This is a genomic window from Pseudomonas sp. WS 5412, assembly GCF_012985615.1.
GTDB lineage: Bacteria > Pseudomonadota > Gammaproteobacteria > Pseudomonadales > Pseudomonadaceae > Aquipseudomonas > Aquipseudomonas shahriarae.
Window position 1 is genome coordinate 113,066 of record NZ_JAARMB010000005.1, and the last position, 113,755, is coordinate 226,820.

The following is a 113,755-nucleotide window of genomic DNA, read 5'->3' on the forward strand; positions in this document are numbered from 1 at the left end:
CGGCATTTAGGCTCCTCTTTTTATGAGGGATGTGTGGGAAAAGGTTTTTCCTGCGCTTGGTTATTTGGCCCGACCAGCCCCTTCGGCCGATTACGCTCAGGGAAGCAGCACCTCAATGGCATCTCGCGTCTTTACCTCCCTTGCCCTCGCGGCACTCACGCTGCTGTCGGGCTGTTCGATGTTCCGCAGCTACGACACTGAACTGCAAGCCACCAACCAGCAGTTGGCCAGCGGCAATGTCGATGGCGCGCTGACCCTGCTGGAGAAGAACAACAGCAGCGAAGACAAAGACCTTCTCTACTACTTCGAAAAAGGCGAGTTGCTGCGGGCCAAGGGCGATCTGACCGGCAGCCAGGCGGCTTGGCACCGGGCAGACCTGGTGGTGTACAAGTGGGAAGAGTCGGTCAAGTTCGACACCGAGCGCTATCTCGCGCAATTCGGTAGCTTCCTGGTCAACGACAAGGTGCGGCGCTACGAAGGGTATGACTATGAAAAAGTCATGCTCACCACCCAGATGGCGTTGAACCTGCTGGCCGTCAATGACTTTGACGGCGCGCGCACCGAAATCAAGAAAACCCACGAACGCGAAGCGGTGATCGCCGAACTGCGGGACAAGGAATACCTCAAGCGCGAAAACGAAGCCGAGCGCCAGGGCGTGGCCACGCAGTTCAAGGATCTGCGCGGCTATCCGGTGGAAAGTCTCGATGCGCCGGACGTGGTGGGCCTGAAGAACAGCTACCAGAGCGCGTTCAGTCATTACCTGGCCGGTTTCATCTACGAAGCCTTGGGCGAAAAGGACCTGGCCGCGCCGGGCTACCGCAAGGCCGCCGAACTGCGCCCCAATACACCGTTGCTGGAACAGGCCCTGCTCGACCTGGATGCCTCCCGCGTGGCAGCTGACGAAAGCGACGTGCTGATCGTAGTGCAGAGCGGCCTGGCGCCGGCCCGCGACTCGATCCGCCTGCCGTTGCCGATCCCTATCGACGGGCATTGGGTGATCACACCGCTGTCGTTCCCGGTGATCAAGCCAGACACTTCGACGGCCACCTTTGCGCAGATCGGCGTCGATGGTCGGCAGCAGAACCTCACGCCCCTCAACAGCACCACTGCGATGTCGCGCCGCGCCCTGCGCGACGACATGCCGGGGATCATCCTGCGTACCACCGTGCGCGCCATCAGCCGCGGCGTGACGCAAAAAAACCTCAACCAGACCAACCCGATGGCCGGCCTGGTGCTGGGCATCGCGTCCGCCGTCACCGAAGGCGCCGATACCCGCACCTGGCGCACCCTGCCGGACCTGACCCAGGTCACGCGCCTGCGCCTCAAGCACGGTGAGCACCAGGTGAGCCTGCCCAATGCCTTGGGCGGCACCCTGGTGACGGTCAAGGCCGAACAACGCCATCAGGTGATCACTTTGCGAGTGGTCGGCAACCAGGTCTTCACCAGCGGCGTGGCCGCCCATGTGGTCGCGAGCAACCCGGCCCAGGCCGTCGCCAGCCTCAAACAACCTTAAGGAGCACGCTATGCGTCATTTCATCCTCGGCGCCCTGGCGCTGATCTTCCTCGCCGGTTGCGCCACCCCGCCGCCGGAACCGGGCAGCGCCGCGAGCAAAGTCGTGGTGATGGGCAAGTTCAAGGGCATCGCCGTCGGCGCCATTCGGGTAGCCCGCGAGAACGGCTTCCTGACGGCCAAGGTGCAACTGAGCAACATCACCAGCAGCAACCAGATGATGTATTACCGCTTCGCCTGGCTGGGCGCCGATGGCTTCCCGGTGGGTGACGAAGAAACCTGGAAAGTGCTGAACCTCTACGCCAACCAGGCCACCTTCCTGCCGGCCATCGCCAACCTGCCCCAGGCCGCCGACTTCCGCCTTGAAGTCAAGACGCCTTGAGCCAGCCCCCTATTCAGTTTTCGAGAGACATTCCCATGTTTGCACGCTTTTCGTTCCTCACCGTAATCGCCGTCCTGGCCAGCGGCTGCGCCAACACCTCGCCGGTCATCGGCGGTAAAAATATCAGCTACGGCGACACCAAGGCCGTGGAACTGGTGACCAACGAGTTCGGCTCCACCGACCTGCAGATGATCGCCGAAAGCATGACCCGCTCCCTGGCGCAGTCCGGCATCCTCCAGGGCCGCCCGGTGGTGCAGGTGTATGACGTGAAGAACAAGACCAGCGAGTACATCGATACCCGCGAGATCACCACCTCGATCAAGACCCAACTGATGAAGACCGGCACCGCCCGCTTCGCCAGCGACAACACCGATATGCAAAGCCAGGTCGACCAGCTCAAGCTGCAAAACCAGAGCGGCCTGTACAAGAAATCCACGGTCAGCAAGACCGGCAACATGGTTGCCGCCAAGTACCGCCTGGAAGGCTCCATCAGCTCCATCGTCAAGCGCAGCGCCGACTACAAGGACGTGTTCTACAAGTTCAGCCTGCAATTGATCGACGTCGAAAGCGGCCTGGCGGAATGGATGGACGAAAAAGAAATCCGCAAGACCACGGAGCGCTAAGCCATGCGTCCATGGATCGGCATCATCGCCCTGCTGTGCAGCGTTGGCGCCTGGGCGGCGCCGAAAATCGCGGTGACGGACCTGGCCTACGAGGCGCGCGTGGAGGAATACATCCACGCCGTCGCGGCGACCAATAACTTCCAGGCCAGCCCCTACAACGCCAGCGGTGCGTCCAGCTACACCGAGTTCGAGAGCCGCAACAGCTACATCGAACAGAGTGAGCTGCGTAAATTCAGCGGCGATATCAAGGGTGAGATTCTCAAGTCGCGCCAGTTCCAGTTGGTCCAGGGCACGCCCTACACCAGCGAGGCCAAGGGCGATGTGTACGACGTGATCAAGCGGATCAAGGCCGGCCACTTCAAGGGCGCCGACTATGTGCTGTTTGGTACTTTGTCGGATATCGACTTCACCCAGGACATCAACGCCCTGGATCGCACCAACAGCTATTCAGCGGTGCTGGGGCTGGCGGTCGTGGCGGACTTCAGCCTGATCAACACCCGCACCTATGAAATCACCTCGGCGTTTACCGCCATGGGTGAGGGCCAGGACACCAAGCTGGTGAACAGTCGCGACGTGCGCGTCAGCCTGAGCCGGCCACGGGTGGTGAAGGAAGTGTCGAAAACCTTGGGTGAAGATGTGGCGCGCCAGCTGCAGGAGCAACTGGGCGGTGGCTACCAGGAGCCTGGTCAGCCGGCGTTGCGCAACAACCTGCCAAGGGATGAGGCGCCGAAAATCCTGCACTGAAGCTCAATGGCTCGGCTAGCACACATCAATGTGGGAGCTGGCTTGCCTGCGATGCAAGCGCCGCGGTGTCACTGATACACCGCGGTGATGCGATCGCAGGCAAGCCAGCTCCCACAGTTTTGATTGGGCTTGTTCAGTCAGGCCGTGGCGCGATGCAGGCTGGCGAGGAAACCCGCAGCGCCCACGAACAACCCGGCAAACGTGCGGTTCACGCGTTTCTGCTGCTTGGGCGTGCGCAACAGGCGCAGCACCTTCGATGCCAGCCCGGTGTAGCCCGCCATCACGATCATATCCACGCCGATCATGGTCGCACCGAGGATCAGGTACTGAATCAGCAGCGGTGCCTGTGGGTTCACGAACTGCGGCAGCACCGCCAGCATGAACACCAGGGCCTTGGGGTTGCTGGCATTGACCAGGAAACCACGGAACATCATCGCCAGCGGCTTGCCGATCGGGCGGACTGGCGCGTCATCGCTCATGTCCATGGGCAGGGCGCGCCATTGCTTGACGGCCAGGTACACCAGGTACGCCACGCCAAACCATTTGATCGCGTAGAACGCGGTTGAGGACGTCGCCAGAACGGCGCCCAGGCCGCCCGCCACCACGGCAATCTGCATCGCCAGGCCCAATTGCAGGCCAATGGCGTTCCAGTAACCGCGCAGGAAACCATATTGCAGGCCGCTGGACATGGAGGCGATGGCGCCCGCGCCGGGGGAGAGACTGATGATCCAACTGGCCAGGAAGAAGGCCAGCCATGTGTCGAGCGCCATTACACACCTCGTAGCAAATTCGTTGTCAGCACTAAGCTAACGCCAAGGGCCGAGGGCTGGCTAGAGAATTTTTAAGGTAAAGGGCTGATATCGCTACCGCGCCAGCGGCGTACCGAGCGCTGGAAGAACAGGCTGTTGGGTACTTGCACCACGGCGCTGTCGGTGCCCGCTTCAGCCACTTCGATCAACGTGGTGTACAGCAGGTTAATCGCGATCACCCGGCCTTTGACGCCGGGCTTGTCGACGGTGTCCACCAACTCGACGACATCACCCAGGCGAAACGGCCCAACGGTGAAGATCAGGATCGCGCACAGCAGGTTCGACAGCACCGACCACATGGCAAAGAACGCTACCGCCGCGACGGCCACAAAACCCGAGAGCGCGGTCCACAGCACGGTGGCAGAGACCCCCAGGCGTTCAAGGACGAAGATCAGCGCACTGCCCATGATCAGCCAGCGCAGGCCACCACGCAGGGGCATCAGCAGTTGCGGCGGAAACGGATAGCGCTCACCCAGGCGCGTCAGGCCCTTGGCGACGAAGCGCTGGGCCAGGTAACCGGCCAGCAGGATCAGCAGGATTTGCACGCCGACCCACACCGGTTCGATCCATTGCGCTGGCAGTGGCAGCTGCAAGGCTTCCATCAGGACAGCGCCTCCAACTCCGCTTGCAGGCCTTCCAGCAGTTCGAGGGCTTCCATCCAGGTCTCCTCCAGTTGCCCTTCGCGCACCTTGAGCTTGGCCTGTTCGGCCAGCAGGTCGCGCAACTCATCCTTGCGGGCCGCTTCGTACACCGCGCTGTCGCCGAGGCTGGTTTCGATCTTGGCCAGGCGTTCGTGGACCTTGCCCAATTCGGCTTCAAGCTTGTCGGCTTCGCGTTTGTGCGGTGCCAACTGCTGGCGCAGGGCCGCAGCAGCCTGGCGCTGGGCTTTTTTGTCGGTCTTGTCCGGGTTGACCGGGGTGTTGCTGACCGGCGCGTTACGCAGACGGTAGTCGGTCAACCAGCGGGCGTAGTCGTCCAGGTCGCCATCAAACTCTTCGACCTTGCCATCGGCCACCAGCAGGAAGTTGTCGGTGGTGCTCTTGAGCAAGTGGCGGTCGTGAGACACCACCAGCACAGCGCCACTGAATTCCTGCAGGGCCATGGTCAGCGCCAGGCGCATTTCCAGGTCCAGGTGGTTGGTCGGTTCGTCGAGCAGCAGCAGGTTGGGACGGTCCCAGGCGATCAGGGCCAGGGCCAGGCGGGCTTTTTCGCCGCCGGAGAAATTCAGCACCGGCTCGTCGATGCGCGCACCACGGAAGTCGAAACCGCCGAGGAAGTCGCGCAGGGTCTGTTCGCGCTCGGTTGGCGCCAGGCGTTGCAGGTGCAACAGCGGGCTGGCCTTGGCGTCGAGGGAGTCCAATTGATGCTGGGCGAAGTAGCCCACCACCAGGTTCTCGCCACGGGTCAGGCGCCCGGCCAGGGGTTGCAGCTCGCCCGACAGGTTCTTGATCAGCGTCGACTTGCCCGCGCCGTTGGGGCCGAGCAAGCCGATGCGCGCGCCCGGGGTGAGCTGCAGCTTGACCTTCTCCAGGATGGTCTTGTCGCCATAACCCAGGCGGGCATCCGAGAGGTCGAGCAAGGGGCTGGAGATTTTCACTGACTCGCGGAACACAAAGTCGAACGGCGAATCGACGTGGGCCGCCGACAGCTCTTCCATGCGCTCCAGGGCCTTGATCCGGCTCTGGGCCTGACGGGCCTTGGTGGCCTGGGCCTTGAACCGGGCGATGTAGCTTTCCATATGCGCGCGTTGCGCCTGCTGTTTCTCGAAGGCCTGCTGTTGCTGGGCCAGGCGTTCGGCACGGGCCCGCTCGAACGCGGTGTAGCCGCCGCGATAGAGGGTGATTTTCTTCTGTTCGACATGGGCGATGTTATCGACCACGGCGTCGAGGAAATCCCGGTCGTGGGAGATCAGCAGCAACGTGCCTGGGTAACTCTTGAGGAAATCCTCCAGCCACAGGATTGCATCCAGATCCAGGTGGTTGGTCGGTTCGTCGAGCAGCAACAGGTCCGAGGGGCACATCAGCGCCTGGGCCAGGTTCAGGCGCATGCGCCAGCCACCGGAGAAGTCGGCAACCGGGCGGTCCATCTGTTCGTTGGTGAACCCGAGGCCGGCGAGCATTTTGCGCGCGCGGGCGTCGGCGGTGTAGCCGTCGGCACTGTCGAGTTCCGAGTGCAGGCGGGCCTGGGCGGCACCGTCCTGGGCTTTCTCGGCCTCGGCCAGGTCGTGTTGCACCTGACGCAGACGCAGGTCGCCATCGAGCACGTAGTCGATCGCGATGCGGTCCAGGGTGTCGATCTCCTGGCGCATATGGGCGATACGCCAGTCGGCTGGCAGCAGGCAGTCCCCGGAATCCGGGGTCAGCTCACCGAGCAACAGGGCGAACAACGTGGATTTGCCGGCGCCATTGGCACCGATCAGGCCGGCTTTGTGACCGGCGTGCAGGGTCAGCTCGGCGTCTTCGAGAAGACGTTGCGGGCCACGCTGTAATGTTAGGCTTTGAAGTCGGATCATAATGGCGGCGGAGTCTACCAGCTTCGTTGGCCGCTGGCTTGGGTGTGAACATGTGCGCTGACCTGTGGAGCTTTGCCCTCTCGACCTACGCCCGTACGGGGGCTGAAGATGCCTGCCTGCGCTTGCAGGAGCAAGGGGCGGATGTGTGTCTGTTGTTGTGCGGGCTGTGGCTGGAAGAGCGCGGGGTGGCACTTGAACCTGGACGCGTGCAGGCGCTGCGAGCAATCGCCGGTCCCTGGCAGGCAGACGTTGTGGAGCCCTTGCGCAGGGTGCGCAAGCAATGGCGCGCCATGGCGCAGCAGGATGTGGGGCTGGGAGCGTTGCGCGAGCGGGTCAAGGCCCTGGAACTGGAAGCCGAACAGCAGTTGCTGTTACGTCTGGAAGCGCTGGCACAGGCTTGGCCAACGGGAGAACGCGCCACGCATCCGACATGGCTTGAAGGACTGGCGACCGAAGCCGCCAACCTTGACCACGACGCGCTGCTTCAGCTGCGCGCCGCGGCCACCGGCACTTAGGAAGCGCTGGTTGGGGTGGTGCCTGGTGCTACCGGGGCAGGCGTGCTGCTGGCCGGTGCAGTGGTAGCGGCTGGCGCTGCCGGTGCGGCAGGAGCCGCTGGCTTGGCAGCTGCTGGAGCTGGCGCGGGTTTGGCAGCCGGCTTGGCCACTGGTTTCGCAGCAGCAGGTTTGGCAGCCGGCTTGGCCGCTGGTTTCGCAGCAGCAGGTTTGGCAGCTGGCTTGGCCGCTGGCTTTGCAACAGCAGTTTTAGCAGCTGGCTTGGCGGCTGGTTTCGCAGCAGCAGCTTTAGCAGCTGGCTTGGCGGCTGGTTTCGCAGCAGCAGCTTTAGCAGCTGGCTTGGCGGCTGGTTTTGCAGCAGCAGTTTTAGCAGCTGGCTTGGCGGCTGGTTTTGCAGCAGCAGTTTTAGCAGCAGGCTTGGCGGCTGGTTTCGCAGCAGCAGTTTTAGCAGCTGGCTTGGCAGCTGGTTTTGCAGCAGCAGTTTTAGCAGCTGGCTTGGCGGCTGGTTTTGCAGCAGCAGTTTTAGCAGCAGGCTTGGCGGCTGGTTTTGCAGCAGCAGTTTTAGCAGCAGGCTTGGCGGCTGGTTTTGCAGCAGCAGTTTTAGCAGCAGGCTTGGCGGCTGGTTTTGCAGCAGCAGTTTTAGCAACTGGCTTGGCGGCTGGTTTCGCAGCAGCAGCTTTAGCAGGCGCTTTTTTAGCAGCAGGCTTGGCCGCAACTTTGGCCGGCGCCTTGGCCGCAACTGCCTTGGCTGGTGTACGAGTGCTCAACACTTTGGCCACAGCTTCTTTCACACGACCCACGCCCTGCGCCAGTTTCAGGCTCTCTTGGGCATCTCGCTTGAGTTGAAGGATGTAGGTGCGGGTTTCGGATTGACGATCCTTGAGGGCATCGAGCAAGTCCTCAAGTTCTTTGACGGCGCCCTTGGCTTTGGTTTGCGCCTTGGCTTTGCCGGCGGTCGCGGCGTCTTGCAGTTTAGTGCGGGATTTGTGCAGTTTTTCTTGAGCCTTGCCGCGTTGTTTTTCCAGCTTGGCGAGCAATTTCTCTGCATCAGCCAAGGCTTGGGAGCAAGCACTTTCCAAATGTTCGAGCAGGCTGCCCGAGAGTTGTTGGAGCAAGTGCAACGGGGTATTAACAGGCTTCTGTTTGGCCGACATGGTTTACCTCCTGGCTGACGTGGGTGCGGCTCATACTAGCCCTCTGCTCTTACCGCCGCTAGGGCATGTTGACAGTATCGAATGCGTTGCGTTGCACCGCACAAAAATTCTTATTGATATAACGAAAAACCGCTCCGGTTTTTGCCCATCCACACTGGCATAATCCACCGCACTTTCGGCTGGAGAACACCCATGTCGCGTTACCTTTTTTTCATCCTGGGTTTGTCGCTTTCAGTGGCCAACGCAAGTGAGCCGACGGCGTCCAAAGACAGCCACGATCTGGCCTACAGCCTGGGCGCCAGCCTAGGCGAACGCCTGCGCCAGGAAGTCCCCGACTTGCAGATCCAGGCCTTGCTCGAAGGTCTCAAACAGGCCTATCAAGGCAAGCCCCTGGCCCTGGATGACGCACGTATCACACAAATTCTTGCCCAGCACGAAGCGCAGGCCAGCGCCGAGGCCCAAGTGCCGCAAAGCGAAAAGGCCCTCGCCGCCGAGCAACAATTCATGGCCACGGAAAAAGCCCGGGCCGGCGTGCGCGAATTGGCCGACGGCATCTTGCTCACAGAGCTGGCCGCCGGCAGCGGGAAAAAGCCGGGCGCCCGTGACAGGGTCCAAGTGAAGTACGTGGGGCGATTGCCCGATGGGACGATTTTCGACCAGAGTGCCCAGCCCCAATGGTTTCGCCTGGACAGCGTGATCAGCGGCTGGCAAAGCGCATTGCAACAGATGCCTGTTGGCGCGAAGTGGCGCCTGGTCATTCCATCGGCCCAAGCTTATGGCGGAGACGGTGCGGGTGAGCTGATCGCGCCTTACACGCCACTGGTTTTCGAGATTGAGCTGCTCGCAATCGGTAGCTGAACCCAACGAAAAACGGTGCGCCATGCGCACCGTTTTTTGTCTTGCCGCTGAGGCTCAAGCCTGGGTTGCAGGCTCTTCCTTGTGGGCGTTGTGCAGCACTTCGATCAGGCAGTCTTCCAGTTCGAAGCGCTCATGGAGCAGGCCGCCCAGCTCTTTGAATTTTTCGGCAACGCACTTGCCTTTGTCGCAAAGGTCGTTAAAGGCCAGGAGTTTTTCGGTGATGACATCAATGCGCGGGTAAATAGTCTCGGCCAAGTCCAGTCCACGCTGGTCGTCGAAGGCCTCGGCCTCCTTGGTCAATTGCTCATAGACCCCGAAGTGACCTGCCGAGACGTAATCCACCAAGACACCACAGAAGTCCTGCAGAGATCCACGGTTCTCAGCCAGCGCTTCGGGCTTCTCACCGAGAGCATCAAAGGCTCGAACCAATTCGTGACGTGCCTTCAACCAGCTGTCGATCAGCTTATGCACACCACCCCAGCGTTCCTGAGCATTCTGACAACTTTCCAACATGATGATCTCTTCCCTTATGGGCGGTGCCGCTTTTGCCCGCGCAACACTTCGAGGATAAAGCGGCACCGGACAACGCCGCATCGAACAAACTGTTTCAATAACGCGTGCGGGCCAGATTATGCCCGCATGACTATGGCTTCAAGGTACGCAGACCAGAAAGTTCATACAAGTGTTTAATCCCATCCTACGAGCCAACAACCCCAATCAGTGCTTCACAAACCGCAAACCCTGACCGGACAACAGGCGTGAAAACTGCGTCCCTCCCAGGATGAGCATGGCAATGAAGAACAGCAGGCTCCATTCCGGGATGCTCAAGTCGAACAACGTCCAGTTGATTTCCACACAGTCGACGGTGCCCTTGAATGCCAGTTGCAGGGCTTGCCCCAGCGTCAGGTTTTCGATCATGTATTCCAGGCTTGGCCAGCAGTTGGGCATCTGGTCAGGCGGGATATTCTGCAACAGCACCTGGCGCACCGCTGTCACTGCGCCGAGCAATGCACAGCCCATGCTCGCCGCCCAATACAGGTAAATGCCCACACGCCTGGGGCCATGGAGCGTCGCTATCAGGTTAATCAGGGTGAACACCGCCAGCAGGCTGCGCTGGATCAGGCACAGGAAACAAGGTCGCAGCAATGCCCCATATTCCAGATAAAAAGACGCGCCCAACGTCAGCACACCGGCCATGAACGCCAGGAAGAACAAGGAGCGTGAGGGGGCCAAAGACATTGTTTATCCGCAACGCAAGAGATAGGTAGTTACGGTAGAGGAAAGACCTTACCCCTTTCAATACGCGCTGGAGCAGACGCTTCCGTGAGATCGCAGGGATATACCGTCAGAAGGTAGGTAACTTTGCGTGGCTCAGTGTGGGAAACCACCTCAGCCCCTGAAACGCCCCTAACCAAGGGGATTTGAAGGGCTGGCTGCCAGATGTTTCCCAGCCAACCCTTCAAAAAATCCTACGTCAAACCCGTGCAGGCACCGGCAGCGGTGAAGCCAGCAGACGGCTATCCAGCAGCCCAAGGCCTTCCTGGAACAGCTGATTACTGCGCTCGGTATCACCCAACTGCGCCAGCAACCGCGCCAACTCGGCGCAGGCCTCGGGGTTGCGCTGCACTTGCAGGCTGCTTTCCAGATAGTCCCGCGCCTTGCCCCACAAACTGTTTTGCAGGCAGAGCCGACCCAAGGTCAGCAACAGGCTGGCATCCCCCGGATGATCCTTGAGCCAACCTTCGGCGAATTTCAGCTGGCGTGCCGGATCGCTACCGCGCAACAGGCCATACAACCGGATCAGGTGGCTGTCATAACCGCGCTTGAGCGCCACACGCAACGCCTCTTCGGCCTTGGCATCGGCGCCCAGCTGACGCAACTGCTCGGCATAGGCCAGCACCAGTTGGGGCTCCTGACGCTGGGCCGAGGTCAATTGCTGCCAGGCCCGCTCAAGGGATTGCAGGCCGGCTTCACCGTGCTCTTCACGCTGGACCGCCAGGCTCAGGTTTTCACCCCAGGCCCGGCGCTCCAGATCTGCCAGTTCGGCGGCAGGCAGCACTTTGTCCTTGCGCAGTTCTGGCAACAGGCGGATCACCGAAGACCAGTCACCGCGCTGCTGGTGCAAGCGCTGGAGTTGACGCAATACCTGGGCGTTGTGCGGATGGCGTTCATGCATGGCCTGCAGCGTCACCAGGGCGGCGTCGGTGTCGCCACGGTCCATCTGCAACTGCGCGTGGCTCAAGGCGATGGCCAATTCGGCCTGGGGCTGACGCTCCAGGGCGCGCTCCAGCAAGCCGTCGGACTCTTCATAACGCCCCTGCTCGTTGGCGGCCCGGGCCGCGCCAAGGTAATACAGCAGCGGCTGGCGCTCGGCTTCTGCAGCACGGTGCAGGTGTCGCTCGGCGCTGGCCCAGCGGCCTTCCGCCAGGTCCATCTGCCCTTGCTCGATGGCGACCTGCACCCGTCGGCTGCGATTGCGGCGCGACCAGGGATTGACCACGCCACCGGAGGTTGTCACCAGCCCCAGCAGCACCCGCAGCAGATAGATCGCCAGGCCGACGACAAACACCGCCACCAGGGTCGACCACAGGCCAGACTCGTAATGCAGCACATGGGGATAGGTGATCAGCACATAGCCGGTGTGTTTCGAGATGCCTACCGCCAGCGCCAGGGCGAGGGCAATCGCCAGCACCAGGATCACATAGAAACGCTTCATCGGCTTTACTCCTGGGTCGCCGGCTTACCGGCGGAAGCCTTGGCTTCATCGGCAGACAGATGGCGGCGTTCAAGGTAAGCCTGCACCGCAGACAAGCTCGCGGCGAGGTCCGGGGTCACCACCGAGACGGCCTTGGGCTCAAGCTCGGTGATACGCGCCAGCATGGCCTGGCTTTGCGGGTTGTCCTGGTTGAAGTTGTCTTGCAAGACGCTGCGCGCCTCGCCCAACGCACGGGCGTACACCGCCGGTTCGCCATTGAGCGCCGCCCATTGCGCCTGCTCCAGCGCCAGGCTCAGGGACAGTCGCACCTGGTTCAAGCCTTGGCCTGCCAGCAGCGGGCGGATGTTATCGTCGGGGTTGAAGTCGATCCGGAAGTAGCGGGAGATCTGTTCCCACCATTGGCTCCAGCGACTGTCCGTGTCGGTGCTCGGACGGCCCTGTGGGCTCTCTTGCAGCTGATATTCCGGGGACACGGCGGCCAGTTGCACCACCTGGTCCCGCAGCGCCGCCAGTTGCAGGTACAGCCCGGTACGGTCTGGCTGCTCGACGCTGCGCAAGGCCGCCAAACTCTTGGCCAACTGCTCACGGGCGGCGTAGGAACCGGGATCGCTCTGCTCGCGCAGGATCTCATCGGCGCCCTGCACCAGCGCCTGGGCACTGTTGATATCCTGCAAGGCCGACAGGCGCAGGCTGGCCAGACGCAGCAGATGCTCGGCCTCGGCCAGGCGCCAATCCTTGCGGCTAGCGCCCAGGACGGTTTCCAGACGCTGATTCAGGCGTTGCTGGTCGCCCTGCAATTGCGCCACCAATCGACGGCGTTCTTCCAGCTCATCAGCACCCGGCAATTGCGCCAGGCGCGCGGCCAACTGCTGTTGTGCCTGCTCAATACCCTGGGCTTGTTCATCCAGGGTACGCACCTGCCCCAACTGTTGCTGACTGCTCGCTTGCAGGGCCCGGACCTGCCAGAGCCCCCAGCCGCCGGCCGCAACACCGGCGGCACCGAGCAGCAAGGCGAAGACCGCCAGGCCGTTGCCACGGCGCGGCGCAGTGACCGGGGTCTCAACAGGCGCATCAAGCGCGGGCTGAGCTTCATCTTTAGGCAAGGCTGTTTCGCTCACGTGTCCATCCTTTGCGTTATTAGAGAGTGGGAACGGGCTGGCTCCGTAACGCCACTAGCAAAGCCGCGGCACTGGCACCGCGGCAATCCACAACTTTTTCCGCGCCCGCCGCCCGCGCCATTTCGGCGACGCGTGGGCTGGGCACGAACAACGGCAACTGTGCCACGCGTGGCCAATGGGCGCCGGCAAGGCTTTGCAAATGCAAAAAACCCTGCCCACTGCTGACCACCAGGCCGTTCAAGCGTTCCACAGCAATGCGCTGGGCGAGCACATCCGGGTCGTAGGCCGGCAGAAACCGACGATACAACTCCAGATAATCGACACTAGCACCTTGGCCGCGTAAACGCTCAGCCAGCAACTCTCGCCCACCCTGCCCGCGCAGGATCAATACCCGGGCATCGGCAATGGCGACAGCCTCGCGCAACCTGGGCACTTCAAGCAAGGCTTCGCTGTCATCTCCAACCTCGGGGTAGCTCACATCCAGGCCTTGGTCAGCCAGAACCTGGGCCGTTGCTGCGCCGACGCTGAACCACGGCAACGCCGGCACCGCTGGCGCGTACTGATCGAGCAATTGCAGCGCCACGCGCGCGGCCGGCTTGCTTACCACGATCACCGCGCAGTAGCGATCCAGGCCCTGGAAAACCGCCTGGTGCTCAGGAGTGATGGGCAAGGGTTCGGTTTCCAGCAACGGCAGGCAGCTGCTGAAGATACCGGCTTCGGACAACGAGGCCGCCAGGGCTGCCGATTCCTCGGCAGGCCGCGTCAGCAGCACACGCCAACCGGTCACTGCGGACCGGCCTCGCCATAGACTTTTTGCAGAATGGCGCCGGCGCCTTTGGCCAGCAATTCTTCGGCAACCTTCACACCCAGGCTGGCGGCCTCGGCTTGTGGCCCGCGGATTTCAGCGGTGAGCAGTAAACCACCGTCGGGATCGCCCACCAGGCCGCGCAGCCAGAGGTTGTCACCCTCAAGAACCGCGTAACAGGCGATCGGTACCTGGCAGCCACCGTTGAGGTGCTTGTTCAGGGCGCGTTCGGCGGTGACGCGAATTTCGGTTTGCTGATGATCGAGAGGCTTGAGCAGCGCCTGGATTTCACGGTCTGCGGTACGGCATTCGATACCGACGGCCCCCTGCCCACCGGCCGGCAAGCTGTCTTCGACACTGATGGCCGACGTGATGCGGTCTTCAAAGCCCAGGCGAATCAGGCCGGCCGCCGCCAGGATGATCGCGTCGTACTCGCCGGCATCCAGCTTGGCCAGGCGGGTATTGACGTTGCCCCGCAGGAAGCGGATCTGCAGGTCCGGGCGACGGGTCAGCAACTGGGCCTGGCGACGCAGACTGGATGTGCCGACGATGCTGCCCAGGGGCAACTCATCAAGGGAGGCGTAGGTGTTGGACACGAAGGCATCGCGCGGGTCTTCACGCTCGCAGATGCAATACAGGCCCAGGCCTTCGGGAAAGTCCATCGGTACGTCTTTCATCGAGTGCACGGCGATGTCGGCTTCATTCTCCAAGAGCGCGGTTTCCAGCTCCTTGACGAACAGCCCCTTGCCGCCGATTTTCGACAGTGGCGAGTCGAGCAGCTTGTCGCCGCGACTGACCATGGGCACCAGGGACACCGTAAGGCCCGGATGGGCTTGCTCAAGGCGGGCTTTGACGTATTCGGCCTGCCACAAGGCCAGGGCACTTTTACGGGTGGCGATGCGGATTTCGCGAGAGGACATGGATCAATCCGTACTGAATAGATACGGCAGATAATAACAGCTCAGGCAGAACCGCCTTGATTTGAATCAGCAAGTGCGGGGCCTCCCTGGCCGCGTCACTCCGGGATTCGGGGCATGCAGGTCGCTCAAGCCCTCGGGCTAAAGCTGCTGCATCATTTTGCGCACGCCTGCGACATGGCGTCGGCTGACGATCAACGCATCGCCGTTGAGCCCTTTGAGGAACAACTGGAAATGCCCCAGGGGCGTGCGTTGCAGGCGCTCGATACGCTCGCGGGCCACCAGCGCATTGCGATGGATGCGCACAAAGCGCTCGCCAAATTCGTCTTCCAGGGCCTTGAGCGGCTCATCGAGCAGCACTTCGCCGACCTCGTGGCGCAAGGTCACGTACTTGTGGTCGGCGATAAAATAAATCACCTGGTCCACGGGAATCAGCTCGATGCCCTTGCGGGTCCGCGCGCTGATATGGCTACGCGGGCCGTTGCCACTTTGCGCTGCGGGCTGGGTCAAGGCGCCGAGTTGGGCGCGATTGGGTCGCTCAGCCTTCTTCAAGGCCTTGAGTACCGCATCGGCAGCCACTGGCTTGACCAGGAAGCTGACACCGCTGGCCTCCAGGGCCTGGGAGGGAAACTCCTCTTCACTGGCACAAAGTACCAATGCCGGCGGCGACTCGCGCTCGCTCAAGCGGGCAGCTACCTGCAGGCCATCAAGGCCCGGCATGGCGATATCGAGCAGCACCACATCCGGCTTCAGGCTTTCGATCAAGGCCAATGCCTCGTCGCCACTGCAAGCGCTGGGTTCAAGGACACTGTATCCCTCAAGCTCACTGACCATACGGCTCAGTCGCTCGCGGGCTTGGGGTTCGTCATCAACGATCAGGACATTCATATTGCGCTGGATTCCTGCGTGAGTCTCGCACAAGGATAGCGTAGACAGGTGCGGTGACTTCCGTCACGGCGATCCACGCTAAGACTAGCGCGAGCGGCAAAAAGTGCCCCGAGAGCGACACCAATATTTACCCGGACCTGTTCAATACCGCCCATAACCCGATACCGCAGGGCATCGTCATAGGGTTTGCTGATACACAATATGAACACCCCCTCTACTTTAAGGTTAGCCTGGAGTTCGACCTCATTGCCTGGCATTGGTGCAGTGCACCCCTGTCAGTGCAACTGTAGACGCTCATGAAGACGACATTGCTCAATCGTCAAATATCGTTTCAATAAACATCCTTTGTTTACCTCAGGAACCGGCCGGGTTAAACCCCCGCGTCACTCCCACCTCCAGTCTCATCCCGGACGCGGCAGACGGCAAGGCACTTTGCCATCCAGCAAACAAATAAAAATGCCGACGCGGCGTATCAACGCCTCCATCAGCAACCCTGTTATTATCGGCGGCACACTTTCATGCCTCTTTTAAGCAGATCACGAGCGAATCCATGAGCACCGACAAGACCAACCAGTCCTGGGGCGGCCGCTTCAGTGAGCCCGTCGACGCCTTCGTCGCGCGCTTCACCGCCTCCGTCAATTTCGACCAGCGCCTCTATCGCCACGACATCATGGGCTCCATCGCCCACGCCACCATGCTGGCCAAGGTCGGCGTGCTGACCGATGCCGAGCGCGACAGCATCATTGACGGCCTGACCACGATCCGTGGCGAAATCGAGGCCGGTACCTTCGACTGGCGCGTGGACCTTGAAGACGTGCACATGAATATCGAGGCGCGCCTGACCGACCGCATCGGCGTGACCGGCAAAAAACTGCACACCGGGCGTAGCCGCAACGATCAGGTGGCCACCGATATCCGCCTGTGGCTGCGCGATGAAATCGACTTGATCCTGGCCGAAATCACCCGCCTGCAAACAGGTCTGTTGGAGCAGGCAGAGCGTGAATCGGACACCATCATGCCCGGCTTCACCCACCTGCAAACCGCGCAGCCTGTGACCTTTGGCCACCATCTGCTGGCCTGGTTCGAAATGCTCAGCCGCGACTACGAGCGCCTGGTCGATTGCCGCAAACGCGCCAACCGCATGCCCCTGGGCAGCGCCGCGCTGGCCGGCACCACCTACCCGATCGACCGCGAATACACCGCGCAACTGCTGGGTTTCGACGCCGTGGGCGGCAACTCCCTGGACGGCGTATCGGATCGCGACTTCGCCATCGAGTTCTGCGCCGCCGCCAGCATCGCGATGATGCACTTGTCGCGATTCTCCGAAGAGCTGGTGCTGTGGACCAGCGCGCAGTTCCAGTTCATCGACTTGCCAGATCGTTTCTGCACCGGTAGTTCGATCATGCCGCAAAAGAAAAACCCCGACGTGCCAGAGCTGGTGCGGGGTAAGAGCGGCCGTGTATTCGGCGCACTGATGGGCCTGCTGACCCTGATGAAAGGCCAGCCTCTGGCCTACAACAAGGACAACCAGGAAGACAAGGAACCGCTGTTCGACGCCGCCGACACCCTGCGCGACTCGCTGCGCGCGTTTGCCGACATGATCCCGGCGATCAAGCCCAAGCACGCCATCATGCGCGAGGCGGCCCTGCGCGGTTTCTCTACCGCCACGGACCTGGCGGACTACCTGGTGCGCCGTGGCCTGCCATTCCGTGACTGCCATGAAATCGTTGGCCATGCGGTGAAATACGGCGTGGATACTGGCAAGGATCTGGCGGAAATGAGCCTGGAAGAGCTACGCCAGTTCAGCGACCAGATCGAGCAAGACGTGTTTGCGGTACTGACCCTGGAAGGCTCGGTCAATGCTCGCAACCATATCGGCGGCACGGCTCCAGCCCAGGTCAAGGCAGCCGTGGTGCGCGGCCAGGCCCTGCTCGCCAGCCGCTAAAAGCATCGCAGGCAAGCCAGCTCCCACCTTTGACCGTGGCCTTCAATCACCTCGGTCAACTGTGGGAGCTGGCTTGTGTGGGAGCTGGCTTGCCTGCGATAGCATCACCTTAGTGTCACTGACACACCGAGGTGCCTGCATCGCGGGCAAGCCCAGCTCCCACATTTATTACTTCTTCGCCGCGACCATCGCCATAAAGGCCGGCATCGCCGCGTCCTTGTCCGCCGCCACTCGCTGGGCGTTGGGCAGGTCTTGCAGCGTCTTCAGCAAAGCCTTGGCCTTCGGCAACTCAGCCAGCAGATCCAGGCCGAACAGCTTCCCACCAACCGCGCACGCCAAGTCCACGCTGTACATGAAGTACACATCAGCAAGCGTAAAACGCTCCCCTGCCACATACGGCGCAAACTTGCCGTGCCGCCCCAGCGAAGCAACCCCTAACAGCAACTCGGCCTTGGCCTTGTCCTTGATCGCCTGCGGTACCGGCATGCCAAAGAACGCCTCGCCATAGCAAGCCCGGGCCGGCAGTTCGATGTACAACTCGATTTCCCTGCACAACGCCAACACCTGGGCACGCTGGAACGCATCGCCTGGCAGCAGGGCCGGGCCCGATTGCGTCTGTTCGAGGTACTCGAGAATCACGCTGGTTTCGTTGATAAAGCCGTTTTCCACCTTCAGCACCGGCACCTTGCCGCGCGGGCTCACCGCCAGGGCTTCAGGGGTTTGCCCGGCATAAAACGCCACTTCCTCGAAGGGCAGGCCCTTTTCCAGGAGCGCCAGCTTGACCATGTTGTAGTAGTTACTGACCGAAAATCCGTAGAGCTTGAGCATCACAAAGCCTCCAGGCCGTGCAGGGGTTGGCTGGTTAGGTTATAGAACGTGACGCGCCACCTGACCAGCAGCATCACCGGGCTGAATGGAGGTAGACTGGCGCCCTTTCCTGACAGGAGGCAGCCATGAGCGAGCCAACCGATATCGACAACGACGACGAAGAGTTCGCCGAATCCACCTTGACCCAAGCGATCGAAAACCAGATCGAAAGCGATAACCCGCCGGCGGCCAAGGCCACATTCAACAAGCTGACCCTGGTGGGCTACGAGCGCGAAGACATCCTGAACCTGATGGCTCACGTGCTGGCCGTGGAAATCGACGCGATGCTGGAAGAAGACCGGCCGTTCAACACCGACTGGTATGAAACCGCCCTGCGCGCCCTGCCAGAGCTGCCGCCGGAAAACCAGTAACCCTGCCCTTGCTCGCGAAAAACCTGAGCGCGCCGCGTTTCTCCAACTGCCCCGGGTCAACGTTAACGCTTTTCGCGAGCAAGCTCGCTCCTCCAGACTGGACAGTTCGCCCAAGTACGTTCACCTTAGGGGCTGCTAGCGTCTGACAATTCCTAGAACGTCTGGAGTCCTTATGTCGTATACCCCTGAGTTGGTTGCCGAACTGGAAATCCTTGCACTTTTCAACCTGGGCAGTTCCCAGGAAGGTCTGAAAGTCCATCAGACCGCTGCTCCCACTGCCATTGCTGCGGCCAAACGCCTGTTCGAGAAAAAACTGATCGACCAGCCAGATGGCGGCTACCTGACCAGTCTGGGCCGCGACGCAGCAGAACAAGCGCAAACACTGCTGACGATCCTGACCACCGCTACCACCAAAGAAGCCGCCTGACCCACCGTATCGCCCACGGAATCCTCTGTTCACGGATTCCGCGGGCACTTCTGCGCCGACGATAAAATTCTGGCGCCAAAAACAAATTCCCCTTAAACCTCCTACGATTCTGTCTGTAAACTCCTACACGGCCGCCCACGCCGGGCCTGCGAGCCGTTGAGTTCGACATGACCAGTACCCATGAAATCCGCCCTGACTTGGATGAAGGCATTGACCGCAAGGTACTGGCCCAACTGCGCTCGCGTTTCCTCACCCTCAATGCCGGCCGCATGGCCCGGGCTGTCGAAGGCCTGACGCCGCGCCAGCAAAGCGTGCTGGCACTGCTGCCGCTGTTTTTCCATGTCAATCACCCCTTGTTGCCTGGTTATGTCTCGGGCAGCACGCCGGCCGGTTTGTCGAATTTTGAACCGGATGCCCAGGTCCTGGCCGAAGCCCAGCGCCTGACCCGCTCGTTTTCCTACAAGCCACGCCACGGCAACCCGCCCACCCCGATCCACGGTCTGTTCCTGATGGGCAGCCTTGGCACACTGGCCCAGGCCGACCAGAGTGATATGGACGTGTGGGTCTGCCACGCCGCCGAGGTAAACGAGGCCGAGCTCGTCGAATTGCGCAAAAAGTGCCAGTTGCTGGAGGCCTGGGCCCTGAGCATGGGCGCCGAGGCGCATTTTTTCCTGATCGAACCCAGCCGTTTTGCTCAGGGCGGTCGCGATACCCAGCTCAGCTCAGATGACTGCGGCACCAGCCAGCACTATCTGTTGCTCGATGAGTTCTACCGCACCGCCATCTGGCTGGCCGGGCGCACGCCAATCTGGTGGCTGGTGCCAGTCTACGAAGAAGCGCGCTACGCCGAATTTACCCACGCGCTGATTTCCAAACGTTTTATCCGCGCCGACGAAACCCTCGACCTCGGGCACCTGGCCCATATCCCGCCGGGAGAATTTATCGGCGCCGGCCTGTGGCAGTTGTTCAAGGGTATCGAGTCACCCTACAAGTCGGTGCTCAAGCTGTTGCTCACCGAGGTGTATGCCAGCGAGCACCCCAAGGTGCAGTGCCTGAGCCTGCGTTTCAAACGTGCGGTGTTCGCCAACCAACTGGACCTGGATGAGCTGGACCCGTATATCGTGGTCTACCGTCGCATCGAGGAATACCTGCGCGGGCGCAACGAACCCGAGCGCCTGGAACTGGTGCGGCGCAGCCTGTACCTGAAGGTCAACCGCAAGCTCACCACCGGCCAGCGCGCCACCGGCTGGCAACGTGCGCTGCTGGAGCGCCTGGCCCATGAATGGGGCTGGGACCAGCGGCAACTGGCCCTGCTCGACAGCCGCAGCCAGTGGAAAGTGCGACAGGTCGCGTCCGAACGCCGCGCCCTGGTCAATGAGCTCAATTACAGCTATCGCTTCCTGACCCAATTCGCCCGCACCGAACAGACCGTGAGCCTGATCAACAAGCGCGACCTCAATGTGCTGGGTCGACGCCTGTACGCCGCCTTTGAACGCAAGGCCGGCAAGGTCGAGTTCATCAACCCGGGGATTGCCCCGGACCTGGCCGAAGACACCCTCACCCTGGTCCACTCGCCCAATCGCAAGGAGCCGGGCCAGTACCATTGGGGCCTGTACAACGGCAGCCTGACGGCCCTGGAATGGGAGCACTTTGCGCCGATCAAACGCAGCCGCGACCTGCTGGAGATGCTCACCTGGTGCCATCGCAACGGCGTGATCGACAGCAGCACGCGCCTGGCCCTGCATCCGGGCACCAGCGATTTGAGCGAATTCGAGCTGTTCAATCTGCTGGGCAGCCTGCAACAGACCGTCGCCCTGCCCCTGGCCACGGTGGATGAGGAACGCCTGCTGCGTACGGCGATACCCGAGGAGGTGCTGTTGCTGGTCAACGTCGGCGTCGACCCGCTCAAGCACCACCGTGACTTGAATATCCTGATGACCACCGAGCGCACCGACTCCCTGAGTTACGCCGGCGTCAGGGAAAACCTGGTGTTGACCCTGGACCAGGTGACACTCAACAGCTGGAACGAGGTAATGGTCAGCCGTTACGAGGGCCCCCACGCCCTGCTCGATTGCCTGCGCGATTACCTGAATCAGTTACCACACGACCAACTGCCACGGCTGCGGGTGCGCTGTTTCTGCCATAACCGTGCGCAGTTCATTGCCCAGCGTGTGGAAGAGATTTTCGATACCGCGCAAAACCTGATGCTCAGCCAGCTCAACCACCGCTATCTGATCCAGGTGCAGCAGCACTATCACGTCATGGAACTGGCGCCGGGGCAGGCCAATCATGTGTCCCTGGCCAACCAGCAGGCGCTGGTGGAATACCTCTGTGAAGAACTGGCCAGCTACAGCCCGTTGCACCTGGATGCCATGGCCCTGGAAGACCATGATCTGGCAGCGCTGCTACCGATGGGCCAGGCGGATTGTGTGCAGGTGTTCTACCGCATCAATGACGGTTTCGCCGAGCTGTACGTGCTCGACGAATTCAACGCCCTCTGGCAACAGCGCCTGCCGTTTCATGATGAGCAAAGCTTGCTCGCCCCTTTGCAGCGCTTCCTGCAGTCGGTCATCTATCGTCGGGACGCGCTCTCACCGCTGGACCCGCAGCAGCCACTGGGGGCCGTGCAAACGCTGTACTACCAGCTGTTGCCATCGGCAAGCGGTCGGGCCCGTCGGGTCGAGCCACGACCGGCACCCCAGGTCCCGGCCAACAAACCGTTCTACGACGTGCAGGCGATTATCGGCAAGGGCGCGCCAGGCCAGGTAGGGATTACCCTGTACTGCAATCAGCGGGAGTTTTGTGAACTGGAATTTGGCGACCAGCTGTTTGCAGTGGTCGCCCAGGAGATCGTCGGGCAGCGTCGGGAAACCGAGCGCTATCGTTGCTACATCACCGACCTGGACCTGTCCGGGCTACTCGGTGATGTTCAAAGCCCAAGCAATCTCTACCTGCGCTACAAGGCCGAGTTGGAGCAGGCGCTCAACCAGGCCTTGAATCAGGTCTAGAGCGTGAACGCGCCGCCGTCTTTAGGCTGGCCTTCGACACTCAGCAGCTCAAGCTTGAGGGTCTTGCCACCTGGAGCGGGCCAGTCGATGTGCTGGCCAACCTGCAGGCCCAGCAGCGCACTGCCCACCGGGGCGAGGATCGAGATCTTGCCTTCGTCGGCATTCGCGTCCTTGGGGTAGACCAGGGTCAGGTGATAGTCCTTGCCGCTGCTTTGCTCGCGGCAATGCACGCTAGAGTTCATGGTCACGACACCGGCAGGCACTTCATCGTGACCAACCACGTCTTCAGCGCGGTCAAGTTCGGCTTGCAGGGCGATGACGCCTGGCAGTTTATCGTCCATACGGTCGATCAGTTGCTCAAGACGTTGCACATCGAGACGGGTGAGGATGATGGAAGGTGCAGTCATGATTGCGGCAGACTCCTTTTTTTCTGCACAAAAAAGCAAAACCCCGCCAATAAACGGCGGGGTTCTCACGGACCTCGATGAGTTGAGGTGTACCCGGACACTACCACAGCACACCAAATAAACAAGATGGGCTGGTCTGAAGGTCAGGCACCGGCCTTGCGTTGCTCGGCCTGTGCGACGATCACGCGGCGCCGCTGATCATCGGCGGAACGCCATTCCCGGATGTCTTCCACGTGTCGGAAGCAGCCAAGGCAGACTTTCTGCTCATCCAGCCGACACAAACTGATACAAGGTGACGGCACTGCCGGGCTGACATTGCTGAACAGCGGCTTGGGCGGACGGGCGGGTGTGGGCTGGGTCACGATCAAATCTCGTCGAAATCCAGCTCGACGCCGGCCTGTTCCTGAGTGATGCGTGCAAGCATTTCGCTCAGCAGCTCATCGCTGGTGTCGTGGGACCAGCGTTTTTCTTCTTCGTCATAGTCGAAGTGAAAACCTCCGGAACGTGCCGCCAGCCACAACTGACGCAGCGGCTCCTGGCGGCTGAAGATCAATTGGCTACCGTTCTCGAACTTGACGGTCAGCACGCCGGCAGAATTTTCCAGATCCACATCCAGGCCACTCTCGTCGAAAATATCCTCCAGCGCTTGCTGGGTCGCATCGACCAGGTCGTGAAAGCGGGCTTCGGTCAAACTCATGGTGGGAACCTCAAAAAGTGTCTACTCACGCTCAAGCGCCGCACGATACGGAGGCGCCATCATGATTGCAAAGAATACCGATTTCGTTCCCATCAGCCGCGAGAAATATCCCAAATTAATGTAGGTCACTTCACGACATACTCGGCAAAGCCCCGCCGGACGGGTGTCCCGGCACATAGGCAAGCTGGCGGGTGGTCGGTATACTCGGGCGCAATTAATGCATATTCAAGGATTTAGCCATGAAGCGCCTGATCTCTTCCCTTGCTGCGCTCGTCGCGGTCGCTTGCCTCGTCAGTGCCTGTGGTCAAAAAGGCCCGTTGTACCTGCCCGATGACAGCAAAGACCCGAATGAACAGGCGCAAACGTCGCAATCCAAAGCGCACAAGCACGACACCTACTAAGGGAATTTCATGGACGCTTTTAACTACCGGAACGGCGAGCTGTTCGCGGAAGGCGTGGCGCTGTCCGCGATTGCCGAACGCTTCGGCACCCCGACCTATGTGTACTCGCGAGCGCATATCGAAGCGCAGTACCGCACCTTTGCCGATGCACTGGAGGGCACGCCAAGCCTGGTGTGCTATGCAGTAAAAGCCAACTCCAACCTGGGTGTACTCAATGTCCTGGCGCGCCTGGGCGCTGGTTTTGACATCGTGTCCCGTGGCGAGCTGGAGCGTGTACTGGCCGCAGGCGGCAAGGCTGACAAAATCGTGTTCTCCGGTGTCGGCAAGACCCGCGAAGACATGCGCCGCGCCCTGGAAATCGGCGTGCATTGCTTCAACGTCGAGTCCACCGACGAGCTGGAGCGCCTGCAAGTGGTGGCCGCCGAGATGGGCGTGCGTGCGCCGATCTCCCTGCGCGTCAACCCGGATGTCGATGCCGGTACCCACCCGTACATTTCCACCGGTCTCAAAGAGAACAAGTTCGGCATCGCGATTGCCGACGCCGAAGACGTGTATATCCGCGCCGCCCAACTGCCAAACCTGGAAGTACGGGGTGTGGACTGCCATATCGGTTCGCAACTGACCAGCCTGCCCCCCTTCCTCGATGCCCTCGACCGCCTACTGGCGCTGATCGACCGCCTCGGCGAGTGCGGCATCTACCTGCACCACATTGATCTGGGCGGTGGCGTGGGCGTGCGTTATCGCGACGAAGAGCCGCCGCTGGTGGCCGACTACGTCAAGGCCGTACGCGAGCGCACCGAAGGCCGCGACCTGAAGCTGATATTCGAGCCGGGCCGCTACATCGTTGCCAATGCAGGCGTACTGCTGACCCAGGTCGAGTACCTCAAGCACACCGAACACAAGGATTTCGCCATCGTCGATGCGGCGATGAACGACCTGATCCGCCCGGCGCTGTACCAGGCCTGGATGGATGTCAGCGCCGTGCGCCCGCGCGACAGCGCCCCGCGCGCCTATGACATCGTCGGCCCGATTTGTGAAACCAGCGACTTCCTGGCCAAGGACCGTGAACTGGCCCTGGCAGAAGGCGATCTGCTGGCCGTGCATTCGGCCGGTGCCTACGGGTTTGTCATGAGCTCCAACTACAACACCCGCGGGCGTACCGCCGAAGTGTTGGTGGACGGTGATCAAGCGTTTGAAGTGCGTCGCCGCGAGACGGTAGCCGAGTTGTTTGCTGGCGAAAGCCTGCTGCCGGAGTAAGCCATGCTGCTGCGTTTTACCAAGATGCACGGCCTGGGCAATGACTTTATGGTCCTTGACCTGGTCAGCCAGCACGCGCATATCCTGCCCAAGCACGCCAAGCTGTGGGGCGACCGCCATACCGGCATCGGCTTCGATCAGCTGCTGATCGTCGAGGCGCCAAGCAATCCGGAGGTGGATTTCCGTTACCGGATCTTCAACTCCGACGGTTCCGAAGTGGAACAGTGCGGCAACGGTGCGCGCTGCTTCGCCCGGTTCGTGCTGGACAAGCGCCTGACCGCCAAACGGCAGATTCGCGTCGAGACCAAAAGCGGCATTATCGAGCTGGATATCCGCAGCGACGGCCAGATCAGCGTCGACATGGGCGCCCCGCGCCTGGTGCCGGCCGATATTCCGTTCCAGGCTGAAGCCCAGGCCTTGAGTTATCCACTGGATGTCGACGGCACTGTGGTCGAGGTGGCCGCTGTGTCCATGGGCAACCCCCATGCGGTGCTACGGGTCAACGACATCAACAATGCGCCGGTGCATGAACTGGGACCGAAGATCGAACATCACCCGCGCTTTCCGGCGCGGGTCAACGTCGGCTTCCTGCAGGTCATCGACCGCTCCCGCGCGCAATTGCGCGTGTGGGAACGCGGCGCCGGGGAAACCCAGGCTTGTGGCACCGGCGCTTGCGCCGCCGCCGTGGCTGCGATCAGCCAGGGCTGGATGGATTCGCCCCTGTTGATCGACCTGCCCGGCGGACGCCTGTCCATCGAATGGGCAGGCCCAGGCCAACCGGTGAAGATGACCGGCCCGGCATCCCGTGTATACGAAGGACAGGTCCGTCTATGAGAGCGACTCGCCAATGACCGATAAGCCCCAGGCACCCGCCAAGCAGCCCGAAGGATCCCCTTGCGAAAGCCTGGAGGCAGCGGCCGTCGCCGCTTACCTGGAGGCTAACCCGGACTTCTTCGTCGAACACGACGAACTGCTGCCGGCCCTGCGCATCCCTCACCAGCGCGGCGATACCGTGTCGCTGGTGGAGCGGCAGATGAAGATCCTGCGCGAGCGCAATATCGAAATGCGCCATCGGCTCTCACAGTTGATGGACGTGGCCCGCGACAACGACCGCCTGTTCGACAAGACCCGCCGCCTGATCCTGGCACTGCTGGATGCCGCCAGCCTGGAAGACCTGACCATTGCCGTCGAAGACAGCCTGCGCCAGGACTTCCAGGTGCCGTTTGTCAGCCTGATCCTGTTCAGTGACAACCCGATGCCGGTCGGGCGCTGGGTCAAGGGCAGCGAAGCGCAGACCGCCATTGGCGGCCTGTTGTCGGAAGGCAAGACCATCAGCGGCACCCTGCGCGAGCATGAGCTGGACTTCCTGTTTGGCGAGGACCAGCGCGTGCAGATCGGCTCGACTGCCGTGGTCGCCCTCAACCATCAAGGCCTGCATGGCGTCCTGGCCATTGCCAGCCGTGACCCGCAGCACTACAAGAGCACGGTAGGCACGCTGTTTTTGACCTACATTGCCGAAGTGTTGAGCCGCAGCCTGCCGCGCTTTACCACTGCCCTGCGCGCGGTGCGCTAGCCATGGAACGGCAACTGGACGCCTACTGCGCTCACCTGCGCAGCGAGCGCCAGGTGTCTCCCCATACGCTGGAAGCCTACCGACGGGACTTGAACAAGGTCCTGGCGTTCTGCCAGAAACACCAGATCAGCAGCTGGAAGGCCCTTGATATCCAGGGCCTGCGCAGCCTGATTGCACGCCTGCACCAGCAAGGCCAATCCTCCCGCAGCCTGGCGCGCCTGCTGTCGGCGGTACGTGGTCTGTATCACTACCTCAACCGCGAAGGCCTGTGCGATCACGACCCGGCCAACGGCCTGGCGCCGCCCAAGGGTGAGCGCCGCCTGCCCAAGACCCTGGATGCCGACCGCACCCTGCAATTGCTCGATGGCGCGGTCGAAGATGACTTCCTGGCGCACCGCGACCAGGCGATCCTGGAGCTGTTCTATTCCTCGGGCCTGCGCCTGTCGGAGCTGACCAGCCTCAACCTCGAGCAACTGGACCTGGCCGACGGCCTGGTGCAAGTGCACGGCAAAGGCAGCAAGACCCGCGTGCTGCCCATCGGCAAAAAGGCCCGCGACGCCCTGCTGGTGTGGCTGCCCCTGCGAGCCCTGAGCAATCCGCCGGACGACGCGGTGTTTGTCAGCCAGCAAGGCCGACGCCTCGGGCCACGGGCCATTCAGTTGCGGGTCAAGGCCGCCGGCGAGCGGGAGCTGGGGCAGAACCTGCATCCGCACATGCTCCGGCACTCCTTTGCCAGCCACCTGCTGGAATCGTCACAAGACTTGCGCGCCGTGCAGGAACTGCTCGGCCACTCGGATATCAAGACCACCCAGATCTACACCCACCTGGACTTCCAGCACCTGGCGACGGTGTACGACAGCGCCCATCCCAGGGCCAAACGCGTTAAAGGCGGCGACTCATGAGCATCAAGCTAATCACCTTCGACCTGGACGACACCCTGTGGGACAACGTCCCCGTCATCATCAGCGCCGAAGCGTCGATGCGCGAATGGCTGGCGACCCATGCGTCCAAGGTCGGCGACCTGCCCCTGGAGCATTTCGCCAGCCTGCGCCAGCAGGTGCTGCAACGTCATCCCGAGCTCAAACACCGGATCAGTGTGCTGCGCCAGCGGGTGCTGATGCACGCCTTTGAAGAGGCCGGTTATCCACAGCCGCAAGCCACGGAGATGGCCGATGTGTGTTTTGAAGCGTTCATTCATGCGCGGCACCAGCTCACCGTCTTCCCCGAAGCCGAGCCGATGCTACAAGCCCTGCGCCAGCACTTTCTGCTGGGGGTGATCACCAATGGCAATGCCGATGTGCAGCGCGTAGGCCTGGCGGATTACTTCCACTTTGCCCTGAGGGCCGAGGATATCGGCATCGCCAAGCCGGATGCGCGCTTGTTTCAAGAGGCGTTGCAGCGGGGCGGGGTGGATGCCAGTGCGGCGGTGCATATTGGCGATCACCCTGGCGATGACATCGCCGGGGCGCAGCAGGCGGGGTTGCGAGCCGTGTGGTTCAACCCGACCGGCAAGGTTTGGGAAGGTGAGGCATTGCCGGATGCGCAGATTCGCAGCCTGACCGAGCTACCGGAGCTGCTCCACAGCTGGAAATAACGCAGCTGCGATACCACTGGAAATCCAAGGTGGGAGCCTGCTGGAGTTTGCTCCAGGCATGAAAAAGCCCGCAGCGACGGCGGGCTTTTTCAGCAAGCAAGTAACCGGCCTCAGATAGGCCGACTGCCGTACTTGTTATCCGGCTTCTTCGGTGGATCTGCCACCACGTTGGCCTCGACTTCCTGCACTTTACCGCCTTTGGCGAGGAACTCTTCCATCGCACGGGCCAGCGCATCGCGCTCTTTGTTCTTGGCCTCGACGCTCGGCAGTTCGTCTACCGAAACAGCAGCCTTGGCCTTGCCTTTGGCGGCCGGAACAGGTGCATCATCGCCACCGTCATCGTCAGCAACGTCTTCCGCTACCGCTTCAAGACCTTCTTCGGTGTCGTCTTCGTCACCTACTTCCAGTTCGTCGTTTTCCAGATCATCGTCGCTCATGTTCTACCTCATGACTTGCGAAAAGCAGATTAGTTATAGCCCAGCTTCACCATCTGTCGAAGGCTGCCGGAAAAAAATCAACGTCCACCGGATAACCAGTGGCTTATGCCCCATCACCGTGCAGGTGGCGAGGACTTTACGAGCACCGCCATGATCAGGGTGCTCGTCCAGATAAACGCGTTGCCATGTGCCCATTGCCAAGTGGCCGGCCTTGACCGGCAAACTCAGTTGGCGACCCGATAGGCTGCCCTTGAAATGACCCGGGGCTTGGCCCGCAGGGTAATCAGGGTCTGTCGCCATATACAGTTCTGCGCCCATCGGCGCGCATTCTAGCGCGCTCTGGGAAAAAACAAAGTGCCGAATACGCCTACATGCCTGTAAGACATTCGCACACTGAAAAGTACCGTGTGGATCCAATCACAAACTCGGCACAAAAATGCTCACGCGCCGTCACCACAGGCAAATACCAGACAAAAAAATGCCCGGCAAGCCGGGCATGTTTTTTTTCATACGTTCTTACAAGTTGTAGCCACGCTCGTTGTGCTCCGCCAGGTCCAGGCCAACGGCCTCTTCCTCTTCGGTCACACGCAGGCCGATGGTCAAGTCCAGCACCTTGAGAATTACGAAGGTCACGATGCCGGTATAGATCACGGTAAAGCCTACGCCCTTGGCCTGGATCCAGACCTGTGCGGCAATATCGGTCACGGTGCCGAAGCCACCCAGGATCGGCGCCGCGAATACGCCGGTGAGAATCGCCCCGACAATCCCGCCCACACCGTGCACACCGAAGGCATCCAGGGAGTCATCGTAGCCCAGCTTGCGCTTGAGGCTGGTGGCGCAGAAGAAGCAGATCACGCCAGACGCCAGGCCGATCACCAGGGCGCCCATCGGGCCTACGGTACCGGCGGCCGGGGTAACGGCCACCAGGCCGGCTACCACACCCGAGGCGATGCCCAGGGCGCTTGGCTTGCCGTGAGTGATCCACTCGGCGAACATCCAGCCCAGTGCCGCAGCAGCAGTGGCGATCTGAGTCACCAGCATCGCCATGCCGGCCGTGCCGTTGGCCGCAGCAGCGGAGCCGGCGTTGAAGCCGAACCAGCCGATCCACAGCATCGCCGCGCCGATCAGGGTGTAGCCCAGGTTGTGCGGGGCCATTGGGGTGGTCGGGTAGCCTTTACGCTTGCCGAGCACGATGCACGCCACCAGGCCAGCCACACCGGCGTTGATGTGCACCACGGTGCCGCCGGCGAAGTCCAGCACGCCCCAGTCCCACATCAGGCCGCCGTTGCCGCTCCAGACCATGTGCGCGATCGGCGCATAGACCAGGGTGAACCAGATGGCCATGAACAGCAGCATGGCGGAGAACTTCATGCGCTCGGCGAACGCACCGACAATCAGCGCCGGGGTGATGATCGCGAAGGTCATCTGGAAGGTGATGAACACCGCTTCCGGGAACAGCGCCGCAGGCCCAGTGATGCTGGACGGTGTGACACCCGCCAGGAACGCCTTGCCCATGCCGCCGAAGAACGAGTTGAAGTTGACGACGCCCTGTTCCATGCCCGTGGTGTCGAACGCGATGCTGTAGCCGTAGACGACCCACAGGATGCTGATCAGACCAGTAATGGCGAAGCACTGCATCATCACAGAAAGAATGTTTTTGGAGCGGACCATGCCGCCGTAGAACAGCGCCAGGCCAGGGATGGTCATGAACAGCACCAGTGCGGTGGCTGTCAGCATCCAGGCAGTGTCGCCGGAATTGAGGACTGGAGCCGCCACTTCGTCTGCCGCCATGGCCAGGCTGGGCATTACGATGGACAACAGGGCTCCTAGCCCTGCGAATTTACGCAGAGTCATATTGTTTTCTCCTGGGGCGTTGGGGTTTGGCGGCTTAGATTGCGTCGGTATCGGTTTCGCCGGTACGGATGCGAATAGCCTGTTCCAGATTGACCACGAAGATCTTGCCGTCACCGATCTTGCCGGTGTTGGCCGCCTTGGTTATCGCCTCGATAACCCGATCAAGATCCTTGTCGTCAATGGCGACATCAATCTTCACCTTCGGCAGGAAATCGACTACGTATTCCGCGCCGCGATACAGCTCGGTATGACCCTTCTGCCGACCGAAGCCTTTGACCTCAGTGACGGTAATGCCCTGCACGCCGATCTCGGACAGTGACTCGCGTACATCGTCCAACTTGAACGGCTTGATGATGGCAGTGACTAGCTTCATGAAAACTCTCTCCCGAATTGGTGGACTTGCCCCAGGAAAACAAACCCGTCTCAAGTCTAAGCGCAGTGCCTGGCTTTGTAACGCATCGTCGCCTCGGCAAATGCCTTTGCGACGCCAGCTAACCGTTGGTGACGAAACATGTACCCTGGTCCGTCAGCGCACTGCATTCGTCACAGCGACTGCATCAGTGCATGGGTCATGATCGTCTAAGCAGAAACCTTGCCAGCTCCGTAAAAGTCACTGAAATCAATCCGTTGCCCGTCTACGCCCACCAATGGGCCGGTGCAGCTGCCTGGATACGCACAAAAACAGTGCATCCGCATTCAGCCCAATGCGCGAAAAGCGTGCGCAGGCCACGCTGAAAAGACTATAGGCGCTGCGTGATACACTGCCGGCCAACTGTTTTCCGGAATGTTTCCCATGCTCGCGCCCAAAGACCTCCTCGACGCCCTGAGCGGCCACGCCTCTCGCCTGTTCAGCGGCGAAACCCCGCTGCCCCGCAATGAAATCGAAAGCCAGTTCAAGGCGCTGCTGCAAAGCGGGTTCAGCAAGCTGGACCTGGTCAGCCGTGAGGAATTCGACAGCCAGATGGTAGTCCTGGCCCGCACCCGTGCGCGGCTGGAGAGCCTGGAGGCGAAGGTGGCGGAGTTGGAAGCGCGGTTGAATCCACCTCAGGAATAACCACCGCGTCCCCTCTTGGAGCCGGCTTGCCGGCTCCTGCAATGACAGCGCCTGGATACGTTCTGTAAAACCTGCACACAGCGCCTCACCCTCCCTCGTCTACCCTTGAAAAACCGCAGCACGCGGCCCTCCCTTTCAAGGAACGAGCATGTCCCTCGCCATCGTCCACAGCCGCGCCCAGATCGGCGTCGAAGCCCCCGCCGTCACTGTCGAAGTGCATATGGCCAATGGCTTGCCGTCCCTGACCCTGGTGGGCCTGCCGGAGACCGCGGTCAAGGAGAGCAAGGACCGGGTGCGCAGCGCCATTCTCAACAGCGCGCTGCAATACCCCGCGCGCCGTATCACCCTCAACCTGGCGCCCGCCGACCTGCCCAAGGACGGCGGGCGTTTTGATCTGGCGATTGCCCTGGGGATTCTCGCGGCCAGCGTGCAGGTACCGGCGCTGGAGTTGGATGACGTTGAATGCCTTGGCGAACTGGCCCTGTCTGGCGAAGTGCGGGCCGTCAAAGGGGTGTTGCCAGCCGCGCTGGCGGCACGCAAGGCCGGGCGCAGCGTGATCGTGCCCAGGGCCAATGCCGAGGAGGCGTGCCTGGCCTCCGGATTGAAGGTGATTGCAGTGGATCATCTGCTGCAAGTGGTGGCACACCTGAATGGACGGGTGCCGATCGAGCCGTACAAGTCCGACGGGCTGCTGTACCTGAACAAACCTTACCCGGACCTGAGCGAGGTGCAGGGCCAACTTGCCGCCAAGCGCGCGTTGCTGATTGCCGCAGCGGGTGCCCACAACCTGCTGTTCAGCGGGCCACCCGGCACCGGCAAGACCTTGCTCGCCAGCCGCCTGCCCGGCCTGCTGCCGCCCTTGAGCGAACAGGAAGCCCTGGAAGTGGCGGCCATCCAGTCGGTGGTCAGCCTCGCACCGTTGAGCCACTGGCCCCACCGGCCATTTCGTCAGCCGCACCATTCGGCGTCCGGGCCGGCGCTGGTGGGCGGCGGTTCGAAGCCACAACCTGGGGAAATCACCCTGGCCCATCACGGCGTGTTGTTTCTCGATGAACTGCCGGAATTTGATCGCAAGGTGCTGGATTAGTTACCCCGTTATCATCCACAAAAAAACAGTCTTTAGCCTGCTTCGAGTAGTCAAACGTTCTATTATCAAGCGTAGTATGGGTTTGCCCTACGCATGACCTAAGCAAAGGAACCCCATAAAAGGACAATAAATCCAAAAATGGAGTGGATGGTCGATGAAAACCATTCTGGAAGTTTCCCACCGGGAATACAGAATCTTCATAGCTGGCACACCTGGCCTCCAGCATGTTCTACCAATCATCCTCACTGAGCATGGCGTGCTGGATCAATTTGCTCGCTACATTCATCTCAACCGCCTCAAAAGTCGCTCATGGCAAGACTCAGCGACTTACGCAGTTCAACTGCTCTTGGAGTACATGGAGGCCAATCAAAGCGCGTCTGTTACGCCAAAAGCCTTATTTTCGGAATTTTCAACGGCGCTTTTCACCGGCACGATAGAGAGATTCAACGATCCGTCAGGCCTTTGGTGGCACCCTCGGCAACCCGAGGACGCGAGTAAGCTAATTGGTCATATCACACGCTTTTCCGATTGGTTGTCCTCATTTAATGAAAACTCCGATCTTCAGCTGAATCCATGGAAGGAAGCGTCTAGACACGAGCAGCGGCTGAATTGGGCTGCATATTCACATAGGAGAGATAACTCTTTCTTATCGCATCTTTGGCGGGGAGATCCGACGGGATATTCGCGCTTAAATCGTGCATTGACACTTCCTATTAATCGCCAAACTCCAGCCAAAGCATTTCCGGAAGAAAAGTTTGGAGTTTTGTTAGAAGAGGGATTTCGAAGGCGCATACGGGATACGCGTGGATCGACCGATCTTCGGAACTCACTTATTACGTATCTGATGCACTTTGGTGGTCTGAGGTTGTCAGAAGCACTATCGCTGTGGAGTGACGATGTTAGTATTGAGGGTGGGGAAGTCATTGTCCGTGTGTTTCATCCTCAATACGGCAGAACGGAAGACGGAACCAAACGTTCAGATATCCTGCAGCAGCGTTATGGACTACAGCCGAGAAATACTTTAGTAAAAGCTACGGATCCGCTTTTCCTAGGCTGGAAAAACTGTCTGCTTACAGATCCACATAAGCGCTGTTTCGAGGTGTACTTCTTTCCACACAGCGCCGGGCTTGTCTTCGCGGCGCTTTGGCGGGACTACCACCTAAAGCAACGAGCGAAGCCAATCGCAGGCGAGACCCACCCATATGCGATTACCAACAGGAACGGCCAGCCTTATTCACACCGCATGTTTCGCAAAGCTCATAAGTTGGCGATTGAACGTATAGGCCTGGAGTACGGCAAGCTTCAGGGCACCACTCCACATGGCCATCGACATGCCTATGGTCAACGCCTAGCTGGAAATGGTGCCGATCCGCTACTGATTAAAAACGCTATGCACCATGCATCTATTATATCGAGCCAAACCTATACAGAGCCATCAGCGATTCAAATACGTCGAAGCCTGTGCAATGTAGAGCTGCAGCTTCAAGAGCAGCACATAGATGACGCGACTCTTAACACAAGTAAGAGGTGATAATTATGCCTCGAAAGAAAACGTACTTTTACTCCTACACCGAGGCAAAAAAAATAATCGAGGCCCTCGGCAATAAAAGTAAGCAGGATTACAACGCGAGCCGCCAGCACCACCCTAGGCTTCCTGCTGCTCCTGATAGCTTCTATGCCGGTGCTGGCTGGGTAAACTGGTACACTTTTTTCGGCAACGCAAAACGCATTGTATATTCAACTTACTTCGAAGCGCGCTCGGCGGCAATTGCATTAGGTATTAGGTATAAAACTGACTACATAGCTCACTACAAAGACGATCCAAGTCTACCGAGAAATCCTGATACTACCTATGCCGGTAAAGGCTGGACGAACTGGCCCCAGTTTTTGGGCAGAAAAAAGCGTGGCGTTTTTACCACCTACGCAAAAGCACAAGCAGCAGTTCAAGCGCTGGGCATCAAAACCATGAGTGACTACAGGGCGCGTTACAAGAATCATCCAAAATTACCTTCAAATCCTCACCTCACCTATGCCAGTTCAGGATGGATAGATTGGTATGATTTCTTAGGAAAAGAACAGTCACCGTTTTTTGCCACATACGCCGAAGCACAATCAATTATACAATCCTTAGGTATCAAAACTAGGAAAGCTTATCTGCGGACCTTTAGGCAATATCCCGGACTTCATTACCAACCAAACAAGTTCTATGCCAATATCGGATGGACCAATTGGTACGACTTCCTGGGGAAAGACAAATCACCATTCTATGCTACGTATGCCGAAGCACAATTGGCAGCACAAGCTATGGGTATCGAGAATTCGATTGACTACCAAAGAAACTACCGAAACGACCCAAAGCTGCCGCGCCACCCTTCTAGTGTATATGCCAATGTAGGCTGGACTAATTGGTACCAATTTTTTTTCAAAGAAAAACGGTTTGCGTCATATGCTGAGGCACAAGCGGCGGCCAAAACGTTGAAAGTTGAGAGTATAAGTGACTACCAGGCGCGCTATAAAGAGCGTCCTGGCTTACCTAGTAATCCTGATAAAGCCTATGTCGGAGCTGGCTGGTGTAGTTGGTATGACTTCCTAGAAATAAAAAAAGCCAACCTGTACACAACATACGAAGATGCGCAAGTTGCCGCTCGGTCTTTAGGAATTAAAAGCGCGCAGGATTACCGCGAGCGATTTTCACAAGATCCAAGATTACCAAACCAACCATTTGACTATTATAGAAACACGGGCTGGACGGACTGGTACAAGTTTCTAGGTAAAGAAAAACAAACTTTATATGCCACTTATTCCGAGGCACAGTTAGCCGCTAAAATATTGTGCATTAGGAGCATGCGCGATTACAAAGCACGCCACAAATTAGACGGAAAGTTACCAGCCAATCCCCATAAGTACTACGTCGTCGCCGGCTGGATCGACTGGTATGACTTTTTGGGAGTAGTCCGGGCAACTGTCTACGCCACCTACACCGAAGCGCAGGCTGCTGCGCGAGCACTAGGCATCACCGGTTGCGACGAGTACTACGCACGGTACCGGAGAGACCCTCTGCTACGACGCCATCCTGAGATCGTCTATGCGCTATCAGGCTGGGAGAGCTGGTACGCATTTCTAGGGAACGAAAAACGCGATCTATACCCCTCCTACAATGAGGCGCAAACGGCTGCTCAAGCTATGCGCTTCGCTAATCGTGATGATTACCAACGGCGTTACTTCGAACACCCGAGGTTGCCCTCTAATCCTAATCAGAGCTATGCCGGTACTGGTTGGACTGATTGGCACGATTTTTTGGGAAAAGAAAAAGGCCCGTTCTATGCCACTTACAGCGATGCGCAGTCTGCAGTCCAGGAATTGGGGATCACAAATGTGGTGGACTATCGGACGCGCTATCGCGACGACCCTATGCTGCCCATCAACCCACAACTTTTTTACGCTGATGGTGGATGGGTCGACTGGTACAGTTTCTTAGGTAAGGAAAAGCGCGACTTTTACCCCGGCTACGCCGAGGCAGAGTTTGCATCCCAAGCGATGGGATTGAAGACTATTCATGAGTATCAAAAATACTATCGACTAGATCCAATGCTGCCTGCAAATCCGAGTCGAGTCTACGCTGATACTGGCTGGATAGATTGGTACACGTTCCTGGGCAAAAAAAAACATGCGATATACCCCACGTATGTCGAGGCGCAATCGGCAACTCGCGCCCTCGACATAAAAGACGGTAAAGATTACTCAGCGTGTTTTCGGGAAGACCCTAGGCTTCCTGCAAGCCCTGCGTCGCAATACGCCAAATATGGTTGGACAGACTGGTACGAGTTTTTAGGTAAGGAAAAGCCGTCCTTATATGAAAATTATACAGAAGCACAAACCGCGGCCGCCGCATTAGGCGTTAAAAGCACTAGTGATTACCGAAAGCAACGTCGCAATGATGAAAAGTTGCCTGCCGATCCCTTACAGTTTTATGCTGAGCTAGGCTGGAGAGGGTGGAGCGATTTTCTGGGTATAGAGCAACGGAGCTTCTATGCTACCTATATTGAGGCGCAAACGGCCGCACAAACGCTGGGTGCGAAGAGCCAGAAAGACTACCAAAAACGTTATCGCGTAGATTCAAAGCTACCTTCTAATCCAGATGTTATCTATTCCCAAATCGGCTGGACGGGTTATTCCGACTTTCTAGGAACAAAAAAGCCGCTAGAAATATCTCCAGAATACCCCAAAATATGGTCTGACGTGGAAAGGTGGTTAGATAATGAAACCAACCTAACTAAAAAAATATTTGCCTTGAAACTTTTTTTGCATGGCTATCTTAATCCCCAAGGCGTACCTGACGACCCAAAACACATAATGCTTCGAGAAAATCCATTCAATGTAGAAGCTTATCAACAATTCATTGAAGCTCAGGCCGACTCCACAAAAAGGTCGACACATAGCGCCATTACTGCATTTTTCAAATGGGTACTTAACGAATACTGCACCGACGTAACTTCCGATGAGCGCAATATACTTCCCATCTATCGTAATCCGTTCGAATCGGTTCTTGCCGGGTATGCGGATAGTTTGCAATTTTACAGACCAAACGAATCCACAAAAGCCGTACTCGGTTACGAATTTATATTAAGGGCGCGCCGATTCCTTGTGCCGAACGGCGAGCAAGCCTTACAAAGTCGACCCACACTAAAGGACTTGGCACACCTTCAAACCTTTTTTGATTCCGACTGGATGGAAATTGATGAGTCCCGCATTGACTATGCCGATCCAAACTGCGTCTGGCGCTTAATAAAAGGTGTCTTTCGCCTCGTCGATGGAGAACGCCAAAAGACCGACATTTACCAAATTTGGTCACCCGTACGATTTTTGGCTATCTATACGCTACTACGCTTGCCATTACGTGGCCAACAAATTCTCTGGCTCGATAGCGGCGAAGCCGATGACGAAGTTGCTGTTCTGGATGCAGAGAGTACCAATGTACGATGGGAAAATAACTCCGGTTCGTTAGCGGGAAAAGGGAGTAAAAAACGTTGCCCACAGGGGGTCATCCAACGCGGGTATAAAAATTTACCAAATTTATATGTAACCACTAATAAAACAGGACGTCGCGATGGGGGTTACTATGTAGAGTGGATACCTGATGAGCTGGTCTACTGGTTCGTGTTACTGCGGAATTGGCAAGCTAAATACAACACACTAAAGGAGCCGACGCCCTGGCTATCGTTGAAGGAACGCTTAAAGACCAATAAAAAGATTTTGAAAGCACGAGGAACCCAATGCTTTCTCTTTCGTGTAGATTCTTCGGGACGACCGCTTGGTACTCATACAGCCTTCGAAAGTTCGTTGCCTACGCTACTCTATAAAATTCAGCGTGAGGGTGAAAATCTCGCTGTGGAAAACGACAAAATCAGCGGCCCGCGCTACATCACCCCCTATACACCACATAGCCTGCGAGTCAGTTTAATAACTGCCTTTATCGTAGACGGCGAAGCCCCCATCCACTTGATGTCAAAATTGGTAGGTCATACTTCGCTAGTTATGATGATCTATTACACAAGGCTGAACGGCGAGCAGATGAGGCGCACAATGGGCGAAACCGAAAAGCGTGCCGCCCAAATAACCACAGAGCGTAATTGTGAGAAAGTCAGGATTCAAGGCTTGCGTCCAATTCAGAGCGCTCTAATAGCCACGGATGGAAATCGCTCTCTTATCGAAAATGATGTGTCGAATTCAGCGTGTGTTGTATTTGATTGGGGAATCTGCCCAATGTCGGCGGCGGCTTGTCATATGGGTGGTGAACTTCAGCACGAGCGAAAGCGGCAGAAAATGTATGGCTCCGTTGAAGCAGGCTATCTCGGGCAAAAGAATTGCCTGCGCTGCAGATTTTTTATAACCGGAATTCCTTTCTTAGCGGGACTGGTAGCACTTGCTAACGAAATTGCGCTAGAAATTCATATTGAAAGTGGGCGCTTCCAAAATTATGCCGCAACAGTCGTAACATTAGAACAGGAATACTATGACGCCTGCCAGGCGCACGCGATCGATTTAAAACAATCGCAACGCAAGCAAGCGATCGCCAACGAGCAGCAGAGTGGTGGAAAACTTGATAGTTTGCTGACCGACTACGCAGCCATTAATCACTACGTCCAAAGTTGCCTTAAGTTAATCAAAGACAAAAATGAAACCGCCGAGAGCTGCGAAAAAATTAGGCTGATCATCACAGGGGAACTTCAGGAGATTGGCGTGGCCATTGACGAATCTAGAACGCAGTATCATCTTTTAGCTGAAATATGTCAGAACGCAACAATTTATCAATCATCAAACCCTTCACGAGCGCTCCCTCTTATCTCCCAAGCTATAGACAGAATGGCAGAGAACAACAACCTAGCTCCAGCTATGTTCCGACTTACAGACGAACAAAAACTAATCGTTGTGAACGAGCTTAACACGTTGCTCATAGAGCGCCTTGGTTCTTGGGAGCGGATAGAGGATCTGTTTTCCGGTGAATTGATGCTGCTTGATATTGACGCGCACGAACCCAAACTGACGCGCATTTCCACGGAGATTCAAACTCTACTTTTACATGCTGCCAGTCATTCACTTAATCACGAGTTGAAATGCCATGAGTGAGCTGCTGACATTACCGATCGAAGTATACGAGCGACTTATGAATGAAGCTAAAGACAGCCGCCGTAAGCGCAGCTTGGAAGCTTTAAATGAAGCCTGCAGATTGCTATATGAGCGTAATTCCTCCGACTTCTCTTATAAATCCATCATTACTTTAGGCGAAGATCGTGGGTTACCCATGCCCGGCGAAAAATCCATCGTCAATTCATCTGGCTTGCACTATCGAGAGCTTATCCAAGCGTGGAAAACGATTTCGGTGCCAGATAAAAAGGATCCGCGCCCTAATGATTGGATCGAGAATATCGCAGACCCAGTGCTACGTATGAGCGTTACTTTGCTGGCCAAGGAGCTGCGAGCCCTAAAGTCGAAGGAGGGACGAAAAAATAGGCAGAGCAGTGCTCCAATAATATTGAGCAACGCGGCAGCGCTAGCCTTTACAACACAGCAAACCTTGAATGGCGCGGAGTTGGCTGCGCTTAAAGCTGCGATTGAGCCTGTAACTCTCAGGCTTCTCGGATTATCGATTGGAAATCGGGGAGAGGTTATAGACGCTACTGGAAGGCAAATACACAAGCCAGGCTTCTGCGATGCCATTGCAAAAATCCTATCGGTGCAAGTGACATGAAAGGCTAAAACTTTATCCACTATCCAGGAGAATCAGTCACCCGCCACTGACCTATCGTGATCGATTTTGATTGGTGGAGTAATGCACGTGACGAGGCTAAACACCGTTTTCGATGCGGCGTTGCACCTCACTCACAAATCGTGACGCGCGTCCCTGGGTGTAAACCATATGGATCTCGACTTCAGCACGTGTAAGCCCTACGTAGAAGACTCGGCGTGCTTCGGCGACCTCCAGATCAGTACTGCCGTCACGGGGCAACCTTCCGACGTCGGACCCAAACATAAATACCACGGGAAACTCTCGGCCCTTGGCACTATGCAGAGACGAAAGATTCAAGCTATCTCTCCCCTCACTCTGACCGGCTAAATTTGCGAGACACATGCCATGACTGTCCCCGTCCGGCGAGATCCGCTCGATGAAGTCAGCCAATATCGTCAACTCTTCAGCTAGATCTGAGCATCGTGCGCCGAGGGGATCTAGAAGCCGGTCGCGAAAATCAGTTAGCCATTCCAGTAGCGGCAGCGCGCCCTCACGCGAGGTCCATAGCTTCGTGATCAATCCCCGATGGAACTCAGCCGCTTGGGTTTCAGAGTGAATTGCATCGGAAAACAAACGCTTCCCAGCATTGGTCAGTCGTGAAAAAAGTGGGGATCCGGTCTTCCACCCTCCGCAACACCATATGGCGCATTGCTCCAGCCAGTGCATTAATCTACTGGAGCGCGAATACAGAGCATTGGTATCTGTGCGAATGAACGGCAAGCCAGCTTGCTGGATAGCGGGAACCAATGTGTCGCCCAACCACGCCGCAGGGTACAAGATCGCGACATCTCCAAGCCGAAGGTCCGGGTGGCGAACAAGAGCCTGAGGCAAGAGCTCATTGATAAGTACAGAGGCCTGCCCCTCATATCGCCCTCGCAAGGGATGAAAAAACACCTCACCAGCAGGCGCGCCCGTCACTGCGCCATAGTCTCGCGCTTCGTCGAGTAAAGCCCCAGACGCTGCCACAATTCGAGTCGCACAACGGTAGTTCAAGCGCAGTCGTACCGTCTTCACGCCATGACGTTCCGAGAGTAGTCGTAATAGATCCGGTCGAGCACCGTTGAAGCCATAAATAGATTGATCAGGATCACCTACCGCGAATAATCGCATTCCAGTGGAGAAGCACAAGCCAATGACCATTCGGTGTAAAGCGCTGCCTAAGTCCTGGTATTCATCAACAATGAGGACCGGAAATTTTGCCAACAGGGCGCTCCGAAGCCACTGGTTCTCACGAAGCGCCCTCAGAGCCAGCAGGGGCATATCCTCATAGTCGATCAAACTCATACGCCGGAGCCGTCCTTCATAAAGTTCGGCCAAGCGCGCAAGCTCAGGGTTAACGTCCAGCCACTCCGGTCGACTTCGATCCAAAATCGACCGTCTATAGCTATTCATTCGCGCCTCCCACTCCCTCAAGGGCTCTGGATTTTCGCCCATGTCGCCGAGAGCAGCTCGCAATGCCTGGCCCCGCTCGCTTTTGGTCGCGACACGGAAGTTATCTGGTAATCCGAGTCTGGCGACCCGAGCGTACGGAAGGATTATTTGAGTAAGGGAGAAGGAGTGGACCGTTCCGATGAATATTCGGCGGCTTGGCTCAACGCCAAGATCACTCAACCGGCTTTCTAATTCCCGAGCGCACTCGTTATTAAATGTGATGCAGGCAACTCCACGGGGCTCTGCAATATCTTCTGCAAGTAATCGCGCCATCTTGATGGTGAGGGTCTTTGTCTTGCCACTGCCAGGCCCTGCGAGGACGACGCAATGCCCAAGAGACTCGTAAGCCGCCCACTGACCTGCATTTGCACGCAGGCTTTGCGCAGCGATAAGGTATGAAGTTTTATCTGACACTTCGCACCACGAACTCAATGGCTGACTGTATGTAACGAGGGGGCTCTAGGCCGGCAACACGAGAGGCTAGCCGCTGAGCGAACCTGCCTTTGCCTACCGTTTCTATGAGCTTGAGGTAGTTGCCGATATCGAGAGTATCTGGGTCATCCTCCCAGCCATCTACCCAGGCAGTTCGCTCCTCACTCAAATTTTCATCGCGCAATGTGGCGAGAATAGGAGCTATGAAATCACCTTCCTCAAAGAGGTCGACTTCTAACGTGTCCATATTCGTGAACACTCCGTACCCATCACACCGGGTTTCAAAATCGCCGAAGCTCAAGGCCCTGAGTGCAGCAATAATCCTTCTAGGCTCTCGACCGCTCCGTATACGCAAGATGGTTCGAACCAACTCCAATGCACGATTGAACCCAAGTGGCTGCGCGGCTGCACGCGGATCCCAGTCCGTCATCACTGAGAATGGTATTTCCAGAGCAGTCAAAAACTTCACATAGGGTTGAAAGTTAGTGCCCGACACAGAGCAGATCGTGATGCCAAGATGATCAAGGTCGTAGCCAAGCGACTTCGCGAAAACGGGTAGCAAGAATTTTTCTGCATCGCCTTCTACGAGAATGATTCCCCGCGCAAACAGCATTTCCGCGCGTGTCACATCCAGGTATCGGGCCAGGTCTTTTTCGTCTTTGTCAGTCAGCCTCAATTCAGCCGAGGATCGTCCTACCGTCCCTTCATGACGGGTCTCACGCAGCAGCATGAGCGATCGCAAGGGGGCGACGCTCGCAATGTGGGGGGAATGTGTCGTCAGAAGGATTGACAGTCGCTCATCTCCTGCGCCGCCAAACTCTTCGAATAGGTGTCGATAAACGGATCGTTGAAGGTGGGGATGAAGATGAGCTTCGGGCTCTTCAATACCAAGGAGTGTGTGATCTCGTCGGTTTTCATTCATCAACTGCTGCAATTCGAGCGTTTTCAGACTCAGAAACACGACGTTTGCGGAGCCGAGGCTCGCCTCGCTGATCGTTCGCAAACCACCATCGATCAACAGTTTCACGTTGCGATAAAGGCGAGTGATGTCGATGGTACTGAAGCCTAAGCGGGGCTCAATATCCTGATTGGGCCCACTCATTGATGCGTACATGGCTCCGAGATTTTCTTCCAGCGTTCTCACGGGGTCGAACTGCGTAAGATCGTTGGTCGCTGCCCTGATCGCTTCCTGAACCTCACCGAGTTCGTCGCGACTGACCTCCGAAAAAGCTCGCTCAATGAGCGGGCGCAGCGGTGAACGCCGCCACATTGCCAGATCACCCTCCGCGTCTCGTAGTGCGGGCAGTGTATCCATGGTGATGCGGCGACGAAGGTCATGAGCGAAGCGCTTTCTTTCAGCCTCGCCGCCAAAGCAGATGAACTCATAATCCTCATCCGAGGCCGGGAACCGGCCAAGGTTTGGGATGGGCCGCAACTCGTAGGTGAGTCGAACCGTGTCAGGGTCATCATCCAGACGATAGTCTGTCAGCATCGCGAGCAGATCCACATCCTCTTCAAAGTCTTGAATTTCAACGAGAATAGTGATCTTTTCATCTTCCAATGGCTCGCCTAAGCCATCCCAGAAGTCACCCTGTCCCAACTGGCGCGCACTATCCGGAAGACTAGGATCGAAGAGCAATCTAAGGGCATAGAGAAGGTTGCTTTTCCCCACGCGGTTCTCGCCTACAACGACGATATTGCCACTGAGAGGAACGTCGAGATCTTTGAAGTTTCGGAAATTTCGTATGGCGACGCGTGTGAGTTGCATTTCCACATCCTTGATGGTGATGCCGTTGCGAAATGGAGGATGTTGTCGAGCCCTAGCCCTTGGAGTATGCAGGCAGACAGTCTGGCCTGCCTGAGCCCGGACCGACAAAACATGGGCAATACCGCTAAGCGCAAAGAGATCTGACTCGATCGGTTGCGCGTTCCAGCCGCTTTTGCCACGTGAGATCGGCCATCTACAGCGGTCCTGATTTATTTCTGCGCGTTGACGTGGTTTCAATCTGCCACTGTGCTAAATATACGTCTATAGCCAATGCCGCTAATGGACACGCCAGGCGCTAGCTCCGGTAGCAGAAACAGGGAAGATTCATTACACCCCACCTCCCTCTGTTTACCCGACCTCCAAGCTGTTCGTCTCAGCGGCACAGCTCTGTCGGCCTCTGGACTCACGGCAGAGTGTTTTTTCAGAAAATCTTAGAGATTTCTATGAATTACTTCTTCGATACAGCCGTTAACATCCTTGGAAACAATAAGCTTCGTACTCCTCAAATTGAGGCTTACATCAAGGCACAAGAGCATTTTTCAAATAACCCGAACGAAGACGCTTTGATTGTCTTGCCTACAGGAACAGGCAAGACTGGGTTGATCTCGATAGTCCCGTTTGGCCTCGCAAAAGGACGAGTGCTCATCATTACACCCAACCTCGTGACAAAGCAGAGCATTCGAAAGACCCAAGACCTGCTGGAAGACAATTTCTGGATCAATTACGACGTGATCTTCAATGCTGATGATCTCCCCGCAACCTGCGAATACAACTCGCAGACGTTGATCAGCAGCTTGGAGCAAAGCCATTTCGTTTACTCGAATATTCAGCAGGTCCATAGCGAGCGCGAGTCCGCCCTGACGAATCGCGTGAAGTCTGATTTTTTTGACCTGATCATCATTGATGAGGGGCACCATGCGCCAGCAGACAGCTGGCAGAAGACGCTGGCTCATTTTTCATCGGCAAAAAAGATCTTTGTCACTGGTACTCCATTTCGAGGCGACAAGCAGGAAGTCCCTGGCAAACTGATCCACGCAACACCGCTCTCCGAGGTGATGAGAGATAGGTACGTCAAATGGTTGCGGAAAGAGACTGTAAATGCCCACGAGCTGTACTTCACACTTGCAGAGGAACCTGGGCGGAAATACTCCAAGGACGAAGTCTTAAAATTTAAGGATATGGAGTGGGTTTCACGCAGCGTTGCACTTTCCAAGGAATGCTCTTTGGACGTGATCAACCAGAGTATTCATAACCTCAACGAGCTACGAAAGGCGTCGCCAAACGTCCCCCATAAGATTCTCGCCGTCGGCTGCAGTATCAGCCATGCAAACGACCTTCGCCTGTGGTACGAGGCAGGGGGTCAGAGAACAGCTATCGTCCATAGCTCGATGGAGACCCAAGACCTGGAGGCAGCGTTCCGCGTCGTGGACAACCACGAATGCGATGTGGTGATTTCAGTGAACATGCTGATGGAAGGCTATGATCACCGCTATCTCACTATTCTCGCTATCTTCCGCCCCTATCGCAGCTTAAACGCATTCGCTCAGATCGTCGGTCGGGTGCTGCGCGCCATCCCAGACGAGGAGATCGAAGCGTTTGAGATCGACAATAACGCTGTGGTGATCTACCACGAAGAAACCGGGCTGGATCTGATGTGGACTGACTTCCAGCAGGAGGTAGATAGAGCCCAGCATCAGCGGACCAAAGAGTATGCGATCACCGAGCTCGACTACGTTCGAAGAGAGCAGTCCCTTGCGGGTGTCCAGTCATCTAGTGCATTTGTTAGTGATCAAGACTCGTACCTAAGCGATCTCGATTTCAACAAAATTTTCTCCGATAAGCGCGCTGAAATCGACTTGATTGCCAGCAAGACGATCGAAACTTGGCCAGGGATTGAGGGCTATGACGAAGAGACCCTGGCTAAGCTTCGAAGCGTGCTAGTTCAAGCAGAGACCAAGAAAGCCGCCCAAGAGGTGATTGACCCCAATCTGCTTGCCAAACGACCAGAGATGGCGCGAAAGCAGCTGCGGGAAATTCTCACTAAAAAAGCACAGGACGAAGTAGCAACGCTGCTAAGTGACCGAGGCATTGATGAAAAATCCTCAACGCTTTATCGGATATTCGCGCCACACTTGCCTATGATAAATGCAACCACTCCGAACGACGGTATACTGGTGAGCTTTATCAATACCAAGCTTGCCAAAAAATTCGGCAGGGTTGCCGATCGCGACAACAGCTCGCTCACCAAATCGATTGAGCATGTTGAAGTCATCATGAAGGAGCTGAGGGCAATGTTGAAATGAGCCTGGAAATCATCAAATCGCTGGTTGACGAGCTGACGACTCTCCACATTACCCTTGGTGTGCAGCCCAGCGACCTCGTTGACAACATTTTTGAGGACTGCTATCTCGAATCGAAGTCGAAAAAAACAGCCGACGGCGTGGTATTCGAGATCACGTTTCAGGAAGTAGATGAAGGCGAGCGGCCGAGTAATGTGACGATGCGTTACACGTATAACCAAGATCGCTACCTCGTGCTCATCGAGCAAAAAGTTGCGACGAAGCGTTTTAGTGTCCAATGGGATCGATCCTCCTGCATCCAGAGCAAGCTCGAAAAGCTTGAAGCGTTGCTGGTCGCAAATCTACCTAAGCGCCAGGTAGCTGCGATAATGGCAACCATGCCGAAGGACTTCCTGCAGCTTTCTTCCAAGCTGCAACTGGTGGCGTAAGTCTGCGTCGCTACATGGGGGTTCTCATGAAAAGCCCCCCCGCCAGCCCATTGTGATATTCCTACTCAACCTCAGGTCTCGTTGGAACACGCCGGACCATGAGTCAAAACTTCTCGCCACTACCGACCCGAAAGGGTTTTCTTCTTTACGCGAGGATTAGCGGGTACTAACCCATTCCGCTCTTCGTGCTTAGCAGCATTTAGCGCTGCCTTTACTCCTTAACGTTCGGAAGCTGAACAGGCGGTTCACAAAATCAGCCTAGGTTTGAACACATTTCCCCCAAACGTCTTTGAAGCTCCGCTTGGGTCTGGGCGGAACTGAGTCCTAGGTTCGGTGCACAGGCAATGAGATGTTGCGCTGAACTCTCTGCCCATCCTTCTACATCATCATCAAGGGCGATCCAGTGCTGAATCTGCGAGCGAGCAGCGTAGCGGCAGATCTGGTCGTATCTTGTCTTCCCGTCCCATTGGCTGTCATCCGCCCAGCCTTTGGCCATTGAGCTGTGCCACGTGGCACCGATAACTCGCTCTCGCAGCTCGATAGGTAGGTAGCCTAATGCTCGCTTGTATCCAAGATGACGAACCCAACTGGTGCTCAATACCAATGAGATGATCGGAAAGTCGTCAAGAAGATTGGCAAGAATCGGCACCCACATAAAAAGCGTACCCTCGGACTTCAGTATCGGCCCTTGGCGAGACAAGTAGACGGCGTCGGGGTGTAAGACGCCATCAAAATCAAGGAAAAGGATATGCGTATTCTTCTGCACCGGGGTCTCTCCCGCGAATGGCCCTCTTCGAACAACTTGGGCCCGATGGGTAATCGAGTATTCTGAGTTTTCCTTATCCGTTAGGGTATCAACGAGCGATTTAGGCGCCGAACCATAAGCTCAATAATGCATCACGATAGATACTTGACGCAAAGCGGGAAGGTAGGAGCAGATTCGTACCATGACGATCATAGAGCAAGCTGTAGACGTACTACAGAAGGCCACAAAGGTGGTCTTTTTCACTGGTGCCGGTATCTCCGCTGAAAGCGGTATCCCCACGTACCGCGAAAAACTTTCTGGAATCTGGGCAGGGTACGATCCGAGGGATCTAGAGACGGCCAAGGCCTTTCGGGAAAATCCACCATTGATTTGGGGATGGTATCTGTGGCGGCGGCTCCGGGTCGCTCAAGCAGAGCCAAATGCTGCTCATCTTGCGATACCTCACATGGCCAACTTACTGCGCCATGTTTCTGTCATCACCCAGAATATTGACGACCTCCATGAGCGAGCGGGCTCATTAAATGTGGTTCATTTACATGGCAGTTTGGTAATGCCCAAGTGCTTCGCCTGTCATCGGCCCGCTGTTGTGCCACCAGATCAATCAACACTGCCGGTTGAGGGTGCTCTGGTCGAACCTCCTAGGTGTAAGCGCTGTAACGGCAAAATGCGACCTGCGGTGATCTGGTACGGAGAGGATCTGCCAACCCAGGCTTGGAAGGCCGCAGTCCAACTAGTAAAGGATTGCGATCTTCTGATCTCAGTCGGCACCTCTGGAATCGTCATGCCTGCCGCAGGCCTTCCCGACCTCGCGTTGGAGTCTGGAGCTTCGGTTATTCATGTGAACAAGACCGACGTTGCAATGGGTGAAAACAGGGAATTCATGCTGATAGGGGCTGCCGCCGAGATATTGCCGATGCTGCTTGAAAGGATCGAGGCGGGAAAAACCCGAGGCACTTGAGCTTCGAAGCTGCATTGAGCACGCGGCCTGCCCATTTGACCGCTACAGACATCAGAAATGGTTATTTCTCATACACTTACCTTTTTACGAATAGGCTTTATAGGGAATTATAGAGCGACTATAGAGTGGTTCTGGCGCTGGCTCCGCCGACGCAAGATTACCCGAAGCATCGACATGTCAATGACCAAACCGCTTTGTCACCATGAGCCGCAGAGAACGTCCCATAGCCGCCAGTCAATTGTGTCTACAAAATCGGGGTGCATCCAAATCAGAGGGCAGTCTTGCGCTGAGTAATTTATGACTGGCGTATCCTCAAAATGGAATCTGTGATGGCTTGAGCATTAGTGTCCAGCGTTTCCATAGCCGACATCGCATTAGCGGCGACGCTTCCTACCCCATTTTCTGAGAGCCACTTGGTTATTTCTTCTATAGCTGCACTTAAGGCGTGCTGGTTGTGGAGGAGCAATGTCAGAGCGTCCGCCGTGGCGATCTTGCAGTCTGAGTTATCTGGCATAGCGGTCGTCCTTGAGGAATGATGCCGGAAGCCTAGCTCATCTCGTCTTTGGCTGAGACTGGCCGACAGCTACACGCCGTGATAGGCGGCAGATGGACAGATGCTGACGCTCGCTGGTATCTGCTCTGTTAGCCTTTGTCACCTCAGGCAAGACCCAACGACGCTTTACTACAGAGTCCGGCCATCCTGATAGAATCGATCAGGTTATAGCTAACACCCTTCTGAGAAATGGTATGAATACGGAATTGATGGAAGATGAGATGCGCCGGGCGCTATTCGGTGATTCTGAGCCCTCTGCGCCGGCAATTAACTCAGACGCGCAGGACACAGTACCGGATGTTGTGATTGTACAACCTGAATCGCCCCGGGTTTCGTAGACACCTCTTTGCCTTAAACTGAGGCCAATTAGGAGGTGCCATGAGCAACCCGCGTTACCCCGAAGAATTCAAAATCCAAGCGGTCAATCAAGTGACCGAAAAGAAGCTGCCTGTCGCTGATGTAGCGGCTCGTCTCGGCGTGTCGACGCATAGCCTCTATGCCTGGATAAAGCGCTACAGCAAACCTCAACAAGAACGGCAGCAAGACGATGATCAGCACGCTGAACTGCGTCGTCTGCGAGCGGAACTCAAGCGGGTCACTGAAGAGCGAGACATCTTAAAAAAGGCCGCCGCGTACTTTGCCAAGGAGTGCGGCTGAAGTACGCCTTTATCAAGCAGCGCGCGGGCGACTATTCCATTCGACGGCTTTGCCTGACGCTGAAAGTCCATCCCAGTGGTTATTACGCTTGGTTGTCTGAGCCGCAATCTGCACGCGCTAAAGACGACCAGCGATTGCTGGGTTTGATCAAGCACTCGTGGCTGGAGAGCGGCGGAGTTTATGGCTATCGCAAAATCCATGACGACCTGCGCGAAGTCGGTGAAGATTGTGGTCGGCATCGTGTGGCGAGGTTGATGCGTCTTGAAGGTCTGCGCTCTCAGACAGGGTATCGACGTCGCCCTGGAAAGTACGGCGGTAAGCCAGCGGTCGCCTCACCCAATTTGCTGAAGCGCCAGTTCGATGTCGTGGAACCCAACAAGGTTTGGGTCACCGACATCACCTATATTCGTACGTATGAAGGCTGGCTGTATTTGGCGGTGGTGCTGGATCTGTTTTCCCGTCAGGTCATTGGCTGGTCAATGAAGTCGCAGATGACCAGTGATTTGGCCATTGATGCGTTATTGATGGCGGTTTGGAGGCGAAAACCGAAACAAGAGGTGATGGTTCACTCCGACCAGGGCAGCCAGTACAGCAGCTCCGATTGGCGCAGTTTTTTGAAGGCAAACAATTTGGTTGCCAGCATGAGCCGCCGAGGCAATTGTCATGACAACGCCGTGGCTGAGAGCTTTTTCCAGCTTCTGAAACGGGAACGAATCAAGCGGAAAATCTACACCTCACGGCAAGATGCTCGTAGTGATGTGTTTGATTACATCGAGATGTTCTACAACCCAAAACGCCGCCACGGTTTCAACAATCAGCTGTCACCGGTAGAGTTTGAAAAACGTTACGCAATGAGCTTGCAAGGTGTCTAGAGAATCCGGGGCGATTCAACCGGTGAAGGCAGCGAAGAAAAAGGAAGTCTCAAAAGGCTTCACTCCTAGGTTGAGAGTTACGCTCCGTGTGGGAAACGAATTTGAAGGCGAGATGCACGAGATGGTGCATGAGGCCGATACGCTGAGCTCCCTAGTTGCAGAACAAGAAGCTACAAAGGCGGCCAGAAAAAAATTCAGGTTTGTGGAAGTCGTTTCGGTCAAATCGATGTAAGTGGGTACTCTCACTTTTCGCCCGCTGGGCATCAAGCCGCATTCACTTTACAGCGGGTCACCCAATAGATTCGGGACGTTAGTCGTATCCCTGATTGAATTTAAAACCATCACCCCACCCAACTCTCAACATTTAACTGGTCGCCAACCCCAAGCCACATATCTGAGGGTGGCGACAGGCACAAATCGACCCTAAGCGGTCAACCCTGTGGGAGGCTTAGGTGTATGACGCCCCCCTTTACCAATGCGATCACTCGGAAGGGAACCAGGAAAAACTGCGCAAAAGCAGTGAAATATCGTGGGTTCAAATTTTTCGACATGAGGCTGACGAAACCATGCTTGACAGATAGCGAATGCTTACACACGATACCTACGACGATCTATGGCCCGAAATGAGCGCCAACAGGACTCTATGCCCACTATTTTTGATATTGCCGACCACATTCTCGCTCAGACTCCTGCTCCTTATGGCCTGACAAACCGAGAATTACAAAAGCTGTTGTACCTTGCTCAAGGATTTCATCTTGCGCAATTCGGAGAGCCGTTGTTTCAAGAGGACTTTCAAGCTTGGAAGCATGGGCCGGTAAACTCTGGAATATTCCATAAATATAAACACCTTGGCTATTATGACATTAACAAGCCAAAGAGTGAGGTTCTCAAGCCTATTAGTGAAAAGACCGCAGCTTTCATCTTGGCGCTGACACTTACATTTTGCACTATAGGCTCGTACAAACTTATTGAGTACTCACATGCAGATATTCCATGGGCTTCGAAATATATCCCTGATCAGAATGTTTATCTGTCCAAACCTGATTTAAAAACATATTTCGAAAATTTTGCTTCGTTTGAAGACTACAAAGCGGCTGCAGAACAAAAACTTCAGTTTCACGAGCTTATTCTATCTCGCCTTAAATATCTGAGAGACCTTCCTCAGATTGGGAATGCTTGGATCTCGGGTCAGGCAGCAGCACCTACAGAACGTACGAGCGAAGTAGCAGTCGGATTTTTGTCGGGTTTAGAAAGACAACTTTTTTCGAATCACGCAAAGCCAATTTATCCAAAGTTAATCATGGGGCCGATCCCTACTGGAGGAATTAGCCTGGAGTTTGTGTCAGATAATCCAACGTACCTAAATTTCCATAACTCGGAACTAGTAGAAGTAGAGTTCGAAAAAGATGGCCACTTTGAAGAATACGAAATCCCTTTGGGTCAATTCGAAGAGAATTTTGCGGAAGTTTATGGGAAGATGTCAGTATGAGTAATATACTGGATGGTGAAGTCCTATACCGCTACGCTGATCCGCGGGTTTTTCCAGAAGGACAGACCGAACTTCCTACTTCAATCTTTAACGACCCTAATCTATCGTGCGACTGGCAGAAAGTTCAGCTTAACCCGGAGCTATCGCCGCATGTTGCCAATGGCCGAAATATGATTGTGTCGATTGCGGTTTGCGATAGCATTCGGAATCCAACAAATCCAAAAAGGTCGACCCAGTTAGTGCCCGACTGGAAGCAAGATATCTTGCACGATCCGCTTCCTGCACAACAAGGGAATGCATTCACTCCGAATCCTTCGCATGCGTTGATCCGCGGAAAAAAGAAGGGAGCGGTAACTACTGTGATTCGCGACAATTCGACCTATACGATCATCGACCCCGTAGCCGAAGCATCGTCACCTGTGTAGTAAGTGCATTCTCGTGGGTTTACTTCTGACCAATTGTAGTCATTGCTTGATTGACCGCTTTTGGCCTGGTCGGACTCTCGCTACAAAGCAGTCGATCGCCAAAGCAATCAGCCTGACCGACCACATGCACAGAAGGTATACACCATTCGGTCTGTGTGCCGCATATAGGCAGTACGTCGGTTGGCTTTCAAATATTCTCTGCGAGAGATTTCCTTCCGAAACGTACAAATTCTTCATACAATTTGAAACAGGTCGTTGAAAGCCCATTCAATTCATCAATTTTTTCGTCCACATGCTTAGGCCAGTTATCTGTTCCTCGATACGCATCTGGAATACAACTAAAAACCGGACCACCATTTAAATCGTATGCACCCATAGACAACTTGTAGTTAAAAGTATAACAAACCTCCCATAGCTCTCTTCTCATACGCTCCAGATCAGTATTCAAGAATTCACGCTCGACCGTATCCCACTCGTCGACAAATTTTTCAAGGTTTGCCAGTCTGGTTATATTGAAAGAATTTGAAAAATCTTGCTGTCGCAGCATATCTATTGAACCAGAATTGCTGGGAAAATCTTCAAGAAATTTTTTAAATAATTCTTTATCAATCTGGTTTGATTGTCCGCTGGCACGGGGCAAAGAAGATCGTTGCTCTTTGTAGATAAGATAACGATTAGCGACATTGTGCAACAATGCACCTATTATTAGTGCTACTCCAACCCAATAGTCGGCGGCGTCTGGTTTCAGCTCAGCTAGAGTAAATCGGCTTCCTGAGTTTAGGTTTGCCGAGTCAACCAACCAATTGTAAATTATAAGTTTCAATGGGGTCGGGGTCAGTATGACCGCTCCACCTATCCCAGCCACAAACCATGTGAGCTTATTCGTGAAGTCAGGAAACAAGAATTTCTTGCCATATTCTAAAGCGAGGTTTTTCAATTCTGATTTTGCAAACACTGAAACTCGCCTTTTCTGAAGTGATAATATTATGAAACCGGATGGTGTAAAAAAACCCTGAAATTTCACCACAGGCTACTGTTTAGTAGACAGTGTGTCTACTGGCCAGCATAAGGGCTGCCTGGGAAATCTGGTTTAGCTAGGGCAATAACTCGACTTGGGGACTTTAGCATAGGAGAAAATTTGTATGAAAAATCACCCTTTCCTGAACGTCTTTAGCTTGTTCTTTAACCTGAAAGTCCAATTATGTAATTTTGTGTAAGCCTTTCCGACCACATGAGTTCCAATGATCCCGCTGTGAAATATATCAACATTTTTATAATTCTCGTAATCTCCATATGTGTAGCCTACGCTCTCTACCATTAAGGTATTGTCGATGGAGTCCGTTACGCACCCAAGAAATTTTTCTAGTTCGTCTACAGAAAGAAAATTATCGACCTTCACCGACTTGTTGTTTATTGAGTAGGTATTTCCACGATAAAGGAAATGCTCCTCGGGGCTTTCCTTATTATTTCCATCAATTACTACAAATTGTAGCGCGTCACTGTACTCTTTACCCTTGTAGTATTTACGTACTGGTCGTACAGGAATGATAAAATTGTTTCTCAGTGACTCAATATAGACATTCCAGAATTTCTTGTAATTTCTGACTTTTGAAAGTCCCTGGGGCGTAGCTATTACAAGTGTTTTACAAACTTTTCTATCACCCAAGAGAGAATCCAAGTCGACTTTAAAGGTTGACGAAATATAGCCAGAAACGCCGCCCCTTAATTCTATTTTAATGGTTTCAAATGGAGCAATTATTCTTGGGGAGCTGTAGTAATCAACGAGCTCAAGGTAAATGCTGCTACCAATTCTAAGATATATATAGCTAATAGCGGCAGCTTTATCTTTTTTATTTTCAATAATTATTTCAGAAACATATCTCTGCTTGCTCCATACACTGCCGGACGTTAAATATACTCCATAGAATTTCGTACCTTTTTTCAGAAAAAATTGGTATCCGGTATATATCAGTGCGATCATAGCTACTGCAAAAGAAAGAACTGCAATAGCAAGTGATGAAATGGATACCAATAAGTTTAGCAAATCTGTGTTGCTTAACTTTGACGGTTCTATTTCCATTATTTTTATAAGTATGTCTTTTAGCTTTTGCATTGGTTTCCTTACGCTATAGGTCAGGGTCGGAAGAACCCTTTCGCTGTAGATCGTCTTAGTCTGATCCTAAGCCTTGGTATTCTCCGCTGGAGCATCATAGCCATCATGAGAAATTGTTTCATCTGATCCTCGGCAAGCTTCTTGAAGATCCCTTGACACGTTTCTAGACGTTCTCCTTAAGAAGGAGATGTAGCGCAACACGCTGCAGTACGGCGCTCCTCAGGGCCTTCACCGGTTCTAATACTAATCTGGCGAAACGTGCTGCACACGTCTACACCCTTCAATGCGTATTGTTGCGCTACTAGAAGCAGCTATTGAACGCACGCAGCCTCACGCAAACGTCCGCTTTTGGCCGCGCGCTGCCCTTCGCGACGGGCGGAGATCGGCCAATCTCAGTCTCTCGTGAACGGCATCACTCGGCCGATTCTGTTGAAAAAGTCGGTTCTTCCAGCCTGCCGTAATATTGACCGCTGAAAACGCCTTTCTTGCGCGCTGCTACGCGAAATCCGAGCCCGAGATCCCTCTACTCAAAGTAAAGATTTCAATCTCAAGCGCGTACTTTTCTGCCGTGGAAACCATAGCCGACTTTTTCAACAGAATCGGCCAAAAGCGGCCTCTCAGTTTCATTGCGAATCAGGGGCAATTTAGTCACCGGTATAGTTGAAAAAATTGTCCGCAGCGAGCCTGGAGGGTATTTAGAAAACCCAGGGTATTTTAACTCTCAGGTTATGCCGCAATGATGATATTCGATATGTCGTTATAGCGCTCATAGAACGGGTAATGATCGTCAGCTAAGGAGAAATTACAGGCTATACATTCATCCCCTACAAGCTCCAATGACAAAAGCTACCATTAAAGTAGCTTCTGCCAGCGACAACCTATTTTTTTGAGGACTTGCTAGGTTTCAAGTCGGGTTTATTTCCCGGCGTGTCTTTATTGTCACGACGACGCTGATCAAGTTCACCGGTTGACTTAGCAATTGGCTTTGGGCCTGGTTTAAGCGCCATAACATTTCTCCTTGATGTTAATATTTATTTGGGTTGTTGCAGAATCATCTTATTGGTACTGATGAATACTTTCAATAGACATAAGACGCTTGATTTTAGCTATATGGAAAATTGAATTAGCTTTGGCAGCATCTACTGGTTATCTAACGGTAGGCCAGCTTTGTTGTTTTACGTCCATTGGTGCGACGTTGCAGGTAGTACAGCACGTCCAGAGTCATTCGAGCATCGCCCCGGGCGCGGTGGGCGCCGACCTCCGGCCCCGCATTCGCTGGCGGCCTCGATCAGCTTGATCCAGCGCCATTGCCAGCCCTGGCGCCCTTCTACCCATTCACCATTCCATGAGGCATACAGCAGCATTGCGCAGGCGGTCGTCAGCTCCGGGGGGGTTATTAGTCCGTGGCGCTGGTGGGTCAGCGACAATAGGCGCCGATCAAAGTAGACGCGGTAAGCAACGACCGTTCACCCCGCGACGATAGCCGCATATTGCTCAGCCACCTCTGGCCCGGTCAATGCGGTGCCCATCATGTCGTCAGTGATACCCATGAATCCATGTGAAATCGTGCACGGTCTGAGACAACCAGACCAAGGCCTCCTGGCAAGGGTATCGGCAGGCCCTACCTCATATTCACGGAAAGTCAGAATAGTTAAAAGGACTATAGTGGTGTAAGGGAAAATGGGGTCAGGTATGTAGGGTGCAATGAGCAACTGAGGGAGTTCGCCCATCCAATTCCTGAGCACCTGATCTATCGGGACTGGAGGGCCTTTAAATGGGTGTCGAGCGTCTACGAGGAAAACGTAGGCCGCAACATGGATCGCCTGTTGGCCACCGACCAGCTGCTTGAGCAGGTTTTTGAAACCATCAAGCAACTGACCAAGGCGCCCTCTGACCAGTTGTAAATGTTAGGCCCCGGAGTGTGCCGAGTACTCCGGCAACGACGGGGCGCGCTCCCATTCATTCGTTGGTCGGCGCCAACAATTAGCCCCTTTCCAAGAAAATCAGCCAGCCCCCACAGCTCTTTCGTGGTCGATTTAGATTGGCGTGCACATGGCTCGTGTTTGGAGGGCTGCGTGTTTTCCTCGCATTCACGGGCGCTGGGGCACTGGGGCCCTGGGAATCATTTGTTGGCCGGGACTATCACGCTGCTGTTATCTGTTGTGGCGTTCTGGGCAAGTGGCAAGTTTCTAGAGCTGACAAAGCGAAACAGGTAGCCCACGAGAACACTTGAGTCGGCTGGCGACAGTTACAGACGCAATGGAAAAGAGTCATGGGAGAGAAATCATTCCACCAGTGGCTGCATTAGGATGATCAACTAAACCCACACCCAGGAAAACTCTGTATACCCTTAATGATTGATGCTATGCCCCTGTTGGGGCACCTTCAAGCGCTGGAGCTGTACCAAGATATGTGCCGGCTCTCTCTGGACGTAATGGTGTTCAGTGAAGGTGATGAGTTCGAAACGGCGCTTTCCGCGAATGAACAGGCTCTACAAAAGCAGAACGAAGCGCAGCACGCCCTGATTGAGCAGCTCAAGCTGTTGATTGCGCAAGCTGACGTGGTTGAGCCTTAGCCGCAGGGTGAGCGTGTTAACCCCATGGATAAAGGATAAAAGCATGGAAGCGACCGATGAGGTTTACCAGATCCTTCGAGACGCCAAGGTCCTAGCCAGGCGTTACTACTATCTCACTGGCAAGCCGCTGGGTGTTACTGGCGAGGTGGCAGAGTACGAGGCTGCTCGGATTCTAAATCTCGAACTGGAGCTTGCTAGGCAAGCCGGCTATGACGCGACGGAAACAAGGGAGGGGTTGACTCTCAAAATTCAAATCAAGGGTCGATATTTCCCCAATCCTCGGCTTCGAGGCGGCCGCGTCGGTGCGATCGACTTAAACCAGCCCTTTGATACGGTTCTCCTGGTGCTGCTCGATGCCGATTACAACGCGTTTCAGATATATGAAGCCGCGAGGCCTGCTGTTGAGGCACTACTGACTAGGCCTGGATCAAAAGCTAGGAATGAGCGTGGATCAGTCGGGATCAGCCAATTCAAAGCAATCAGCTCGCTGCGCTGGGAGCGGGCCAACTCACAGGAAAAGCTTGCATGAACTATTTTGAACCTCTAATTCTTGTCATTGCTGGGGCGATAGTTTTTTGCATCTACCGTTCACATAAGCGGAAGGTTGACTATGAATCTGTATGTGAAGTGGCCCAAGTTTTGAGAGATTCGGCATACAGGTCTGAATCTGAGGCCAACGGGAAGGTTCATCGGCACGAGGTCATGGCGGACGCCATTCGGGAGGCTCAGGCAGCGGTTTTTGCGAAACGCAGATTTGAGTCTGACTACGCTAACCACGTCAGCCGCCAATTGCTCAGTTCATTTGGCCCCGACTTTCTTGAATCGATTGGATTCTCACGCGAAACGGCAAAGTTTAGCAGATGTCGCTCTGGTCTGATTGCGCTCGCAAAAGACTTCGAGCGTCTTCAACCCCGTAATAAACAGTAGTGAATCGCGCACAGTGAATTGAAGGAAAAAACAAATGAAGGCATGGACAGCAGCGGTAACACTCTACGCTTTGACAGAAGCCGCATCGGCTTGGGCTTGTGACGGGCGACAAAGGTCCGTCCGTTAATGGTTTCAGCCGCTACTGCTCGTACACAGATGGTGGAGTGCTGATGGTTGAAAACCGCATGAAAACCTGTCTAAGCGGCGCAGGGCTATAAAACTGCCCTGCCCTGGCCTACGGCCACCCTGCGGGCGCTAAGACCCAGATAAATCGCCCCCGGACGGCAAGCCGCCCGAGGACTCAACCGGGCGCGTGCGGGCGCGGGCTCATTCAAAATATGTAAACACGCCACTCCGCTATGAGTCTTCGGTGAAGGCATTCAATGTTTCAGATTGTGGTTAATTCGGACATATTTCGGTTATATTTATTAATCGTGACGGTGATTCACCACCCCATCTAAAATGATATTCCTTTAGACAGCGGCAATTGAAATTAACCAATGTCTCGAAACCCAGAGACGCACTGTTGATGAGAAAAAAATGAGAGACATCGGAACCGCAGGTGAAAGTTTTTTTAATGGGTGGTGTGCTTCGGCTGGGATAACAGCCAATAAATCAGTGTCGGATGCACATGGCTGGGATGTTTTTATAGAAATTGATGCTCCAGAAAATACTCTAGATCCATTTACCATGCATAAGGGTATGATCGAAAGCAAAATACAAATCAAATCAACAGATGGAAATAAAAAATTTGTCGATGTAGAGCTTTCTAACTTAAAGAAAATGTCTACAACGCTTTTGCCAGCGTTCTACATATTAATTGAGTTTGATAAGAATGACATGCCCGTTAGGGCGTTTATTAAGCATGTCGATAATAGCTTTATTTATAAAGTGCTCAGTCGAATTAGAAAGGTAACGGTAGAAAATCCAACAGTGAAATTAAACAAAAAAACAATGAGGGTACATTTTGAGGAGGAAATTTATCCTTTAGGGGCCTCTGCACTGAAAAAGTTGATACACAACCATATAAATGGTTCACAGTCTTTGTACGTTGACCAAAAAAGACAGTATCTTGACTCGGCTGGATTTGAAGATGGTGCCTATAGGGTTAAATTCCAGATTTCTGACATGCAACAATTAGAGCGGTTGATTGATGCTTCCCTAGGAAAAAAAATCGGGGTGGAAATTGAGGAAATGCATGGCGCAGCGCTTCGTTTTGGCTTTAGTTCGCCGATGCCTGAGTTAACCGTGTCGAATGCAGTATTGGAAATATTAAATGTAAAGCCGAACGCGACAGGCAAGATGACATTTCGAGATAAATCTACTGGTCAATCCACTGCTTTTGCTGCTTCTCTTTACCAGGGCATGGCGTTGTTCACGGATCGGAAAAAAATCCGTATTGATGCTGATGTATTTGAAATCATGATGCGCTCCGACCTCACCTCGATGACCATGAGTGGCACGCTAAACCATACAAAGGCCTATGAAGTTGAAGACCTTCTCAAAGCCTACACGACCTTTCAAATGCTCTGGCAGCCTACAGATATTGAATGGGGGCTGGATTTTTTCGGCATCAAAACAAAAATTTTACTGAACTCCCCAAACGGATTCGATGATTGTTCAGATCAAGTTAAACTGTTAAAAAAGATTATTGAGATAAAAAGATATTTCAATTGGCTAGACTCCTTGTGCGCAACCATAGTAGAAATCAATAAAAAAACAAGAAATATCAATGAGATATGCTGCCTTATCAATGGTAGCACTAGCGAAGTATCGATGCGGTATCCTTCAGGGAGTGGGCCGGATGTTAATTCTGAGGTGAATTGTTTTTATGTGGTGCATTTAGAGCTTGGTGGTTATTATTTTATCGAAGTAATTCTTGTAAGTGGGAAAGTAGAAATTCACAATGATCAGGAAGACAAAGTAAGGTCTAACCAGTGGAAAAGTATTTATAAAACTGTGGTCGAAGTTAGTAATACCGACGGCTTGAAAGCTGAATTAGATTCAGTCGTTGATGATTACAGTAACATCTTGCCGAAAATTGATTTTACTAGTAAATTTTTACATCATATCGGGATATCCTAACAGTAGAAAATTTCATTTTTTAGCAGCGTGACACTGAACCGGGTTAAACAAGTTATTGGTCGCGCGTCGGCTGCAACTCCTCTGCTGATGCACTTGACGATGTCTCGACGGGGAACTGGTTGGCCACCCGGTTGAACCGTTCAGTATTTCACCTTAAAGGTCGGGGAATCTTCCGGTCGCTGGCCTCGACGGTTATATAAACGCGTTGTATTGATATTGGCGTTACCCAGCCACAGCTGGACTTGGCAATATCGGCGTGATGTTCCAGGGCATTTTCCGCCGCCGTCGCACGCAGGCCGTGCACGCCCAGTCCTTCCACCTGAATGCCGGCGGCCTTGAAGCAAGACCATAAGCAGTCTGAGGCAAAAGGCAGCTTTCAGCGCCTAGATGTATCTACCAGTCCTCCGTTGAGGAGCAAAACACAGGGCTGAATGTTCCTATCCCCATCTTTTTTGCTTGCTCTTCAATTCGGCCAGCCTGTAACACATCGTGCTTAGTGGGAAAGTGACGCAACAAAAAATGAGCATCTCTTCTTACGCGCTCGGGAACCTCTGTGTCACTAGCGAGTTCCGTCAGGAAAGAGTGAGCTTGTGCAACACACCTTGTTCGTTCGAATGGCATAGTCATTTTAGCCTCCACGTGTTGAAATCGACAGATAAATAAAATAGGAACCATCCAGTCAGTAGATATCCTCAACGTCTGCGTCTGAATCCATATAACCAGGACTGATCAGGTACTGGGTAAGCAGTTTGTGATGCGGGTAGCGAATCTCGAAGCGCTTAATCAAACCATTGAAAATTTCTTCTCCCGCAGGTGTCCCGGTAACTCGACGAATCACGAAATCGGCGATGGCCAGCCGCACTTCAATTTCACTCTTGTCGAGTTGGCTCCCCTCTACATCGTCATCAAGCTGGATGCTCGGACCATATCTCACAGGTTTTTTTGTCATCTTTCCCTACCTGCCCGAAGGATCTGATTGGACAAAATTAACCGTACACAAAATTCCGGTCGATACTACAAAAAGGCGGCTGATCCAAATGTACGATGTTGTAAAAAAACATACTCCATATTTCAAACGAATGAAATCACCGGAATCCTGTGTACAGTTGTAAAAATCTGCAAAAAATGAGTGCAATTTTCGACCGATCTCACTGAGCACAGGACTGGAATCATGATAGCCTGAAAAAAAGTATGTGCAATTACTCAAGGCGAACGGTGATGAATAAGCTTAAGCTGTCGCTAGAAGAAAAAGAACATTTGCTATTGATGGATAAAAAAAAGCGTAATCGCGACAAGCTAATTGGCGCCATTGACGCTGCATCTCCTGAGGAACTCGAACGTGCCGCGGCTTCCATAAAAGCGGTACTACGCAAATCCGGCTCACCGGCTCGCCCACAAAGTTTCGCATCAATCCAAGAAGATGTAGAAAAAAACAAAACTCCTGATAAATAATTTCCTCACTAACGAGCCAACAAAGAATCAACGCACATTGTCGCTCAAACTAGCTACTTTAGTTAGATCAAAGCCCCTCAACTATACAGATTAGCCGTTCGTGGCTCGTTAGCTCCTTGTGCAGGTTTATCTCACTGGCACATGCCTACCGGACCCAATGATCGTTAGGGATTTGGTACCCCGTGTCATCGCGACGTACAGGTCCTTCGGAACCAGCTTCATTTTGTCGCAAGAGAAAAAAGAACTTTAACCTTCTGAAGATTGATTTCAGTGATTACCTCCATCTGTGAGTAGGTTCTCTCAGGAACTTGAAAAAGCGTAATGAGTTCTCCCCACTGATTATGTGCCTCACTCGCTTCAAGAATCTGTTCCATTTTCCATTGACCAGTTCCATTCATATAACTTGGGGTAACATATTGAATAGAATGGATAAGAAAAAATTCATTTTGCACTTCAATAATATCTTTCAGGGCATCTAAAGACGAAACCATCAGCATCTCGCTCACAAACTCTTGATCATCGCGGATATGTGTTTCCAAATAAAACCAAGGAATCATGACCGTTTGCTGTACGAAAGGACGACTCAGGAAGTCGTTACAAAAAAGTCCTGGGATCATCACACCCTCATGAGTCTGTCTCATCGCTCGTACCCCTAGCCAAGCCCTAGAATGAACAATATATGTTGTAGTCATATATTGTTCAATGACGCTTTATCGTTCCTTTTGTGAGACCGCAAAATGGAACTGAATGAAGCATTCGGAGCGACGCTACGAGAGGTTCGCCTACGACGAAATCTTACTCAGGAAGATTTTTCGCTTGTAAGCAGTAGGACCAATGTCAGCTTGCTGGAGCGGGGATGCACCAATCCGACTCTGGAAAAACTAGAGGCATTATGCAGCGTGCTTGAGGTTCACCCGGTCACCCTTCTTGCGGCGTGTTACCTACGTAAGCAGGGTTCAAATGATGTTGCCGCTTTTCTTAGTCGCTTGAATTCTGAGTTGAGTCATATCTTCTCAGAACGCAGTGAAGAACCTAAATTTTAGGACGTTTAGGATTTACGGTCCAAGATTCAGTCCATAATATTTACTTTTAAAATCAATCAGATAGCTAGTTTGTATTATTTTTTGGGGTACTGCGGGATAACCTCTTGAAGGGTGCTGCGCGAGCCATTGGAGTCCGGGCACATCGTGATTTCCCGGGCGCGCGACCGCGTGAGCTTCCCCGCACGCTTTCAACTGGTGGCAGCCATGAACCCTTGCCCCTGCGGCTATATGGGCGAACCCAGCGGGCGCTGTCGGTGTACGCCGGAACAGATCCAACGCTACCGCAACAAGCTCTCGGGGCCGTTGCTGGATCGAATCGACCTGCACCTGACCGTTGCCCGGGAAAGCACCGCGCTGAACCCAGCCAAACAAACCGGCAATGACACTGCCAGCGCTTCAACCCTCGTCGCCAGCGCCAGGGATCGCCAGCAACAACGCCAGGGCTGTGCAAATGCATTCCTCGACCTGACGGGTTTGCGGCGCCACTGCGAGCTATCGAAAGCCGATGAGGGCTGGCTGGAAAGCGCCTGTGAGCGCCTGACCCTGTCGTTGCGCGCAGCTCATCGGCTACTCAAGGTCGCGCGCACCCTGGCCGACCTGGAACAGGCAGACGCCATCGCTCGCCATCATCTGGCCGAAGCGTTGCAGTACCGGCCAGCCGCCGTGACTTAGCGATCCCTGGGCAAATCCAGCAGCAGCCCCGCCACTTCCATCACCTCACCCAGTACCACTTGCGCCGACTCGACGGAGGGCTTGAGCAACAGGTCATCGGTATAACCCATCGTCACCGCAAAGATCTGGCGGGCCGCACGGCTGGATGAGCCACAGCGGAATACCCCGGCAGCGATCCCCTGCTCGATCACATCGGCAAGCATGGCTTGCCACTGGGCATTGACCAGCAGATACGCCTGAGCCAGTTCCGCGTCATGCATCGCCTCATCCCAGGCATCCAGCCAGAGCGCCCAGCCGGCGTCGGCGGTACACGGCAGGCAACCCTTGAGGAAACCCACCAAGGCCTCAAGCGGCGGCGCATCTGCCAATGGCCCGCGCACTTCGTCCAACTGCTCATTGGCGAAGCGAACAAAGGCTTCGCGGCGCAGTTCTTTCCAGTCGCTGAAGTAGTGATACACGTGGCTGCGGGACAAGCCCGCATGCTCCGCCAGATCGCGGGTGGAGACATCGGCAAAGCCCTTGCTGCGAAACAGCTCCAGGGCAGCGGCGATGATCTGGTCTTTACGGTCGATACGCGACATGGGCAATTCCTTACGGGCGCCGTCAGATAAGCGGCGCTTGCTTTTTGAGCGATCGCTCAAGGATACTTGAGCAGTCGCTCAATAGTAGCGCCTATTACTCCTTTGGTGCACCCATGCCATCCACAACGCCACAGATCCTGATCGAAGAAAGCAAGAAAATCGGCCAGCAATCGGCCAGCCAAACCCTCAAGGCAATCGCCAAGGCTTATCCCGGCAAGCTGTTCTGCACGCTGTCGTTGGTTGCGCTGGAGAACGCGTTGCTGCTGGCCTATCCCCTGTTTGCCGGTTTCGCCGTGGACTCGATCCTGCGTGGCGATGCCAGCAGTGCGCTGTTCTATGCGGCCGTGGTGATGGCGTTCTGGGTGGTCGGCGCCGCACGCCGGGCGTTGGATACCCGTACCTTTACGCGGATCTACGCCGATCTTGCCGTGCCTGTGATTCTCAACCAGCGTCTACAGAATCACAGCACGTCCAAGGCCGCCGCACGGGTGGTGCTGGCGCGGGACTTTGTCGACTTCTTCGAAAAGCATGTGCCGGTGATCGCGACAGCCTTGGTCTCCATCGTTGGCGCGGCCGCGATGTTATTGGTGATTGAACCTTGGGTGGGCCTGGCCTGCTTTGCGGCACTGCTGCTTTGCATCATCCTGCTACCGCGCTTTGCCCGCCGTAACGAGCAGTTGCACGAACGGTTGAATAACCGCCTGGAGAAAGAGATTGGCCTGGTGGAAAAGGTTGGCGCCCAGACGTTGCGACGCCATTACCAACTGCTGTCACGCCTGCGTATCTGGCTGTCGGACCGCGAAGCCGTCGCCTACCTGTTTCTCGGCGCGCTGGCAGCGCTACTGTTCATCGTAGCGATCAGCCAACTGGCCTTGTCGCCAGCGGTCAAGGCCGGCCATGTCTATGCGGTGATGACGTACCTGTGGACCTTCGCCAGCAGCCTCGACGAAGCGCCAGGGATGGTTGATCAACTGGCGCGGCTCAAGGACATCGGCAAACGGGTGGATCCGGGACTCGGGAATTGATCAGCCTTACCGAAACCGATCCACCTCTTGCCGCAGCCCTGCCGCCAACGTCTCCAGCTCCCTGGCGGTAATCGCCAGGTTCGAGACCACTTCCCGCTGCTCACTGTTAGCCAGGGCAATGCTCTGCAGGTTGCTGCTGAGCAAAGTCGCGGTGCTGCTTTGCTCCTGGGTCGCTGTGGTGATCGCGGCAAACTGCTGCCCCGCCGAGCGGCTTTGCTCGTCGATGCGCGCCAGGGCCGAGGCCACGTCGGCGTTGCGCGACAAGCCTTCCTGCATCAGCACATTGCCCTGCTCCATGGTGCTGATGGCATTGCCGGTTTCCTGCTGGATGCTCTGGATCATCCCGGAAATCTCATCGGTGGCCTGGCGGGTACGCGAGGCCAGGTTGCGCACCTCATCGGCGACCACGGCAAATCCACGCCCCTGCTCCCCGGCCCGCGCCGCCTCGATGGCGGCGTTGAGTGCCAGCAGGTTGGTCTGTTCGGCGATCGAGGTAATCACGCCGACGATGCCGCCGATTTCCTGGGAACGTTGGCCCAGGGTATTGATCACCTTGGCCGTGCTGTTCAGTGCCGTGGCGATATGCTCCAGGGACGACGACGCCTCCTGCATCGAGTTGCGGCCAATGCGGGTCTGCTGGGCATTTTCCTGGGCCATGCGTTCGGTATTGCCCATGTTGTCGGCAATGTTCAGCGAAGTGGCGCTGAACTCTTCCACCGCGCCGGCCATGCTGGTGATCTCGCCGGATTGCTGCTCCATGCCCTCATAAGCGCCTCCCGACAAACCTGACAGCGCCTGGGCGCGGCTGTTGACCTCTTCGGCCGCCTTGCGGATATGGGAGACCATGGTCGACAAGGCCTCGCCCATCTGGTTGAAGCTGCGTGCCAGCTGTCCGATTTCATCGTGGCTGGACACATTCAGCCGCGCACTCAAATCACCGGCCCCCAAGGCTTCGGCCTGGCGCACCAGGTCGCCCAGGGGCTGCAATTTGCTGCGCAGCAACCAGACCGCCGCGCCTACCGCCAACAGCATCGCCAGCACGCTGCCGATCACCAGGCGGATACCCACGGCCCAGGTCACCGCGCGGATCTCGGCCTTGGGCATGCTCGCCACCACCGACCACGGGCCGCCGTCAAATGGCACCGCAACGCTGTAGAAGTCTTCGCCCTTGTCACTCCAGAAACGCCCCTGGCCAGGCTTTTGCGCCAGCTCCAGGATCACCGGAACGGCCTGCTCCAATGCCTGCACGCCGGCAGGCGGCACCAGCCAGTGTTTTTGCTCGTCCAGCAGCGCCAGCGAGCCGGTCTGGCCAATGCGGAACCGCTTGAGGTTGGCGAATTGGGCGTTCTGCGCATCGGTGTAGTCGAAACCGATGAACAACACCGCAATCACCTGGCCGCTGGCATCACGTACCGGGCTGTACTGGGTCATGTAGGAACGCTCGAACAGCACCGCGCGACCGATGTAGCTCTGCCCGGCGAGCAGGCGCTGGTAGGCCGGCCCCTGGCGATCCAGCACGGTGCCGATGGCGCGGTTGCCGTCCTGTTTGGTCAGGGAGGTGCTGATACGGACAAAGTCTTCGCCGCTGCGCACGAACACCGTGGCCACGCCGCCGGACATCTGCTTGAACTCATCGACCTCGTCGAAGTTGTTGTTCAGTACTTCAGTGCCCAGGTAAAGGCTCGGGGTCTGCACCCCGGCCACACTCACCATCTGCTCGGGACGTACGCTCAACCCGGCGCCGAAGCGCTTTTCAAACAACCCGCTCAAACGCTGGGTGCTCTCACGCAGGGTGCTGTGGAAGGTATTGAGTTGGTCGGCGAGCAAACGCGCTTCGCTGGCCAGGTGTTCTTCACGGGTCAGCAGGTTGGCCGAGTCCAGGGAACGCAGGGCAAACACCGTGCTGCCGCTGATCACGACAGCCAATATGACCGCCAAGGCAATGCCCAGCTGCGAAGCGATGCGGGCGCGGGGTTGAGACATGACAGCTCCTGGCCGAGGCCCGGATCGTCCTGATCTCATAGCGCTAATCGGCAAATTTCTTGGATTGGGGGCACGCTGAGCCGCAACTAAAGGCGACTCCGACACACCTACTTCGGCGGCCCCAATCAATACTTGAGCAAATTACAGGGGCATCACTCAAAGGCACCGTGTGTAGGGAGCTGCATCGTTTCACTCGAGCTGTTCCACCGCCGGCAAGGCCATGGCCTGGACTTCACTTTGCAGGAAGTCCGACAGCCTGCGCAGGCGCTCACCGCCGGGGCGGGTCTTGGGCCAGACCAGGTAATAGCTTTCGCCGCTGGCGACCGCAGTAGGCCATGGCAAACTCAAGCGCCCCTGGGCCACATCCTCGGCGACCATCAACAGATCGCCCATGGACACGCCATAGCCCCGGGCAGCGGCAATCATCCCCAGCTCCAGCGTATCGAACACCTGCCCGCCCTTGATGGCGACGCGGGACGCCAGCCCCGTACGCTGCAACCAGCGGCGCCAGTCACGCCGATCCGGCGTGGGGTGCAGCAGTTCAGCGCTGGCCAGGCGCTCCACATCCCAGGGGCCGTCATTGAGCAGGTTCGGCGCGCCCACCGGGATCAACAGTTCGGGAAACAGGTAGCTGGCTTCCCAGTCCGCCGGAAAGTGCCCATCACTCAGCAAGACCGCGCAGTCGAACGGTTCCTGATTGAAATCCACTTCGTCGATGCTCATCCAGGCGCTGGTCAACTGCACCTCGTTGCCCGGCTGCAAGTGCCGGAACCGGCTCAGGCGCGCCAGCAACCAGCGCATGGTCAGGGTCGACGGGGCCTTCATGCGCAGGATGTCATCTTCGGCATTCAAGGTATGGCAGGCGCGCTCCAGGGCGGCGAAACCCTCGCGCACCCCAGGCAGCAGCAGGCGCGCCGACTCGGTCAACTGCAAGGTGCGCCCGCTGCGCTGGAACAGGCGGCAGGCGAAATGCTCCTCCAGGGTACGGATATGCCGGCTGACTGCACTTTGGGTGATGGACAGTTCTTCGGCCGCACGGGTGAAGGAGTTATGCCGTGAGGCGGCTTCAAATGCACGCAAGGCATACAGCGGAGGCAGGCGACGAGACATGAGGAAAACTCCGACGGCACGATTCCGAAACCCTACCAGATTCATCTTGGCATGAGTTTTAATCATGCGAATGATCGCATTTATCCCTTTGTGCAAAGCGCTGAGAGCGCCGAGAATCAACCCTTCTACCCCTTGTGCAATTATTGAGCGTGATGATCATGCAGCATCCGGCGCGTACCGAACTCTGGGCCATTCTGCGGCTGTCAGGGCCGTTGATTGCCTCGCAGTTGGCGCACATGTTGATGGTGCTGACCGACACCTTGATGATGGCCCGCCTCAGCCCCGAAGCCCTGGCCGGCGGCGGGCTGGGCGCGGCAAGCTATTCGTTTGTGTCGATCTTTTGCATCGGCGTGATTGCCGCCGTGGGCACCCTGGTCGCCATTCGCCAGGGCGCCGGCGACATCGAGGGCGCCACCCGCCTGACCCAGGCCGGCCTGTGGCTGGCCTGGCTGATGGCCCTGGTGGCCGGCCTGCTGCTGTGGAACCTCAAGCCGGTGCTGCTGATGTTCGGCCAGACCGAAACCAACGTGCAGTCGGCCGGGCAATTCCTGATGATCCTGCCGTTCGCCCTGCCCGGCTACCTGACGTTCATGGCCCTGCGCGGCTTCACCAGCGCCATCGGCAAAGCCACGCCGGTGATGGTGATCAGCCTGTGCGGCACGGTGCTCAACTACCTGCTCAACCATGCGTTGATCGAAGGCATGTTCGGCCTGCCCAAGCTGGGCCTGATGGGCATTGGCCTGGTCACGGCGATTGTCGCCAACTGCATGGCCCTGGCACTGTTGTGGTACATCAAATACAACCGCGCCTACGCGGCCTACCCCCTGGGCAAGGGCCTGCTGCGGCCCAACCTGCATTACTTACGCGAGCTGTGGCGCCTGGGCCTGCCGATTGGCGGCACCTATGCGGTGGAAGTCGGCTTGTTCGCCTTTGCGGCGCTGTGCATGGGCACCATGGGCAGTACGCAGTTGGCGGCCCACCAGATTGCCCTGCAAATCGTCTCGGTGGCGTTCATGGTGCCGGCGGGCATGTCCTATGCCGTCACCATGCGCATCGGCTTGCACTATGGCGGCGGGCAACTGCTCGACGCACGGCTGGCCGGACGCGTGGGTATCGCCTTCGGCGCGAGCGTGATGCTGGGGTTTGCCATGGTGTTCTGGCTGTTTTCAGACCCGCTGATCGGCCTGTTCCTCGACCATGACGACCCGGCCTTCGCCCAAGTGATCAGCCTGGCGGTCAGCCTGTTGGCCGTGGCGGCGTGGTTCGAGCTGTTCGACGGCGTGCAGACCATCGCCATGGGGTGCATCCGAGGGCTCAAGGATGCCAAGACCACGTTCCTCGTCGGCCTGGGTTGTTACTGGTTGATTGGCGCACCGGCGGCCTGGTTGATGGCGTTTACCCTGGACTGGGGCCCGACTGGCGTGTGGTGGGGTCTGGCGCTGGGGCTTGCCTGTGCGGCGATTACCCTGACATGGGCGTTTGAGGCGAAGATGAAGCGGATGATTGCCCAGGAGCCGCAAGTCGATGCGGTCCCACAGCCGAACTGAAGGATGTACTCGGTCAGTGTGGGAGCTGGCTTGCCAGCCCCCACCTTTTTGATTGGTTTACAGGGCTAGATCACATCGCCCAACAACGCCTGCTGGCTGCTGCCAAACGTCAGGTATTCCACCAATTCCGCCAGCGGCAACGGCTTGCTGATCAGGTAACCCTGGGCCTGGTCGCAGCCGAACAAGCGCAACAACGCCAGTTGCTCCGGGGTTTCCACGCCTTCGGCAACCACTTCCAGGTTGAGGTTGTGGGCCAGGTTGATCATGGCGTGCACCAGCTTGCGGTTTTCTTCGCGCTCTTCCATACCGCCGACAAAGCTCTTGTCGATCTTGAGCAAGGCAATCGGCAGGCTGTTGAGGTGTACGAAGGACGAGAACCCGGTGCCAAAGTCATCCAGGGAGAAGCGCACACCCAGGCGGCCCAAGGCATCCATGGTCTGCTTGACCAGGTCGCTGCGGCGCATCACGGCGGTTTCAGTAAGCTCGAATTCCAGCCATTGCGCCTCCACCCCACGCTCGGCAATCAAACGGCTCAGGGTCGAGAGCAACTGGCTGTCCTGGAACTGACGGAACGACAGGTTGACCGCCATGTGCAACGGCGGCAGGCCGCGCTCGCGCAGGTCCTGCATATCGCGCAGGGCCCGGGAAATCACCCAGTAGCCCAACGGCACGATCAGGCCGCTCTGCTCGGCCAGCGGCACGAACTCGCTCGGCGGCAGCAAACCACGCTCGCCGTGGCGCCAGCGCACCAGGGCTTCGAGGCCGACGATATGCCCATCGTCCAGGTCCAGCCGCGGCTGGTAATGCAGTTCCAGTTCGTCACGGCGCAGCGCCCGGCGCAGTTCGCTTTCCAGGTCGGCGAGGCTGCGGGCATTGCGGTTGATACGTTCATTGAAGATATGAAAGGTACAGCCCTGGGTGCTCTTGGCCTGTTGCATGGCGATATGCGCGTGCCACATCAACGGGTCGGCGCCGGCCTTGGCGCGGGCATGGGCCACACCGAGGCTGCAACCGATCAGCAGGCTCTCGCCATCGACCCAGTAAGGTTCGGCCATGGCCTCGGTGATGCGCTCGGCCATCCACTCGGCGCGTTGCGGCGCACGGCGGGTGTCGATCAACAAGGCAAATTCATCACTGCCCAGGCGTGCCAGTTGGTCGCCGACCTCCAGCTGGCTCTTGAGCCGCGAGACCACTTGCAGGATCAGCCGGTCGCCCGCCTGATGGCCGAGGGCATCGTTGGCGTGGCGAAAGTTGTCCAGGTCCAGGTGGCCGAGGGCCAGGCCACGCCCGTCGTTTTCCGCCAGGCGCGCGGCCAGCAGGGTCTGGAAACCCTGGCGGTTGGCGATGCCGGTCAAGGGGTCTTGTGCGGCCAGGCGTTGCAGGGTGTTTTCCAGCAAGCCGCGTTCGCGTACATGGCGCAGGCAGCGGCGCAGGGTATCCACATCAAACGCGCCACGGATCAACCAATCGCTGGCGCCCAACGGTGCAACCAGCGGTTCCTGCTCCAGCAGCATTACGGTGGGCAGGTTACAACGGCCAGGGCCGGGTTGCAGACCGGGGGTGGTGAGCAAGACAGCCGTGCGGCCGTCGTCGAACAAGCTGCTCACCGACTCCCAGCTTGGCGCACTGATCAGCACAGCCCCATCGCCCATCGGCGCCAGGCACTCGCGCAACAACGCTGCCCACGCTGGCTCATCGGCCAGTAGCAGCAAACGCAAGGGTTCGACAGGCGTAGACAAGCTAGCTCCCTAGACTTTGCAAAAATTCGTTGGCGGCGGGCATTATGACGTGCAGCCTGATAATGACAAATGATATTGGTTATCAAATGCGCGCAGTGCAGGTCTAGATCGAACAATAGACCCAAAAACCCCGCACATCCTGCGGCAAAGTAACAAAACCGGCAAATTTAGATCGAGTGGTACGTCACACTGTCGTTCAGAGGCGGCAGAATCTTGCCAGCCTGTTAAAATGCCCGCCCTTTTCGCTCAAAGACTCCCAAAACCCTGTATGTCCCGACTCAATCCCCGGCAGCAAGAAGCCGTGAACTACGTCGGCGGCCCTCTATTGGTGCTCGCCGGTGCTGGCTCCGGCAAGACCAGCGTGATCACCCGCAAGATCGCGCACCTGATCCAGAACTGCGGCATCCGTGCCCAGTACATCGTCGCCATGACCTTTACCAACAAGGCGGCGCGGGAAATGAAAGAGCGCGTCGGCACCCTGCTCAAGGGTGGCGAAGGCCGTGGCCTCACTGTGTGTACCTTCCACAACCTGGGGCTGAACATCATCCGCAAGGAGCATGTGCGGCTGGGCTACAAGCCGGGCTTCTCGATCTTCGACGAGACCGACGTCAAGGCCCTGATGACCGACATCATGCAGAAGGAATACGCGGGCGACGACGGGGTCGACGAGATCAAGAACATGATCGGCTCGTGGAAAAACGACCTGATCCTGCCGCCCGAAGCCCTGGAAAACGCGCGCAACCCCAAGGAACAGACCGCCGCCATCGTCTACACCCACTACCAGCGCACGCTCAAGGCGTTCAACGCGGTGGACTTCGACGACCTGATCCTGCTGCCGGTGAAGCTGTTCCAGGAACACGCCGATATCCTCGAAAAGTGGCAGAACAAGGTGCGCTACCTGCTGGTGGACGAATACCAGGACACCAACGCCAGCCAATACCTGCTGGTGAAGCTGCTGATCGGCACGCGCAACCAGTTCACCGTGGTCGGCGACGATGACCAGTCGATCTACGCCTGGCGCGGTGCGCGCCCGGAAAACCTGATGCTGCTCAAGGACGACTACCCGTCCCTGAAAGTGGTGATGCTGGAGCAGAACTACCGCTCCACCAGCCGCATCCTGCGTTGCGCCAACGTGCTGATCTCGAACAACCCCCACGAATTCGAAAAACAGCTGTGGAGCGAGATGGGCCACGGCGATGAGATCCGCGTGATCCGCTGCCGCAACGAAGATGCCGAAGCCGAGCGCGTGGCCGTGGAAATCCTCAGCCTGCACCTGCGCACCGACCGGCCCTACAGCGACTTTGCGATCCTCTATCGCGGCAACTACCAGGCCAAGCTGATCGAGCTGAAGTTGCAGCACCATCAGGTGCCGTATCGTCTGTCCGGCGGCAACAGCTTTTTCGGACGCCAGGAAGTAAAGGATCTGATGGCCTACTTCCGGCTGATCGTGAACCCGGATGACGACAACGCCTTCCTGCGCGTGATCAACGTGCCGCGCCGGGAAATCGGCTCCACCACCCTGGAAAAGCTCGGTAACTACGCCACCGAACGCAAGATCTCGATGTACGCCGCCACCGACGAAATCGGCCTGGGCGAACACCTGGACACGCGCTTCACCGATCGCCTGTCGCGCTTCAAGCGCTTTATGGACAGGGTGCGCGAGCAATGCGCCGGCGAAGACCCGATCAGCGCCCTGCGCAGCATGGTCATGGATATCGACTATGAAAACTGGCTGCGCACCAACAGCTCCAGCGACAAGGCCGCGGACTACCGCATGGGCAACGTCTGGTTTCTGATCGAGGCGCTGAAGAACACCCTGGAAAAAGACGAAGACGGCGAAATGACCGTCGAAGACGCCATCGGCAAGCTGGTGCTGCGCGATATGCTCGAGCGCCAGCAGGAAGAGGAAGACGGCGCCGAAGGTGTGCAAATGATGACCTTGCATGCGTCCAAGGGACTGGAATTCCCCTACGTGTTCATCATGGGCATGGAAGAGGAAATCCTCCCACACCGCTCCAGTATCGAAGCCGACACCATCGAGGAAGAACGGCGCCTGGCCTACGTGGGCATTACCCGCGCACGTCAGACCCTGGCCTTCACCTTTGCGGCCAAGCGCAAGCAATACGGCGAAATCATCGACTGCGCCCCAAGCCGGTTCCTCGATGAGCTGCCACCGGACGACCTGGCCTGGGAAGGCAACGACGACACCCCAACTGAAGTCAAGGCGGTACGCGGCAACACCGCCCTGGCGGATATACGCGCGATGCTAAAGCGCTAGAATCGACTACTTTTTAATCTACTTTCGGCGCCCCTTGCGCCACCAGAGGAAGCTTTTGTGGAAGCACTGCACAAGAAAATTCGCGAAGAAGGCATCGTGCTTTCCGACCAGGTACTCAAGGTCGACGCCTTTCTGAACCATCAGATCGACCCGGCGCTGATGAAACTGATCGGCGACGAATTCGCCGCGCTGTTCAAGGATTCGGGGATCACCAAGATCGTCACCATCGAAGCCTCAGGCATCGCGCCAGCGATCATGACCGGCCTGAACCTGGGCGTGCCGGTGATCTTCGCCCGCAAGCAGCAGTCCCTGACCCTGACGGAAAACCTGCTGTCGGCGACGGTGTATTCCTTCACCAAGAAAGTCGAAAGCACCGTGGCAATCTCCCCACGCCACCTGACCAGCAGCGACCGCGTGCTGGTGATCGACGACTTCCTGGCCAACGGCAAGGCGTCCCAGGCGCTGATTTCGATCATCAAACAGGCCGGCGCCACCGTGGCGGGCCTGGGGATTGTGATCGAGAAGTCGTTCCAGGGCGGGCGTGCTGAGCTGGATGCCCAGGGTTACCGGGTTGAGTCGCTGGCGCGGGTCAAGTCCCTGGCCGGTGGCGTCGTGACCTTCATCGATTAAACCTGAGCGGGCACGCTTAAAAATGTGGGAGCGGGCTTGCTCGCGATAGCGGTCTGTCAGTCAACTCACGAGTGGCTGATCCATTGCTATCGCGAGCACGCCCGCTCCCACATTTGGTTTGTGGTGGCCGTTAGTGTGCGGTGGCCTTAAGGCCAGCAAGCAATAGGCGCTGATACAAATCCTCTTTAAACCCCTCCGGCTTATCCAGGCGCATCCGCACCAAGTGCTCGGGAAAGGCCTCAGGCTCAGGCGCATCCAGCGCCGCTTTGCCCAACTCCAGAATCTCCGTCAGCTTGAATTTGCTCTTGAGCCAGTTCAACGCGCGCAACAAATCCCGTTCTTCATCGGTGAAGTCACTGCCCAGCGGGTACTCCGGGAACAGCCTTGAATGCCGTGCCTGCACCGCCTGCAAACGCTCTGGCGTGTTGTCGGCAAAGCGCGGGTCGAGCTGAAAGTCCTTGGGCAACTTGCCGGCTTTTTGCGCCTGCTCGATCAAGTCCGCCTGGAAGCGTGAGTCGGTGATATTGAGCAGCGCCTCGATCACCTTGGCGTCGGTCTGGCCACGCAGGTCGGCGATGCCGTATTCGGTGATGACAATATCGCGCAAGTGCCGGGGAATCGTGCAATGGCCATATTCCCAGACGATATTGGAGCTGACATCACCGCCCGCTTCACGCCAGCTGCGCAGGATCAGGATCGAGCGCGCGCCCTCCAGCGCATGGCCCTGAGCCACAAAGTTGTATTGCCCACCCACGCCACTGAGCACGCGACCGTCTTCCAGTTGGTCGGCAACGCCAGCGCCCAGCAACGTGACCATGATGGCGCTGTTGATAAACCGCGCATCCAGGCGCTGTAAACGCTTGAGTTCTTCCTGCCCGTACAGCTCGTTGATATAGCTGATGCGGGTCATATTGAATTCCAGGCGCTTGGCGTGGGTCATTTCCTGCAAGCGCTGGTAAAAACTGCGGGGGCCGAGGAAGAAGCCACCGTGGATCGACACGCCATCCGGTTGTGCCGCGTCGTCCAGCAGACCCGCATTGGCCTGCTGCTGCGTCGCCACATCGGGGTACACCTTGCGCCGCACAATACCGGCGTCGGCCAGCACCAGCAGGCCATTGACGAACATTTCGCTGCAGCCATAGAGGCCCCGGGCAAACGGCTCGACCCCGCCCTCGCGGCTGATCAGCGGCGCCCATTGGTACACATCCAGGTCGGTGAGCAACTGCCGGTAGCCTTCGTTATCGGCCTGACGCGCCAGCAATGCGGCAGTCAGGGCGTCGCCCATCGAACCGATACCGATCTGCAGGGTGCCGCCATCGCGTACCAGGGTACTGGCGTGCAAACCAATGAAGTGGTCCTGCAAACCCACTGGCATGTTCGGCGTGGAAAACAGCGTGGTGCGATCTTTTTCGTCGATCAGGAAGTCGAACTGATCCATGCCCAGCTCGGCATCACCGGGCATGTAGGGCAAATCATCATGCACCTGGCCCACCACCAGGATGGTCTCGCCTGCCGCGCGGCGCTTGGCGATCATCGGTAACAGGTCGAGGGTGATATCGGGGTTGCAGCTCAGGCTCAGGCGATCCGGGTGCTCACTGCTGCTGGCCACCAACTGCGCGATCAGGTTCAGGCCGGCGGCGTTGATATCGCGGGCGGCATGGCTGTAGTTGCTGCTGACGTAATCCTGCTGGGCCGAGGTGCTATGCAGCAGGCTGCCGGGCTGCATAAAAAACTGCTGCACGTGGATATTGGCCGGCAGGCTGTCCTTGCGCAGGGCGGCGAGGAAGTCCAGCTCAGGATAATCGCCGAACACCCGCTCGATAAACGGCTCCAGAAAACGCTTCTGCAAGCCATCGCCCAACGGCGGGCGACCCAGGCTCAGGGCGGTGTAAATCGTCAGCGCCCGCTCAGGCAGCTTGGCGATGCGCCGGTACAAGGCATTGGCAAACAGATTCGCCTTGCCCAGGCCCAGCGGCATACCCATGTGGATATGCGCAGGCAAGCGCTCCAGTACGTCATCGACCGCTTGCTCGATTGAACACAACTGCACCATCCGACCCTCCTGACATTCCATGATTAGGGGTTGGACCGAGCTTGCCGGGTCTTTGCTGCAATGAACAGCCTTGGCCGCCAAATTGCGCCCACAAAAAAGCCGCTGGTCAGCGGCTTTTTGGCGAAGATCGGTTTATTTCAAACCAGACATCTTCTCGATCGCACCCTTGAGGTCAGCATCCGAGCAATCGGCGCAGGTACCTTTAGGCGGCATGGCGTTGATACCAGTGATGGCCTTGGCCAGGATGCCATCAAGGCCGCCCTGGTGGTCGGCGCGCTCTTTCCAGGCGGCGGTGTCACCGATTTTCGGTGCGCCCAACAGGCCAGTGCTGTGGCAAGCATTACAGTGTTTAGCGATGATCTCGTCCGGCGTTTTCGCACCGCCGCCGCCAGCTGTCACAGCGACGTCCATCCCCTTGCATTCTTCGCCCTGAATACAGACCTTCCCGACGGGTTCAAGACGCTTGGCAATATCATCATTGGTCGCAGCTTGAGCGCTGGCAGCCCAAAGGGCCAGTACGGTTGCTGGTACAGCCAGCATTTTCATAATTAGGTTCACGCGTTCACCCTCATGGTGGCTATTCACGCCTGCGGCCACGGTTTCGCAGGCGGCGAAAGTATAACGGTTAGGCCGCCTCACTGAAACAACCCTATTATCCAAGGGGGGATTCAGTATGGCGAAATACAACTACGGGCACCTCTGCAAGGTAGGCAGGGCGCCTCTTCTGTTAAAAGTTCGCGGGTGTGGCTGCGCTGATTAGTCGCGCCGGCACATCGAACGGATTGCGAAAACGGTGCGGCTTGGTGCTTTCAAAGTAGTAGCTATCGCCAGCTTCGAGCACAAAAGTTTCGACGCCCACGACCAATTCCAGACGACCTTCCAACAGAATCCCGGTTTCCTCGCCATCATGGGTCAGCATTTCCTCGCCCGTATCGGCGCCCGGCGGGTAGATTTCGTTGAGAAACGCAATCGCCCGGCTGGGATGCGCACGGCCCACCAGCTTCATGGTCACCGCACCATCGGAAATGTCGATCAGCTCATTGGCTTTATAGACGATCTGAGTCGGTTTTTCCTGGAGGATCTCCTCGGAAAAAAACTCGACCATCGACATGGGGATGCCGCCCAGCACCTTGCGCAAGGAGCTGATGGAAGGGCTGACACTGTTTTTCTCGATCATCGAAATGGTGCTGTTGGTGACGCCCGCACGTTTGGCGAGTTCACGCTGGGAAAGACCTTTCAGTTTACGGATGGATTGCAGTCGTTCGCCGACGTCCAATGCAGGAGCCTCCTAGGATTCAGGCTTTGTTGTAATTGAGCGTTATCATGGCGACAGCGTTCAGTATTTACAACACTTTGGTCTGAATCCCGCTGGACGTCTTCGGCGTCCGGCAGCTAGGCGCCGGAATAGAGCCGTGGCACTCGGCGCAGGTTGCAAAAAATCTGGTAGGGAATGGTGTCAGCGGCGGTCGCCACATCGCTGGCGAGGATGTTTTTGCCCCACAACTCGACGGTCGAGCCCAGGCCGGCCTCGGGCACATCGGTCAGGTCGACACACAGCATGTCCATCGACACCCGCCCCAGCAACTGGCTGCGCTGGCCGGCGACCAGCACCGGCGTACCGGTCGGCGCGTGGCGCGGATAACCATCGGCATAGCCCATGGCAACCACGCCGATACGCATCGGCTTGGGCGTCACGAACCGTGCGCCATAACCCACGGGCTCGCCCGCCGGCAGTTCGCGCACGCAGATGACTTTCGATTCCAGGGTCATCACCGGCTGCAAACGCGCGGCAACCGCCTGGTCTTCGCCAAAGGGCGTTGCGCCGTAGAGCATGATGCCGGGCCGCACCCAATCACTGGAGACGCCCGGCCAACCCATTACCGACGGCGAGTTGCGCAGGCTGACCTGGGCCGCCAGGCCCTGGCGCGCCGCATCGAATACCGCGACCTGCTCATCGCTGCTTGTGCAGTCCAGTTCATCGGCGCGAGCGAAGTGGCTCATCAACACGATTTTGGCCACTTTGCCACTGGCCAGCAGGCGCTGGTAGGCGTCGTGATAATCCTTGGGATGCAAACCAACCCGGTGCATGCCCGAATCCAGCTTCAACCACACCGTCAGCGGCTTGCTCAGGCGCGCCTGTTCAATCGCCTCCAGTTGCCACAGCGAATGCACCACGCACCACAAGTCATGCTCGATGATCAGCGGCAGTTCGTCGGCCTCGAAGAACCCTTCGAGCAACAACACCGGCCCACGAATTGCGGCGGCGCGCAGCTCCAGCGCCTCCTCGATACAGGCCACGGCAAAACCGTCGGCCTGGTCTTCCAGGGCCTGGGCCACGCGCACGGCACCATGGCCATAGGCGTCGGCCTTGATCACGGCAAGGGCCTTGGCCCCGGTCAGTTCGCGGGCCAATTGGTAGTTGTGGCGCAGGGCTTGTAGGTCGATCAGGGCACGGGCAGGACGCATGGCGGCAGGCTTCTAGGCGGCGGTGGGAAGAAAAAACCGGTACCGGCCAATAGCGCCGGCACCGCAAGAGTGATCGTTTAAGGCAGAGCGGCCACGACAGACAGCTCGACCAGGATTTCTGGCTCACACAGTTTCGACTCGACCGTGGCACGGGCCGGGGCCACGCCTTTTGGCAGCCACTTGTCCCAAACCGCGTTCATGCCGGCAAAGTCGGCGTCGATGTCTTTGAGGTAGATCGTCACCGACAGCAACTTGGTTTTATCGGTACCGGCCAGATCCAGCAAACGCTCGATATTGGCCAGGGTTTCACGGGTCTGCTGTTCAATTCCGGCACTCATGTCGTCGCCGACTTGCCCTGCCAGATACACGGTACCGCTGTGGACAACGATCTGGCTCATGCGCTCATTGGTGAGCTGGCGCTGGATTGACATGTTTTGTGGACTCCTGAGGGTTGCCGTAACGGGAAATATCAAGGCCAGCGGCACTGATCTGCGGGGTTTTCTTCGCCATCAGGTCCGCCAGCAGGCGACCAGAGCCACAGGCCATGGTCCAGCCGAGGGTGCCGTGGCCAGTGTTCAAGAACAGGTTTTTGAAAGGCGTGGCGCCGACGATCGGCGTACCGTCCGGGGTGGTCGGGCGCAGGCCGGTCCAGAACGTCGCTTCGCTCAAATCACCGCCCTGAGGATAAAGGTCGTTGACGATCATCTCCAGGGTTTCGCGCCGACGCGGGTTCAGCGACAGGTCAAAACCGGCTATTTCAGCCATGCCACCGACGCGGATGCGGTTGTCGAAACGGGTGATCGCAACCTTGTAGGTTTCGTCGAGAATAGTCGAAGTCGGGGCCATCGCCGGGTTGGTGATCGGCACGGTCAGGGAGTAACCCTTGAGCGGATACACCGGCGCCTTGATCCCCAGCGGCTTGAGCAACTGCGGCGAGTAACTGCCCAGGGCCAGCACGTAGCGGTCGGCGGTTTCCAGCTTGCCGTCGATCCACACGCCGTTGATGCGATCACCGGCGTGGTCCAGGCGTTGAATGTCCTGCTCAAAACGGAATTCCACCCCCAACTGCTTGCACATGTCGGCCAGGCGGGTGGTGAACATCTGGCAGTCGCCGGTCTGGTCATTGGGCAGGCGCAAGGCACCGGCGAGGATATCCGTGACACTGGCCAGGGCCGGCTCGACGCGGGCAATGCCGGCGCGGTCAAGCAGCTCGAACGGCACGCCGGACTCTTTCAGCACGGCGATATCCTTGGCCGCGCCATCCAGTTGCGCCTGGGTGCGGAACAATTGCGTAGTCCCCAGGCTGCGCCCTTCGTAGGCAATGCCGGTTTCGGCGCGCAGCTCATCGAGGCAGTCGCGGCTGTACTCGGACAGGCGCACCATGCGTTCTTTGTTCACGGCATAACGGTTGGCCGTGCAGTTGCGCAGCATCTGCGCCATCCACAGGTATTGGTCGATATCGGCGGTGGCCTTGATCGCCAGCGGCGCATGCCGCTGCAGCAGCCACTTGATGGCCTTGAGCGGCACACCTGGCGCGGCCCACGGCGATGCATAGCCGGGCGAGACCTGGCCGGCGTTGGCGAAGCTGGTCTCCATTGCAACGGCCGGCTGGCGGTCGACCACGACCACCTCAAAACCGGCACGCGCCAAATAGTAGGCACTGGCCACACCAATGACACCGCTACCCAAGACCAAAACCCGCATTTTTATATCCTCATCACGGCTTGACCGCTGACGTTTGTTGTTCGGCACAAAGATGTGAGCAGTATAAAAAGCAATGACCAGTGCATTTCACTATATAAGTGCCTATATTTGGCGACAATTCTCGGCAAAAACCCTTTTCACGGAGGAGCATCCCCTATGCGGACCAATACCCAGACCAAGCGGGAGCTGGACAAGATCGACCGCAACATCCTGCGCATCCTGCAGGCCGACGGGCGGATTTCGTTTACCGAGCTAGGGGAGAAGGTAGGACTGTCGACCACGCCGTGCACCGAACGGGTCCGGCGCCTGGAGCGCGAGGGGATCATCATGGGCTACAACGCCCGCCTCAATCCGCAGCACTTGAAGGGTAGCCTGCTGGTGTTTGTCGAGATCAGCCTCGACTACAAATCCGGCGATACCTTCGAAGAATTCCGACGTGCCGTGCTGAAACTGCCCCATGTGCTGGAGTGCCACCTGGTCTCGGGGGATTTCGACTATCTGGTGAAGGCGCGGATTTCCGAGATGGCGTCGTACCGCAAACTGCTGGGCGATATCCTGCTCAAGCTGCCCCATGTGCGCGAGTCCAAGAGCTATATCGTGATGGAAGAGGTGAAGGAGAGCCTGAACCTGCCGATCCCGGATTGACCCTGTGGGCGCTACACCGTCATCGCAGGCAAGCCAGCTCCCACCTTTTGACCGGGTACATCTGTCAGACCAGCACCTGCCGCGTCGTCGCCATGTACTCGTGAATCTGCTTCTCCACCCGCGGGTGAATCAGCTCCACCGGGCCTCGATTGTTGGGGCATGGCAGGCTGGGCGTGGTACCAAACAACCTACAGATCAACGGGCGCTCGTCGTACACCGTGCAACCGTTGGGCCCCAGGTGCACACAGTTCAGCTCATCCATGGCCGCTTCCTGCTCGGCCGCAGTCTTGCGCGGCAGGCGCGACATTTCCTCGGTGGATGTAGTCACCGGCCCACAGCAATCATGGCAACCCGGCACACACTCGAACGAGGGGATCTGCCGGCGCAGCGCGTTGACTTTCTGGCTGTTGCAACTCATCGAAACCCATACCGAACGGCGAATAGGCGTGGATTTTGCCCTAAAAGCCCCGAGTGAGACAGCTTCACCCGACCGCTGTATCCTGCGTCAAATTTTCCAAACACGGATGCTCCCCATGACCGCCAGCGCCCGGCACACCGCTTCCTACTACGCCGCCAGCAGCCTGGCGCAACCCGATTACCCGGCACTGGCGGGCGAAGTGGTCGCCGATGTGTGCGTGGTCGGCGGCGGGTTTTCCGGGCTGAACACCGCGCTGGAGCTGGCTGAACGGGGCTTTAGCGTGGTGCTGCTGGAGGCACGCAAGATCGCCTGGGGCGCCAGCGGGCGCAACGGTGGGCAGTTGATTCGCGGCGTCGGCCATGGCCTCGATCAGTTTGCCAATGTGGTCGGCAGCGAAGGCGTGCGGCAGATGAAGCTGATGGGCCTCGAAGCCGTGGAAATCGTGCGCCAGCGGGTCGAGCGCTTCCAGATTGATTGCGACCTGACCTGGGGCTACTGCGACCTGGCCAACAAGCCCCGCGACTTGCAGGGCCTGACCGCCGACGCCGAAGAGCTGCACGACTTGGGCTATCGCCACGAACTGCGCCTGCTGCAAGCCGGGGAGATGCGCAGCGTGATCGGCTCCGACCGTTACGTGGGCGGCATGATCGACATGGGCTCCGGCCACCTGCACCCGCTGAACCTGGCCCTTGGCGAAGCGGGCGCCGCGCAGCAACTGGGCGTGAGGCTGTTCGAGCAGTCCGAAGCCCTGCGCATCGACTACGGCCCTGAAGTCAAAGTCCACACCGCCCACGGCAGTGTGCGCGCCAAGACCCTGGTGCTGGGCTGCAATGCCTACCTCAATGGCCTCAACCCTCACCTGAGCGGCAAGGTGCTGCCCGCCGGCAGCTACATCATTGCCACCGAACCCTTGAGCCCAACCCAGGCCGCCGAGTTACTGCCGCAAAACATGGCGGTGTGTGATCAGCGGGTCACGGTGGACTACTTCCGCTTGTCGGCCGACCGGCGCCTGCTGTTTGGCGGTGCTTGCCACTATTCCGGACGCGATCCCCAGGACATTGGCGCCTATATGCGGCCGAAGATGCTCAAGGTCTTCCCGCAATTGGCCGAAGCGAAGATCGACTATCAATGGGGCGGCATGATCGGCATCGGCGCCAACCGCCTGCCGCAGATTGGCCGGCTGGCCGACCAGCCCAATGTGTACTTTGCCCAGGCCTACGCCGGCCATGGCCTGAACGCCACCCACCTGGCCGGCAAACTGTTGGCCGAAGCCATCAGCGGCCAGCAGAGTGGGCGCTTCGATCTGTTTGCCCAGGTGCCACACATCACCTTCCCTGGCGGCAAGCACTTGCGCTCACCGCTGCTGGCTCTGGGCATGCTCTGGCACCGCCTGAAAGAACTGCTCTGACTCAACCGCGCCAGAACGGCTTCAAGCCTTCCCGGCGCGCTTGTTCAGTACTCAAGCCGATATCGCGCAGTTGCTCCGGGGTCAGGTCCAGCAAGGCCTGGCGCGTGTGGCGACGGCGCCAGAACAGTTCCCAACGGCTCGGATTACCCGGCGCCAGCCCGGTCAGCCCGCGCTCCTGCCCTGCTTCCAGTTCCTGACTGTGTAATGCCAGCCGCACATCGCTCAAGCCACTCATTGTCCTGCCCCTCATTTGCCTGTTGCCATGAGTGACTAGAATGGACGGCACGGCAAAACCATTACAGATTCAACCCACTTTTATTAAATCCATACAGATACTCCCAACCACGGGCTGAATCCTGTATTTTCCTCACATCTGTACTGGTCCCCTGGGAGCGACCGCCATGACCCTCTACGTCAACCTCGCCGAACTGCTGGGCACCCGTATCGAACAGGGCTTCTATCGCCCCGGCGATCGCTTACCCTCCGTGCGTGCCTTGAGTGTGGAACACGGGGTCAGCCTGAGCACCGTGCAACAGGCTTACCGAATGCTCGAAGACAACGGCCTGGCGACGCCAAAGCCGAAATCCGGCTACTTCGTGCCCGTCGGTCGCGAACTGCCCGCGCTGCCTGCCGTGGGTCGGCCGGCCCAGCGCCCGGTGGAGATTTCCCAGTGGGACCAGGTGCTGGAACTGATCCGCGCGGTGCCGCGCAAAGATGTCATACAGATGGGCCGTGGCATGCCGGATGTCCTGTCACCGACCATCAAACCCCTGCTGCGCAGCCTGGCCCGGGTCAGCCGCCGCCAGGATCTGCCAGGCCTGTACTACGACAATATCTACGGCTGTATGGAGCTGCGTGAACAAATAGCCCGTCTGTCATTGGATTCCGGCTGCCAACTCGACGCCCAGGACATCGTGATCACCACCGGCTGCCATGAGGCACTGTCCTCCAGCATCCGTGCCATTTGCGAGCCCGGCGATATCGTCGCCGTCGACTCGCCAAGCTTCCACGGCGCCATGCAGACCCTCAAGGGCCTGGGCATGAAAGCCCTGGAAATCCCCACCGACCCGCTCACCGGCATCAGCCTGGAAGCCCTGGAACTGGCCCTGGAGCAATGGCCGATCAAAGTCATCCAGTTGACCCCCAACTGCAACAACCCCCTGGGCTACATCATGCCCGAGGCACGCAAACGGGCGCTGCTGACCCTGGCCCAGCGCTTTGACGTGGCGATTATCGAAGACGATGTGTATGGCGAGCTGGCCTACAGCTACCCGCGACCACGCACCATCAAATCCTTCGACGAAGATGGCCGCGTCCTACTCTGCAGTTCCTTCTCCAAAACCCTGGCCCCCGGCCTGCGGATCGGTTGGGTAGCGCCGGGCCGCTATCTGGAGCGGGTGCTGCACATGAAATACATCAGCACCGGCTCCACCGCCACCCAGCCGCAGATCGCCATTGCCGAGTTCCTCAAGAACGGGCACTTCGAGCCGCATTTGCGGCGGATGCGCAGCCAATACCAGCGCAATCGCGACCTGATGCTCGATTGGGTCAGCCGCTATTTCCCCGCCGGCACCCGCGCCAGCCGGCCCCAGGGCAGCTTTATGTTGTGGGTGGAACTGCCAGAAGGTTTCGACACCCTCAAGCTCAACCGGGCCCTGGTCGAGCAAGGCGTACAGATTGCCGTGGGCAGCATCTTCTCGGCCTCGGGCAAATACCGTAACTGCCTGCGGATGAACTACGCTGCCAAGCCAACCCCCCAGATTGAAGAGGCGGTGCGCAAGGTCGGGGCAACGGCGATCAAAATGCTCGCCGAAGCCGAACAGCGGGTGGACTGACCTTTTGCCAGCAATCACCGTCATATGCCCACCAACGCCCTGATTCGGAACCTGTCGCCTTGATGAGCCAACGGCTGTTAGCGTTTTTTTTGCTGGGGTTCCTGGGCCTGGGCGGTTGCGCCACCCTGGATGTGCCCCGGGTGGCCAGCGAGGCGCTGCCGGCGACGCAGTCCGCCTTTGGCCGCTCGATCCAGGCCCAGGCCGCGCCCTACCAGGGCCGCTCCGGGTTCCGCCTGCTGCCCAACAGCAGCGAAGCGTTCATGGCTCGCGCCGAATTGATCCGCAATGCCCAGACCAGCCTCGACTTGCAGTACTACATCGTCCATGACGGCATCAGCACGCGCATGCTGGTGGCCGAGCTACTCACGGCGGCCGACCGTGGCGTGCGGGTGCGCATCCTCCTGGATGACACCACCAGCGACGGCCTGGACCAGATCATCGCCACCCTGGCCGCGCACCCGCAGATCCAGATTCGCCTGTTCAACCCCTTGCACCTGGGGCGCAGCACCGGCGTGACACGGGCCATGGGCCGGCTGTTCAACCTGTCGCTGCAGCACCGGCGCATGCACAACAAGCTGTGGCTGGCGGACAACAGCGTGGCGATTGTCGGCGGGCGCAACCTGGGGGATGAGTATTTCGATGCCGAGCCCAACCTGAACTTCACCGATATCGACATGCTCAGCGTCGGGCCTGTGGCCGAGCAACTGGGCCACAGCTTTGACCAGTACTGGAACAGTGCGCTGAGCAAACCCATTGCCGACTTCATCTCCAGCGCCCCGTCCTCCCACGACCTGGCCACAGCGCGCGGGCTTCTGGAGAACTCCCTGGCCGAGTCGCGCCAGCAAAACCATGCCCTGTACAACCGCCTGCGCACCTACCAGACCCAGCCCCGCATGGACATCTGGCGGCGGGAGCTGATCTGGGCATGGAACCAGGCGCTGTGGGATGCGCCGAGCAAGGTGCTGGCCAAGGCCGATCCTGACCCGCAACTGTTGCTCACCACCCAACTGGGGCCGGAGCTGGAAGGCGTGCACAGTGAACTGATGATGATTTCGGCCTACTTCGTCCCCGGTCAGCCGGGCCTGGTTTACCTGACCGGCCGTGCGGACGCCGGTGTCGACGTGCGTCTGCTGACCAACGCTCTGGAGGCCACCGACGTACCGGCAGTGCATGGCGGCTATGCGCCCTATCGCAAGGCGCTGTTGGAGCACGGGGTGAAACTGTACGAACTGCGCCGCCAACCGGGCGACGGCGGCGGCAGTGGCCCGCACCTGCTGGGCAGCCGCGCGCTGCATGGCTCGGACTCCAGCCTGCACAGCAAGGCGATGATCTTTGATCGGCAGAAGTCGTTTATCGGCTCATTCAATTTCGACCCGCGTTCGGTGCTGTGGAACACCGAGGTTGGCGTGCTGGTGGACAGCCCCGAGCTGGCCGAGCACGTAAGCAACCTGGCCCTGCAAGGGATGGCGCCGGCCTTGAGTTATGAGGCGAAGCTGCAGGATGGCCAGGTGGTATGGGTGACAGAAGACAACGGCCAGTTGCACACCCTGACCCGCGAGCCGGGCAGTTGGTGGCGCCGCTTCAATGCCTGGTTTGCCACCACTGTGGGCCTGGAGCGCATGCTCTAAGCACCACCAAAATCCAATCTGGGAGCACTTCCAGGTCAGGCCGGCTGCTCGGCGCCAAACGCCCCTTGGCGTAACAACAGAATCACCAGCCCCAAGGCCCCCGCCGCCATCAGCAACGGCAACGCATGCCCGCTGATCCACTGGCTGCCCGCACCCGCCACCAGCGGGCCGATCAGGCAACCAATCCCCCACAACTGCGCAATATGGGCATTGGCCCGCACCAACGCATCGTCACGGTAGCGCTCGCCGATCAGGATCAACGACAAGGTGAACAAGCCCCCGGCGCTGGCACCGAACAGCACCCAGATCGGCCAGATCAGCCAGGTATCGAGCAGCGGCGCAATGGCCAGGCTCGACAGCAGCAACAGCACCGCGCACCCCAGAAACAGGGTACGCCTGGGCAGGTAATCGGCCAGCGCGCCAATCGGCAATTGCAGCAAGGCATCGCCGACCACCACGGTGCTGACCATCGCCAGCGCCACCTCAGCGGTAAAACCCTGCTGCAGGCAATACACCGGCAGCAGCGTCAGAATCATCGCCTCGAACGCGGCAAACAACGCCACCGCCCAGGCAATCGCCGGCAGGCCCCGGCAAAAACCCCACAAGTCGCCAAAGGTCACGCTGAAGGCCTCCGCCGTCGGCGCCCCGCTGCGCCCCAGCAGCAGGAACGGCGCAACGATCAGCAGGCCGACGCCGACCCAGAAGCCATAGTCATGATCGGTCCCCAGTACGCCGAGCAACAACGGCCCCGACAGCTGGCTCAAGGCGTAGGTACAGCCATACAGCGCCACCAACCGGCCACGCCACTGCTCCACCACCAGTTGATTGATCCAGCTTTCGCCGAGGATAAACACGATGGTCAGGATCACCCCGATCATCAACCGCAGCACCAGCCACACCGGATAGCTGGGCAGTACCGCCAGCAAACCGATGGAAATCGCCCCAGCCCACAGGCACAGACGCATCAGGTTCGCCGTGCCCAACCAGGAGGCCAGGCGGCTGGAGACCTTGGCGCCCAACAACACACCGAACGCCGGCATCGCCGCCATGATGCCGATGGCAAAGTTGCCATAGCCCCAGCTTTCCAGGCGCAGGGACACCAGCGGCATGCTCACGCCCAAGGCGAGGCCGACGCTGAGTACCGAGGCCAGGACGGCGAAGTAAGTCGCCCAACGCATTGCCACGCTCCTGTGAGTTATTTCCAGATCACGCAAAATACTGTGGGAGCGGGCTTGCTCGCGATGAGGGAGTACCAGCCAACTCATGAGTGACTGATATACCGCTATCGCGGGCAAGCCCGCTCCCACATTTGGATCTACTGCAGCTGGTGCCCGGAGTCCGGGTTTACAGCTTGATCCAGGTCGCCTTCAGCTCGGTGTACTTGTCGAACGCGTGCAGCGACTTGTCGCGACCGTTGCCCGACTGCTTGAACCCGCCAAATGGCGCAGTCATGTCGCCGCCATCGTACTGGTTGACCCACACGCTACCGGCGCGCAGGGCCTTGGCGGTCAGGTGCGCCTTGGAGATATCCGAAGTCCAGACTGCAGCGGCCAGGCCATAAGGCGTGTCGTTGGCAATCGCCACGGCTTCTTCCGCGCTGTCGAACGTCAGCACCGATAGCACGGGGCCAAAGATCTCTTCCTGGGCAATCTTCATGGCGTTGGTCACGCCGTCGAAAATCGTCGGTTCGACGTAGGTACCGCCAGTTTCCTGCAGGGTGCGCTTGCCACCGGCCACCAGCTTGGCGCCATCGGCGTGCCCGGCTTCGATGTACGACAGCACGGTGTTCATCTGCTGGGTATCCACCAGCGCGCCGACGTTGGTAGCCGGGTCCAGCGGGTTGCCCGGCTTCCAGCCCTTGAGGGCCTCGATCACCATTGGCAGGAATTTGTCCTTGATCGAACGCTCCACCAGCAGGCGCGAACCGGCAGTGCAGACTTCGCCCTGGTTGAAAGCAATGGCGCCAGCCGCGGATTCGGCAGCGGCTTGCAGGTCCGGGGCATCGGCAAACACGATGTTCGGGCTCTTGCCGCCAGCTTCCAGCCAGACACGTTTCATGTTCGATTCGCCGGAGTAGATCATCAGTTGCTTGGCGATCTTGGTCGAACCGGTGAACACCAGGGTATCGACGTCCATATGCAGCGCCAGGGCCTTGCCGACAGTGTGGCCATAACCCGGCAGCACGTTGAGCACACCCTTGGGGATACCCGCTTCAACGGCCAGGGCAGCGATGCGGATGGCGGTCAGCGGCGATTTTTCCGAAGGCTTGAGCACGACCGAGTTACCGGTGGACAGCGCCGGCCCCAGCTTCCAGCAGGCCATCATCAGCGGGAAGTTCCACGGCACGATGGCCGCCACTACGCCGACGGGCTCGCGGGTCACCAGGCCCAGTTGGTCATGGGGGGTGGCGGCGACTTCGTCGTAAATCTTGTCGATGGCCTCGCCACTCCAGCTCAGGGCTTGCGCCGCGCCAGGGATGTCGATGCCCAGGGAATCGCCGATGGGCTTGCCCATGTCCAGGGTTTCGAGCAGGGCCAGCTCTTCGGCGTTGGCCTTGAGCAGCGCGGCGAAACGGATCATGGTGGCTTTGCGCTTGGCCGGGGCCAGGCGAGACCAGGCGCCGGAGTTGAAAGTGGCGCGGGCGTTTTCCACGGCGCGCTGGGCGTCGGCGACGTCACAGCTGGCAACCTTGGTCAGCAGGCGGCCATCGACTGGGCTGAGGCATTCGAACGTGTCGCCGGAAACTGCGGCGGTGTACTCGCCATTGATATAGGCGCGGCCTTCGATCTTCAGATCCTTGGCGCGTTGTTCCCAGTCGGCACGGGTCAGGGTGGTCATGCGAGTGTCCTCCTCTTATTAAATATAAGGGCCCGGCGTTATAACCGTTCCCTTCCAAATGCTTGCCCGGCCAGCCAGCTATTCGGTCCGAGGCACCCGCCACCCTAAACCAGCCGCAAGGGATGTTTCAATATATTTGACATAACGGCCGCAAACGCCCTTGCGATGTTCATTTTAATAAACATAGACTTTGGCTCTCCAACCCCAGGCCTAGACGGGATACGTGCATGAACATTCAGGATGTCGTCGATTTCAGCCAGGCGAACACCGCCGCCGAACGCTACCGCCCCGCCACAGAAAAAATCCTCAAGGGCGACCCCGAGCAGACGCTCTTCAACCACTACAACAGCCCGTGCGGCCAGATGAACGCCGGGGTATGGGAAGGTGAAGTCGGGCAATGGACGGTGAACTACACCGAACACGAGTACTGCGAGATCGTGCAGGGGGTTTCGGTGCTACGCGATGCCGAAGGCAACGCCAAGACCTTGCGCGCCGGTGACCGCTTCGTGATCCCGGCCGGCTTCAGTGGCACCTGGGAAGTGCTGGAGCCGTGCCGCAAGATCTACGTGGTGTTCGAAGAAAAAGCCTGATCGGTCGACCGCGACTTTTCAAAAGGCAAAAAAAACCCGCATCGTGAGATGCGGGTTTTTTTCACAAGAAAGAAAACCAATTACTTGATTTTGCCTTCTTTGTAGATCACGTGCTTGCGAACGCGCGGGTCGAACATTTTCTTTTCGAGCTTGTCCGGGGTAGTACGCTTGTTCTTGTCGGTAGTGTAGAAGTGACCAGTACCGGCGCTAGAGATCATTCGAATCAATTCACGCATGATTTAGCTCCTTAGATTTTGCCGTCGCGGCGCAGTTCAGCGAGCACGACAGTGATGCCACGCTTGTCGATGATGCGCATGCCTTTGGCAGATACGCGCAGACGGACAAAACGTTTCTCTTCTTCAACCCAGAAGCGGTGATGCTGCAGGTTTGGCAGGAAACGACGACGGGTTTTGTTGTTTGCGTGGGAAATGTTATTCCCAGTCACCGGACCCTTACCGGTAACTTGACAGACTCTCGACATGCCTCAGCCCTCTAAAACCACATGCCCAACCCGGCATGGGTTGGCCGCTTAATCTCTCAGTCATTTGGCGCCAGGCGCCGCGTTTCTTTAAGGGTCTTACCGGCTACACCTACAGTGAAGGAACCGGGCCCCTAGAAAAGAGCGCTGCTTTATACCAGAAAGACCCCAGTGCAACAACAGCCGGTGTGTTTTTCCCGCTGTAAATCTCGCCCAAGCAGCTCTCAAGCGCTGCCAGGGTGGGCCGCCGTGCCGCCGGACCGCTCGTCGCACCGAATGATTTATCGCCGCTGCTTGTAGGCCAAGGCCCCGGGCAAAATGACCTGAAGCGCCATCAAAACAGTATTTGTCCTAAATGCACAGGCAAAAATGGGCTAGTCATTTGTGAATCAGGCCACTACGGTAGGCCTTTTCCAGACTGCACTCGCAGATGGGCCTCCGATCTGCAAAGGAAACCGACCATGCGCCTCGCTGCCCTGCCACTTCTACTCGCCCCGCTCTTCCTCGCCCCGCTGGCCCAGGCGGCCTCCACGTTGAGCGTCTGCACCGAGGCCAGCCCCGAAGGGTTCGATGTGGTGCAGTACAACTCGCTGACCACCACCAACGCCTCGGCGGATGTGCTGATGAACCGCCTGGTGGACTACGACGCCACGAGCGGCAAGCTGGTGCCGAGCCTGGCCGACAGCTGGGAAGTCTCGCCGGACGGCCTGACCTACACCTTTAAATTGCACCCGGGCGTCAAATTCCACCGCACCGCGTATTTCAGCCCAAGCCGCAGCCTTACCGCCGAAGATGTACGTTTCAGCTTCGAACGCATGCTCGACCCGGCCAATCCCTGGCACCAGATCGCCCAGAGCGGCTTCCCCCACGCCCAGTCCTTGCAACTGCCGGCGCTGATCAAAAAGATCGACGCCCTGGATCCGCTGACCGTGCGTTTTACCCTGGATCACGCCGACTCCACGTTCCTCGCCGCGCTGAGCATGGGCTTTGCCTCGATCTACCCGGCCGAATACGCCGACAAGCTGCTCAAGGCCGGCACCCCGGAAAAGCTCAACAGCCAGCCCATCGGCACCGGCCCCTTTGTTTTCGGGCGTTTCCAGAAAGATGCAGCGATTCGCTACAAAGCCAACCCGGATTACTTCGCCGGCAAGCCTGCTGTGGATAACTTGATCTTCGCCATCACCCCGGACGCCAACGTGCGCCTGCAGAAACTGCGCCGGGATGAATGCCAGATCGCCTTGTCACCCAAGCCCCTGGATATCGGCGAGGCGCAAAAGGATGCGGCGCTCAAGGCGGAAAAGACCGCAGCCTTCATGACCGCGTTTGTGGCCATCAACAGCCAGCACCCACCGTTGGACAAGCCAGAAGTGCGCCAGGCGATCAACCTGGCCTTCGACAAGGCCAGCTACCTCAAGGCCGTGTTTGAAGGCACCGCCGAAGCCGCCACCGGTCCCTACCCGCCCAATACCTGGAGTTTTGCCAAGGAATTGCCGGGTTATCCACAGGACATCGCCAAGGCCAAGGCCCTGCTGGCCCGCGCCGGGCTGAGTGACGGCTTCAAGACCACCCTTTGGACCCGGCCCTCGGGCAGCCTGCTCAACCCCAACCCAAGCCTGGGCGCACAACTGCTACAGGCGGACCTGGCCAAGGTCGGCATCCAGGCCGAGATCCGCGTGATCGAATGGGGCGAGCTGATCCGCCGCGCCAAGGCTGGCGAGCACGACCTGCTGTTTATGGGCTGGGCCGGGGACAACGGCGACCCGGATAACTTCCTGACCCCGCAATTTTCCTGCGCGGCGGTAAAATCCGGCACCAACTTTGCCCGTTACTGCGACCCGGCACTGGACAAGCTGATCAGTGCCGGCAAGACCACCAATGAGCAAGGCGTGCGCAGCAAGCTGTATCAACAGGCACAGGCGCAGATCCAGCAGCAGGCGCTGTGGTTGCCACTGGCTCATCCGACGGCCTTTGCCCTGACCCGTAAAAATGTCGAGGGGTATCAGGTCAGCCCGTTTGGGCGCCAGGATTTCTCCAAGGTCAGCGTAAAGCCCTGACCCGGCCGTTGTAGGAGCCGGCAAGCCGGCCCCTACAAGCAACTGCGTTACAGCCAACCGTATTCGGCCATCGACAGCGGGTCACCGTCGCCGATAATGATGTGATCCAGTACCCGCACATCCACCAGATCGAGGGCCTTTTGCAGATGCTTGGTCAGTTTTCGATCAGCAATGCTGGGCTCGGCATTCCCGGAGGGGTGGTTGTGGCACAGGATCAACGCCGCTGCGTTGTAGTCCAGGGCGCGCTTGACCACCTGTCGCGGGTACACCATGGCATTGTCTATGGTGCCCTGGAACAGCGCTTCGAAGCCCAGCACCCGGTGCCTTGAATCAAGAAACAGGCAGCCGAATATTTCGTGGGGCTCATGGCGCAACAGCGCCTTGAGGTAGTCACGCACGGCAACCGGGCTTTCCAGCACCGACTCATTGCGTACATGCTCGGCCAGATGGCGCCGGCCCATTTCCAGCACCGCCTGCAACTGGGCGAACTTAGCCGGCCCCAGGCCCAGATGCTGGATGAAGACGGTTTGGCGGGCCTCCAGCAACGAACGCAGGCTGCCAAATTGCCCCAGCAGATGGCGCGCCAAGTCCACCGCGCTTTTACCCGAGACGCCGGTACGCAGGAAAATCGCCAGCAACTCGGCATCCGAGAGACTTGCCGCCCCCAACTCCAAAAGCTTCTCCCGCGGGCGCTCCGCCGCAGGCCAATTGCGAATACTCATGGCACCTCCGTGTGCATGTGCGCCGCTGTTGCATGGCGGACGCTGTGTTATCTTAGCCGCTCTTTTTTGCGCGCGATTTCACCTGGGGAGGGGGGATCGCAACGCCATCACTGAACTGGAAAGGCAAACCAATGCAGCGTCTGTATCGGAAACGCATCGTTCTCGGCGTCGGCGGCGGTATTGCCGCCTACAAGAGCGCAGAGTTGGTTCGCAGGCTCCTGGACCAGGGCGCCGAAGTGCGCGTGGTCATGACCCGTGGCGGCAGTGAGTTCATTACCCCGCTGACCATGCAGGCCCTGTCCGGCCACCCGGTGCACCTGGACCTGCTGGACCCGGCAGCCGAAGCCGCCATGGGCCATATCGAACTGGCCAAATGGGCCGACCTGGTGCTGATCGCACCCGCCACTGCTGACCTCATCGCGCGCCTCGCCCAAGGCATTGCCGACGACCTGCTGACCACGCTGGTGCTGGCCACCGACGCCACCGTCGCCATCGCCCCGGCAATGAACCAGGCCATGTGGCGCGACCCGGCCACCCAGGCCAACACCCAACTCCTGCAAAGCCGTGGCCTCAAGGTCTTCGGCCCGGCCTCCGGCAGCCAGGCCTGTGGCGACGTCGGCCTGGGGCGCATGCTCGAAGCCACGGACCTGGCGCTGTGTGCCGCCGAGTGCTTCCAGCATCTGGCCCTGACCGGTAAGCACGTACTGATTACCGCCGGCCCGACCCAGGAAAACATCGACCCGGTGCGCTACATCACCAACCATAGCTCAGGAAAAATGGGCTTTGCCCTGGCAGAAGCGGCGGTTGAGGCAGGCGCACGCGTGACCCTGATCACCGGCCCGGTGCATCTGCCCACCCCGGACCGGGTCACCCGCATCGACGTAGTCAGCGCCCGCGACATGCTCGCGGCCTGTGAGGCGGCGATTCCCTGCGATGTGTTTATCGCGTCGGCAGCGGTCGCAGACTACCGCCCGGAAGTGGTTGCCCCACAAAAACTCAAGAAAGACCCTACAAGCGGCGACGGCCTGCTCCTGCAAATGGTGCGCAACCCGGACATTTTGGCCACCATCGCCACCCGCGCGGATCGTCCGTTCAGCGTCGGTTTCGCTGCCGAAACCGAAAACCTGCTGGACTACGCCGCACGCAAACTGAAAGACAAAAACCTCGACCTGATCGTTGCCAATGACGTCGCCAACCCGAGCATCGGCTTCAACAGCGAGGAAAACGCCTGCAGCGTGATTGATCGCGAGCTGCACGCCACCCTTTTCGCCCAGACCAGCAAGGGCAAGATTGCCCGCCAACTGATCTCTTTTATCGCCCAACGGCTGAACCAGGTTTAATGTCCATGCACGCTTTGCAAGCCAAGATCCTCGACCCCCGCCTCGGCACCGACTTCCCACTGCCGGCCTACGCCACACCGGGCTCCGCCGGCCTGGACCTGCGCGCCATGCTCAAGCAAGACACCGTCCTTGAGCCGGGCCAGACCCTGCTGATCCCCACCGGCCTGTCGATCTACGTCGGCGACCCCGGCCTGGCCGCCTTGATCCTGCCGCGCTCCGGCCTGGGTCACAAACACGGGATCGTGCTGGGCAACCTGGTGGGCTTGATCGACTCGGACTACCAGGGCGAATTGATGGTCTCGTGCTGGAACCGTGGCCAGACCGCCTTCAACATCGCCGTCGGCGAGCGCATTGCTCAACTGGTCCTGGTGCCGGTGGTGCAGGCACATTTCGAACTGGTCACCGAGTTCGACGAAACCCAGCGTGGCGCGGGCGGCTTCGGGCATTCCGGTAGCCACTGACTACGCTCAGGCATGCCGGACTCTGTGTCCGACATGCCCCAGTGGCATTTTCGCACCACGAACTCTAGGGCAAAAACGCCGTCTTACCCTTCAGTTTGAGCCTGCCGGTCGCCACACTCCGGCATGTCCGCCCCGTATCGATGGAGTTTCCCCAGTGATGAGCAACGCAGCCCCAGTCGCACCGACGTTTCCCGACAGCATTTTCCGCGCCTACGACATCCGTGGTGTCGTCCCGAAAACCCTGACCGCCGAAACCGCCTACTGGATCGGCCGCGCCATCGGCTCGCAAAGCCTGGCCCAGGGCGAGCCCAACGTCTCTGTGGGACGTGACGGTCGCCTGTCCGGCCCCGAGCTGGTGGAGCGCCTGATCCAGGGCCTGGCCGACAGCGGCTGCCATGTCAGCGACGTTGGCCTGGTGCCGACCCCGGCGCTGTACTACGCCGCCAACGTGCTGGCCGGCAAATCCGGCGTGATGCTCACTGGCAGCCACAACCCATCGGACTACAACGGCTTCAAGATCGTGATTGCCGGCGATACCCTGGCCAACGAACAGATCCAGGCCCTGCACACTCGCCTCAAGACCAATGACCTGACCAGCGGTAAGGGCAGCATCACCAAGGTCGATATCCTCCAGCGCTACTCGGACGAAATCACCCGTGACGTCAAGCTCGAGCGGCGCCTGAAAGTCGTGGTGGACTGCGGCAACGGCGCGGCCGGCGTGATCGCCCCGCAACTGCTCGAAGCCTTGAACTGCGAAGTGATCCCGCTGTTCTGCGAAGTCGACGGCAATTTCCCCAACCATCACCCGGACCCGGGCAAGCCTGAAAATCTGGTGGACCTGATCGCCAAGGTCGCAGAAGTGGGCGCCGATGTCGGCCTGGCCTTCGATGGCGACGGAGACCGCGTAGGCGTGGTGACCAACACCGGCAGCATCGTGTTCCCCGACCGCCTGCTGATGCTGTTCGCCCGCGACGTAGTGGCGCGCAACCCCGGTGCCGAGATCATCTTCGACGTCAAATGCACCCGGCGCCTGACGCCGTTGATCAAGGAATACGGCGGCCGCCCACTGATGTGGAAGACCGGTCACTCGTTGATCAAAAAGAAAATGAAAGAAACCGGCGCCCTGCTGGCCGGCGAAATGAGCGGCCATGTGTTCTTCAAGGAGCGCTGGTTCGGTTTTGACGACGGCATCTATAGCGCCGCCCGCCTGCTGGAGATCCTCAGCAAGGAAAAATCCAGCGCTGAAGACCTGTTCGAGACCTTCCCGAACGATATTTCTACGCCGGAAATCAATATCCATGTGACCGAAGAGAGCAAATTCAGCATCATTGACGCATTGCACGATGCGCAATGGGGTGCAGGCGCCAACCTGACCACCATTGATGGTGTGCGAGTCGATTATGCCGAAGGCTGGGGCCTGGTTCGCGCGTCCAACACCACTCCGGTGCTGGTCCTGCGTTTCGAGGCGGATACCGAGGCCGAGTTGCAGCGCATCAAGGACGTGTTCCACGCCCAGTTGAAACGTGTTGCCCCTGATCTCCAACTACCGTTCTGATTATTTGCCCCGGAGCCCTGAATGACCCTCGAACGCGAAGCCGCCGCCAACACCGCCAAGGTCCTTTCCGAAGCGTTGCCTTACATTCGACGCTACGTCGGCAAGACGCTGGTGATCAAGTACGGCGGCAATGCCATGGAAAGCGACGAGCTGAAAACCGGCTTTGCCCGTGACATCGTGCTGATGAAAGCCGTCGGGATCAACCCGGTGGTGGTGCACGGCGGCGGCCCGCAAATCGGTGACCTGCTCAAGCGCCTGTCCATCGAGAGTCATTTCATCGACGGCATGCGTGTTACCGATGCGCAGACCATGGACGTGGTGGAGATGGTCCTGGGCGGCCAGGTGAACAAAGACATCGTCAACCTGATCAACCGTCACGGCGGCAGCGCCATCGGCCTGACCGGCAAGGACGCCGAGCTGATCCGTGCGAAGAAACTTACCGTGACCCGCAAGACTCCGGAGATGACCCAGCCGGAAATCATCGACATCGGCCAGGTGGGCGAAGTGATCGGCATCAACACCGATTTGCTCAACCTGCTGGTCAAGGGCGACTTCATCCCGGTGATCGCGCCGATTGGTGTGGGGGCCAATGGCGAGTCCTACAACATCAACGCCGATCTGGTGGCGGGCAAGGTGGCCGAGGCACTCAAGGCCGAGAAGCTGATGCTGCTGACCAATATCGCCGGCCTGATGGACAAGGAAGGCAAGGTTCTGACCGGTCTGACTACCCAGCAAGTCGACGATCTGATCGCCGACGGCACCATCTACGGCGGCATGCTGCCGAAGATCCGCTGCGCACTGGAAGCGGTGCAAGGTGGCGTAGGCAGCTCGCTGATCATCGACGGCCGGGTGCCCAATGCGGTGCTGCTGGAGATCTTCACTGATACGGGCATGGGTACGCTGATCAGCAATCGCAAGCGTCCGTAAGCGCTGAAACAAAAAGCCCCCGTTCAACTGGATTGAACGGGGGCTTTTTTGTGGCCAATCTGCAACAGGGTGGATATCCCCTGTGTCAGACGCCAAACTGCTCGCGGTACGCACGCACTGCCGGCAGGTGCTGCTTGAGCTGCGGGTCGTCTTCCAGGAACTGCAATACCTGGTTCAGCGACACGATGCTCACCACGGGAATCCCGAAGTCACGTTCCACTTCCTGGATCGCCGACAACTCACCGTTGCCGCGTTCCTCGCGGTTCAACGCGATCAGCACGCCCGCAGCCTTGGCGCCGTCCTGGGACGCAATGATCTGCATCACTTCACGAATCGCGGTACCGGCAGTGATCACGTCGTCGATGATCAGCACATCGCCGGTCAGCGGCGCGCCGACCAGGCTACCGCCCTCACCGTGGGCCTTGGCTTCCTTGCGGTTGAAACACCACGGCAGATCGCGGTCGTGATGTTCAGCCAGGGCCACTGCGGTCGCGGCGGCCAACGGAATGCCTTTGTAGGCCGGGCCAAACAGCACGTCGAAGGCAATACCGCTTTCAACGATGGCGGCGGCGTAGAAACGCCCCAGTTGCGCCAGGGCAGAACCCGAGTTGAACAGGCCGGCATTGAAGAAGTATGGGCTGGTGCGCCCGGACTTGAGGGTGAACTCACCGAAGCGCAAAACCCCGCGATCGATGGCAAAACGAATGAAATCGCGTTGATACGCCTGCATGAAAAAAGCCTCAGATACCACGGATTTAGCTAAATAGGTAGACGGCGTGTATCATACACGCACGCGATTTTTGGGGCCATTTATGCGGATCATCAGTGTGAACGTTAATGGTATTCAGGCTGCAGTCGAGCGTGGTTTGCTCAGTTGGCTGCAAGCCCAGAATGCCGACGTCATCTGCCTGCAGGACACCCGCGCCTCCGCCTTTGAACTGGACGACCCAGCCTTCCAACTGGATGGCTACTTCCTTTATGCCTGTGATGCCGAAGTCCCTGCCCAAGGTGGCGTGGCTCTGTACTCACGGTTGCAACCCAAGGCGGTCATCAGCGGCCTCGGCTTCGAGACAGCCGATCGCTACGGGCGCTACCTGCAAGCCGATTTCGACAAAGTCAGTATTGCTACCTTGCTGCTCCCTTCGGGGATGAACGGCGATGAAGACTTGAACCAGAAGTTCAAGCTAATGGACGATTTCGCCCGTTATCTGGATAAACAGCGACGCAAACGCCGCGAGTACATTTATTGTGGCTCGCTGTACGTGGCGCAACAGAAGCTGGATATCAAGAACTGGCGCGACAGCCAGCAATCCCCGGGCTTCCTGGCGCCGGAACGGGCCTGGATGGACGAGATTGTCGGCAACATGGGGTATGTAGATGCCCTGCGTGAAGTCAGCCGCGAAGGCGACCAGTACAGCTGGTGGCCGGACAACGAACAGGCCGAGATGCTTAATCTGGGCTGGCGTTTTGACTACCAGTTGCTGACCCCCGGCCTGCGCCGGTTTGTCCGCAGCGCACGTCTGCCGCGTCAACCGCGCTTCTCGCAACATGCGCCGTTGATCGTGGACTACGACTGGACCTTGACCATCTGAGGTCAATATCCAGGTACAAAAAAACCGACATCGCTGTCGGTTTTTTTGTGGGCGATCATTATTTGATCAATCGCCAGGTGAGCGGGTAACGGTAGGCAATGCCTTTGTTGGCCTTGACCCCGCCAATGATGGTCAAGATCAGTGCGGCAATTACCAGCACCACCATCAACAGGAAGCCGATCACCACGAACCCCAGGACAAAGCAGACCAGCCAGGCGATGGCCACGGTCAGCTGGAAGTTCAGCGCTTCCTTGCCCTGGTCGTCGATCAGCGGGTCCATGTCCTTCTTCACCTGCCACAGGATCAATGGCCCCAACACGCTACCAAAGGGGAACACCAGGCCCAGGAACGCCGCGAAGTGACAGAGCATCGCCCATTGGCGCACTTCCTTGTTCTGGGCTGACACGGGAAGCTGGTTGTCACTCATCGCGTTGCTCCTTGAGGCCGGTTTCAGTCAGCCAGTGCGGCGTTCTGCAGTTCGAAGATTTCGCTCATGCCTTTCTGGGCCAGGGCCAGCATGGCGTTCAGGTCTGCCGGCTGGAATGGCGCGCCTTCGGCGGTGCCCTGCACTTCGATGAACCCACCGGTGCTGGTCATGACCACGTTCAGGTCGGTCTCGGCAGCCGAGTCTTCCAGGTAGTCCAGGTCCAGCACTGGCTCGCCCTGGTACATGCCCACCGATACGGCGGCAATCATCTGCTTGAGCGGGTCGCCGCCTTTCAGGCCGCCGCGCTTCTTGATCACTTTCAGCGCATCGACCAGGGCCACCATGGCGCCAGTGATGGACGCGGTGCGGGTGCCGCCGTCGGCCTGGATCACGTCGCAGTCGACGTACAGGGTTACATCGCCCAGTTTAGACATGTCCAGCGCAGCGCGCAGGGAACGGCCGATCAGACGCTGGATTTCCAGGGTACGACCACCCTGCTTGCCACGGCTGGCTTCACGCTGGTTACGCTCGCCGGTGGCGCGCGGCAACATGCCGTACTCTGCAGTCAACCAACCCTGGCCCTGACCCTTGAGGAAACGCGGCACGCCATTCTCGACGCTGACGGTGCAGATGACCTTGGTATCGCCAAACTCGACCAGTACAGATCCCTCGGCGTGTTTGGTGTAGTTGCGGGTGATGCGGATCGAGCGGAGCTGATCGGCAGCGCGACCACTTGGACGTTTCATAGGGGATACCTGTACAGAGGACGAAAAACTGCCGAGCATTATAGAGCCGCAGGCCGCTTCTCGGCACTGCTAATAAATTCGGTAACGAATGGACAACCCCTGGCACCCTTTGTCACAGCCCGCATTTGGGGGCGCCCGCCCCGTTGCGCTACAATCCTGCGCCTTCGCAGCCAGTCGGCTTCAATCTACCCACCAGCCCGCCCGTTTGCGGGACTGCATCGCGAGGTACCTCCATGGTGCACAGCATGACTGCCTTTGCCCGCGTCGAAAAAGCCGGCGTCCAGGGCACCCTGAGCTGGGAATTGCGCTCGGTCAACAGCCGCTACCTGGAGCCGCACCTGCGCCTGCCCGAGTCCTTCCGCGACCTTGAAGGCGCAGTGCGCGAAGCCCTGCGTGCCGGCATCTCCCGCGGCAAACTGGAATGCACCCTGCGCTTTACCGAGGAAACCACCGGCAAGCCGCTGCAGGTTGACCGCGAGCGCGCCGCGCAACTGGTCGCCGCCGCCGAGACCATCGCCAGCCTGATCAAACAGCCAGCGGCCCTGAACCCCCTGGAAGTGTTGGCCTGGCCTGGGGTGCTGGTGGCCGACGCCACTGACCCGCAAGCGCTGAACGCCGAAGCCCTGGCCCTGTTCAACCAGGGCCTCAAGGAGCTTAAAGCCGGCCGCGAGCGTGAAGGCGCCGAGCTGGCCCGCCTGATCAACGAACGCCTGACGGCCATCGAGGCCGACGTCGTGACCCTGCGCGAACTGGTGCCGCAGATGCTGGCCACCCAGCGTCAGAAAGTCCTCGACCGCTTCACCGACATGAAGGCCGACCTCGACCCGGTGCGCCTGGAACAGGAAATGGTCCTGCTCGCACAAAAAAGCGACGTCGCCGAAGAACTCGATCGACTGAGCACCCATATCCTGGAAGTGCGCCGCGTGCTCAAGTCGGCCGGTGCCGCCGGTCGGCGCCTGGACTTCCTGATGCAGGAACTCAACCGCGAAGCCAATACACTGGGCTCCAAAGCCTTCGATCCGCGCAGCACCACGGCTGCGGTCAACCTCAAAGTGTTGATCGAGCAAATGCGCGAACAAGTACAGAATATTGAGTAAGGCAACTCCCATGACCCACAGCACCGGCACCCTGTACATCATTTCCGCCCCCTCGGGCGCGGGCAAAAGCAGCCTGGTCAAGGCCCTGACCGACACCAACCCGGAGATCCGCGTATCGGTCTCCCACACCACTCGCGCCATGCGCCCGGGTGAGGTGAACGGCGTGAACTATCACTTCGTCGAACGCAGCGAATTCGTGAAGATGATCGAACACGGGGACTTCCTGGAGCGCGCCGAGGTGTTCGGCAACCTCTATGGCACGTCCCAGAGCCACTTGCAGCAGACCCTGGACGAAGGCCACGACCTGATCCTGGAAATCGACTGGCAGGGCGCCGAACAGGTGCGCCAATTAATGCCCAAGGCGCGCTCGATCTTTATCCTGCCGCCGTCCCTGGAGGCCTTGCACCAGCGCCTGACCAATCGCGGCCAGGACAGCGACCAGGTCATCGACGGCCGCATGCGCGAAGCCGTCAGTGAAATGAGCCACTATGTGGACTACGACTACCTGATCATCAACGACGATTTTTCCCACGCCCTGGACGACTTGAAGGCGATTTTCCGCGCCAATCAGCTCCAGCAAAAACGCCAACAGCAGCGTTTTGGCAAATTGTTGGCCGAACTGCTCGGTTGAATGGCTCTTCCCAAAACCGCTGCAAGGGCCTTACATTGGCACTTGTAGCGTGTTTGCCGGGGCCTGCAGAAAATCAGCGCTTCCCTAAACGCTGGTGATTTTTTAAACTGTTGAGTCCGCTCGCCCAACCGGGCAGCGCGCATCTTGCATTCGCTCCGAGGAATACCATGGCCCGCGTAACCGTTGAAGACTGCCTAGAACACGTGGATAACCGCTTTGAGCTGGTCATGCTCTCTACCAAGCGTGCCCGTCAATTGGCCACTGGCGGCAAAGAGCCACTGCTCAATTGGGAAAATGACAAGCCTACCGTGATGGCCCTGCGCGAAATCGCTGCCGGCGTGATGAGCTATGAATACATTGCCAGCGCTGAAATCGTTGAAGACGAACCGCTGTTTGCAGCGTTCGAGGACGAGTCCAACGAGGCCGTCTAAGCCTATGCCTGGTCGACGTAGCACGGCGCAGGGTCACAGCCTTCGGCAGGAGTTAACACTTTGCCGAGCATAGACGCCCTCGCCGATCGCTTATCGACCTACCTCGGCACCGACCAGGTCAACCTGGTCCGCCGAGCGTATTTCTACGCCGAACAAGCCCACGACGGCCAACGCCGCCGCAGCGGCGAGGCGTATGTCACCCATCCTCTTGCGGTGGCCAATATTCTTGCCGACATGCACATGGACCATCAGAGCCTGATGGCCGCGATGCTGCATGACGTGATCGAAGACACCGGCATTGCCAAGGAAGCGCTCAGTGCGCAATTTGGCGAAACCGTGGCCGACCTGGTCGACGGGGTCAGCAAGCTGACCCAGATGAACTTCGAGACCAAGGCCGAGGCCCAGGCGGAAAACTTCCAGAAGATGGCCATGGCCATGGCCCGGGACATCCGGGTGATCCTGGTCAAGCTGGCCGACCGGCTGCACAACATGCGCACGCTGGAAGTGCTGTCCGGTGAGAAACGCCGGCGCATTGCCAAGGAAACCCTGGAAATCTACGCGCCCATCGCCAACCGGCTGGGCATGCATGCCATTCGTATCGAATTCGAAGACCTGGGTTTCAAGGCGATGCACCCGATGCGCTCGGCGCGCATCTACCAGGCGGTCAAGCGCGCCCGGGGCAATCGCAAGGAAATCGTCAACAAGATCGAAGAGTCCCTGAGCCACTGCCTGGCAATCGACGAGATTGAAGGCGAAGTCAGCGGGCGGCAGAAGCATATCTACGGCATCTACAAGAAGATGCGCGGCAAGCGCCGGGCCTTCAACGAGATCATGGACGTGTATGCGTTCCGGATCATCGTCGACAAGGTCGATACCTGCTACCGCGTGCTGGGCGCTGTACATAATTTGTACAAACCCCTGCCAGGCCGCTTCAAGGACTACATCGCCATCCCCAAAGCCAACGGCTATCAGTCGCTGCATACCACGCTGTTCGGTATGCATGGGGTGCCGATCGAGATCCAGATCCGCACCCGGGAAATGGAAGAGATGGCCAACAACGGCATCGCCGCCCATTGGCTGTACAAATCCAGCGGCGACGAGCAGCCCAAAGGCACCCATGCCCGCGCCCGCCAGTGGGTCAAGGGCGTGCTGGAAATGCAGCAACGTGCCGGCAACTCCCTGGAATTCATCGAAAGCGTGAAAATCGACCTGTTCCCGGACGAGGTCTACGTGTTCACGCCAAAAGGCCGGATCATGGAGCTGCCCAAGGGCTCCACGGCGGTCGACTTTGCCTACGCAGTGCACACCGACGTCGGCAACAGTTGCATCGCCTGCCGGATCAACCGCCGCCTGGCCCCGCTGTCGGAACCGCTGCAAAGCGGCTCCACCGTGGAGATCGTCAGCGCGCCGGGGGCCCGGCCGAACCCGGCCTGGCTCAACTTCGTAGTCACCGGCAAGGCCCGCACCCATATCCGCCACGCCCTGAAGCTGCAACGTCGCTCCGAGTCCATCAGCCTGGGCGAACGCCTGCTGAACAAGGTGCTCAACGGTTTCGACAGTTCCTTGGAGAAGATCCCCGCCGAGCGCGTGCAGGCGATCCTCCACGAGTACCGTCAGGAAGCCATCGAGGACTTGCTCGAAGACATCGGCCTGGGCAATCGCATGGCCTACGTGGTCGCCCGCCGCCTGCTCGGCGAGGGCGAGCAACTGCCGAGCCCCGAAGGCCCGCTGGCCATTCGCGGCACCGAAGGCCTGGTGCTGAGCTACGCCAAATGCTGCACACCGATCCCGGGCGACCCGATTGTGGGCCACCTGTCCGCCGGCAAAGGCATGGTCGTGCACCTGGACAACTGCCGCAATATCAGCGAAATACGCCACAACCCGGAAAAATGCATCCAGCTGTCCTGGGCCAAGGATGTGACCGGCGAATTCAACGTCGAGTTGCGGGTCGAGCTGGAGCATCAGCGCGGCCTGATCGCCTTGCTGGCCAGCAGCGTCAACGCCGCCGACGGCAATATCGAAAAAATCAGCATGGACGAACGTGATGGTCGCATCAGCGTGGTCCAACTGGTGGTCAGCGTGCACGACCGTGTACACCTGGCCCGCGTGATCAAGAAACTGCGTGCCCTGACTGGGGTTATCCGCATCACTCGCATGCGCGCATAACGCCTCCCCCCTATAGCCCGGACATTACAAGGAGTCATTTATGACCAAGACTGTTATCACCAGCGACAAGGCACCTGCTGCCATCGGTACTTATTCCCAGGCGATCAAGGCGGGCAACACCGTCTACATGTCCGGCCAGATCCCTCTGGACCCAAAGACCATGGAGCTGGTTGAAGGCTTCGAAGCCCAGACCGTACAAGTCTTCGAAAACCTCAAGTCGGTAGCCGAAGCCGCAGGCGGTTCGTTCAAGGACATCGTCAAGCTGAACATCTTCCTCACCGACCTGAGCCACTTCGCCAAGGTCAACGAGATCATGGGCAAGTACTTCGAACAACCCTACCCAGCCCGCGCCGCCATTGGCGTTGCCGCCCTTCCTAAGGGCTCCCAGGTTGAGATGGACGCGATTCTGGTCATCGAGTAATACATTCGGCGCAACCCACAGGGTTGCGCCGACTTCGTTTTAAAAGGATTTCATAATGCGCAAAGCGCTCGTTGCCTCCACGCTGCTCGCCCTGTTCCTTGGCGGCTGTGCCAGCAATCCTGCCACCCGGGATGTGAGCGGCACCTGGATCAACCAGGTCGCCATTGATGCGGCGTCCAAGGGCGGCCCTTTGCGCGAAGCCCTGCAAGCCTACGGTCCGAACCTCGAATGGGAGGTCAACACCAAGGCCAACCAGGCACGCTACTTCAATGGCTTTGAACGCCCCGAAGGCACCCTGGCCGGGGAAAAGTCCGGCACCTGGAACGTTGATTTCTACGGTAGCTCGACCACCGAACTCAAGCGCAAGGGCAAACAGCTGCTGCAAGTGGCCAACGACAACGAGCCCGAACAGCTGTTTGACCGCCCCAAGGACCCTGCCCCCGAAGGCGCACCCCTGGGTGCCAACTTCGAACGGGCGCTGTACTCGGCCTATATGGGCGGCAGCTGGAAAATCACCAGCGGCAGCGGCCTGGGCGCTACCGTGCAGTTCCAGGCCAACGGCCAAGTAAGCGGGCTGCCGGGCGCCGAGCAGTACTCACTGTGCCTGGCGGGCGATTGCGCCTCCATGAGCGGGGGCTACGACAGCATCTGGCTGCAACAAGGCGGCCAGGGCAACCCGTGGATCTTCAGTCGCAATGACAAGCAGTTGGAGATTTTCCAGGCGATCAATACCTCCCAGGCCGACGAAGTCCCTTCGTTTACCCCCGGGCCACGCCAGTGGTTGCTGGAAAAACAGTAATTTCAATGTGGGAGCGGGCTTGCGTGGGAGCCGGGCTTGCCCGCGATGCAGGCACCTCGGTGCGTCAGTGACACCGAGGTGATGCTGTCGCAGCGATCCGACAAGCTAGCTCCCACACAAGCCGGTGCCTAGCAGGAAAGGTCAGCCTTTGAGGATAGCGGCGTAGCCTTCGCGATAACTCGGATAGGTTGGCGTCCAACCCAGCGCCTTGGCCCGCGCATTGCTGCACTGCTTGCTGCCCGCGCGCCGCACACTGGCGTCTTCGGCCCACTCGGTCACCCCAAGGTACTCACGCAGCCAGCCCACAACCTCAGCCAGCGGCGCCGGCGCGTCGTCGACGCCGATATAGACCTTGTCCAACGAACCGCCCTGCTCTACATGTTGCAGCAGAAACGCCAACAACCCTGCCGCATCATCAACATGTATCCGGTTGCCGTACAAAGGCGGCTCCACCGCCACGCGATAGCCCTGGCGCACCTGGCTCAACAACCATTCACGCCCCGGCCCGTAGATACCGGTCAAGCGCACAGTCGTGGCCGGGATGCCGCTGTCGAATGCCACTTGCTCGGCTTCCAGCATCACTTGCCCGGAATAGCCAAGGGCCTGGGTAGGCGACGTCTCATCGACCCATTCGCCATTTTGCTGCCCATAGACACTGCTGCTGGACACGAACACAAGCTGCTTGGGCTGCTGGCCATAGTCGTCGAGCCATTCCAGCACATGCTGCAAGCCTTCGACATAGGCCTTGCGATAGCCCGCTTCGTCATGGTCGGTGGCGGCTGCGCAGTACACCAGGTAGTCCACACCGCCGATCGGCCAGGTGTCGGGACAATCCTTTTTGAACAGGTCGCCGGCAATCCCGATCACCCCTTCGGGCAGGCGCGAGACATTACGCCGCAGGCCATGCACCTCCCATCCGGCAGCCAGCAATTGACTAGCCAGCCGACTACCTACATCACCACAACCGGCAATCACCACAGAAGGCGCAGACATCACAAAACTCCGTTCTCAAAGGTCTAGATTAGCCCTCGCAGGTGACCAGCGGCCAGAAAAAGCACAAATAAAGATACTGTATTACTTCTGTTAACAAGAATTACTTGCAATAATAACCGCCCATTTGTCCTCGACCCTTTATGCGGTCTGGCAGGGCAAGCCCTTATTTTTTCTATCAGGTCCGGCCAGCATGACACGCAATAACCTCCCCGCTTCGCCAACCAAGCCTCACAGCCCGTCCCGCGTCTGGCGCGCGATAACTGCGTTGCTGTTCAGCGTCCTGCTGGCACCGACCGCCGCGCTCGCCGATGCCACGGCACCGGCCACTCCGCCTGCCGCTACTGCGCCAGCCCCGGCCGCGGCCCCCGCACCAGAGCAAAATGCCGCAGCACCCGGTGCTCCAACTGTCGCTCCTGCGGCCACCGACCCGGCTGCCGCCGAAGGCGTAGCCCCGCAAGATGAAACCGGCGTGGTTCTGGAAGAAGACAACACCCTGGGCATGGCTCACGACCTGTCGCCTTGGGGCATGTATCAGAACGCTGACATCATCGTGAAGATCGTGATGATCGGCCTGGCCATCGCCTCGATCATCACCTGGACCATCTGGATTGCCAAAGGCTTCGAGCTGCTGGGCGCCAAACGCCGCCTGCGCACGGAAATCGCCAACCTGAAAAAAGCCACCACCCTTAAAGAAGCCAGCGAAAGCGCGGCCATCAAGGGCACCCTGGCGCACCTGCTGGTACATGACGCACTGGAAGAAATGCGTCTGTCGGCCAACACCCGCGAAAAGGAAGGCATCAAGGAACGCGTGAGCTTCCGCCTGGAGCGCCTGGTGGCAGCCTGCGGTCGCAACATGAGCAACGGCACCGGCGTGCTGGCGACCATCGGTTCCACCGCGCCGTTCGTCGGTCTGTTCGGTACCGTGTGGGGCATCATGAACAGCTTCATCGGCATCGCCAAGACCCAGACCACCAACCTCGCCGTCGTTGCCCCCGGCATCGCCGAAGCCCTGCTGGCAACTGCCCTGGGCCTGGTCGCCGCAATTCCGGCGGTGGTGATCTACAACGTGTTCGCCCGTTCGATCGCCGGCTACAAGGCCCAGGTGTCGGACGCTTCGGCAGAAGTCCTGTTGCTGGTCAGCCGCGACCTCGATCACCTGCCTACCGAGCGCAGCTCGCAACCGCACATGGTGAAAGTGGGGTAATCGGCCATGGGCCTGCATTTGAATCAAGGCGACGACGAGCTCGTCGAGAACCACGAAATCAACGTCACGCCGTTTATCGACGTGATGCTGGTGCTGCTGATCATATTCATGGTGGCAGCCCCTTTGGCCACGGTGGATATCAAGGTCGACCTCCCCGCCTCCAGCGCGAAACCCGCGCCCCGGCCGGAGAAACCGGTGTTCCTCAGCGTCAAGGCTGACCAGCGTCTGTTCCTGGGCGAAGACGAAGTCAAACCCGAAACCCTTGGTGCGGTGCTCGACGCCCGGACCCAGGGCAAGAAAGACACGACGATCTTCTTCCAGGCCGACAAGGGCGTGGACTATGGCGACCTGATGAGCGTGATGGATGCCCTGCGGGCAGCCGGCTACCTCAAGGTCGGTCTGGTCGGACTTGAGACGGCAGCCAAGAAATGATCACGACGCGCCACAAACTGACGCGTTATGGCACCAGCCTCGCCGTCGTGCTGGGCGTCCACGCCGTCGCGATCATCCTCGCGCTCCAGTGGTCGGCGCCACAGATGGTGCAGTTGCCACCGGCTGCCATGGTCATCGACCTGGCGCCGATGCCAGCCCCACCCCCTCCGGCCCCGCCGAAGGTGGTGACGCCACCGCAACCGCCGGCACCGGTGGAAGAGTTGCCCTTGCCGAAACTGGCCGAGGCACCCAAGCCCACGATTTCCGTGCCCAAGCCGGTCAAGCCAAAGCCTAAGCCGCAGCCGCCCAAGCCTGAGAAAAAGGTCGAGCAGCCCAAGGAGAAACCCTCCGAGGATCCGCCGAGCGAAACCCCTCAGAACAACGCGCCTTCGGAGAAATCCGCGCAGCCGCAACCCGGCCCTTCGCCGGCACAGATCGCGGCCAAGGCCACCTGGCAAAGCACGCTGCTCGGTCACCTGGCGAAGTACAAGAAGTACCCGCCAGGCGCCCAGGCCCGTGGCAAGGAAGGCTTGAACCGCTTGCGGTTCGTGGTGGATGCCGAAGGCAAGGTGCTGTCCTATGAGCTGGTGGGCCGCTCCGGCAACGCCGACCTGGACCGCGCTACCCTGGAGATGATCCGTCGCGCCCAACCGCTGCCCAAGCCTCCGGCCGAGATGTTGACCAACGGCAGCATCGAAATCGTTGCGCCGTTTGTCTACAACATCGAGAAGCGCCGCCGCTAACCCCTGGGGGAGCGGGCTTGTGTGGGAGCGGGCTTGCCCGCGATGACGGTGTAACAGTCAACATCCACAGTGACTGACACACCGCCATCGCGAACAAGCCCGCCCCCACACAAAACGGCCAACGCCATTAAGCAAAATCCCCCGCACAAACCGCTCAATCCCCAATCAAGCTCTGATAACGTGCGTCTATCGTTTGCAGCCGGTATGCTTGGCCCGCAACCTCATGGACGCCCGCTATGACTCTTACAGAATTACGCTACATCGTGACCCTCGCCCAAGAGCAACACTTCGGCCATGCAGCCGAACGTTGCCATGTCAGCCAGCCGACGCTGTCGGTGGGCGTGAAAAAGCTTGAAGACGAACTCGGTGTGCTGATTTTCGAGCGCAGCAAAAGCGCCGTGCGCCTCACCCCGGTAGGCGAAGGCATTGTTGCCCAGGCGCAGAAGGTGCTGGAGCAGGCCCAGAGCATTCGTGAGCTGGCCCAGGCCGGCAAGAACCAGCTGACCGCCCCGCTGAAAGTCGGCGCGATCTATACCGTCGGCCCGTACCTGTTCCCGCACCTGATCCCGCAACTGCACCGCGTCGCGCCGCAGATGCCGCTGTATATCGAAGAAAACTTCACCCACGTACTGCGCGACAAACTGCGCAACGGTGAGTTGGACGCGATCATCATCGCCCTGCCTTTCAACGAAGCCGACGTGCTGACATTGCCGCTCTACGACGAGCCGTTCTATGTATTGATGCCGGCCTCGCACCCATGGACGCAAAAAGACACGATTGACGCCAGCCTGCTCAACGACAAGAGCCTGCTGCTGCTCGGTGAAGGCCATTGCTTCCGCGACCAGGTGCTGGAAGCCTGCCCGACCCTGACCAAGGGCAACGACGGCGCCAAGCACACCACCGTGGAGTCCAGCTCCCTGGAGACCATTCGCCATATGGTGGCATCCGGCCTGGGCATCTCGATCCTGCCGCTGTCGGCCGTCGACAGCCACCACTACGCGGCCGGCGTGATTGAAGTGCGTCCGCTCACCCCGCCCGTGCCGTTCCGTACCGTGGCGATTGCCTGGCGCGCCAGTTTCCCGCGCCCGAAAGCGATTGATATCCTCGCCGACTCGATCCGCCTGTGCTCGGTGGCCAAGCCGCCTGCCGCGAGCTAAGTACGTGTATGACTGAGCTGTCGCAGGTGTCGGTGACGGCACTCAAGGGTGTCGGTGAAGCCATGGCCGAGAAACTGGCCAAGGTCGGCCTGGAGAACCTCCAGGACGTGTTGTTTCACCTGCCCCTGCGTTACCAGGACCGCACCCGCGTAGTGCCCATCGGCCATCTGCGCCCTGGGCAGGATGCCGTGGTCGAAGGCACCGTCAGCGGTGCCGATGTGGTGATGGGCAAGCGCCGCAGCCTGGTGGTGCGCCTGCAGGACGGTACCGGCGGCCTGAGCCTGCGCTTCTACCATTTCAGCAACGCGCAAAAGGAAGGCCTCAAGCGCGGCACCCGTGTGCGCTGCTACGGTGAAGCGCGGCCGGGCGCGTCGGGCCTGGAAATCTACCACCCGGAATACCGTGCCATTACCGGCGACGAACCCCCGCCGGTAGACACCACCCTCACCCCCATCTACCCGCTCACCGAAGGCCTGACGCAACAGCGCCTGCGCCAGCTGTGCATGCAGACCCTGACCCTGCTCGGCCCCCAAAGCCTGCCCGACTGGCTGCCGCAAGAGCTGGCCCGCGACTACCAGTTGGCGCCCCTGGCCGACGCGATCCGCTACCTGCATCACCCGCCGGCCGATGCCGATGTCGATGAGTTGGCCCTGGGTCATCACTGGGCCCAGCATCGCCTGGCCTTTGAAGAGTTGCTGACCCACCAACTGTCCCAGCAGCGCCTGCGCGAAAGCATGCGCTCCCTGCGGGCGCCGGCGATGCCCAAGGCCACGCGCCTGCCCGCGCAGTACCTGGCCAACCTGGGCTTTGCACCGACTGGCGCGCAGCAACGCGTAGGCAATGAAATCGCCTACGACCTGAGCCAGAAAGAACCAATGCTGCGCCTGATCCAGGGCGATGTTGGCGCCGGCAAGACCGTGGTCGCCGCCCTGGCCGCGCTGCAGGCCCTGGAGGCCGGTTATCAGGTGGCCCTGATGGCACCGACCGAGATCCTCGCCGAGCAGCACTTCATCACCTTCAAGCGCTGGCTCGAACCCCTGGGCCTGGAAGTGGCGTGGCTGGCGGGCAAGCTCAAGGGCAAGAACCGCACGGCCGCCCTGGAACAGATCGCCGCCGGCGCACCGATGGTGGTGGGTACCCACGCGCTGTTCCAGGACGAAGTTAAATTCAAGAACCTGGCCCTGGTGATCATCGACGAACAGCACCGTTTCGGCGTGCAACAACGCCTGGCCCTGCGCGAAAAGGGCGTGGGCGGGCGGATGAACCCGCACCAGTTGATCATGACCGCCACGCCGATCCCGCGCACGCTGGCCATGAGTGCCTACGCCGATCTCGACACCTCGATCCTCGACGAGCTGCCGCCGGGCCGAACGCCGGTCAACACGGTCCTGGTCACCGACACCCGACGGGTCGAAGTGATCGAACGAGTGCGCGGCGCCTGTGCCGAAGGGCGCCAGGCGTATTGGGTATGCACGCTGATCGAAGAGTCCGAAGAGCTGACCTGCCAGGCCGCTGAAACCACCTATGAAGACCTCACCAGCGCCTTGGGCGAGCTCAAGGTCGGGCTGATTCACGGGCGCATGAAGCCTGCGGAAAAAGCCGCGGTGATGGCCGAGTTCAAGGCCGGCAACCTGCAATTGCTGGTGGCCACCACGGTGATCGAAGTCGGCGTGGACGTGCCCAACGCCAGCCTGATGATCATCGAAAACCCCGAACGTCTGGGCCTGGCACAGTTACACCAGCTGCGCGGCCGAGTCGGCCGGGGCAGTGCCGCCAGCCACTGCGTGCTGCTCTACCATCCGCCGCTGTCGCAGATTGGTCGCCAGCGCCTGGGGATCATGCGCGAGACCAACGATGGCTTCGTGATCGCCGAAAAAGACCTGGAACTGCGCGGCCCCGGCGAAATGCTCGGCACCCGCCAGACCGGCCTGCTGCAATTCAAGGTGGCCGACCTGATGCGCGATGCCGACCTGCTACCCGCCGTGCGCGATGCAGCCCAGGCCCTGCTGGAGCGCTGGCCGCACCACGTCAGCCCGCTGCTGGATCGCTGGCTGCGCCACGGCCAGCAATACGGCCAGGTCTGACAGACCGCCAATAGCCGACACCATCACAAACCGCAGTTAGACACCCCCGGCCGGACCAAGCTGGTTATACTCCAAGCAAATGTAGAAAATTGGATCCGGCCATGTCAGAAGTTGCCCACGCCACAGCCCCGCCGACCGCACCCCCGGTCATTCGGGACTTGCTCGCAAAACTCGCCGTCAACTACACGGAAGTCACCGACCACCCCGGCCTGAACCCGGCCCGAAAGGTTCAAGCGGTGCTGCTCGATGACGCGGTGGGCGCCCTGATGGTGCTGTTTCCCCAGAGCCAGTTGCTGGATCTCAATCGCCTCACCGAACTGACCGGCCGCAACCTGACCGCTGTCGCGCCGGAGCGCCTGGATCGCATGCTCGGCAAACACAGCCTGAGCCTGCTGCCCGGCCTGCCGCCGCTGACCAGCTCGCCTTGCCTGTACGAAGAAAGCCTGCTGCGCGAGCCGACCCTGCTGGTGCACTCGGGCGAAGCCACCGTGCTGCTGGAAATCGCCAGCGACGACTTCAAGCGCCTGCTGAACAAAGCCAGTGCCGCCAACTTCGGCGAACCCCTGAGCCGCATCCTGCCCAACTTCGACCGTCCCAACGACGACCGCGACGAAATTACCCAGGCGATGCAGGCGTTTACCGCGCGCCGCATCCAGCAACGCCTGGAAGCCACCATTGAAATTCCACCGCTGGCCGATACCGCGCAGAAGATCATCAAGCTGCGGGTCGATCCCAACGCAACCATCGACGACATCACCGGCGTGGTCGAGACCGACCCGGCCCTGGCCGCGCAAGTAGTGAGCTGGGCGGCCTCGCCGTACTACGCCTCACCGGGCAAGATCCGTTCGGTAGAAGACGCAATTGTGCGTGTGCTGGGCTTCGACCTGGTGATCAACCTGGCCCTGGGCCTGGCGCTGGGCAAGACCTTGAGCCTGCCCAAGGACCATCCGCAACAGGCCACGCCCTACTGGCACCAGTCGATCTACACCGCCGCGGTGATCGAGGGCCTGACCCGCGCCATGCCCCGCGCCCAGCGCCCGGAAGCCGGCCTGACCTACCTGGCGGGCCTGCTGCACAACTTTGGCTACCTGTTGCTGGCCCACGTCTTCCCGCCGCACTTCTCGCTGATCTGCCGGCACCTGGAGGTCAACCCGCACCTGTGCCACAGCTATGTCGAGCAGCACTTGCTGGGCATCAGCCGCGAGCAGATCGGCGCCTGGCTGATGCGTTACTGGGATATGCCGCAAGAGCTGTCCACGGCCCTGCGCTTCCAGCATGACCCGAGCTACGACGGCCAATACGCCGAGTACCCGAACCTGGTATGCCTGGCCGTGCGCTTGCTGCGCGGGCGTGGGATTGGCTCCGGGCCTGAGGCCGAGATTCCGGACGAACTGCTGGAGCGCCTGGGCCTGAGCCGCGACAAGGCCGAGGAGGTGGTGAGCAAGGTGCTGGATGCCGAGGTGTTATTGCGCGAACTGGCGTCGCAGTTCAGCCAGGGCTGAAGCCGGCGCCTGCTGTACCGCTATCGCAGGCAAGCCAGCTCCCACAGTTGACCGGGTTCCAACGTTGGAATGCACTCAATATGTGGGGAGCTGGCTTGCCTGCGATGAATCCAACCCGGTCTCTCAGGCCTTCTTTTTCTTCGGCTTCAGATACTTGGTCAAGCCCTGGAACCACATCACCAGGGCCGGGTTGCCCTTGATCTGGATCGACTTGTCCTGAATCCCCGTCATGAACGCCAGTTGCTTGTTCTTCGCCTGCATCGTGGCGAAGCCGTAGGCGGCGTCTTTAAAAGCGATGGCAAATGCCGGCTCTGGGTGGACACCCGAGCGGCTGGTGATGCGCTGGTCTTTGACGATGAAGTGACGGGCAACCTTGCCGTCAAGGGTCTGCAGCTGGAATGCCAGATCCTTGTCACCCAACTGCTGCTGGAACGCAGGGTTGTTGCGGCTGGCTTTGGCCATCATCAGGCCCAGCACCCACAGAAGAAAACGAAATTTCATGCACACGGCCTCAGTGTAATTATTGGGTGGCCGCAGCAGTTTAACGATTTGTG

The 113,755-nt window shown here is 58.3% G+C and carries 107 protein-coding genes and 6 pseudogenes; 62 read left to right on the forward strand and 51 right to left on the reverse strand.

Annotated features, from left to right (window positions below; all coding sequences use genetic code 11):
* The first annotated feature begins 115 nt into the window (after positions 1-115).
* Genes HBR94_RS09110 through HBR94_RS09125 form a run of 4 tightly spaced genes read left to right on the forward strand, consistent with a single transcriptional unit; the run spans position 116 to position 3,259 of the window.
* Entirely contained in the window at positions 116-1,513 is a 1,398-nt protein-coding gene (locus HBR94_RS09110) for a hypothetical protein (protein ID WP_057960963.1), read from the forward strand.
* A 10-nt stretch (positions 1,514-1,523) separates the two neighbouring features.
* Positions 1,524-1,892 (forward strand): YcfL family protein, encoded by a 369-nt coding sequence (locus HBR94_RS09115; protein ID WP_029289599.1) that lies wholly within the window; start codon positions 1,524-1,526, stop codon positions 1,890-1,892.
* A gap of 35 nt (positions 1,893-1,927) precedes the next feature.
* Positions 1,928-2,515, forward strand: coding sequence for a penicillin-binding protein activator LpoB (lpoB, locus tag HBR94_RS09120; RefSeq protein WP_115129260.1), 588 nt, complete (start codon positions 1,928-1,930; stop codon positions 2,513-2,515).
* A gap of 3 nt (positions 2,516-2,518) precedes the next feature.
* Positions 2,519-3,259: a hypothetical protein gene (locus HBR94_RS09125; RefSeq protein ID WP_057440467.1), complete on the forward strand. Its 741-nt coding sequence runs from the start codon at positions 2,519-2,521 to the stop codon at positions 3,257-3,259.
* Between the two features lie 137 nt (positions 3,260-3,396).
* Here HBR94_RS09125 and HBR94_RS09130 read toward each other — a convergent pair whose 3' ends face one another.
* From HBR94_RS09130 to HBR94_RS09140, 3 genes are all read right to left on the reverse strand, one after another.
* Positions 3,397-4,029, reverse strand: coding sequence for a LysE family transporter (locus tag HBR94_RS09130; RefSeq protein WP_115129261.1), 633 nt, complete (start codon positions 4,027-4,029; stop codon positions 3,397-3,399).
* Between the two features lie 71 nt (positions 4,030-4,100).
* Entirely contained in the window at positions 4,101-4,670 is a 570-nt protein-coding gene (locus tag HBR94_RS09135) for a mechanosensitive ion channel family protein (RefSeq protein WP_057440468.1), read from the reverse strand.
* The gene (locus HBR94_RS09140; RefSeq protein ID WP_057960966.1) at positions 4,670-6,580 is read right to left on the reverse strand and encodes an ATP-binding cassette domain-containing protein; all 1,911 of its coding nucleotides are present in this window, start codon (positions 6,578-6,580) and stop codon (positions 4,670-4,672) included. Before HBR94_RS09140 ends, HBR94_RS09135 begins: the two co-directional genes overlap by 1 nt.
* Before the next feature lie 50 nt (positions 6,581-6,630).
* Here HBR94_RS09140 and HBR94_RS09145 point away from each other — a divergent pair, with 50 nt between their 5' ends.
* A complete protein-coding gene (locus HBR94_RS09145) occupies positions 6,631-7,095 on the forward strand; it encodes a TIGR02444 family protein (protein ID WP_169960077.1) in 465 nt (154 codons plus the stop codon).
* Here HBR94_RS09145 and HBR94_RS09150 read toward each other — a convergent pair.
* Positions 7,092-8,246, reverse strand: a complete 1,155-nt coding sequence (locus HBR94_RS09150; RefSeq protein WP_170044546.1) for an AlgP family protein — start codon at positions 8,244-8,246, stop codon at positions 7,092-7,094. The genes HBR94_RS09145 and HBR94_RS09150 overlap by 4 nt on opposite strands.
* Before the next feature lie 192 nt (positions 8,247-8,438).
* Between HBR94_RS09150 and HBR94_RS09155 the strand changes: the two genes are divergently transcribed.
* On the forward strand, positions 8,439-9,104 hold the full coding sequence (locus HBR94_RS09155) for an FKBP-type peptidyl-prolyl cis-trans isomerase (protein ID WP_170044548.1): 666 nt from the start codon (positions 8,439-8,441) through the stop codon (positions 9,102-9,104).
* 54 nt (positions 9,105-9,158) lie between these two features.
* Here HBR94_RS09155 and HBR94_RS09160 read toward each other — a convergent pair whose 3' ends face one another.
* From HBR94_RS09160 to HBR94_RS09190, 7 genes are all read right to left on the reverse strand, one after another.
* Positions 9,159-9,617: an Rsd/AlgQ family anti-sigma factor gene (locus tag HBR94_RS09160; protein WP_057440472.1), complete on the reverse strand. Its 459-nt coding sequence runs from the start codon at positions 9,615-9,617 to the stop codon at positions 9,159-9,161.
* A gap of 204 nt (positions 9,618-9,821) precedes the next feature.
* Entirely contained in the window at positions 9,822-10,343 is a 522-nt protein-coding gene (locus tag HBR94_RS09165) for a disulfide bond formation protein B (RefSeq protein ID WP_057440473.1), read from the reverse strand.
* A gap of 235 nt (positions 10,344-10,578) precedes the next feature.
* Entirely contained in the window at positions 10,579-11,820 is a 1,242-nt protein-coding gene (locus HBR94_RS09170; protein WP_057440474.1) for a heme biosynthesis protein HemY, read from the reverse strand.
* A 5-nt stretch (positions 11,821-11,825) separates the two neighbouring features.
* Positions 11,826-12,938, reverse strand: coding sequence for a uroporphyrinogen-III C-methyltransferase (locus HBR94_RS09175; RefSeq protein WP_170044550.1), 1,113 nt, complete (start codon positions 12,936-12,938; stop codon positions 11,826-11,828).
* Positions 12,939-12,957: 19 nt separating this feature from the next.
* The gene (locus HBR94_RS09180; RefSeq protein WP_057960979.1) at positions 12,958-13,725 is read right to left on the reverse strand and encodes a uroporphyrinogen-III synthase; all 768 of its coding nucleotides are present in this window, start codon (positions 13,723-13,725) and stop codon (positions 12,958-12,960) included.
* Positions 13,722-14,663 (reverse strand): hydroxymethylbilane synthase, encoded by a 942-nt coding sequence (gene hemC / locus HBR94_RS09185; RefSeq protein WP_057440477.1) that lies wholly within the window; start codon positions 14,661-14,663, stop codon positions 13,722-13,724. The genes HBR94_RS09180 and hemC overlap by 4 nt, the downstream gene beginning before the upstream one ends.
* Positions 14,664-14,801: 138 nt before the next feature.
* Positions 14,802-15,548, reverse strand: a complete 747-nt coding sequence (locus HBR94_RS09190) for a LytTR family DNA-binding domain-containing protein (protein WP_057440478.1) — start codon at positions 15,546-15,548, stop codon at positions 14,802-14,804.
* 550 nt (positions 15,549-16,098) lie between these two features.
* On the opposite strand from HBR94_RS09190, the gene argH reads away from it, so the two are divergent.
* Complete coding sequence (gene argH / locus HBR94_RS09195) at positions 16,099-17,493, forward strand: argininosuccinate lyase (RefSeq protein ID WP_057440480.1); 1,395 nt, start codon at positions 16,099-16,101, stop codon at positions 17,491-17,493.
* Between the two features lie 168 nt (positions 17,494-17,661).
* Here the strand turns inward: argH and HBR94_RS09200 are convergent, their stop codons facing one another.
* Positions 17,662-18,321, reverse strand: a complete 660-nt coding sequence (locus tag HBR94_RS09200) for a glutathione S-transferase (RefSeq protein ID WP_115129267.1) — start codon at positions 18,319-18,321, stop codon at positions 17,662-17,664.
* 125 nt (positions 18,322-18,446) lie between these two features.
* Between HBR94_RS09200 and HBR94_RS09205 the strand changes: the two genes are divergently transcribed.
* The 3 genes from HBR94_RS09205 to HBR94_RS09215 all read left to right on the forward strand — a co-directional run bounded on the left by HBR94_RS09205 (position 18,447) and on the right by HBR94_RS09215 (position 22,166).
* Complete coding sequence (locus HBR94_RS09205) at positions 18,447-18,731, forward strand: hypothetical protein (protein WP_057440482.1); 285 nt, start codon at positions 18,447-18,449, stop codon at positions 18,729-18,731.
* 172 nt (positions 18,732-18,903) lie between these two features.
* Positions 18,904-19,158: a TIGR02647 family protein gene (locus tag HBR94_RS09210; protein ID WP_057440483.1), complete on the forward strand. Its 255-nt coding sequence runs from the start codon at positions 18,904-18,906 to the stop codon at positions 19,156-19,158.
* Between the two features lie 167 nt (positions 19,159-19,325).
* Positions 19,326-22,166 carry a class I adenylate cyclase gene (locus HBR94_RS09215; RefSeq protein ID WP_169960071.1) on the forward strand — a complete coding sequence of 947 codons (2,841 nt, stop codon included), beginning with the start codon at positions 19,326-19,328 and terminating at the stop codon, positions 22,164-22,166.
* Here HBR94_RS09215 and rnk read toward each other — a convergent pair.
* The 3 genes from rnk to cyaY form a co-directional block, all read right to left on the reverse strand.
* Positions 22,163-22,573, reverse strand: a complete 411-nt coding sequence (gene rnk / locus HBR94_RS09220; RefSeq protein ID WP_057444204.1) for a nucleoside diphosphate kinase regulator — start codon at positions 22,571-22,573, stop codon at positions 22,163-22,165. The two genes, HBR94_RS09215 and rnk, sit on opposite strands and share 4 nt — an antisense overlap.
* Before the next feature lie 143 nt (positions 22,574-22,716).
* A complete protein-coding gene (locus tag HBR94_RS09225; protein WP_057440618.1) occupies positions 22,717-22,935 on the reverse strand; it encodes a DUF1289 domain-containing protein in 219 nt (72 codons plus the stop codon).
* Positions 22,936-22,937: 2 nt separating this feature from the next.
* Complete coding sequence (cyaY, locus tag HBR94_RS09230; RefSeq protein ID WP_057440485.1) at positions 22,938-23,270, reverse strand: iron donor protein CyaY; 333 nt, start codon at positions 23,268-23,270, stop codon at positions 22,938-22,940.
* A gap of 239 nt (positions 23,271-23,509) precedes the next feature.
* On the opposite strand from cyaY, the gene HBR94_RS09235 reads away from it, so the two are divergent.
* From HBR94_RS09235 to HBR94_RS09260, 6 genes are read left to right on the forward strand one after another with little or no spacing between them, the layout of a single operon-like run.
* Positions 23,510-23,671 (forward strand): lipoprotein, encoded by a 162-nt coding sequence (locus HBR94_RS09235; RefSeq protein WP_038444426.1) that lies wholly within the window; start codon positions 23,510-23,512, stop codon positions 23,669-23,671.
* Between the two features lie 9 nt (positions 23,672-23,680).
* Positions 23,681-24,928, forward strand: a complete 1,248-nt coding sequence (gene lysA, locus HBR94_RS09240) for a diaminopimelate decarboxylase (protein ID WP_170044552.1) — start codon at positions 23,681-23,683, stop codon at positions 24,926-24,928.
* Between the two features lie 3 nt (positions 24,929-24,931).
* Positions 24,932-25,762, forward strand: a complete 831-nt coding sequence (gene dapF / locus HBR94_RS09245) for a diaminopimelate epimerase (RefSeq protein WP_057440487.1) — start codon at positions 24,932-24,934, stop codon at positions 25,760-25,762.
* Between the two features lie 13 nt (positions 25,763-25,775).
* On the forward strand, positions 25,776-26,501 hold the full coding sequence (locus HBR94_RS09250; protein ID WP_057440488.1) for a DUF484 family protein: 726 nt from the start codon (positions 25,776-25,778) through the stop codon (positions 26,499-26,501).
* 2 nt (positions 26,502-26,503) lie between these two features.
* Positions 26,504-27,403, forward strand: coding sequence for a tyrosine recombinase XerC (gene xerC / locus HBR94_RS09255; protein ID WP_057440489.1), 900 nt, complete (start codon positions 26,504-26,506; stop codon positions 27,401-27,403).
* On the forward strand, positions 27,400-28,095 hold the full coding sequence (locus HBR94_RS09260) for an HAD-IA family hydrolase (RefSeq protein WP_057440490.1): 696 nt from the start codon (positions 27,400-27,402) through the stop codon (positions 28,093-28,095). The genes xerC and HBR94_RS09260 overlap by 4 nt, the downstream gene beginning before the upstream one ends.
* Positions 28,096-28,205: 110 nt before the next feature.
* Here the strand turns inward: HBR94_RS09260 and sutA are convergent, their stop codons facing one another.
* The 4 genes and pseudogenes from sutA to glnK all read right to left on the reverse strand — a co-directional run bounded on the left by sutA (position 28,206) and on the right by glnK (position 30,759).
* The gene (sutA, locus tag HBR94_RS09265) at positions 28,206-28,532 is read right to left on the reverse strand and encodes a transcriptional regulator SutA (RefSeq protein WP_057440491.1); all 327 of its coding nucleotides are present in this window, start codon (positions 28,530-28,532) and stop codon (positions 28,206-28,208) included.
* 123 nt (positions 28,533-28,655) lie between these two features.
* A pseudogene (locus HBR94_RS28600) lies at positions 28,656-28,796 on the reverse strand (YjbQ family protein); the annotation flags it as partial.
* 252 nt (positions 28,797-29,048) lie between these two features.
* Entirely contained in the window at positions 29,049-30,386 is a 1,338-nt protein-coding gene (locus tag HBR94_RS09275; RefSeq protein WP_029289659.1) for an ammonium transporter, read from the reverse strand.
* Positions 30,387-30,420: 34 nt separating this feature from the next.
* Complete coding sequence (glnK, locus tag HBR94_RS09280) at positions 30,421-30,759, reverse strand: P-II family nitrogen regulator (RefSeq protein WP_002555808.1); 339 nt, start codon at positions 30,757-30,759, stop codon at positions 30,421-30,423.
* Positions 30,760-31,179: 420 nt separating this feature from the next.
* Here glnK and HBR94_RS09285 point away from each other — a divergent pair, with 420 nt between their 5' ends.
* From HBR94_RS09285 to gmtX, 5 genes and pseudogenes are all read left to right on the forward strand, one after another.
* Complete coding sequence (locus tag HBR94_RS09285) at positions 31,180-31,440, forward strand: accessory factor UbiK family protein (protein ID WP_057444205.1); 261 nt, start codon at positions 31,180-31,182, stop codon at positions 31,438-31,440.
* 148 nt (positions 31,441-31,588) lie between these two features.
* Positions 31,589-32,524: pseudogene (locus HBR94_RS09290) on the forward strand (YifB family Mg chelatase-like AAA ATPase); the annotation flags it as partial.
* A gap of 157 nt (positions 32,525-32,681) precedes the next feature.
* Positions 32,682-34,058 (forward strand): gamma-mobile-trio recombinase GmtY, encoded by a 1,377-nt coding sequence (gene gmtY, locus HBR94_RS09295; RefSeq protein WP_170044554.1) that lies wholly within the window; start codon positions 32,682-32,684, stop codon positions 34,056-34,058.
* 5 nt (positions 34,059-34,063) lie between these two features.
* Positions 34,064-39,154: a VPA1269 family protein gene (locus HBR94_RS09300; RefSeq protein ID WP_170044556.1), complete on the forward strand. Its 5,091-nt coding sequence runs from the start codon at positions 34,064-34,066 to the stop codon at positions 39,152-39,154.
* Positions 39,147-39,776: a gamma-mobile-trio protein GmtX gene (gene gmtX, locus HBR94_RS09305; protein ID WP_170044558.1), complete on the forward strand. Its 630-nt coding sequence runs from the start codon at positions 39,147-39,149 to the stop codon at positions 39,774-39,776. The genes HBR94_RS09300 and gmtX overlap by 8 nt, the downstream gene beginning before the upstream one ends.
* Before the next feature lie 96 nt (positions 39,777-39,872).
* On the opposite strand, the gene HBR94_RS09310 is transcribed toward gmtX, so the two are convergent.
* A complete protein-coding gene (locus tag HBR94_RS09310; protein WP_170044560.1) occupies positions 39,873-41,660 on the reverse strand; it encodes an ATP-dependent helicase in 1,788 nt (595 codons plus the stop codon).
* Positions 41,650-43,446: an AAA family ATPase gene (locus HBR94_RS09315; protein WP_170044562.1), complete on the reverse strand. Its 1,797-nt coding sequence runs from the start codon at positions 43,444-43,446 to the stop codon at positions 41,650-41,652. Before HBR94_RS09315 ends, HBR94_RS09310 begins: the two co-directional genes overlap by 11 nt.
* A 443-nt stretch (positions 43,447-43,889) precedes the next feature.
* Here HBR94_RS09315 and HBR94_RS09320 point away from each other — a divergent pair, with 443 nt between their 5' ends.
* A complete protein-coding gene (locus HBR94_RS09320; RefSeq protein ID WP_170044564.1) occupies positions 43,890-45,749 on the forward strand; it encodes a DEAD/DEAH box helicase family protein in 1,860 nt (619 codons plus the stop codon).
* Complete coding sequence (locus HBR94_RS09325) at positions 45,746-46,174, forward strand: hypothetical protein (RefSeq protein WP_170044566.1); 429 nt, start codon at positions 45,746-45,748, stop codon at positions 46,172-46,174. The genes HBR94_RS09320 and HBR94_RS09325 overlap by 4 nt, the downstream gene beginning before the upstream one ends.
* A gap of 253 nt (positions 46,175-46,427) precedes the next feature.
* On the opposite strand, the gene HBR94_RS09330 is transcribed toward HBR94_RS09325, so the two are convergent.
* The gene (locus HBR94_RS09330) at positions 46,428-46,940 is read right to left on the reverse strand and encodes an HAD domain-containing protein (protein WP_170044568.1); all 513 of its coding nucleotides are present in this window, start codon (positions 46,938-46,940) and stop codon (positions 46,428-46,430) included.
* Between the two features lie 181 nt (positions 46,941-47,121).
* On the opposite strand from HBR94_RS09330, the gene HBR94_RS09335 reads away from it, so the two are divergent.
* Positions 47,122-47,898, forward strand: coding sequence for an NAD-dependent protein deacylase (locus HBR94_RS09335; protein WP_170044570.1), 777 nt, complete (start codon positions 47,122-47,124; stop codon positions 47,896-47,898).
* Positions 47,899-48,193: 295 nt separating this feature from the next.
* Here the strand turns inward: HBR94_RS09335 and HBR94_RS28605 are convergent, their stop codons facing one another.
* Entirely contained in the window at positions 48,194-48,412 is a 219-nt protein-coding gene (locus tag HBR94_RS28605) for a hypothetical protein (RefSeq protein WP_017736579.1), read from the reverse strand.
* Positions 48,413-48,829: 417 nt separating this feature from the next.
* On the opposite strand from HBR94_RS28605, the gene HBR94_RS09340 reads away from it, so the two are divergent.
* From HBR94_RS09340 to HBR94_RS09355, 4 genes and pseudogenes are all read left to right on the forward strand, one after another.
* Positions 48,830-49,980, forward strand: a protein-coding gene (locus tag HBR94_RS09340; RefSeq protein ID WP_170044572.1) for an IS3-like element ISPsy29 family transposase whose coding sequence is annotated in 2 segments (ribosomal slippage) — positions 48,830-49,064 and positions 49,064-49,980 — 1,152 coding nt in all. Because the reading frame shifts where the segments join, the coding sequence is not laid out codon by codon here.
* A 13-nt stretch (positions 49,981-49,993) separates the two neighbouring features.
* A pseudogene (locus tag HBR94_RS09345) lies at positions 49,994-50,212 on the forward strand (hypothetical protein); the annotation flags it as partial.
* A gap of 411 nt (positions 50,213-50,623) precedes the next feature.
* Positions 50,624-51,469, forward strand: a complete 846-nt coding sequence (locus HBR94_RS09350; protein ID WP_170044574.1) for a type II toxin-antitoxin system antitoxin SocA domain-containing protein — start codon at positions 50,624-50,626, stop codon at positions 51,467-51,469.
* Positions 51,466-51,894, forward strand: coding sequence for a hypothetical protein (locus HBR94_RS09355; protein WP_170044576.1), 429 nt, complete (start codon positions 51,466-51,468; stop codon positions 51,892-51,894). The genes HBR94_RS09350 and HBR94_RS09355 overlap by 4 nt, the downstream gene beginning before the upstream one ends.
* A 187-nt stretch (positions 51,895-52,081) precedes the next feature.
* On the opposite strand, the gene HBR94_RS09360 is transcribed toward HBR94_RS09355, so the two are convergent.
* Together HBR94_RS09360 and HBR94_RS09365 are read right to left on the reverse strand one after the other, a co-directional pair.
* The gene (locus HBR94_RS09360; protein WP_170044578.1) at positions 52,082-52,849 is read right to left on the reverse strand and encodes a hypothetical protein; all 768 of its coding nucleotides are present in this window, start codon (positions 52,847-52,849) and stop codon (positions 52,082-52,084) included.
* Positions 52,850-53,044: 195 nt separating this feature from the next.
* On the reverse strand, positions 53,045-54,007 hold the full coding sequence (locus HBR94_RS09365) for a hypothetical protein (protein ID WP_170044580.1): 963 nt from the start codon (positions 54,005-54,007) through the stop codon (positions 53,045-53,047).
* A gap of 2,365 nt (positions 54,008-56,372) precedes the next feature.
* On the opposite strand from HBR94_RS09365, the gene HBR94_RS09370 reads away from it, so the two are divergent.
* From HBR94_RS09370 to HBR94_RS09385, 4 genes are all read left to right on the forward strand, one after another.
* Complete coding sequence (locus tag HBR94_RS09370) at positions 56,373-56,582, forward strand: hypothetical protein (RefSeq protein ID WP_170044582.1); 210 nt, start codon at positions 56,373-56,375, stop codon at positions 56,580-56,582.
* 43 nt (positions 56,583-56,625) lie between these two features.
* Positions 56,626-57,111, forward strand: a complete 486-nt coding sequence (locus tag HBR94_RS09375) for a hypothetical protein (RefSeq protein ID WP_170044584.1) — start codon at positions 56,626-56,628, stop codon at positions 57,109-57,111.
* Positions 57,108-57,509 (forward strand): hypothetical protein, encoded by a 402-nt coding sequence (locus HBR94_RS09380; RefSeq protein ID WP_170044586.1) that lies wholly within the window; start codon positions 57,108-57,110, stop codon positions 57,507-57,509. The genes HBR94_RS09375 and HBR94_RS09380 overlap by 4 nt, the downstream gene beginning before the upstream one ends.
* A gap of 540 nt (positions 57,510-58,049) precedes the next feature.
* Positions 58,050-59,594: a hypothetical protein gene (locus HBR94_RS09385; protein ID WP_170044588.1), complete on the forward strand. Its 1,545-nt coding sequence runs from the start codon at positions 58,050-58,052 to the stop codon at positions 59,592-59,594.
* Between the two features lie 140 nt (positions 59,595-59,734).
* Here the strand turns inward: HBR94_RS09385 and HBR94_RS09390 are convergent.
* From HBR94_RS09390 to HBR94_RS09395, 3 genes and pseudogenes are all read right to left on the reverse strand, one after another.
* A pseudogene (locus HBR94_RS09390) lies at positions 59,735-59,928 on the reverse strand (integrase); the annotation flags it as partial.
* Between the two features lie 59 nt (positions 59,929-59,987).
* Positions 59,988-60,269: a BPSL0761 family protein gene (locus tag HBR94_RS28945; RefSeq protein ID WP_346342838.1), complete on the reverse strand. Its 282-nt coding sequence runs from the start codon at positions 60,267-60,269 to the stop codon at positions 59,988-59,990.
* Between the two features lie 4 nt (positions 60,270-60,273).
* Complete coding sequence (locus HBR94_RS09395) at positions 60,274-60,543, reverse strand: hypothetical protein (RefSeq protein WP_178112818.1); 270 nt, start codon at positions 60,541-60,543, stop codon at positions 60,274-60,276.
* Between the two features lie 269 nt (positions 60,544-60,812).
* Here HBR94_RS09395 and HBR94_RS09400 point away from each other — a divergent pair, with 269 nt between their 5' ends.
* A complete protein-coding gene (locus tag HBR94_RS09400; protein ID WP_170044590.1) occupies positions 60,813-61,046 on the forward strand; it encodes a hypothetical protein in 234 nt (77 codons plus the stop codon).
* A gap of 218 nt (positions 61,047-61,264) precedes the next feature.
* Here the strand turns inward: HBR94_RS09400 and HBR94_RS09405 are convergent, their stop codons facing one another.
* Positions 61,265-61,687, reverse strand: coding sequence for a hypothetical protein (locus tag HBR94_RS09405; protein WP_170044592.1), 423 nt, complete (start codon positions 61,685-61,687; stop codon positions 61,265-61,267).
* Positions 61,688-61,783: 96 nt separating this feature from the next.
* Here HBR94_RS09405 and HBR94_RS09410 point away from each other — a divergent pair, with 96 nt between their 5' ends.
* Both HBR94_RS09410 and HBR94_RS09415 read left to right on the forward strand, forming a co-directional pair.
* Positions 61,784-62,089, forward strand: coding sequence for a helix-turn-helix transcriptional regulator (locus tag HBR94_RS09410; protein WP_170044594.1), 306 nt, complete (start codon positions 61,784-61,786; stop codon positions 62,087-62,089).
* Between the two features lie 111 nt (positions 62,090-62,200).
* Positions 62,201-62,761 (forward strand): annotated as a pseudogene (locus HBR94_RS09415) (ATP-binding protein); the annotation flags it as partial.
* Here the strand turns inward: HBR94_RS09415 and HBR94_RS09420 are convergent.
* Positions 62,758-63,342 carry a TetR family transcriptional regulator gene (locus HBR94_RS09420; RefSeq protein WP_057960984.1) on the reverse strand — a complete coding sequence of 195 codons (585 nt, stop codon included), beginning with the start codon at positions 63,340-63,342 and terminating at the stop codon, positions 62,758-62,760. The pseudogene HBR94_RS09415 and the gene HBR94_RS09420 sit on opposite strands and share 4 nt — an antisense overlap.
* Positions 63,343-63,455: 113 nt before the next feature.
* Between HBR94_RS09420 and HBR94_RS09425 the strand changes: the two genes are divergently transcribed.
* Positions 63,456-64,367 carry an ABC transporter six-transmembrane domain-containing protein gene (locus HBR94_RS09425; protein ID WP_057960985.1) on the forward strand — a complete coding sequence of 304 codons (912 nt, stop codon included), beginning with the start codon at positions 63,456-63,458 and terminating at the stop codon, positions 64,365-64,367.
* Positions 64,368-64,373: 6 nt separating this feature from the next.
* On the opposite strand, the gene HBR94_RS09430 is transcribed toward HBR94_RS09425, so the two are convergent.
* Entirely contained in the window at positions 64,374-66,350 is a 1,977-nt protein-coding gene (locus HBR94_RS09430) for a methyl-accepting chemotaxis protein (protein WP_115129273.1), read from the reverse strand.
* 189 nt (positions 66,351-66,539) lie between these two features.
* Positions 66,540-67,460 (reverse strand): LysR substrate-binding domain-containing protein, encoded by a 921-nt coding sequence (locus tag HBR94_RS09435; RefSeq protein ID WP_057440495.1) that lies wholly within the window; start codon positions 67,458-67,460, stop codon positions 66,540-66,542.
* A 152-nt stretch (positions 67,461-67,612) separates the two neighbouring features.
* Here HBR94_RS09435 and HBR94_RS09440 point away from each other — a divergent pair, with 152 nt between their 5' ends.
* Positions 67,613-69,007, forward strand: a complete 1,395-nt coding sequence (locus tag HBR94_RS09440) for a NorM family multidrug efflux MATE transporter (protein WP_057440496.1) — start codon at positions 67,613-67,615, stop codon at positions 69,005-69,007.
* A gap of 65 nt (positions 69,008-69,072) precedes the next feature.
* Here HBR94_RS09440 and HBR94_RS09445 read toward each other — a convergent pair whose 3' ends face one another.
* On the reverse strand, positions 69,073-70,746 hold the full coding sequence (locus tag HBR94_RS09445) for a bifunctional diguanylate cyclase/phosphodiesterase (RefSeq protein WP_057440497.1): 1,674 nt from the start codon (positions 70,744-70,746) through the stop codon (positions 69,073-69,075).
* Between the two features lie 268 nt (positions 70,747-71,014).
* Here HBR94_RS09445 and rep point away from each other — a divergent pair, with 268 nt between their 5' ends.
* The gene (gene rep / locus HBR94_RS09450) at positions 71,015-73,024 is read left to right on the forward strand and encodes a DNA helicase Rep (protein ID WP_057440498.1); all 2,010 of its coding nucleotides are present in this window, start codon (positions 71,015-71,017) and stop codon (positions 73,022-73,024) included.
* Positions 73,025-73,081: 57 nt separating this feature from the next.
* The gene (locus tag HBR94_RS09455; RefSeq protein WP_029289761.1) at positions 73,082-73,654 is read left to right on the forward strand and encodes a xanthine phosphoribosyltransferase; all 573 of its coding nucleotides are present in this window, start codon (positions 73,082-73,084) and stop codon (positions 73,652-73,654) included.
* Positions 73,655-73,784: 130 nt separating this feature from the next.
* Here the strand turns inward: HBR94_RS09455 and HBR94_RS09460 are convergent, their stop codons facing one another.
* From HBR94_RS09460 to dadA, 6 genes are all read right to left on the reverse strand, one after another.
* Entirely contained in the window at positions 73,785-75,707 is a 1,923-nt protein-coding gene (locus tag HBR94_RS09460) for an acetyl-CoA hydrolase/transferase C-terminal domain-containing protein (RefSeq protein WP_057440499.1), read from the reverse strand.
* A gap of 132 nt (positions 75,708-75,839) precedes the next feature.
* A complete protein-coding gene (locus HBR94_RS09465) occupies positions 75,840-76,253 on the reverse strand; it encodes a c-type cytochrome (protein ID WP_170044656.1) in 414 nt (137 codons plus the stop codon).
* 181 nt (positions 76,254-76,434) lie between these two features.
* Positions 76,435-76,983 carry a cupin domain-containing protein gene (locus tag HBR94_RS09470; RefSeq protein ID WP_029289768.1) on the reverse strand — a complete coding sequence of 183 codons (549 nt, stop codon included), beginning with the start codon at positions 76,981-76,983 and terminating at the stop codon, positions 76,435-76,437.
* Between the two features lie 116 nt (positions 76,984-77,099).
* Entirely contained in the window at positions 77,100-78,173 is a 1,074-nt protein-coding gene (gene alr, locus HBR94_RS09475) for an alanine racemase (RefSeq protein ID WP_057440500.1), read from the reverse strand.
* A gap of 77 nt (positions 78,174-78,250) precedes the next feature.
* Positions 78,251-78,604, reverse strand: coding sequence for a RidA family protein (locus HBR94_RS09480; RefSeq protein WP_032856829.1), 354 nt, complete (start codon positions 78,602-78,604; stop codon positions 78,251-78,253).
* Positions 78,576-79,877 carry a D-amino acid dehydrogenase gene (gene dadA, locus HBR94_RS09485; protein WP_029289774.1) on the reverse strand — a complete coding sequence of 434 codons (1,302 nt, stop codon included), beginning with the start codon at positions 79,875-79,877 and terminating at the stop codon, positions 78,576-78,578. The genes HBR94_RS09480 and dadA overlap by 29 nt, the downstream gene beginning before the upstream one ends.
* 156 nt (positions 79,878-80,033) lie before the next feature.
* Between dadA and HBR94_RS09490 the strand changes: the two genes are divergently transcribed.
* Positions 80,034-80,522, forward strand: coding sequence for an Lrp/AsnC ligand binding domain-containing protein (locus tag HBR94_RS09490; protein ID WP_003206849.1), 489 nt, complete (start codon positions 80,034-80,036; stop codon positions 80,520-80,522).
* A gap of 64 nt (positions 80,523-80,586) precedes the next feature.
* Here HBR94_RS09490 and HBR94_RS09495 read toward each other — a convergent pair whose 3' ends face one another.
* Positions 80,587-80,940, reverse strand: coding sequence for a YkgJ family cysteine cluster protein (locus HBR94_RS09495; protein WP_029289779.1), 354 nt, complete (start codon positions 80,938-80,940; stop codon positions 80,587-80,589).
* Between the two features lie 115 nt (positions 80,941-81,055).
* On the opposite strand from HBR94_RS09495, the gene HBR94_RS09500 reads away from it, so the two are divergent.
* On the forward strand, positions 81,056-82,348 hold the full coding sequence (locus HBR94_RS09500) for an FAD-binding oxidoreductase (RefSeq protein ID WP_169960066.1): 1,293 nt from the start codon (positions 81,056-81,058) through the stop codon (positions 82,346-82,348).
* A 1-nt stretch (position 82,349) separates the two neighbouring features.
* On the opposite strand, the gene HBR94_RS09505 is transcribed toward HBR94_RS09500, so the two are convergent.
* A complete protein-coding gene (locus HBR94_RS09505; RefSeq protein ID WP_115129276.1) occupies positions 82,350-82,583 on the reverse strand; it encodes a DUF1127 domain-containing protein in 234 nt (77 codons plus the stop codon).
* A 166-nt stretch (positions 82,584-82,749) separates the two neighbouring features.
* On the opposite strand from HBR94_RS09505, the gene HBR94_RS09510 reads away from it, so the two are divergent.
* Together HBR94_RS09510 and HBR94_RS09515 are read left to right on the forward strand one after the other, a co-directional pair.
* Positions 82,750-84,183 (forward strand): PLP-dependent aminotransferase family protein, encoded by a 1,434-nt coding sequence (locus HBR94_RS09510; RefSeq protein WP_169960064.1) that lies wholly within the window; start codon positions 82,750-82,752, stop codon positions 84,181-84,183.
* Positions 84,184-84,245: 62 nt separating this feature from the next.
* The gene (locus HBR94_RS09515) at positions 84,246-85,811 is read left to right on the forward strand and encodes a phospholipase D family protein (protein WP_170044596.1); all 1,566 of its coding nucleotides are present in this window, start codon (positions 84,246-84,248) and stop codon (positions 85,809-85,811) included.
* A gap of 35 nt (positions 85,812-85,846) precedes the next feature.
* Here the strand turns inward: HBR94_RS09515 and HBR94_RS09520 are convergent, their stop codons facing one another.
* Both HBR94_RS09520 and HBR94_RS09525 read right to left on the reverse strand, forming a co-directional pair.
* Positions 85,847-86,989: an MFS transporter gene (locus HBR94_RS09520; protein WP_170044598.1), complete on the reverse strand. Its 1,143-nt coding sequence runs from the start codon at positions 86,987-86,989 to the stop codon at positions 85,847-85,849.
* A 166-nt stretch (positions 86,990-87,155) separates the two neighbouring features.
* The gene (locus tag HBR94_RS09525) at positions 87,156-88,649 is read right to left on the reverse strand and encodes an aldehyde dehydrogenase (protein ID WP_169960061.1); all 1,494 of its coding nucleotides are present in this window, start codon (positions 88,647-88,649) and stop codon (positions 87,156-87,158) included.
* Positions 88,650-88,876: 227 nt separating this feature from the next.
* Between HBR94_RS09525 and HBR94_RS09530 the strand changes: the two genes are divergently transcribed.
* Entirely contained in the window at positions 88,877-89,239 is a 363-nt protein-coding gene (locus tag HBR94_RS09530; protein ID WP_057440505.1) for a cupin domain-containing protein, read from the forward strand.
* 80 nt (positions 89,240-89,319) lie between these two features.
* Here HBR94_RS09530 and rpmG read toward each other — a convergent pair whose 3' ends face one another.
* Together rpmG and rpmB are read right to left on the reverse strand one after the other, a co-directional pair.
* On the reverse strand, positions 89,320-89,475 hold the full coding sequence (gene rpmG / locus HBR94_RS09535; protein WP_003176906.1) for a 50S ribosomal protein L33: 156 nt from the start codon (positions 89,473-89,475) through the stop codon (positions 89,320-89,322).
* Between the two features lie 11 nt (positions 89,476-89,486).
* Positions 89,487-89,720, reverse strand: a complete 234-nt coding sequence (gene rpmB, locus HBR94_RS09540; RefSeq protein WP_007920377.1) for a 50S ribosomal protein L28 — start codon at positions 89,718-89,720, stop codon at positions 89,487-89,489.
* A gap of 458 nt (positions 89,721-90,178) precedes the next feature.
* On the opposite strand from rpmB, the gene HBR94_RS09545 reads away from it, so the two are divergent.
* A complete protein-coding gene (locus HBR94_RS09545; protein WP_170044600.1) occupies positions 90,179-91,771 on the forward strand; it encodes an ABC transporter substrate-binding protein in 1,593 nt (530 codons plus the stop codon).
* 47 nt (positions 91,772-91,818) lie between these two features.
* Here the strand turns inward: HBR94_RS09545 and radC are convergent, their stop codons facing one another.
* The gene (radC, locus tag HBR94_RS09550) at positions 91,819-92,493 is read right to left on the reverse strand and encodes a DNA repair protein RadC (RefSeq protein ID WP_057960999.1); all 675 of its coding nucleotides are present in this window, start codon (positions 92,491-92,493) and stop codon (positions 91,819-91,821) included.
* 131 nt (positions 92,494-92,624) lie between these two features.
* On the opposite strand from radC, the gene coaBC reads away from it, so the two are divergent.
* The 4 genes and pseudogenes from coaBC to argB all read left to right on the forward strand — a co-directional run bounded on the left by coaBC (position 92,625) and on the right by argB (position 96,776).
* Complete coding sequence (coaBC, locus tag HBR94_RS09555) at positions 92,625-93,833, forward strand: bifunctional phosphopantothenoylcysteine decarboxylase/phosphopantothenate--cysteine ligase CoaBC (protein WP_029289805.1); 1,209 nt, start codon at positions 92,625-92,627, stop codon at positions 93,831-93,833.
* Positions 93,834-93,838: 5 nt separating this feature from the next.
* The gene (gene dut / locus HBR94_RS09560; RefSeq protein ID WP_057961001.1) at positions 93,839-94,294 is read left to right on the forward strand and encodes a dUTP diphosphatase; all 456 of its coding nucleotides are present in this window, start codon (positions 93,839-93,841) and stop codon (positions 94,292-94,294) included.
* Between the two features lie 142 nt (positions 94,295-94,436).
* Positions 94,437-95,849, forward strand: a pseudogene (locus HBR94_RS09565) (phosphomannomutase/phosphoglucomutase); the annotation flags it as partial.
* A gap of 21 nt (positions 95,850-95,870) precedes the next feature.
* On the forward strand, positions 95,871-96,776 hold the full coding sequence (argB, locus tag HBR94_RS09570) for an acetylglutamate kinase (RefSeq protein WP_029289812.1): 906 nt from the start codon (positions 95,871-95,873) through the stop codon (positions 96,774-96,776).
* Positions 96,777-96,861: 85 nt separating this feature from the next.
* Here the strand turns inward: argB and pyrE are convergent, their stop codons facing one another.
* Positions 96,862-97,506, reverse strand: a complete 645-nt coding sequence (gene pyrE / locus HBR94_RS09575; protein ID WP_170044602.1) for an orotate phosphoribosyltransferase — start codon at positions 97,504-97,506, stop codon at positions 96,862-96,864.
* Positions 97,507-97,588: 82 nt separating this feature from the next.
* Here pyrE and HBR94_RS09580 point away from each other — a divergent pair, with 82 nt between their 5' ends.
* Positions 97,589-98,368 carry an exodeoxyribonuclease III gene (locus HBR94_RS09580; protein WP_029289816.1) on the forward strand — a complete coding sequence of 260 codons (780 nt, stop codon included), beginning with the start codon at positions 97,589-97,591 and terminating at the stop codon, positions 98,366-98,368.
* 58 nt (positions 98,369-98,426) lie between these two features.
* Here the strand turns inward: HBR94_RS09580 and HBR94_RS09585 are convergent, their stop codons facing one another.
* On the reverse strand, positions 98,427-98,795 hold the full coding sequence (locus HBR94_RS09585; RefSeq protein WP_057440508.1) for a DUF4870 domain-containing protein: 369 nt from the start codon (positions 98,793-98,795) through the stop codon (positions 98,427-98,429).
* Positions 98,796-98,818: 23 nt separating this feature from the next.
* Positions 98,819-99,541, reverse strand: coding sequence for a ribonuclease PH (gene rph, locus HBR94_RS09590; protein WP_057961002.1), 723 nt, complete (start codon positions 99,539-99,541; stop codon positions 98,819-98,821).
* Between the two features lie 233 nt (positions 99,542-99,774).
* On the opposite strand from rph, the gene HBR94_RS09595 reads away from it, so the two are divergent.
* The 6 genes from HBR94_RS09595 to HBR94_RS09620 all read left to right on the forward strand — a co-directional run bounded on the left by HBR94_RS09595 (position 99,775) and on the right by HBR94_RS09620 (position 105,086).
* Positions 99,775-100,638 carry a YicC/YloC family endoribonuclease gene (locus HBR94_RS09595; RefSeq protein ID WP_057440510.1) on the forward strand — a complete coding sequence of 288 codons (864 nt, stop codon included), beginning with the start codon at positions 99,775-99,777 and terminating at the stop codon, positions 100,636-100,638.
* Positions 100,639-100,648: 10 nt separating this feature from the next.
* On the forward strand, positions 100,649-101,269 hold the full coding sequence (gene gmk, locus HBR94_RS09600) for a guanylate kinase (protein WP_057440511.1): 621 nt from the start codon (positions 100,649-100,651) through the stop codon (positions 101,267-101,269).
* A 167-nt stretch (positions 101,270-101,436) separates the two neighbouring features.
* Positions 101,437-101,700, forward strand: a complete 264-nt coding sequence (gene rpoZ, locus HBR94_RS09605) for a DNA-directed RNA polymerase subunit omega (protein WP_057440512.1) — start codon at positions 101,437-101,439, stop codon at positions 101,698-101,700.
* A 60-nt stretch (positions 101,701-101,760) separates the two neighbouring features.
* A complete protein-coding gene (gene spoT / locus HBR94_RS09610) occupies positions 101,761-103,866 on the forward strand; it encodes a bifunctional GTP diphosphokinase/guanosine-3',5'-bis pyrophosphate 3'-pyrophosphohydrolase (protein WP_057961004.1) in 2,106 nt (701 codons plus the stop codon).
* Positions 103,867-103,906: 40 nt separating this feature from the next.
* Positions 103,907-104,287, forward strand: coding sequence for a RidA family protein (locus HBR94_RS09615; protein ID WP_025130815.1), 381 nt, complete (start codon positions 103,907-103,909; stop codon positions 104,285-104,287).
* Positions 104,288-104,342: 55 nt separating this feature from the next.
* Positions 104,343-105,086, forward strand: coding sequence for a hypothetical protein (locus tag HBR94_RS09620; RefSeq protein WP_057961005.1), 744 nt, complete (start codon positions 104,343-104,345; stop codon positions 105,084-105,086).
* A 141-nt stretch (positions 105,087-105,227) separates the two neighbouring features.
* On the opposite strand, the gene HBR94_RS09625 is transcribed toward HBR94_RS09620, so the two are convergent.
* On the reverse strand, positions 105,228-106,079 hold the full coding sequence (locus HBR94_RS09625; protein WP_057440515.1) for an SDR family oxidoreductase: 852 nt from the start codon (positions 106,077-106,079) through the stop codon (positions 105,228-105,230).
* A 190-nt stretch (positions 106,080-106,269) separates the two neighbouring features.
* On the opposite strand from HBR94_RS09625, the gene exbB reads away from it, so the two are divergent.
* The 6 genes from exbB (at position 106,270) to HBR94_RS09655 (ending at position 113,201) form a co-directional block, all read left to right on the forward strand.
* A complete protein-coding gene (exbB, locus tag HBR94_RS09630; protein WP_057440516.1) occupies positions 106,270-107,283 on the forward strand; it encodes a tonB-system energizer ExbB in 1,014 nt (337 codons plus the stop codon).
* Positions 107,284-107,289: 6 nt separating this feature from the next.
* Entirely contained in the window at positions 107,290-107,715 is a 426-nt protein-coding gene (gene exbD / locus HBR94_RS09635) for a TonB system transport protein ExbD (RefSeq protein WP_057961008.1), read from the forward strand.
* Positions 107,712-108,458 (forward strand): energy transducer TonB, encoded by a 747-nt coding sequence (locus HBR94_RS09640; RefSeq protein ID WP_057440517.1) that lies wholly within the window; start codon positions 107,712-107,714, stop codon positions 108,456-108,458. Before exbD ends, HBR94_RS09640 begins: the two co-directional genes overlap by 4 nt.
* Positions 108,459-108,694: 236 nt before the next feature.
* Positions 108,695-109,615 (forward strand): hydrogen peroxide-inducible genes activator, encoded by a 921-nt coding sequence (locus tag HBR94_RS09645; protein ID WP_057444217.1) that lies wholly within the window; start codon positions 108,695-108,697, stop codon positions 109,613-109,615.
* Between the two features lie 8 nt (positions 109,616-109,623).
* A complete protein-coding gene (gene recG, locus HBR94_RS09650; protein ID WP_057961010.1) occupies positions 109,624-111,699 on the forward strand; it encodes an ATP-dependent DNA helicase RecG in 2,076 nt (691 codons plus the stop codon).
* Positions 111,700-111,800: 101 nt separating this feature from the next.
* Entirely contained in the window at positions 111,801-113,201 is a 1,401-nt protein-coding gene (locus tag HBR94_RS09655) for an aminoacyl-tRNA deacylase and HDOD domain-containing protein (RefSeq protein ID WP_057440518.1), read from the forward strand.
* 123 nt (positions 113,202-113,324) lie between these two features.
* On the opposite strand, the gene HBR94_RS09660 is transcribed toward HBR94_RS09655, so the two are convergent.
* Positions 113,325-113,702: a hypothetical protein gene (locus tag HBR94_RS09660; RefSeq protein ID WP_029289848.1), complete on the reverse strand. Its 378-nt coding sequence runs from the start codon at positions 113,700-113,702 to the stop codon at positions 113,325-113,327.
* Between the last annotated feature and the right edge of the window lie 53 nt (positions 113,703-113,755).

Coding starts and splice junctions, on each gene's coding strand:
- exbD (WP_057961008.1), top strand. CDS start 107,290: ATGGGCCTGCATTTGAATCAAGGCGACGACGAGCTCGTCGAGAACCAC.
- HBR94_RS09350 (WP_170044574.1), top strand. CDS start 50,624: ATGCCCACTATTTTTGATATTGCCGACCACATTCTCGCTCAGACTCCT.
- argB (WP_029289812.1), top strand. CDS start 95,871: ATGACCCTCGAACGCGAAGCCGCCGCCAACACCGCCAAGGTCCTTTCC.
- HBR94_RS09140 (WP_057960966.1), bottom strand. CDS start 6,580: ATGATCCGACTTCAAAGCCTAACATTACAGCGTGGCCCGCAACGTCTT.
- HBR94_RS09115 (WP_029289599.1), top strand. CDS start 1,524: ATGCGTCATTTCATCCTCGGCGCCCTGGCGCTGATCTTCCTCGCCGGT.
- HBR94_RS09430 (WP_115129273.1), bottom strand. CDS start 66,350: ATGTCTCAACCCCGCGCCCGCATCGCTTCGCAGCTGGGCATTGCCTTG.
- HBR94_RS09490 (WP_003206849.1), top strand. CDS start 80,034: ATGCGGACCAATACCCAGACCAAGCGGGAGCTGGACAAGATCGACCGC.
- HBR94_RS09375 (WP_170044584.1), top strand. CDS start 56,626: ATGGAAGCGACCGATGAGGTTTACCAGATCCTTCGAGACGCCAAGGTC.
- HBR94_RS09625 (WP_057440515.1), bottom strand. CDS start 106,079: ATGTCTGCGCCTTCTGTGGTGATTGCCGGTTGTGGTGATGTAGGTAGT.
- HBR94_RS09285 (WP_057444205.1), top strand. CDS start 31,180: ATGCTCGCGCCCAAAGACCTCCTCGACGCCCTGAGCGGCCACGCCTCT.
- HBR94_RS09520 (WP_170044598.1), bottom strand. CDS start 86,989: ATGCGTTGGGCGACTTACTTCGCCGTCCTGGCCTCGGTACTCAGCGTC.
- HBR94_RS09170 (WP_057440474.1), bottom strand. CDS start 11,820: ATGAAGCGTTTCTATGTGATCCTGGTGCTGGCGATTGCCCTCGCCCTG.
- cyaY (WP_057440485.1), bottom strand. CDS start 23,270: ATGAGTTTGACCGAAGCCCGCTTTCACGACCTGGTCGATGCGACCCAG.
- HBR94_RS09125 (WP_057440467.1), top strand. CDS start 2,519: ATGCGTCCATGGATCGGCATCATCGCCCTGCTGTGCAGCGTTGGCGCC.
- rpmG (WP_003176906.1), bottom strand. CDS start 89,475: ATGCGTGAATTGATTCGAATGATCTCTAGCGCCGGTACTGGTCACTTC.
- pyrE (WP_170044602.1), bottom strand. CDS start 97,506: ATGCAGGCGTATCAACGCGATTTCATTCGTTTTGCCATCGATCGCGGG.
- HBR94_RS09405 (WP_170044592.1), bottom strand. CDS start 61,687: ATGAGACAGACTCATGAGGGTGTGATGATCCCAGGACTTTTTTGTAAC.
- HBR94_RS09465 (WP_170044656.1), bottom strand. CDS start 76,253: ATGAAAATGCTGGCTGTACCAGCAACCGTACTGGCCCTTTGGGCTGCC.
- HBR94_RS09235 (WP_038444426.1), top strand. CDS start 23,510: ATGAAGCGCCTGATCTCTTCCCTTGCTGCGCTCGTCGCGGTCGCTTGC.
- HBR94_RS09515 (WP_170044596.1), top strand. CDS start 84,246: ATGAGCCAACGGCTGTTAGCGTTTTTTTTGCTGGGGTTCCTGGGCCTG.
- HBR94_RS09500 (WP_169960066.1), top strand. CDS start 81,056: ATGACCGCCAGCGCCCGGCACACCGCTTCCTACTACGCCGCCAGCAGC.
- HBR94_RS09160 (WP_057440472.1), bottom strand. CDS start 9,617: ATGTTGGAAAGTTGTCAGAATGCTCAGGAACGCTGGGGTGGTGTGCAT.
- alr (WP_057440500.1), bottom strand. CDS start 78,173: ATGCGTCCTGCCCGTGCCCTGATCGACCTACAAGCCCTGCGCCACAAC.
- HBR94_RS09420 (WP_057960984.1), bottom strand. CDS start 63,342: ATGTCGCGTATCGACCGTAAAGACCAGATCATCGCCGCTGCCCTGGAG.
- HBR94_RS09435 (WP_057440495.1), bottom strand. CDS start 67,460: ATGTCTCGTCGCCTGCCTCCGCTGTATGCCTTGCGTGCATTTGAAGCC.
- HBR94_RS09385 (WP_170044588.1), top strand. CDS start 58,050: ATGAGAGACATCGGAACCGCAGGTGAAAGTTTTTTTAATGGGTGGTGT.
- rep (WP_057440498.1), top strand. CDS start 71,015: ATGTCCCGACTCAATCCCCGGCAGCAAGAAGCCGTGAACTACGTCGGC.
- HBR94_RS09655 (WP_057440518.1), top strand. CDS start 111,801: ATGTCAGAAGTTGCCCACGCCACAGCCCCGCCGACCGCACCCCCGGTC.
- HBR94_RS09150 (WP_170044546.1), bottom strand. CDS start 8,246: ATGTCGGCCAAACAGAAGCCTGTTAATACCCCGTTGCACTTGCTCCAA.
- HBR94_RS09320 (WP_170044564.1), top strand. CDS start 43,890: ATGAATTACTTCTTCGATACAGCCGTTAACATCCTTGGAAACAATAAG.
- HBR94_RS09660 (WP_029289848.1), bottom strand. CDS start 113,702: ATGAAATTTCGTTTTCTTCTGTGGGTGCTGGGCCTGATGATGGCCAAA.
- rph (WP_057961002.1), bottom strand. CDS start 99,541: ATGAAACGTCCAAGTGGTCGCGCTGCCGATCAGCTCCGCTCGATCCGC.
- xerC (WP_057440489.1), top strand. CDS start 26,504: ATGGAACGGCAACTGGACGCCTACTGCGCTCACCTGCGCAGCGAGCGC.
- lpoB (WP_115129260.1), top strand. CDS start 1,928: ATGTTTGCACGCTTTTCGTTCCTCACCGTAATCGCCGTCCTGGCCAGC.
- HBR94_RS09205 (WP_057440482.1), top strand. CDS start 18,447: ATGAGCGAGCCAACCGATATCGACAACGACGACGAAGAGTTCGCCGAA.
- HBR94_RS09135 (WP_057440468.1), bottom strand. CDS start 4,670: ATGGAAGCCTTGCAGCTGCCACTGCCAGCGCAATGGATCGAACCGGTG.
- hemC (WP_057440477.1), bottom strand. CDS start 14,663: ATGTCCTCTCGCGAAATCCGCATCGCCACCCGTAAAAGTGCCCTGGCC.
- HBR94_RS09480 (WP_032856829.1), bottom strand. CDS start 78,604: ATGTCAATCCAGCGCCAGCTCACCAATGAGCGCATGAGCCAGATCGTT.
- HBR94_RS09615 (WP_025130815.1), top strand. CDS start 103,907: ATGACCAAGACTGTTATCACCAGCGACAAGGCACCTGCTGCCATCGGT.
- HBR94_RS28945 (WP_346342838.1), bottom strand. CDS start 60,269: ATGGTTCCTATTTTATTTATCTGTCGATTTCAACACGTGGAGGCTAAA.
- rnk (WP_057444204.1), bottom strand. CDS start 22,573: ATGACTGCACCTTCCATCATCCTCACCCGTCTCGATGTGCAACGTCTT.
- HBR94_RS09370 (WP_170044582.1), top strand. CDS start 56,373: ATGCCCCTGTTGGGGCACCTTCAAGCGCTGGAGCTGTACCAAGATATG.
- HBR94_RS09440 (WP_057440496.1), top strand. CDS start 67,613: ATGATCATGCAGCATCCGGCGCGTACCGAACTCTGGGCCATTCTGCGG.
- HBR94_RS09165 (WP_057440473.1), bottom strand. CDS start 10,343: ATGTCTTTGGCCCCCTCACGCTCCTTGTTCTTCCTGGCGTTCATGGCC.
- HBR94_RS09510 (WP_169960064.1), top strand. CDS start 82,750: ATGACCCTCTACGTCAACCTCGCCGAACTGCTGGGCACCCGTATCGAA.
- rpmB (WP_007920377.1), bottom strand. CDS start 89,720: ATGTCGAGAGTCTGTCAAGTTACCGGTAAGGGTCCGGTGACTGGGAAT.
- recG (WP_057961010.1), top strand. CDS start 109,624: ATGACTGAGCTGTCGCAGGTGTCGGTGACGGCACTCAAGGGTGTCGGT.
- HBR94_RS09400 (WP_170044590.1), top strand. CDS start 60,813: ATGAATAAGCTTAAGCTGTCGCTAGAAGAAAAAGAACATTTGCTATTG.
- glnK (WP_002555808.1), bottom strand. CDS start 30,759: ATGAAGCTAGTCACTGCCATCATCAAGCCGTTCAAGTTGGACGATGTA.
- rpoZ (WP_057440512.1), top strand. CDS start 101,437: ATGGCCCGCGTAACCGTTGAAGACTGCCTAGAACACGTGGATAACCGC.
- argH (WP_057440480.1), top strand. CDS start 16,099: ATGAGCACCGACAAGACCAACCAGTCCTGGGGCGGCCGCTTCAGTGAG.
- HBR94_RS09395 (WP_178112818.1), bottom strand. CDS start 60,543: ATGACAAAAAAACCTGTGAGATATGGTCCGAGCATCCAGCTTGATGAC.
- lysA (WP_170044552.1), top strand. CDS start 23,681: ATGGACGCTTTTAACTACCGGAACGGCGAGCTGTTCGCGGAAGGCGTG.
- dut (WP_057961001.1), top strand. CDS start 93,839: ATGCACGCTTTGCAAGCCAAGATCCTCGACCCCCGCCTCGGCACCGAC.
- HBR94_RS09425 (WP_057960985.1), top strand. CDS start 63,456: ATGCCATCCACAACGCCACAGATCCTGATCGAAGAAAGCAAGAAAATC.
- sutA (WP_057440491.1), bottom strand. CDS start 28,532: ATGAGCGACGATGATCTGGAAAACGACGAACTGGAAGTAGGTGACGAA.
- HBR94_RS09145 (WP_169960077.1), top strand. CDS start 6,631: ATGTGCGCTGACCTGTGGAGCTTTGCCCTCTCGACCTACGCCCGTACG.
- gmk (WP_057440511.1), top strand. CDS start 100,649: ATGACCCACAGCACCGGCACCCTGTACATCATTTCCGCCCCCTCGGGC.
- HBR94_RS09545 (WP_170044600.1), top strand. CDS start 90,179: ATGCGCCTCGCTGCCCTGCCACTTCTACTCGCCCCGCTCTTCCTCGCC.
- HBR94_RS09210 (WP_057440483.1), top strand. CDS start 18,904: ATGTCGTATACCCCTGAGTTGGTTGCCGAACTGGAAATCCTTGCACTT.
- HBR94_RS09580 (WP_029289816.1), top strand. CDS start 97,589: ATGCGGATCATCAGTGTGAACGTTAATGGTATTCAGGCTGCAGTCGAG.
- HBR94_RS09640 (WP_057440517.1), top strand. CDS start 107,712: ATGATCACGACGCGCCACAAACTGACGCGTTATGGCACCAGCCTCGCC.
- HBR94_RS09260 (WP_057440490.1), top strand. CDS start 27,400: ATGAGCATCAAGCTAATCACCTTCGACCTGGACGACACCCTGTGGGAC.
- HBR94_RS09365 (WP_170044580.1), bottom strand. CDS start 54,007: ATGCAAAAGCTAAAAGACATACTTATAAAAATAATGGAAATAGAACCG.
- HBR94_RS09155 (WP_170044548.1), top strand. CDS start 8,439: ATGTCGCGTTACCTTTTTTTCATCCTGGGTTTGTCGCTTTCAGTGGCC.
- HBR94_RS09460 (WP_057440499.1), bottom strand. CDS start 75,707: ATGGTGCAGTTGTGTTCAATCGAGCAAGCGGTCGATGACGTACTGGAG.
- HBR94_RS09250 (WP_057440488.1), top strand. CDS start 25,776: ATGACCGATAAGCCCCAGGCACCCGCCAAGCAGCCCGAAGGATCCCCT.
- dapF (WP_057440487.1), top strand. CDS start 24,932: ATGCTGCTGCGTTTTACCAAGATGCACGGCCTGGGCAATGACTTTATG.
- HBR94_RS09110 (WP_057960963.1), top strand. CDS start 116: ATGGCATCTCGCGTCTTTACCTCCCTTGCCCTCGCGGCACTCACGCTG.
- gmtX (WP_170044558.1), top strand. CDS start 39,147: ATGAGTGAGCTGCTGACATTACCGATCGAAGTATACGAGCGACTTATG.
- gmtY (WP_170044554.1), top strand. CDS start 32,682: ATGAAAACCATTCTGGAAGTTTCCCACCGGGAATACAGAATCTTCATA.
- HBR94_RS09495 (WP_029289779.1), bottom strand. CDS start 80,940: ATGAGTTGCAACAGCCAGAAAGTCAACGCGCTGCGCCGGCAGATCCCC.
- HBR94_RS09200 (WP_115129267.1), bottom strand. CDS start 18,321: ATGCTCAAGCTCTACGGATTTTCGGTCAGTAACTACTACAACATGGTC.
- HBR94_RS09355 (WP_170044576.1), top strand. CDS start 51,466: ATGAGTAATATACTGGATGGTGAAGTCCTATACCGCTACGCTGATCCG.
- HBR94_RS09525 (WP_169960061.1), bottom strand. CDS start 88,649: ATGACCACCCTGACCCGTGCCGACTGGGAACAACGCGCCAAGGATCTG.
- HBR94_RS09130 (WP_115129261.1), bottom strand. CDS start 4,029: ATGGCGCTCGACACATGGCTGGCCTTCTTCCTGGCCAGTTGGATCATC.
- HBR94_RS09190 (WP_057440478.1), bottom strand. CDS start 15,548: ATGAATGTCCTGATCGTTGATGACGAACCCCAAGCCCGCGAGCGACTG.
- HBR94_RS09595 (WP_057440510.1), top strand. CDS start 99,775: ATGGTGCACAGCATGACTGCCTTTGCCCGCGTCGAAAAAGCCGGCGTC.
- HBR94_RS09275 (WP_029289659.1), bottom strand. CDS start 30,386: ATGACTCTGCGTAAATTCGCAGGGCTAGGAGCCCTGTTGTCCATCGTA.
- exbB (WP_057440516.1), top strand. CDS start 106,270: ATGACACGCAATAACCTCCCCGCTTCGCCAACCAAGCCTCACAGCCCG.
- HBR94_RS09315 (WP_170044562.1), bottom strand. CDS start 43,446: ATGCAACTCACACGCGTCGCCATACGAAATTTCCGAAACTTCAAAGAT.
- coaBC (WP_029289805.1), top strand. CDS start 92,625: ATGCAGCGTCTGTATCGGAAACGCATCGTTCTCGGCGTCGGCGGCGGT.
- HBR94_RS09325 (WP_170044566.1), top strand. CDS start 45,746: ATGAGCCTGGAAATCATCAAATCGCTGGTTGACGAGCTGACGACTCTC.
- HBR94_RS09300 (WP_170044556.1), top strand. CDS start 34,064: ATGCCTCGAAAGAAAACGTACTTTTACTCCTACACCGAGGCAAAAAAA.
- HBR94_RS09645 (WP_057444217.1), top strand. CDS start 108,695: ATGACTCTTACAGAATTACGCTACATCGTGACCCTCGCCCAAGAGCAA.
- HBR94_RS09410 (WP_170044594.1), top strand. CDS start 61,784: ATGGAACTGAATGAAGCATTCGGAGCGACGCTACGAGAGGTTCGCCTA.
- radC (WP_057960999.1), bottom strand. CDS start 92,493: ATGAGTATTCGCAATTGGCCTGCGGCGGAGCGCCCGCGGGAGAAGCTT.
- HBR94_RS09530 (WP_057440505.1), top strand. CDS start 88,877: ATGAACATTCAGGATGTCGTCGATTTCAGCCAGGCGAACACCGCCGCC.
- dadA (WP_029289774.1), bottom strand. CDS start 79,877: ATGCGGGTTTTGGTCTTGGGTAGCGGTGTCATTGGTGTGGCCAGTGCC.
- HBR94_RS09335 (WP_170044570.1), top strand. CDS start 47,122: ATGACGATCATAGAGCAAGCTGTAGACGTACTACAGAAGGCCACAAAG.
- HBR94_RS09585 (WP_057440508.1), bottom strand. CDS start 98,795: ATGAGTGACAACCAGCTTCCCGTGTCAGCCCAGAACAAGGAAGTGCGC.
- HBR94_RS09215 (WP_169960071.1), top strand. CDS start 19,326: ATGACCAGTACCCATGAAATCCGCCCTGACTTGGATGAAGGCATTGAC.
- HBR94_RS09620 (WP_057961005.1), top strand. CDS start 104,343: ATGCGCAAAGCGCTCGTTGCCTCCACGCTGCTCGCCCTGTTCCTTGGC.
- HBR94_RS09380 (WP_170044586.1), top strand. CDS start 57,108: ATGAACTATTTTGAACCTCTAATTCTTGTCATTGCTGGGGCGATAGTT.
- HBR94_RS28605 (WP_017736579.1), bottom strand. CDS start 48,412: ATGCCAGATAACTCAGACTGCAAGATCGCCACGGCGGACGCTCTGACA.
- HBR94_RS09505 (WP_115129276.1), bottom strand. CDS start 82,583: ATGAGTGGCTTGAGCGATGTGCGGCTGGCATTACACAGTCAGGAACTG.